The sequence below is a fragment of the Pantoea sp. SO10 genome (genome assembly GCF_005281435.1).
In the GTDB taxonomy this organism is placed as follows: Bacteria; Pseudomonadota; Gammaproteobacteria; order Enterobacterales; family Enterobacteriaceae; genus Pantoea; species Pantoea leporis.
This window is the reverse complement of the sequence record NZ_CP040095.1, coordinates 114509-229851: the sequence shown is the minus strand read 5'-3', so window position 1 is coordinate 229851 and position 115343 is coordinate 114509. Positions and strand designations below refer to the sequence as shown.

93 protein-coding genes, 4 tRNA genes and 1 pseudogene (1 of these 98 cut by a window edge) are annotated in these 115343 nt (G+C 56.4%); 24 read left to right on the top strand and 74 right to left on the bottom strand.

What is annotated here, in order from left to right; genetic code table 11:
* The 4 genes in view from hemG to pepQ are tightly spaced (at most 27 nt apart) and all read right to left on the bottom strand, a layout consistent with a single transcriptional unit that may run on beyond the window.
* Window positions 1-415, bottom strand: the 5' portion of a protein-coding gene (gene hemG, locus FCN45_RS01035) for a menaquinone-dependent protoporphyrinogen IX dehydrogenase (protein WP_137384925.1). It extends 122 nt beyond the left edge of the window; 415 of the gene's 537 nt are visible here — the first part of the coding sequence; the start codon lies at window positions 413-415; its stop codon lies beyond the left edge, outside the window.
* 17 nt (window positions 416-432) lie between these two features.
* Entirely contained in the window at window positions 433-1884 is a 1452-nt protein-coding gene (gene trkH, locus FCN45_RS01030) for a Trk system potassium transporter TrkH (RefSeq protein WP_101763723.1), read from the bottom strand.
* A gap of 27 nt (window positions 1885-1911) precedes the next feature.
* Window positions 1912-2529, bottom strand: coding sequence for an IMPACT family protein (locus FCN45_RS01025; protein WP_137384924.1), 618 nt, complete (start codon window positions 2527-2529; stop codon window positions 1912-1914).
* Window positions 2529-3860, bottom strand: a complete 1332-nt coding sequence (gene pepQ, locus FCN45_RS01020; protein ID WP_137384923.1) for a Xaa-Pro dipeptidase — start codon at window positions 3858-3860, stop codon at window positions 2529-2531. The genes FCN45_RS01025 and pepQ overlap by 1 nt, the downstream gene beginning before the upstream one ends.
* Before the next feature lie 186 nt (window positions 3861-4046).
* On the opposite strand from pepQ, the gene fadB reads away from it, so the two are divergent.
* Together fadB and fadA are read left to right on the top strand one after the other, a co-directional pair.
* The gene (gene fadB / locus FCN45_RS01015; RefSeq protein WP_137384922.1) at window positions 4047-6230 is read left to right on the top strand and encodes a fatty acid oxidation complex subunit alpha FadB; all 2184 of its coding nucleotides are present in this window, start codon (window positions 4047-4049) and stop codon (window positions 6228-6230) included.
* A gap of 10 nt (window positions 6231-6240) precedes the next feature.
* A complete protein-coding gene (fadA, locus tag FCN45_RS01010) occupies window positions 6241-7404 on the top strand; it encodes an acetyl-CoA C-acyltransferase FadA (RefSeq protein WP_137386834.1) in 1164 nt (387 codons plus the stop codon).
* A 117-nt stretch (window positions 7405-7521) separates the two neighbouring features.
* On the opposite strand, the gene fre is transcribed toward fadA, so the two are convergent.
* The 3 genes from fre to pepE all read right to left on the bottom strand — a co-directional run bounded on the left by fre (window position 7522) and on the right by pepE (window position 10552).
* The gene (gene fre / locus FCN45_RS01005; protein ID WP_101763727.1) at window positions 7522-8223 is read right to left on the bottom strand and encodes an NAD(P)H-flavin reductase; all 702 of its coding nucleotides are present in this window, start codon (window positions 8221-8223) and stop codon (window positions 7522-7524) included.
* A gap of 39 nt (window positions 8224-8262) precedes the next feature.
* Entirely contained in the window at window positions 8263-9747 is a 1485-nt protein-coding gene (gene ubiD / locus FCN45_RS01000) for a 4-hydroxy-3-polyprenylbenzoate decarboxylase (protein ID WP_101763728.1), read from the bottom strand.
* A gap of 73 nt (window positions 9748-9820) precedes the next feature.
* Window positions 9821-10552: a dipeptidase PepE gene (pepE, locus tag FCN45_RS00995; protein ID WP_137384921.1), complete on the bottom strand. Its 732-nt coding sequence runs from the start codon at window positions 10550-10552 to the stop codon at window positions 9821-9823.
* A gap of 209 nt (window positions 10553-10761) precedes the next feature.
* Here pepE and rfaH point away from each other — a divergent pair, with 209 nt between their 5' ends.
* Window positions 10762-11250, top strand: a complete 489-nt coding sequence (rfaH, locus tag FCN45_RS00990) for a transcription/translation regulatory transformer protein RfaH (protein WP_101763730.1) — start codon at window positions 10762-10764, stop codon at window positions 11248-11250.
* On the opposite strand, the gene tatD is transcribed toward rfaH, so the two are convergent.
* From tatD to udp, 10 genes are all read right to left on the bottom strand, one after another.
* Complete coding sequence (tatD, locus tag FCN45_RS00985) at window positions 11247-12029, bottom strand: 3'-5' ssDNA/RNA exonuclease TatD (protein ID WP_137384920.1); 783 nt, start codon at window positions 12027-12029, stop codon at window positions 11247-11249. The genes rfaH and tatD overlap by 4 nt on opposite strands.
* Window positions 12030-12113: 84 nt before the next feature.
* Window positions 12114-12872, bottom strand: coding sequence for a Sec-independent protein translocase subunit TatC (tatC, locus tag FCN45_RS00980; protein WP_101763732.1), 759 nt, complete (start codon window positions 12870-12872; stop codon window positions 12114-12116).
* Window positions 12873-12874: 2 nt separating this feature from the next.
* Complete coding sequence (gene tatB / locus FCN45_RS00975; RefSeq protein ID WP_101763733.1) at window positions 12875-13402, bottom strand: Sec-independent protein translocase protein TatB; 528 nt, start codon at window positions 13400-13402, stop codon at window positions 12875-12877.
* 2 nt (window positions 13403-13404) lie between these two features.
* On the bottom strand, window positions 13405-13659 hold the full coding sequence (gene tatA / locus FCN45_RS00970) for a Sec-independent protein translocase subunit TatA (RefSeq protein ID WP_008105810.1): 255 nt from the start codon (window positions 13657-13659) through the stop codon (window positions 13405-13407).
* 110 nt (window positions 13660-13769) lie between these two features.
* The gene (gene ubiB / locus FCN45_RS00965; RefSeq protein ID WP_101763734.1) at window positions 13770-15407 is read right to left on the bottom strand and encodes a ubiquinone biosynthesis regulatory protein kinase UbiB; all 1638 of its coding nucleotides are present in this window, start codon (window positions 15405-15407) and stop codon (window positions 13770-13772) included.
* On the bottom strand, window positions 15404-16009 hold the full coding sequence (locus FCN45_RS00960; protein WP_110867936.1) for an SCP2 domain-containing protein: 606 nt from the start codon (window positions 16007-16009) through the stop codon (window positions 15404-15406). The genes ubiB and FCN45_RS00960 overlap by 4 nt, the downstream gene beginning before the upstream one ends.
* A 6-nt stretch (window positions 16010-16015) precedes the next feature.
* Window positions 16016-16774, bottom strand: coding sequence for a bifunctional demethylmenaquinone methyltransferase/2-methoxy-6-polyprenyl-1,4-benzoquinol methylase UbiE (ubiE, locus tag FCN45_RS00955; protein WP_008105805.1), 759 nt, complete (start codon window positions 16772-16774; stop codon window positions 16016-16018).
* 75 nt (window positions 16775-16849) lie between these two features.
* Window positions 16850-18361 (bottom strand): DNA recombination protein RmuC, encoded by a 1512-nt coding sequence (gene rmuC / locus FCN45_RS00950; protein ID WP_101763736.1) that lies wholly within the window; start codon window positions 18359-18361, stop codon window positions 16850-16852.
* A 68-nt stretch (window positions 18362-18429) separates the two neighbouring features.
* On the bottom strand, window positions 18430-19701 hold the full coding sequence (locus FCN45_RS00945; protein ID WP_110867947.1) for a tetratricopeptide repeat protein: 1272 nt from the start codon (window positions 19699-19701) through the stop codon (window positions 18430-18432).
* A gap of 99 nt (window positions 19702-19800) precedes the next feature.
* Complete coding sequence (udp, locus tag FCN45_RS00940; RefSeq protein WP_008105797.1) at window positions 19801-20562, bottom strand: uridine phosphorylase; 762 nt, start codon at window positions 20560-20562, stop codon at window positions 19801-19803.
* Window positions 20563-20863: 301 nt separating this feature from the next.
* Between udp and FCN45_RS00935 the strand changes: the two genes are divergently transcribed.
* On the top strand, window positions 20864-21700 hold the full coding sequence (locus FCN45_RS00935; RefSeq protein WP_137384919.1) for a dienelactone hydrolase family protein: 837 nt from the start codon (window positions 20864-20866) through the stop codon (window positions 21698-21700).
* Window positions 21701-21741: 41 nt separating this feature from the next.
* Here the strand turns inward: FCN45_RS00935 and metE are convergent, their stop codons facing one another.
* Window positions 21742-24012 carry a 5-methyltetrahydropteroyltriglutamate--homocysteine S-methyltransferase gene (metE, locus tag FCN45_RS00930; protein ID WP_137384918.1) on the bottom strand — a complete coding sequence of 757 codons (2271 nt, stop codon included), beginning with the start codon at window positions 24010-24012 and terminating at the stop codon, window positions 21742-21744.
* 135 nt (window positions 24013-24147) lie between these two features.
* Between metE and metR the strand changes: the two genes are divergently transcribed.
* Together metR and FCN45_RS00920 are read left to right on the top strand one after the other, a co-directional pair.
* A complete protein-coding gene (gene metR / locus FCN45_RS00925; protein WP_101763740.1) occupies window positions 24148-25080 on the top strand; it encodes an HTH-type transcriptional regulator MetR in 933 nt (310 codons plus the stop codon).
* A gap of 93 nt (window positions 25081-25173) precedes the next feature.
* The gene (locus tag FCN45_RS00920; protein ID WP_101763741.1) at window positions 25174-25653 is read left to right on the top strand and encodes a DUF1456 family protein; all 480 of its coding nucleotides are present in this window, start codon (window positions 25174-25176) and stop codon (window positions 25651-25653) included.
* Window positions 25654-25786: 133 nt separating this feature from the next.
* Here the strand turns inward: FCN45_RS00920 and FCN45_RS00915 are convergent, their stop codons facing one another.
* The gene (locus FCN45_RS00915; protein ID WP_137384917.1) at window positions 25787-26650 is read right to left on the bottom strand and encodes a carboxylate/amino acid/amine transporter; all 864 of its coding nucleotides are present in this window, start codon (window positions 26648-26650) and stop codon (window positions 25787-25789) included.
* A 336-nt stretch (window positions 26651-26986) separates the two neighbouring features.
* On the opposite strand from FCN45_RS00915, the gene glpT reads away from it, so the two are divergent.
* On the top strand, window positions 26987-28327 hold the full coding sequence (gene glpT / locus FCN45_RS00910; protein WP_110867929.1) for a glycerol-3-phosphate transporter: 1341 nt from the start codon (window positions 26987-26989) through the stop codon (window positions 28325-28327).
* 33 nt (window positions 28328-28360) lie between these two features.
* Here the strand turns inward: glpT and yigL are convergent, their stop codons facing one another.
* Both yigL and pldB read right to left on the bottom strand, forming a co-directional pair.
* Window positions 28361-29161 (bottom strand): sugar/pyridoxal phosphate phosphatase YigL, encoded by an 801-nt coding sequence (gene yigL / locus FCN45_RS00905; RefSeq protein ID WP_101763744.1) that lies wholly within the window; start codon window positions 29159-29161, stop codon window positions 28361-28363.
* Between the two features lie 37 nt (window positions 29162-29198).
* Window positions 29199-30191, bottom strand: coding sequence for a lysophospholipase L2 (pldB, locus tag FCN45_RS00900; protein WP_101763745.1), 993 nt, complete (start codon window positions 30189-30191; stop codon window positions 29199-29201).
* 104 nt (window positions 30192-30295) lie between these two features.
* On the opposite strand from pldB, the gene rhtB reads away from it, so the two are divergent.
* Entirely contained in the window at window positions 30296-30919 is a 624-nt protein-coding gene (rhtB, locus tag FCN45_RS00895; protein ID WP_101763746.1) for a homoserine/homoserine lactone efflux protein, read from the top strand.
* A gap of 137 nt (window positions 30920-31056) precedes the next feature.
* Here the strand turns inward: rhtB and rhtC are convergent, their stop codons facing one another.
* From rhtC to pldA, 3 genes are read right to left on the bottom strand one after another with little or no spacing between them, the layout of a single operon-like run.
* The gene (rhtC, locus tag FCN45_RS00890; protein ID WP_137384916.1) at window positions 31057-31680 is read right to left on the bottom strand and encodes a threonine export protein RhtC; all 624 of its coding nucleotides are present in this window, start codon (window positions 31678-31680) and stop codon (window positions 31057-31059) included.
* 12 nt (window positions 31681-31692) lie between these two features.
* On the bottom strand, window positions 31693-33519 hold the full coding sequence (gene recQ, locus FCN45_RS00885; RefSeq protein WP_101763748.1) for an ATP-dependent DNA helicase RecQ: 1827 nt from the start codon (window positions 33517-33519) through the stop codon (window positions 31693-31695).
* A 23-nt stretch (window positions 33520-33542) separates the two neighbouring features.
* Window positions 33543-34421, bottom strand: a complete 879-nt coding sequence (pldA, locus tag FCN45_RS00880; RefSeq protein WP_008105781.1) for a phospholipase A — start codon at window positions 34419-34421, stop codon at window positions 33543-33545.
* Window positions 34422-34586: 165 nt separating this feature from the next.
* Between pldA and FCN45_RS00875 the strand changes: the two genes are divergently transcribed.
* Window positions 34587-35057, top strand: a complete 471-nt coding sequence (locus FCN45_RS00875; protein WP_137384915.1) for a thioesterase family protein — start codon at window positions 34587-34589, stop codon at window positions 35055-35057.
* Window positions 35058-35079: 22 nt separating this feature from the next.
* Window positions 35080-35979, top strand: a complete 900-nt coding sequence (gene rarD, locus FCN45_RS00870; protein ID WP_110867924.1) for an EamA family transporter RarD — start codon at window positions 35080-35082, stop codon at window positions 35977-35979.
* On the opposite strand, the gene FCN45_RS00865 is transcribed toward rarD, so the two are convergent.
* The 9 genes from FCN45_RS00865 to FCN45_RS00825 all read right to left on the bottom strand — a co-directional run bounded on the left by FCN45_RS00865 (window position 35950) and on the right by FCN45_RS00825 (window position 46761).
* Window positions 35950-37002 carry an AbrB family transcriptional regulator gene (locus tag FCN45_RS00865; protein ID WP_101763752.1) on the bottom strand — a complete coding sequence of 351 codons (1053 nt, stop codon included), beginning with the start codon at window positions 37000-37002 and terminating at the stop codon, window positions 35950-35952. The two genes, rarD and FCN45_RS00865, sit on opposite strands and share 30 nt — an antisense overlap.
* 180 nt (window positions 37003-37182) lie before the next feature.
* Complete coding sequence (corA, locus tag FCN45_RS00860; protein ID WP_008105777.1) at window positions 37183-38136, bottom strand: magnesium/cobalt transporter CorA; 954 nt, start codon at window positions 38134-38136, stop codon at window positions 37183-37185.
* A 310-nt stretch (window positions 38137-38446) separates the two neighbouring features.
* Entirely contained in the window at window positions 38447-40609 is a 2163-nt protein-coding gene (gene uvrD, locus FCN45_RS00855; RefSeq protein WP_101763753.1) for a DNA helicase II, read from the bottom strand.
* 76 nt (window positions 40610-40685) lie between these two features.
* The gene (yigB, locus tag FCN45_RS00850) at window positions 40686-41402 is read right to left on the bottom strand and encodes a 5-amino-6-(5-phospho-D-ribitylamino)uracil phosphatase YigB (RefSeq protein ID WP_137384914.1); all 717 of its coding nucleotides are present in this window, start codon (window positions 41400-41402) and stop codon (window positions 40686-40688) included.
* A complete protein-coding gene (gene xerC / locus FCN45_RS00845; RefSeq protein WP_137384913.1) occupies window positions 41402-42310 on the bottom strand; it encodes a tyrosine recombinase XerC in 909 nt (302 codons plus the stop codon). The genes yigB and xerC overlap by 1 nt, the downstream gene beginning before the upstream one ends.
* A complete protein-coding gene (locus FCN45_RS00840; RefSeq protein ID WP_101763756.1) occupies window positions 42307-43011 on the bottom strand; it encodes a DUF484 domain-containing protein in 705 nt (234 codons plus the stop codon). The genes xerC and FCN45_RS00840 overlap by 4 nt, the downstream gene beginning before the upstream one ends.
* On the bottom strand, window positions 43008-43832 hold the full coding sequence (dapF, locus tag FCN45_RS00835) for a diaminopimelate epimerase (protein WP_137384912.1): 825 nt from the start codon (window positions 43830-43832) through the stop codon (window positions 43008-43010). The genes FCN45_RS00840 and dapF overlap by 4 nt, the downstream gene beginning before the upstream one ends.
* Before the next feature lie 29 nt (window positions 43833-43861).
* Entirely contained in the window at window positions 43862-44065 is a 204-nt protein-coding gene (locus FCN45_RS00830) for a lipoprotein (protein WP_101763757.1), read from the bottom strand.
* A 134-nt stretch (window positions 44066-44199) separates the two neighbouring features.
* A complete protein-coding gene (locus tag FCN45_RS00825; protein WP_101763758.1) occupies window positions 44200-46761 on the bottom strand; it encodes a class I adenylate cyclase in 2562 nt (853 codons plus the stop codon).
* Between the two features lie 316 nt (window positions 46762-47077).
* On the opposite strand from FCN45_RS00825, the gene hemC reads away from it, so the two are divergent.
* From hemC to hemY, 4 genes are read left to right on the top strand one after another with little or no spacing between them, the layout of a single operon-like run.
* Window positions 47078-48019 (top strand): hydroxymethylbilane synthase, encoded by a 942-nt coding sequence (hemC, locus tag FCN45_RS00820; RefSeq protein ID WP_101763931.1) that lies wholly within the window; start codon window positions 47078-47080, stop codon window positions 48017-48019.
* Entirely contained in the window at window positions 48016-48756 is a 741-nt protein-coding gene (gene hemD, locus FCN45_RS00815; RefSeq protein WP_137384911.1) for a uroporphyrinogen-III synthase, read from the top strand. The genes hemC and hemD overlap by 4 nt, the downstream gene beginning before the upstream one ends.
* 23 nt (window positions 48757-48779) lie before the next feature.
* On the top strand, window positions 48780-49910 hold the full coding sequence (gene hemX, locus FCN45_RS00810) for a uroporphyrinogen-III C-methyltransferase (RefSeq protein ID WP_101763760.1): 1131 nt from the start codon (window positions 48780-48782) through the stop codon (window positions 49908-49910).
* A 2-nt stretch (window positions 49911-49912) separates the two neighbouring features.
* On the top strand, window positions 49913-51109 hold the full coding sequence (hemY, locus tag FCN45_RS00805; RefSeq protein WP_137384910.1) for a protoheme IX biogenesis protein HemY: 1197 nt from the start codon (window positions 49913-49915) through the stop codon (window positions 51107-51109).
* 585 nt (window positions 51110-51694) lie between these two features.
* On the opposite strand, the gene FCN45_RS00800 is transcribed toward hemY, so the two are convergent.
* The 18 genes from FCN45_RS00800 to trxA all read right to left on the bottom strand — a co-directional run bounded on the left by FCN45_RS00800 (window position 51695) and on the right by trxA (window position 67287).
* Window positions 51695-51771, bottom strand: a tRNA-Pro gene (locus FCN45_RS00800).
* A 37-nt stretch (window positions 51772-51808) separates the two neighbouring features.
* Window positions 51809-51895, bottom strand: a tRNA-Leu gene (locus tag FCN45_RS00795).
* A gap of 16 nt (window positions 51896-51911) precedes the next feature.
* A tRNA-His gene (locus FCN45_RS00790) sits at window positions 51912-51987 on the bottom strand.
* Between the two features lie 90 nt (window positions 51988-52077).
* A tRNA-Arg gene (locus FCN45_RS00785) sits at window positions 52078-52154 on the bottom strand.
* A gap of 159 nt (window positions 52155-52313) precedes the next feature.
* Window positions 52314-53048 (bottom strand): lipopolysaccharide N-acetylmannosaminouronosyltransferase, encoded by a 735-nt coding sequence (gene wecG / locus FCN45_RS00780; RefSeq protein WP_101763764.1) that lies wholly within the window; start codon window positions 53046-53048, stop codon window positions 52314-52316.
* A 28-nt stretch (window positions 53049-53076) separates the two neighbouring features.
* On the bottom strand, window positions 53077-54420 hold the full coding sequence (gene wzyE / locus FCN45_RS00775) for an ECA oligosaccharide polymerase (RefSeq protein WP_137384909.1): 1344 nt from the start codon (window positions 54418-54420) through the stop codon (window positions 53077-53079).
* Window positions 54417-55487, bottom strand: a complete 1071-nt coding sequence (locus tag FCN45_RS00770; RefSeq protein ID WP_137384908.1) for a TDP-N-acetylfucosamine:lipid II N-acetylfucosaminyltransferase — start codon at window positions 55485-55487, stop codon at window positions 54417-54419. The genes wzyE and FCN45_RS00770 overlap by 4 nt, the downstream gene beginning before the upstream one ends.
* Entirely contained in the window at window positions 55484-56737 is a 1254-nt protein-coding gene (gene wzxE / locus FCN45_RS00765) for a lipid III flippase WzxE (protein ID WP_137384907.1), read from the bottom strand. The genes FCN45_RS00770 and wzxE overlap by 4 nt, the downstream gene beginning before the upstream one ends.
* On the bottom strand, window positions 56737-57867 hold the full coding sequence (gene rffA / locus FCN45_RS00760) for a dTDP-4-amino-4,6-dideoxygalactose transaminase (RefSeq protein ID WP_008105756.1): 1131 nt from the start codon (window positions 57865-57867) through the stop codon (window positions 56737-56739). Before rffA ends, wzxE begins: the two co-directional genes overlap by 1 nt.
* Window positions 57864-58562, bottom strand: a complete 699-nt coding sequence (gene rffC, locus FCN45_RS00755) for a dTDP-4-amino-4,6-dideoxy-D-galactose acyltransferase (RefSeq protein ID WP_137384906.1) — start codon at window positions 58560-58562, stop codon at window positions 57864-57866. Before rffC ends, rffA begins: the two co-directional genes overlap by 4 nt.
* Complete coding sequence (rfbA, locus tag FCN45_RS00750) at window positions 58540-59421, bottom strand: glucose-1-phosphate thymidylyltransferase RfbA (protein ID WP_137384905.1); 882 nt, start codon at window positions 59419-59421, stop codon at window positions 58540-58542. Before rfbA ends, rffC begins: the two co-directional genes overlap by 23 nt.
* Before the next feature lie 22 nt (window positions 59422-59443).
* Complete coding sequence (gene rfbB / locus FCN45_RS00745) at window positions 59444-60520, bottom strand: dTDP-glucose 4,6-dehydratase (RefSeq protein ID WP_137384904.1); 1077 nt, start codon at window positions 60518-60520, stop codon at window positions 59444-59446.
* Window positions 60517-61776 carry a UDP-N-acetyl-D-mannosamine dehydrogenase gene (wecC, locus tag FCN45_RS00740; protein ID WP_137384903.1) on the bottom strand — a complete coding sequence of 420 codons (1260 nt, stop codon included), beginning with the start codon at window positions 61774-61776 and terminating at the stop codon, window positions 60517-60519. Before wecC ends, rfbB begins: the two co-directional genes overlap by 4 nt.
* Window positions 61777-61778: 2 nt before the next feature.
* Window positions 61779-62903: a non-hydrolyzing UDP-N-acetylglucosamine 2-epimerase gene (wecB, locus tag FCN45_RS00735; RefSeq protein ID WP_137384902.1), complete on the bottom strand. Its 1125-nt coding sequence runs from the start codon at window positions 62901-62903 to the stop codon at window positions 61779-61781.
* A gap of 10 nt (window positions 62904-62913) precedes the next feature.
* The gene (wzzE, locus tag FCN45_RS00730) at window positions 62914-63963 is read right to left on the bottom strand and encodes an ECA polysaccharide chain length modulation protein (protein ID WP_137384901.1); all 1050 of its coding nucleotides are present in this window, start codon (window positions 63961-63963) and stop codon (window positions 62914-62916) included.
* A 34-nt stretch (window positions 63964-63997) separates the two neighbouring features.
* A complete protein-coding gene (wecA, locus tag FCN45_RS00725) occupies window positions 63998-65071 on the bottom strand; it encodes a UDP-N-acetylglucosamine--undecaprenyl-phosphate N-acetylglucosaminephosphotransferase (protein ID WP_101763775.1) in 1074 nt (357 codons plus the stop codon).
* Window positions 65072-65349: 278 nt separating this feature from the next.
* Window positions 65350-66609: a transcription termination factor Rho gene (gene rho, locus FCN45_RS00720; protein WP_008105744.1), complete on the bottom strand. Its 1260-nt coding sequence runs from the start codon at window positions 66607-66609 to the stop codon at window positions 65350-65352.
* A gap of 345 nt (window positions 66610-66954) precedes the next feature.
* Window positions 66955-67287 carry a thioredoxin TrxA gene (trxA, locus tag FCN45_RS00715; RefSeq protein WP_008105741.1) on the bottom strand — a complete coding sequence of 111 codons (333 nt, stop codon included), beginning with the start codon at window positions 67285-67287 and terminating at the stop codon, window positions 66955-66957.
* Window positions 67288-67404: 117 nt separating this feature from the next.
* On the opposite strand from trxA, the gene rhlB reads away from it, so the two are divergent.
* Both rhlB and gppA read left to right on the top strand, forming a co-directional pair.
* Window positions 67405-68700 carry an ATP-dependent RNA helicase RhlB gene (gene rhlB, locus FCN45_RS00710; protein ID WP_110867909.1) on the top strand — a complete coding sequence of 432 codons (1296 nt, stop codon included), beginning with the start codon at window positions 67405-67407 and terminating at the stop codon, window positions 68698-68700.
* 7 nt (window positions 68701-68707) lie between these two features.
* The gene (gppA, locus tag FCN45_RS00705; RefSeq protein WP_110867908.1) at window positions 68708-70192 is read left to right on the top strand and encodes a guanosine-5'-triphosphate,3'-diphosphate diphosphatase; all 1485 of its coding nucleotides are present in this window, start codon (window positions 68708-68710) and stop codon (window positions 70190-70192) included.
* Between the two features lie 260 nt (window positions 70193-70452).
* Here the strand turns inward: gppA and rep are convergent, their stop codons facing one another.
* On the bottom strand, window positions 70453-72474 hold the full coding sequence (rep, locus tag FCN45_RS00700) for a DNA helicase Rep (RefSeq protein WP_137384900.1): 2022 nt from the start codon (window positions 72472-72474) through the stop codon (window positions 70453-70455).
* Between the two features lie 72 nt (window positions 72475-72546).
* On the opposite strand from rep, the gene ppiC reads away from it, so the two are divergent.
* A complete protein-coding gene (gene ppiC / locus FCN45_RS00695; protein WP_137384899.1) occupies window positions 72547-72828 on the top strand; it encodes a peptidylprolyl isomerase PpiC in 282 nt (93 codons plus the stop codon).
* Here the strand turns inward: ppiC and FCN45_RS00690 are convergent, their stop codons facing one another.
* Entirely contained in the window at window positions 72829-74889 is a 2061-nt protein-coding gene (locus FCN45_RS00690; protein ID WP_137384898.1) for an AsmA family protein, read from the bottom strand. It abuts the gene before it with no gap.
* Window positions 74890-74950: 61 nt separating this feature from the next.
* On the bottom strand, window positions 74951-75724 hold the full coding sequence (gene pdeH / locus FCN45_RS00685; protein WP_101763780.1) for a cyclic-guanylate-specific phosphodiesterase: 774 nt from the start codon (window positions 75722-75724) through the stop codon (window positions 74951-74953).
* Between the two features lie 282 nt (window positions 75725-76006).
* Between pdeH and FCN45_RS00680 the strand changes: the two genes are divergently transcribed.
* Window positions 76007-76936, top strand: a complete 930-nt coding sequence (locus FCN45_RS00680; protein WP_137384897.1) for a sugar kinase — start codon at window positions 76007-76009, stop codon at window positions 76934-76936.
* 397 nt (window positions 76937-77333) lie between these two features.
* Window positions 77334-78206: an alpha/beta hydrolase gene (locus tag FCN45_RS00675; protein ID WP_137384896.1), complete on the top strand. Its 873-nt coding sequence runs from the start codon at window positions 77334-77336 to the stop codon at window positions 78204-78206.
* 3 nt (window positions 78207-78209) lie between these two features.
* On the opposite strand, the gene FCN45_RS00670 is transcribed toward FCN45_RS00675, so the two are convergent.
* From FCN45_RS00670 to bcsE, 6 genes are all read right to left on the bottom strand, one after another.
* Window positions 78210-79718, bottom strand: coding sequence for a pitrilysin family protein (locus tag FCN45_RS00670; RefSeq protein WP_101763783.1), 1509 nt, complete (start codon window positions 79716-79718; stop codon window positions 78210-78212).
* A 245-nt stretch (window positions 79719-79963) separates the two neighbouring features.
* On the bottom strand, window positions 79964-81244 hold the full coding sequence (locus tag FCN45_RS00660; protein WP_101763784.1) for a dicarboxylate/amino acid:cation symporter: 1281 nt from the start codon (window positions 81242-81244) through the stop codon (window positions 79964-79966).
* A 228-nt stretch (window positions 81245-81472) separates the two neighbouring features.
* Window positions 81473-83485 (bottom strand): biofilm formation regulator HmsP, encoded by a 2013-nt coding sequence (gene hmsP, locus FCN45_RS00655; RefSeq protein WP_206098225.1) that lies wholly within the window; start codon window positions 83483-83485, stop codon window positions 81473-81475.
* A 540-nt stretch (window positions 83486-84025) separates the two neighbouring features.
* On the bottom strand, window positions 84026-85657 hold the full coding sequence (gene bcsG / locus FCN45_RS00650) for a cellulose biosynthesis protein BcsG (protein ID WP_137384895.1): 1632 nt from the start codon (window positions 85655-85657) through the stop codon (window positions 84026-84028).
* Window positions 85650-85838, bottom strand: a complete 189-nt coding sequence (locus FCN45_RS00645; RefSeq protein ID WP_137384894.1) for a cellulose biosynthesis protein BcsF — start codon at window positions 85836-85838, stop codon at window positions 85650-85652. Before FCN45_RS00645 ends, bcsG begins: the two co-directional genes overlap by 8 nt.
* Window positions 85835-87385, bottom strand: a complete 1551-nt coding sequence (gene bcsE, locus FCN45_RS00640) for a cellulose biosynthesis protein BcsE (protein ID WP_137384893.1) — start codon at window positions 87383-87385, stop codon at window positions 85835-85837. The genes FCN45_RS00645 and bcsE overlap by 4 nt, the downstream gene beginning before the upstream one ends.
* 195 nt (window positions 87386-87580) lie before the next feature.
* On the opposite strand from bcsE, the gene bcsR reads away from it, so the two are divergent.
* Genes bcsR through bcsC form a run of 5 tightly spaced genes read left to right on the top strand, consistent with a single transcriptional unit; the run spans window position 87581 to window position 96789 of the window.
* Window positions 87581-87775 carry a cellulose biosynthesis protein BcsR gene (gene bcsR / locus FCN45_RS00635; RefSeq protein WP_101763788.1) on the top strand — a complete coding sequence of 65 codons (195 nt, stop codon included), beginning with the start codon at window positions 87581-87583 and terminating at the stop codon, window positions 87773-87775.
* Window positions 87775-88506 carry a cellulose biosynthesis protein BcsQ gene (gene bcsQ / locus FCN45_RS00630; RefSeq protein ID WP_137384892.1) on the top strand — a complete coding sequence of 244 codons (732 nt, stop codon included), beginning with the start codon at window positions 87775-87777 and terminating at the stop codon, window positions 88504-88506. The genes bcsR and bcsQ (FCN45_RS00630) overlap by 1 nt, the downstream gene beginning before the upstream one ends.
* Complete coding sequence (bcsA, locus tag FCN45_RS00625) at window positions 88503-91106, top strand: UDP-forming cellulose synthase catalytic subunit (RefSeq protein WP_137384891.1); 2604 nt, start codon at window positions 88503-88505, stop codon at window positions 91104-91106. The genes bcsQ (FCN45_RS00630) and bcsA (FCN45_RS00625) overlap by 4 nt, the downstream gene beginning before the upstream one ends.
* A gap of 15 nt (window positions 91107-91121) precedes the next feature.
* On the top strand, window positions 91122-93407 hold the full coding sequence (gene bcsB, locus FCN45_RS00620) for a cellulose biosynthesis cyclic di-GMP-binding regulatory protein BcsB (RefSeq protein WP_137384890.1): 2286 nt from the start codon (window positions 91122-91124) through the stop codon (window positions 93405-93407).
* Window positions 93400-96789: a cellulose synthase complex outer membrane protein BcsC gene (bcsC, locus tag FCN45_RS00615; RefSeq protein WP_137384889.1), complete on the top strand. Its 3390-nt coding sequence runs from the start codon at window positions 93400-93402 to the stop codon at window positions 96787-96789. Before bcsB (FCN45_RS00620) ends, bcsC begins: the two co-directional genes overlap by 8 nt.
* 26 nt (window positions 96790-96815) lie before the next feature.
* Here the strand turns inward: bcsC and FCN45_RS00610 are convergent, their stop codons facing one another.
* From FCN45_RS00610 to dppA, 14 genes and pseudogenes are all read right to left on the bottom strand, one after another.
* Window positions 96816-97118, bottom strand: a complete 303-nt coding sequence (locus tag FCN45_RS00610) for a BrnA antitoxin family protein (RefSeq protein ID WP_137384888.1) — start codon at window positions 97116-97118, stop codon at window positions 96816-96818.
* Window positions 97105-97398 (bottom strand): annotated as a pseudogene (locus FCN45_RS00605) (BrnT family toxin). Before FCN45_RS00605 ends, FCN45_RS00610 begins: the two are co-directional and overlap by 14 nt.
* A gap of 175 nt (window positions 97399-97573) precedes the next feature.
* Window positions 97574-98578, bottom strand: coding sequence for a glycosyl hydrolase family 8 (locus tag FCN45_RS00600; protein WP_101763795.1), 1005 nt, complete (start codon window positions 98576-98578; stop codon window positions 97574-97576).
* Window positions 98579-98587: 9 nt separating this feature from the next.
* On the bottom strand, window positions 98588-99034 hold the full coding sequence (bcsD, locus tag FCN45_RS00595; RefSeq protein ID WP_008104594.1) for a cellulose biosynthesis protein BcsD: 447 nt from the start codon (window positions 99032-99034) through the stop codon (window positions 98588-98590).
* Window positions 99034-102837: a cellulose biosynthesis protein BcsC gene (locus FCN45_RS00590; RefSeq protein ID WP_137384887.1), complete on the bottom strand. Its 3804-nt coding sequence runs from the start codon at window positions 102835-102837 to the stop codon at window positions 99034-99036. Before FCN45_RS00590 ends, bcsD begins: the two co-directional genes overlap by 1 nt.
* A gap of 11 nt (window positions 102838-102848) precedes the next feature.
* Complete coding sequence (gene bcsB / locus FCN45_RS00585) at window positions 102849-105380, bottom strand: cellulose biosynthesis cyclic di-GMP-binding regulatory protein BcsB (RefSeq protein ID WP_137384886.1); 2532 nt, start codon at window positions 105378-105380, stop codon at window positions 102849-102851.
* A complete protein-coding gene (gene bcsA, locus FCN45_RS00580) occupies window positions 105377-107482 on the bottom strand; it encodes a UDP-forming cellulose synthase catalytic subunit (protein WP_101763798.1) in 2106 nt (701 codons plus the stop codon). Before bcsA (FCN45_RS00580) ends, bcsB (FCN45_RS00585) begins: the two co-directional genes overlap by 4 nt.
* A gap of 54 nt (window positions 107483-107536) precedes the next feature.
* Window positions 107537-108337, bottom strand: a complete 801-nt coding sequence (gene bcsQ, locus FCN45_RS00575; RefSeq protein WP_101763799.1) for a cellulose biosynthesis protein BcsQ — start codon at window positions 108335-108337, stop codon at window positions 107537-107539.
* Window positions 108328-108987, bottom strand: coding sequence for a cellulose biosynthesis protein BcsO (gene bcsO, locus FCN45_RS00570; RefSeq protein ID WP_137384885.1), 660 nt, complete (start codon window positions 108985-108987; stop codon window positions 108328-108330). The genes bcsQ (FCN45_RS00575) and bcsO overlap by 10 nt, the downstream gene beginning before the upstream one ends.
* 473 nt (window positions 108988-109460) lie before the next feature.
* On the bottom strand, window positions 109461-110471 hold the full coding sequence (gene dppF / locus FCN45_RS00565) for a dipeptide ABC transporter ATP-binding subunit DppF (protein WP_137384884.1): 1011 nt from the start codon (window positions 110469-110471) through the stop codon (window positions 109461-109463).
* Entirely contained in the window at window positions 110461-111447 is a 987-nt protein-coding gene (dppD, locus tag FCN45_RS00560; protein ID WP_008104610.1) for a dipeptide ABC transporter ATP-binding protein, read from the bottom strand. Before dppD ends, dppF begins: the two co-directional genes overlap by 11 nt.
* 12 nt (window positions 111448-111459) lie before the next feature.
* Entirely contained in the window at window positions 111460-112362 is a 903-nt protein-coding gene (dppC, locus tag FCN45_RS00555) for a dipeptide ABC transporter permease DppC (RefSeq protein WP_110867893.1), read from the bottom strand.
* Between the two features lie 9 nt (window positions 112363-112371).
* Complete coding sequence (gene dppB, locus FCN45_RS00550) at window positions 112372-113391, bottom strand: dipeptide ABC transporter permease DppB (protein WP_110867892.1); 1020 nt, start codon at window positions 113389-113391, stop codon at window positions 112372-112374.
* 198 nt (window positions 113392-113589) lie between these two features.
* Window positions 113590-115200 carry a dipeptide ABC transporter periplasmic-binding protein DppA gene (dppA, locus tag FCN45_RS00545; RefSeq protein ID WP_137384883.1) on the bottom strand — a complete coding sequence of 537 codons (1611 nt, stop codon included), beginning with the start codon at window positions 115198-115200 and terminating at the stop codon, window positions 113590-113592.
* Window positions 115201-115343 lie beyond the last annotated feature (143 nt).

Below are 115343 nucleotides of genomic sequence, written 5' to 3'. Positions count from 1 at the left end.
GAATCATGACGCGATCAAGCCAGCGATAACGCGGATAACGCAACGCCCCAGCGAAAACCGCACAGCAATCGGGTTGCCACGGTGACTGCTCCAGGAACTTGCGCGTATACGCATTGGTCTCTGGCGTACACTTATCTGCTTTACGCGCCGTCAGGTTGACACTAAAGAAGCCGCTCACCCGCTGCTGCAACTGTGCTTTGTGCTGGGTGACAAATTTCAGCAACGCCGGATTGAAATGGCCATAGCGGATCGAAGCACCAATCAGCACGCGATCATACTGCAACCAATCAATCTGCTGCGCCTGCAGTAAATCGATCACGTCACACAGTTGATGCGGCACTAACGTCTGCGCAATGCGCGCGGCAATGTCACGGGTTTGCCCATCGCGGCTGGAATACAGAATCAACGCTTTCATTACTCAATCCTATTTTATTATTCGCGCCAGAAGGTCGGCGTGAACAGCACCAGCAGCGTGAACACTTCAAGGCGTCCAAACAGCATGGTTAAAATCAAAATCCACTTCGCGACATCATTCATTGAAGTGAAGTTGTCTGCTACCACACCCAAACCGGGCCCGAGGTTATTCAGGGTCGCGGCCACGGCAGCAAAAGCCGAGAAGTCATCCACGCCGGTGGCGATGATCGCCAACATGCTGAGCAGGAACACCAGCGCATAAGCTGAGAAGAAACCCCACACCGCTTCGAGGATACGTTCCGGCAGCGCGCGATTACCCAACTTGATGGTGTAAACCGCATTCGGGTGCACCAATCGCTTCAGTTCACGCGAACCCTGTTTGAACAGCAGAAGAATGCGAATCACCTTCAAACCGCCGCCGGTTGAACCCGCCATGCCGCCGATAAAAGCCGAGCACAGTAGCAGCACCGGCAGGAACAGCGGCCAGCGCGCAATGCTGTCGGTGGTAAAACCGGCCGTGGTCGCCATTGATACCACCTGGAAAAACGCCTGATTCAGCGTTTGCCAGCCGCTGGCGTACACATTGTGGAACCACAACACTATGGTACAGATCAGCACTAAGGTCAGTTGTACGCCAATAAACATGCGGAATTCGGGATCGCGCCAGTACACTTTCAGGTTGCGACCACTTAATAAAGAGAAGTGCAGGCCATAGTTACAGCCCGAGATCAGCAGAAATACCGCGACAATGGTGTTGATAGTTGGGCTATTAAAGTAGCCGATGCTGGCATCATGGGTTGAGAACCCGCCAATCGCGATCGTCGAGAAGCTATGGCCGATAGCATCAAACATCGGCATGCCCGCCAGCCACAGCGCCACCGCGCACGCCACGGTGAGCAATACGTAGATCAGCCACAGCGTTTTAGCTGTTTCCGCGATACGCGGGCGCATCTTGTTATCTTTCAACGGTCCCGGCATTTCGGCGCGATAGAGCTGCATGCCACCCACGCCCAGAATGGGCAGAATCGCCACCGCCAGCACAATGATCCCCATCCCGCCGAGCCACTGCAGCATCTGACGATAGAACAAAATCGCTTTAGGCAACGTATCCAGTCCCACCAGCGTGGTGGCGCCGGTGGTAGTGAGGCCAGAGAAGGACTCAAAGAAGGCATCAGTGATTGAGAGATGCGGCTGCTCGGCGAAGATAAACGGCATCGCACCGACGCTGCCCAACACGGTCCAGAACAGCACCACGATAAGGAAGCCTTCGCGCGGCTTGAGTTCGGTTTTCTGCTTGCGGTTTGGCCACCACAGCAGTGAACCGATAACGATCGCCATCATAAAGGTCTGACTGAACGCGCGCCCGGCACCATCACGGTAAATCAAGGCGACGAGGCCCGGTAAAATCATGGTCACCGAGAACAGAATCACCAGCAGGCCCACGATGCGGGTAATGGCGCGAAAATGCATTCAGCCGTTTCCTTTAAACAGAAGCTTTTAGTTTGTCAGCGGGATGAGCGTCAGCGCGCCCCGGCTGTAATCAGAGAGGTTTTGGCGAAAGCCATCAATCTGCGCATGCGGCAACGCTAAACGCAGCGCAATACGATCCTGATAATGGCTCTCTTCTATAATGCCGTCAAAACGTTGCAGCAAGCGTTCGATGTCGCTGAGTTGGGCGTAATCGCACTGCAGAGTAAAAGATTCCATCGGCACTTTACGCTGACGCGCCAGTTGCTTCAGCCCTTGCTGCACGCCGCCGCCATAAGCTTTTACCAGGCCGCCGGTGCCCAGCATGATGCCGCCATAATAACGCACTACCACCGCGGTGATCTCACCGACACCGCTACCCATCAGCTGGGCCAGCATCGGTTTGCCCGCGGTGCCAGAAGGTTCGCCATCATCGGAGAAACCCAGCTGCTGCGAATCATCCGGCGCACCCGCCACCCACGCCCAGCAGTGATGCCGCGCGGTAGGATGTTCCTGCTTCACCTGCTGCACAAACGCGCGCGCTGCTTCCACGCCGGCCGTGTGCGCCAGCAAGGTGATGAAGCGGCTTTTCTTAATGGTTTCCTCGCTGAGACTTACGGCCTGAGCGGGAATGTCGTAAGCATCCATCAGGCAAGGTGCAGGTCGCGCGTCATGTTTTCAATGCGATTAGCGTGAACCACCACGTTATCCTCGATACGAATACCGCCGTAAGGTTTCAGTGCATCAATTGCCGCCCAGTCAAAGTATTGGCTGAACATGCCGCCGCGCAGCTTCGTCAGCAGCGAATCGATAATATAGAAGCCCGGTTCGATAGTCAGCACCATGCCAGGTTCCAGCACGCGCGTACAACGCAAATACGGATATTGCGACGGTGCCGCCAGATGCGTACCGTTGTCATCCTGCATGAAGCCAGCCACATCGTGCACCTGCAGGCCGAGCGGATGTCCAAGGCCGTGCGGCATAAACGGACCGGTTAAATCTTCCGCCACCAGCGTCTCTTCAGTCAGGCCTTTCACCAACTCGAACTTCAGCAGCAGACGCGCAATGCGCTGATGCATCTGCAGATGATAATCGGTATAGCGCACGCCGGCCTTCAAGGTGGCGATCAGCGCCAGCTCTTCCTTGTTCATCGCCGCAACCATGTCGGCATAGCGCGATTTGCTCTGCGCCGCGTAGCTGCGCGTCAGGTCAGCGGCGTAACCGAGGTATTCCGCACCGGCGTCAATCAGGAAGCTGTGGCGTTTGGCCGGCAGCTGATGATCCAGTTTGGTGTAGTGCAGCACCGCGGCATGTTCATTGAGCGCAATGATGTTGCCATAAGGCACATCGGTATCGCGATGGCCGGTTGCGGTCAGATAGGCGATATTGATATCGAACTCGCTCATGCCAGAGAAGAACGCCTCTTTGGCAGCGCGATGGCCCGCCACCGCAAGCTTTTGCGCTTCGCGCATACACGCCAGTTCGTAGTCGGTTTTGATACTGCGATGATAATGCAGGAAATCGATCACGCCTTTCGGGTTCACCTGCTCGCTGTTAATACCGAGCTGGGAAGCGCGTGACGGCACCGGACCGATATAGGCCACGTTCTCGCGCTGTGCTGGCAGCAGCTGCGCGATCTCATCGGCACTCTTCAGGCCAATCACCTCCACGTCGTTAGTCCAGAAGCTGTTAGGCAGCGGCTCAACGTTGTGCCAGTAATCAACCGGCGAATAGAACCACAGCTTGGGTTTATTCACGCCATCAATCCATAACCAGCAGTTTGGCACCTGCGTCACCGGCACCCACGCTTTGAACTGGGGATTCACCTTAAACGGATAGTCGTGATCGTCGAGAAAAACGGTCAACAGCTCGCCGGAATGAATCAGCATGGCATCAAGCTTAAAGCGAGCCAGCACCTGCTGCGCTCGCTGCTGCAGCGTATTGATGTGCGCGTGATACAGGGTTTTCAGTGAATCCATGGACTTGTCTCCGATGTCGCGAAAGTGGCCGCAGTGTAGCACAGCCGTGTTAGCGATGCCGTGCTGCGCACGCTGTGATCGTTGTATCAAATAATCAAACTCTCGTTTGCAAATAATTAACATCACACTCACACTCCAACTCATCTGGTATGACCAGATCAACTTTCGCGGTTTCAGGAGACGGACATGCTCTACCAAGGCGATACCCTTTCAGTTCACTGGCTTGACGACGGCATCGCCGAGCTGGTTTTCGATGCGCCCGGTTCGGTGAACAAACTCGATACCAAAACCGTTGCCTCGTTGGGCGAGGCATTAAGCGTATTGGAACAGCAACCCGCGCTGCGCGGCCTGTTGCTCTCGTCGGCCAAACCGGCATTTATCGTTGGTGCCGACATCACAGAATTCCTGTCGCTGTTTGATGCGCCAGAAGAGAAGCTGAGCCAGTGGCTGGCGTTTGCCAACAGCATCTTCAATCGTTTAGAAGATTTGCCTGTGCCCACCGTGGCCGCCATCGACGGCTATGCGCTGGGCGGCGGCTGTGAATGCATACTGGCGACCGACTTCCGCATTGCCACGCCGACCGCACGCATTGGCCTGCCGGAAACCAAACTGGGCATTATGCCGGGCTTCGGCGGCAGCGTGCGCTTGCCGCGCCTGCTTGGCGCCGATAGCGCGATGGAGATTATCGCCGCCGGTAAAGATGTTGATGGCAGCAGCGCCCTGAAACTCGGTTTGGTGGATGCGGTGGTCAGCAGCGACAAACTACGTGCCGCTGCGCTGACCGTATTGCAGGACGCCATCGTGCAGGGCAACTGGCAGACACGCCGCGCGCCGAAGCTGGCACCGCTGAAACTCAGCCCGATTGAAGCCGCCATGAGCTTCACCATCGCCAAAAGCATGGTGCTGCAAACCGCGGGCAAACACTATCCGGCACCGATCACCGCCATCAAAACCATTGAAGCTGCCGCCAGCCTCGGACGTGATGATGCGCTGAAGCTGGAAACCGCCGCGTTTGTGCCGCTGGCGCAGAGCGATGTGGCACGCGCGCTGGTCGGTATCTTCCTGAACGATCAGTACGTCAAAGGCCTGGCGAAAAAGCACAGCAGTGCAGCCGTTACGCCGCAGCAAGCGGCAGTATTAGGCGCAGGCATTATGGGCGGCGGCATTGCTTATCAATCGGCATGGAAAGGCGTGCCGGTGATGATGAAAGATATCAATCCGCAGGCGTTAACGCTGGGCATGACCGAAGCCAGCAAGCTGCTGAACAAACAGCTGGAGCGCGGCAAAATTGACGGCGCGAAACTGGCGAGCGTACTCACCACCATTCAGCCCACGCTGGATTACGCCGGATTCGAACGCACCGACGTGGTGGTAGAAGCGGTAGTAGAGAATCCGCAGATCAAAGCCAAAGTGCTGGCAGAGACCGAACAGCATCTGCGCGAGGACGCCATTCTCGCCTCCAACACCTCAACCATTCCGATTAGCCAGCTGGCGCAAGCCCTGAAACGTCCGGAAAACTTCTGCGGCATGCACTTCTTCAATCCGGTGCCGCGTATGCCGCTGGTTGAAGTGATTCGCGGTGAGAAAACCTCAGAAGCGACCCTCAGCAAAGTGGTGGCCTGGGCGAGCAAAATGGGCAAGACGCCGATTGTGGTGAATGACTGTCCCGGCTTCTTTGTGAATCGCGTGCTGTTCCCCTACTTCGCCGCCTTCAGCCTGCTGCTGCGCGACGGCGCGGATTTCCGTCAGATCGATAAAGTAATGGAAAAACAGTTCGGCTGGCCGATGGGCCCCGCGTGGCTGCTGGATGTGGTCGGCATTGATACCGCGCATCACGCTCAACAGGTGATGGCGCAAGGTTTCCCGTCTCGCATGCAGAAAGATTATCGCGACGCGATCGACGTGCTGTTTGACGCCAAACGTTACGGCCAGAAAAACGGTCAGGGCTTTTACCGCTGGGAGCAGGATAAAAAAGGGAAAGCGCAGAAGAGAGCCGATGCGGCTGTCGATGCGCTGCTGGAACCGATTTGCCAGCCGAAGCGCGTGTTCAGCGATGACGAGATCGCCAACCGCATGATGCTGCCGATGCTCAACGAAGTGGTGCGCTGCCTCGAAGAGAAGATCATCGCTTCACCGGCCGAAGCTGATATGGCGCTGGTGTACGGTTTAGGCTTCCCGCCGTTCCGTGGCGGCGCGTTCCGCTACATGGATACGCTGGGCAACAGCAACGTGGTCGATCAGGCCAAACGTTATACCGCGCTCGGCCCGCTGTATGCGCTGCCGGAGCTGCTGTTGCAAAAAGCCCATCAGCATCAGAGCTGGTATCCCGCGGTGCAACCGATTGACGAAGCGGCGCTGCAAAGTGCCTGAGGTAATGAAAATGGAAAAAGTGGTGATTGTTGATGCGGTCCGCACACCGATGGGCCGCTCCAAAGGCGGCGCGTTTCGTCAGGTACGGGCGGAAGATCTCTCGGCGCATTTGATGCGCGAGCTGCTGAGCCGCAACCCGGCGGTTGATCCCGCCACGCTGGACGACATTATCTGGGGCTGCGTGCAGCAGACGCTGGAGCAAGGCTTCAACATTGCACGTAACGCCGCGCTGCTGGCGGAGATCCCGCATCGCGTACCTGCCAGCACCGTCAACCGCCTGTGCGGTTCGTCGATGCAGGCGCTGCACGACGCGGCACGCGCGATTATGGTTGGCGATGCGCACAGCTGCCTGATTGGCGGTGTAGAACATATGGGCCACGTGCCGATGAGCCACGGCGTGGATTTCCATCCGGGCCTGGGTCGCACGGTAGCAAAAGCGGCGGGCATGATGGGGTTAACCGCCGAGATGCTGGCGCGCATGCATCACATTACGCGTGAGCAGCAGGATGCTTTTGCGCTGCGTTCGCACCAGCGTGCGTGGGCGGCAACTCAACGTGGCGATTTCAAGCGTGAGATTGTGGCGACCTACGGCCACGACGCCGACGGCGTGTTGAAGCGCTTTGAGAGCGACGAAGTGATCCGCGAAGAGACCAGCCTCGAAGGATTGGCTGCGCTGCGCCCGGCATTCGATCCGGTCAACGGCACCGTGACCGCAGGCAGCTCATCCGCGCTTTCCGACGGCGCAGCCGCGATGTTGATCATGAGTGAAAGCCGCGCACGCGAACTCGGTCTGACAGCGCGCGCGCGCATTCGCAGCATGGCGGTGGTGGGCTGCGATCCGTCGATTATGGGTTACGGTCCGGTTCCCGCCAGCAAGCTGGCGCTCAAGCGCGCCGGTTTGAGCGTGCAGGATATCGACCTGTTCGAGTTCAACGAGGCTTTTGCCGCACAGGCGCTGCCGTGCATCAAAGACATGGGCTTGCTGGAACAGCTGGATGAGAAAGTGAATTTGAATGGCGGCGCGATTGCGCTCGGTCATCCGCTGGGATGTTCCGGCGCGCGTATCAGTACTACGCTGCTGAATCTGATGGAACGTCGCGATGCGCAATTTGGTCTGGCGACCATGTGCATTGGCTTAGGCCAGGGCATCGCCACGGTGTTCGAACGAGTTTAATACGTTAATGTTGCACGTGTTACCGCCCTTTCGGGCGGTTTTTTTACGCAATACATTGCGCCGCGACGAATCCGTGCACATCATCGTAGCGGCGCGATTTATCGCGTTCTGTTGACCTCAAATAAAGGCAAACGCATCGCCAAACATCTGCGCTTCCAGCGCACCGCGCTCGGCGCAGAAACGCTCACGCGCAATCTTCGCCATCTCAAAACGACCGGCAATATAGATATCGTGCTCGCTAAGCGATGCGAAATCCTGCATCACCGCCGTCAGTACCGTGCCGCTGCGTCCGGTCCAGTCATCCGCCGGTTGTTCAACCACCGGGATCACTTTCAGGTTCGGATGCTTCACCGCCAGCGCATTCAGCTCATCCAGATCGTACAGATGCATCAGCTCACGGCCGCCCCAGTAAATCGCAATCTCGCGATCGGGTTGCTGTGCCAGCGCGGTCAGCAGAATAGAACGCGCATAGGAGAAGCCGGTACCGCCCGCGATCAGAATGATCGGACGCTCGCTATCTTCACGCAGCCAGGCATCTCCGTGCGGCATATCAACCGTAATCTGGCGATCGTTCTTGATGCGGTCCATCACCGCCATCGCGTAGAGATTGAGATCCGACGCGCCGATGTGCAGCTCAATGATGTCCTTTTCCATTGGCGTAGAAGCCAGCGAAAACGGGCGCTTATCGCGCTCATCCATCACCACCATCAAATACTGTCCGGCGCGGAAGTTAAAATCCGCCGCCGGAATTAAACGAACGCGGTAAACCGTGTCCGTAATCGCTTCAACCGAAGTTACTTTGCAGCTTAACGTTGTCATGCGTTCCCTTTTTCTTCGGGTCTAATTGGTCTGCCGCCGTTAGCGCTGCGGCGGCTCGGCAAAGATAGCTAACTCATCCCAAATGGCGTCAATGCGCGCGGTCACCGCCGGATCTTTCACAATCGGCGTGCCCCACTCGCGCGTGGTTTCGCCCGGCCACTTATTGGTCGCATCAAGTCCCATCTTCGAGCCTAAGCCGGAAACCGGCGAGGCGAAGTCGAGATAATCGATGGGCGTGTTCTCAACCAGCACCGTATCGCGCGCCGGATCCATGCGTGTGGTAATCGCCCAAATCACATCATTCCAGTCACGCGCGTTGACGTCGTCATCGCACACAATCACAAACTTGGTGTACATGAACTGCCGCAGGAACGACCACACGCCGAACATCACGCGCTTGGCGTGACCCGCGTACTGTTTCTTGATCGTCACTACCGCGAGGCGATATGAGCAGCCTTCCGGCGGCAGATAGAAATCAACGATCTCCGGGAACTGCTTGATCAGAATCGGCACCAGCACTTCATTGAGCGCCACGCCCAACACCGCCGGTTCATCCGGTGGACGTCCGGTGTAGGTTGAATGATAAATCGGGTTGCGACGTTGCGTTACGTGCGTCACGGTAAACACCGGGAAGCTATCTACTTCATTGTAGTAGCCTGTGTGGTCGCCGTACGGACCTTCCGGCGCGACATCGCCCGGCTCGATATAACCTTCCAGCACGATTTCCGCGCTGGCCGGCACTTCGAGTTCGTTCGAAACGCACTTCACCACTTCGGTTTTGTTACCGCGCAGCAAACCGGCAAAGGCGTATTCGGAGAGTGTATCCGGCACCGGCGTTACCGCGCCGAGAATGGTGGCAGGATCGGCGCCCAGCGCCACCGACACCGGGAAACGTTCGCCCGGATGCGCTTTACACCACTCCTGGAAATCCAGCGCGCCGCCGCGATGCGACAGCCAGCGCATAATCACGCGGTTCTTGCCGATCACCTGCTGACGATAGATACCCAGATTTTGTCGCTCTTTATGCGGGCCGCGCGTGACGGTTAATCCCCACGTAATCAGCGGCGCAGCATCGCCCGGCCAGCATTTCATCACCGGAATGCGCGACAGATCGACGTCATCGCCGCTGAAAATCTCTTCCTGGCACGGCGCATTGCGCAGACGCTTGGTTGGCATGTTCAGCACTTGCTTGAACTGCGGCATCTTATCAAACAGATCGCGGAAGCCTTTTGGCGGCTCCGGCTCTTTCAGGAACGCCAGCAGCTTGCCTACTTCACGCAGCGCACTGACCTCTTCCTGGCCCATGCCCATCGCCACGCGTTTGGGTGTGCCAAACAGATTACACAGCACCGGCATGTCGTACCCTTTCGGGTTTTCGAACAGCAGCGCCGGGCCGCCGGCGCGCAGCGTGCGGTCGGCAATTTCCGTCATCTCTAACTCAGGATCGATCTCCTGAGTGATGCGCTTTAACTCGCCACGCTGTTCCAGCAATGCGAGGAAGTCTCGTAAATCCTGATATTTCATGCGGCTTTAGCTTTCCGGCCAGAGTGAAACGCCATTATAGAGGCGTTTTACGCTGACATGTTGAGGTTTTGCGTCAGGCAGGCTGACAGGAAAACGGCACCAGCGACTGAATCGCCAATACATCGTGATAAGCAGTAATCGGCTCGCCGTGACGGAACACTTTGAAGTCTTCACCGCGTGCGCTGTAGTAACGCAGGCGATTTTCGCTCACGTGCAGGAAGCTGGCTTCACGCAGCGCAATCACCGATTCATGCGGATTCACGGCACAGAACTCGGCCAGTCGTTCATCACGCGTTTCGCCCATATGGCCGCTGACGTGCGCATCAAGATAATGCGGATTGATCTGCACCGGGAACAAACCCAGCGCGGGCAACACTACGCTGCTGCGCACCGGCATATCATTGGTGGTGCGAATGGAAGGCGTTGCCACATTGCAACCGGCGCTCCAGCCGACGTACGGCACATCACGCTCGCGCACCGCGCGTTGGATAGCGACGATCAAGCCGTGCTCGTGCAGCATTTGATTGAGGAACCAGGTATTTCCGCCGCTCACCAGAATCAGCTCAGCTTGTTCAATCGCCGCAACGGGCGATGCAAACTCGTGCACGGTGCGCACGTCAATGCCTAACGACGCGGATAAGTCCTGCGCGCGCTGCGCGTGATCGCCACGAATAATCGCGTACGGTACCAGCACCGCCGAAGTGATGCCGCGCTGGGCGATCATCGCATGCAGCTGCGGGTGGGCGTAACTTAACAGCGGCGCATCGTCAGCCACTTTACCGTTACTCAACAGGAACAGTTCCATCAGCCACTCCTTTTCAATCGAAAGATGGGGAGGGAGTCTGATACAGATGGTCGCCGGCCGTCAATTTTCTTGCAAGAAAGCGTAAATAAGCCGCATCAATCGGATAAATCGTAGTGAAATTGTTTTCAGCGCCCGGTTTCCACCCGCCGATGCGCTATAACTCTGACAACTGATTTGATATTCTTAGCGTCCATTATTTGGGAGCGGTTATGGAATCCTGGTACTTACTCTATTGCAAACGTGGACAACTGTTGCGCGCGAAAGAGCATCTTGAGCGGCAAGAGGTGAATTGCCTCAGCCCGATGATCGCTCTGGAGAAGATTGTGCGCGGTAAACGCACCACCGTGAGTGAGCCGCTGTTTCCCAACTATCTGTTTATCGAATTCGATCCCGAAGCGATTCACACCACCACCATCAGCAGCACGCGCGGCGTCAGCCACTTCGTGCGCTTTGGCACCATGCCGGCCACCGTATCAAATGATGTGATCGAAGCGCTGCAAACCGACGTGCCGCAGATCGTGCTTGATGCGGAAACCCCGCAAAGCGGTGATGAAGTGATCATCACCGATGGCACGTTCGAAGGATTGCGCGCCATTTTTGCCGAGCCGGATGGTGAAACGCGCTCCGTTTTGCTGCTCAACATGCTGAACAAACAGGTGATGCGCAGCGTGGATAACAAACAGTTCCGTAAACTCTAAGCGAGTTTAAACAGCTGACGCGCGTTGAGATTAACCTGCGCGCCCAGCGCTTCCGCCTCCTCGCCACGCCAGTTCGCCACCTGCTGCACAATATGCGGCAGGAAGCATGGCTCATTGCGGCGCGAAGTGGGACGCGGATGCATGTCGCGCGGCAGTAAATACGGTGCGTCGGTTTCCAGTAACAGGCGCTCAGCCGGAATCAGCGGCAGCAATTCACGCAGTTCCATACCGCGACGCTCGTCGCATACCCAACCGGTAATGCCCACCGACAATCCCAGCGCCAGACACGCTTGCAGCTCGTCACGCGTACCAGTAAAGCAGTGCACGACTGCACCAACCAGCTTCGGTAGCCACGGCTCAAGTACTGCAACAAAACGATCGTGCGCTTCACGGCAATGCAAAAACACCGGCAGCTGCAGCTCAGCGGCCAACGCCAGCTGCGCATCGAAAGCGTATTCCTGCTGATCGTGGGCCGAAAGATTGCGATTGAAATCCAGCCCACATTCGCCAATCGCGACCACCTGCTCACTTTCCGCCAGGCGACGCAAGGTATTCGCGGTTTCCGCCGACCATTCACTGGCATGGTGCGGATGGACGCCGGCGGTTGACCAGCAATAGCCCGCGTGCAATGCCGCCAGCTGCCGCGCCTGCTGGCTCTCCAGCGCGTTGGTTCCGGTAATTAACAGGCCGGTGACGCCTGCTTCGCGCGCACGTTTTACCACCTGCTCGCGATCTTTTGCGAATTGCGTGCTGGTCAGGTTTACACCGATATCAAACATGTCTTCTCCCCAATAAAAAACCGCCCAACGGGGCGGTTTAGATTCATCTTCCCGCGCGCTGCGGGATGCCCTGCATTAAGGACATCAGGATTCGGTGTTGTGTTCCTCATCCGAAGACTGACGTCCTTTACCCACATAGTAGCGGGAGAAGAATACGCCGACTTCAAACAGGCAGTACATCGGAATAGCGAGCAAAGTTTGCGAGAAAACATCCGGCGGTGTGAGCAACATCCCAACCACGAACGCGCCAACCAACATATAAGGACGTTTCTTTTTCAGATCTTCTGGTGAAGTTATGCCGGTCCAGCACAGCAGCACAATCGCAATCGGCACCTCAAACGCCACACCGAAGGCCATGAAAATCGTCATGACGAAGTCGAGGTAGTTGGTGATATCCGTCGCGATGGTCACGCCTTGCGGCGCGGTTTTGGCGAAGAAGCCAAACGCCAGCGGGAACACGATGAAGTAAGCAAACGCCACGCCGACGTAAAACAGCAGCGTACTGGAGAACAGCAGCGGCATCACCAGTTTGCGTTCGTGGCGATAGAGCGCGGGCGCCACAAACGCCCACACCTGATACAAAATCACCGGCACGGCCAGAAACACCGAAACGATGATGGTCAGCTTGATCGGCGTGAAGAATGGCGATGCGACGTCGGTAGCGATCATGCTCGCCCCGGCTGGCATCTGGCTGATCAGCGGCGACGCGACCAGATGGTAGATATCATTCGCGAAATAGACCAGACACAAAAAGATGACTAAAACAGCGATGATGCAATTCAACAAACGCTTGCGCAGCTCAATCAAATGGCTAATGAGCGGTTGGGTATCTTCAACGGCCATGTTTATCGTTCATCTTTTACGAGAGAAGTCTTCGCGGTGCTTTCAGGAGCACTGGCGACGGGAGGGGTTTCTGCGGCAGAGATTTCGTCAGTAGGCTGCGGAGTCTGTGCAGGCGCACTGGTTTGATGTTCTGCTGCTGCGGGCGTGACCGCAGGTGAAGTCACGGGCTGCACGGCGGCTGGCGGAGTCTGATGAATAGTGTTGGCTTCATCTTCCTCTTTTTCGAGATCGATACTCTGCTGCACCGAACGCTTCATGGAGTCGGCGGTTTTACGCAGTTCTTCCATCGACTCTTTCAGCTCGGGTGACAACGTGCCACGGCCCGCTTCTTCCACCTTTTTCAGGCTGTCCTGCAATTCCTGCAGTTTCAACTCTTGCGCCAGTTCGTTTTGTACATTCGCGGCCAGCGAGCGAATGGCTCTGATCCAGCCGACGACGGTTTTCACCGCAACCGGTAACCGCTGCGGGCCAAGCACAATCAGCCCGATCACGAACACTAATACCAGTTCACTAAAACCAATGTCGAACACAGTTATACCTGCTTGTCGTTCCGGGCGTCGTCTTTAGTCGCCGTGGTTTGCTGTTTGTCTGCCAGAGTTTTGGCGTTAAAGTCAGCATCCTGCTCTTTCGGTTGATCCTTTTTATCGTCTTCATCGCCCATAGCTTTTTTGAAGCCACGAATGGAAGATCCTAAATCCGAACCCAGGTTGCGAAGCTTGTTGGTACCGAACAGAAGAACAACAATGACGGCAATGATTAACAATTGCCAAATACTGATACCGCCCATGAGATATGCCTCTGATATTCTGTGAAAAACTGTTGACTGTAACGCACAGAAAGCCCGTATGATTTCGGGCTTTAGCTTGCGACATTACGCGATTTGCACCAGGCAGACAATCAGTTTGTCTTGCGCCAGCCAATAAGCCAGGTGACGATGCCAGCGGCCATTAATAGCGCCGGGAAGAAATCCCAATCCGGTCGACTTAACAGCACGGCGGTGCCACTTAATAACAGTGTAGCGCCTACACCAAACAGATAGCGCGCCTGATGATTGCGTGTTCGCTGTACGTTTAAATCGGTGACGAGTTTATCGACGCTGTGCTTCAATAATTTGTGCTGGCGCATGCTGTCGTAAAATAGCTCCGGCAACTCTGGCAGTTTTTCCGCCCAGTATGGCGCTTTCTCTTTCACCGCCCGCAAAATCGCCGGGATACCAATTTGATCTTTGATCCAATCTTCGAGGAACGGCTTAGCCGTTTTCCACAGGTCAAGCTGCGGATAGAGCTGGCGGCCAATCCCTTCAATATACAGCAGCGTCTTCTGCAACAGCACCAGCTGCGGCTGCACTTCCATATTAAAGCGACGCGCGGTGTTGAACAGGTTCAGCAGCACGTGGCCAAACGAAATCTCTGCCAGCGGCTTTTCGAAAATCGGCTCACACACGGTACGAATGGCAAACTCAAAGTCTTCGACGTTGGTATCGGCCGGTACCCAGCCAGAATCCACATGCAGCTCGGCCACTTTGCGGTAATCGCGGTTAAAGAAGGCGATGAAGTTCTCGGCCAGATAGCGCTTATCTTCTTTGTTCAGCGAACCGACAATACCGCAGTCGATGCCGATGTATTGCGGATCTTCCGGGTGATCGTAGCTGACGAAGATATTGCCGGGATGCATATCGGCATGGAAGAAGCTGTCGCGGAATACCTGGGTGAAGAACACTTGCACACCGCGCTCGGCCAGCAGTTTCATGTTAACGCCGTGCTGCTCCAGCGTGGCGATATCTGAAATCGGAATGCCGTAAATGCGCTCCATCACCATCATCGATTCGCTGCAATAATCAGAGAACACTTCCGGCACATACAGCATGCGGCTTTGGTCAAAATTACGACGCAGCTGGATGGCGTTCGCCGCTTCACGCAGCAGATTCAGCTCATCAATTAAGGTCTTTTCGTAATCGCGCACCACTTCCACCGGACGCAGACGACGACCATCCGGCAACAAACGCGGCACCCACCGCGCCAGACGGTAAATCAGTCGCATATCGGCTCTGATCACCGGCAGGATGTCGGGACGAATCACTTTGATCACCACCGCGCGGCCATTGGATTTCAGCGTCGCGGTATGCACCTGCGCGATAGAAGCCGAGGCCAGCGGTTTGATATCGAAGTCTTCAAACCAGGTTTCCACCGGGCCGCCAATCGACTTTTCAATCTGCTGCTTGGCTTTCACGCCATCAAATGGCGCAACTCGGTCCTGCAGCACCGCCAGTTCATCGGCAATCGCCGGTGGGAACAGATCGCGACGCGTCGAGAGCATTTGACCGAATTTGATCCACACCGGCCCCAACTGCTCCATCGCTAAACGGATGCGCACGCCGGCGGAAGCGTCTTTATGTTGGTTAGGGATCCAGAAGATGCAACGCCGCCACAAGCGTAAAAGCAGCGTGAAGCGCATGCGGGGAATCAGTTCATCAAGGCCGTAAGTCAGAAAGATCTTGATGATGAAGTATAAGCGCCGAATTTCTCCCAGCGTCATTTCGCCTCCAGCTGTGCCAAACGCGTTTCAAACGCATTGAGCGAACGTTCTATCGCTTCCACTTCCTCGCAAAACCATGCCAGTTCCAGTGCGCCCGGCGCAACGCGCCACTCTTCCGTCAGCACCTGACCAAGATAATCCTGGCGGCGGATGAACTGCTGCTGCACGAACTTCAGCGCCTGCTGTGCGGCCTGGCTTACGCCTTGCGCAGCGATATCGCCAATCCACGGTGCAAGATATTCCGCCGGATCCAGCTCGGCGAGATCCATCAGTGCGGAGAATTGCTGTACCACCTGCAAGTCGCCGTCCACCTCCAGTTCACCGCTACGAATCAGGCTGGTGAGCTGCTGGCGATCGCGCAGTTTCGGCAAAGTACTGACACGCAAACTCACCGTGCAGTCGCTGTTGTCTTGCCAATCACTCAGCACATCGAGTTGCGATTCGCTAAATACCAGCACCAAAGGAAAATCGAGCTCTTGCAGACGCAGCATCAATACCTTGCCAGCCAAACGCTGGCGTGCGGCTTTCAGGCTGCGATCGCGATAGAGAACACGGTTCAGGGCGGTCTCAAGACCGCCGGTGATGAGAGGAGTTAAAGTCATGATGGATTAGAATTTAAATCCGCGATGCAGCGCGACAATACCGCCAGTCATGTTGAAGTAGGTGGTATTTTCAAAGCCCGCATCGTTCATCATCGCTTTCAGGGTTTCCTGATCGGGATGCATACGAATCGACTCCGCCAGATAGCGATAGCTTTCAGCGTCTTGCGCCACCAGCTGACCAATACGCGGCAGAATGTGGAATGAATAGGTATCGTAAGCTTTGCTGAGCGGCTCCAGCAACGGCTTCGAGAACTCCAGCACCAGCAGACGTCCGCCTGGCTTCAGCACGCGAAACATCGATGCCAGCGCTTTCTCTTTTTCGGTCACATTACGCAAGCCGAACGAGATGGTGATGCAATCGAAGTAGTTATCCGGGAATGGCAGCGCTTCGGCATTCGCCTGCACATAGCTGACATTGCCCGACACGCCGAGATTGCGCAGCTTTTCGCGGCCCATCTTCAGCATCGAACTATTGATGTCTGCCAGCACAACCTGGCCGGTTTCGCCCACCAGACGTGAGAATTTTGCCGTGAGATCGCCGGTACCACCCGCCAGATCCAACACGCGCTGACCGCGGCGCACGCCGCTGCTGTCAATGGTAAAACGCTTCCAGACACGATGGATGCCAAACGACATCAAATCGTTCATCAGGTCATATTTTGCCGCGACGGAGTGAAACACGTCCGCAACTTTATCGGCCTTTTCGCTTTTCGCGACGGTCTGGAAGCCAAAATGGGTAGTTTCCTGCTGTGATTCATCTGCCATCGGTTTTACCTGTTCCACAAACAATTCTTGCCGAAGTGTATCAGAGTCGCGCTACACGAGCACGCGACCACCGTGCTATTCGTTGATGCGGCGCAGCGAGTCTGTTGTTGGTTCTGCAACGTTTTCATCCTCGGTGCGATCGTCTGCCCAATCTTCATCCGCTTCTTCCGGCTGCGCTTGTTCAACCAGTTGCGGATTAATCGGACGTTTGATCTCCACGCCAAGCGAACGGAACGCTTCACTTTGTGCGATCAGATTGCCGCGCCCTTCAGACAGCTTTTTCATCGCCTGATGATAGCTTTGCTGCGCTTTGTCGAGATTGTGCCCGATGCCACTCATGTCATCGACAAACAGCCGCATTTTGTCGTACAGCCGCGTTGCCCGGTCGGCGATGCGCTGTGCGTTGCGGCTTTGATGCTCATAACGCCAGAGGTTATTAATAGTACGTAGCGCCACCAGCAACGTGGTCGGGCTGACCAGCATGATGTTCTGCTGTAACGCTTCGCTGATCAGCTCGGGCTGACGATCAATCGCCAGCAGAAACGCCGGTTCCACCGGGATAAACATCAATACATAATCCAGAGAGCGTAAACCGGGCAATTGTTGGTAATCTTTACGGCTCAGCAGGCGAATGTGTCCGCGCATGGCGCTAATGTGTTCCTGAATCGCCTGCTCACGCGTGGCTTCATCGTCGGCATTGAAGTAGCGCTCGTAGGCAACCAGCGTCATTTTGGCGTCAATCACCACATCTTTACCCTGCGGCAAACGCACGATCACATCCGGTTGCATCCTGCCCTGCTGTTCCAGCTGCACGCTAACCTGCGTTTGGTATTCGTAGCCTTCACGCAGGCCAGACGCTTCCAGCACGCGGGCCAATACCACTTCGCCCCAGTTTCCCTGAATTTTATTGTCGCCTTTTAGCGCTTTAGTAAGATTGACCGCTTCCTGCGCCATCTGTGCGTTGAGTTGCTGTAGCTGGCGAATTTCGTGGGTCAGCGTGTGACGTTCACGCGCTTCCAGGCCAAAGCTGTCGGTGACCTGACGGCGGAAACCGTCCAGCTGTTCGCGCAGCGGACCAATCAGACTATTCAGACTTTGACGGTTTTGTTCATCGACGCGCCGCCCGCTGTTTTCGAAGATGCGATTGGCGAGATTTTCAAACTGCGCGCTGAGGCGCTGTTCGCTGTTGGTCAGTAGTCGCTGCTTCTCTTCTGCACCGTAGCGCGTCTCTTCAAGACGAATGGTCACTTCGCGCAGTTCGGCTTCCTGCGCGCTGTTCACTTCAAGCTGATTTCGCAGTTCACGGCTGAGTTGTTCACTTTCGCCGCGCCAGTAATCAAGCTGCTGCAAACGTTCCTGCGCACCGCTCAGTGCACCGTGTAGCTGGCGCATCTCCTGTTCGCGTTGTTGGATTTGCTGCTGTAACTGTTCGAGCTGCTGCTGCTGACGCTGCTGCGCCTCTTCCAGAAGGCGACGCTCGGTGGTGAAGCTGGCGTGCTGATGGCCGGCGCGCAGTTGAGCAATGATCCAGCCAATGCCCAAACCGGCCAGCGCCAGCGCGCCGCTAATGATAAGTTGCTGATCCATAATCCCCCCGCGGATCGACTTGCTGAGGGAAAAGGTAGAGCTCTACTGTATGAATGTCCAGAAGAATGTTAAAGGGCTTTCACGGTGAGATCGCCGGCTTTCCATGCATCAATCAGGAAGAAGGGCATCGGCAACACCCATTCGGTTTCCCCCTGAATTTTGGCCGGATAGGTCCAGCTTTTCCCGTCGTAAGTGATCTCAACCTGCTGCCAGCCGTTCTCAGCGTTTTCGACCTGGCCCGCCATGCTGGCAAAACCGGCGTTACTACCGACGTGGAAGCTGTCGGTTTGCCAGCGAATCGGCTGATGCGCCGGCCACGGTTGTGCATGATGGAAGCGGAAAATATCGTCATGATTCAAGATGCTCTCACGTACCGTCGGCCACAGCGCTACTTTGAGGAAGTACTGATCGGTAAAGCGTTCGCTGCCTTCATATTGCGCAATAAAGTCACGCATCTGCTGCTCAACGTTATGGAACACGCCGTGGCAGCCGCCCCACATGCCCGCCAGCAGCAGCTCGGTATGCGAGAAGTAATCGCGCATATGATGGAACCAGTAAGGCGAAGTCAGCCAGGCTTCTACCGCCACGACTTCGCGCTCGGAGAGCAACGAATCCGCATCACGCACGATGTAGCGTTTGACGCTGGTATCGTCCATCACCAGAAAACGCCACAGCGTTGGGAAGATAGTTTTCTCATGCGACATATCCACCAGTTGGGTGTTTGGCTGCGTCAGGCGCTGCCAGACGTGCTGCGGCACGCTGTCGTCGAGATAAATGCGGCAGATCCAGTCGGGATAAAGCTCGCGCGCCACTTCGATGTTTTTAATCAAGGTTTCGCAGTAGCGTGGCTGACTGCCATACAGGCTAAAGGAGATGATATTTTCTGCCGGATTACTGCGGTTGATCGGCGGTGGTGTCTCAGAAGGGAAGGCGACTTTCGCCCCTTTACTGAAAGTCACATCAGATTTTTGCAGCGATTCGAGGCCGTAACGTGCCGCTTCATCTTCTTTATTCAACCAGCCGCACACTTCGGTTAATCCATCCAGCCAGGTTTCCGATGCCTGTGCACGCTGCGCGGCCGGAGCCTGGTAAATCTTCTGGTAAATTTTATAAGATTTTTTGTATTCGCCAACGCGCATCAGGGTGAGCGCGTAGTCGCTGAGCACCTGCATATGATGGGGCAAGACGCGCAGCACTTCTTCACAGCATTGACGCGCAAGAGGATAATTATTCGCCGCCATCGCCTGGCGAAATCTCGCTGCTGCACCTTCAACGCGTGATTGTGCAGTAGCGGGATTATTCATGAAATTGGGACGTGAGACAGAAACCATTTTGCGCATAAGAAATTTCTCAGTAGCTGCTGAAATTGCGCGCATTCTAATCAGGAAGTTGCGGGATTCCTTATAAGCCTGGTCTCGAATTCATCCCTGACTGGCGCACTAAATTAAGCGACGCGCGGCTTCAACCACAATTTTCACCGCATCACTTTCGGTCTGCTTCATGGTCGCGGCATCCGGGATCTCTTTTTGCGTACGGTTAACGATGACGCCAGCCACCATGCCGGCACGCAGTCCCTGACTGGCGCACATGGTTAACAGTGTAGCGGATTCCATCTCATAGTTGAGGACGCCCATTTGCTGCCACTCTTCCATTGAGCCCTGGAAGCGATTCACCACGCGACCGGAGAAAGTGTCGTAGCGTTCCTGGCCTGGATAGAAGGTGTCAGATGAGGCGGTAATACCAATGTGGGTTTTCGCGCCGCACGCTTCTGCCGCTGCCACCAGCGCGGTGGTGCAGGTGAAATCAGCCACGGCCGGGAACTCCATCGGCGCAAAGTGCAGGCTGGCACCGTCGAGGCGTACCGAAGCGGTAGTGACCAGCACATCGCCCACATTAATATGCGGCTGAATAGCGCCAGTGGTGCCAACCCGCAGGAAGGTGCGCACACCCAGTTGCGCCAGCTCTTCAACCGCAATTGACGTTGAAGGTCCGCCGATACCGGTGGAGCACACCACAACCGGTTTGCCATCCACTTCAGCCAGATAGGTAGTGAATTCACGGTGTGAAGCCAGATGCTGTGGATTGTCCATCAACGCGGCGATTTTCTTTACGCGCTCAGGATCGCCAGGCACGATGGCCAACGTGGCTCCTTTCAAATCAGCTTTAGTAATGCCAAGGTGGAAAACGTCAGACTGGGCCATAACAGACTCCTGATAATTGGGGATGAGCGCGCCACTCTACGTGAGCAGGCGGCATAAATATGTGACTCAATTCACCATCGATAATGAAACTTACATTATCAGAAAAACATTATGTGACATAAATCACACATTAACGTTGTGCAATTCTGAATTGCTACAAGCGGTGCTGTGTAAGTGTTGGTGGCAATGTTAATAGAGAAGCAGCACACGTGAAAAAATCCCTCTGTACCCTACGACAGCCTTGCTTCACTTCGCCAGGCTATAGTTACGTGATTGCGCATTTGCTAGCACGGAGAGAACAATGAAAACCGAAGACAATATGGCACAAAAAACGGCACCCGGCGGCTTTGCACCGGCCGTTCAGCCCACCGCAAGCAGCACCATTATTACCGGCAGCGACGCGATTCATGCTGGCGAGACCTCAGTTGCGAGCCAGGGCGAAAACCTGCCTGCCTATTACGCCCGACCAAAAGAGTATCAAGGCACCTTGCCGGTTGTGTTGGTGGTGCAGGAGATTTTCGGCGTGCACGAGCATATCCGCGATGTCTGCCGCCGTCTGGCGCTGGAAGGTTATCTGGCCATCGCTCCGGAACTCTATTTCCGCGAGGGCGATCCCAACGATTACCACGACATTCCCACGCTGTTTAAAGAGCTGGTGAGTAAAGTTCCGGATTCGCAAGTGTTGTCCGATCTCGATCATGTGGCCAACTGGGCCACGCGCCACGATGGTGATATCCGTCGCCTGGCGATTACCGGTTTCTGCTGGGGCGGACGTATTAGCTGGCTGTTTGCCGCGCACAATCCGCAGGTGCGTGCAGCGGTGGCGTGGTATGGACGCTTAGACGGTGAGAAGACGCTGAAGCAGCAGAAGCATCCGATCGATATCGCGGTGGATCTCAACGCACCGGTGCTGGGCCTTTACGGTGGTCAGGATGAGAGCATCCCGCTGGAGAGCATTGATAAGATGCGTCAGGCGCTGCATGCCGCCAATGCCAAGGCGGAAATCGTGGTGTATCCGGATGCAGGACATGCTTTCAATGCGGATTATCGTGCCAGTTATCACGCCGATTCCGCCAAAGATGGCTGGCAACGCATGCTGGCATGGTTCGCGCAGTATGGCGTGGCGCCAAACGCGTAATAATAAGGGGCGCATTTGCGCCCCAATCTCATTTACAGCGACTAAGCCGTTTCACCCCGCAGGTTTTGCGCCGCTTTTACCATGTTCGCCAGCGCCTGACGGGTTTCCGCCCAGCCACGCGTTTTTAGGCCACAATCCGGGTTAACCCACAGACGCTCTGCCGGGATGCTATGCGCCGCTTTACGCAGCAACTCTTCCATCCACTCCACGCTCGGCACGTTTGGTGAGTGAATGTCATACACGCCCGGACCGATTTCGTTGGGATAGTCGAACTCCTTAAAGGTATCCAGCAGATCCATATCGGAACGTGAGGTTTCGATGGTGATAACGTCCGCATCCAGCGCGGCAATCGAGTCCATGATGTCATTGAACTCGCAGTAACACATGTGGGTATGGATCTGGGTTTCATTCCGCGCCACGGCGGCATTGAGACGGAACGCATCCACCGCCCAGGTCAGGTACGCCGCCCAATCGGACTGATGCAGCGGCAGGCCTTCGCGCAGTGCCGGTTCATCAATCTGAATAATGCCAATACCGGCTTTTTCCAGATCTTCCACTTCGTCACGCAGCGCCAGCGCAATCTGTTTGGCGATGGTTTCCCGGCTTACATCTTCTCGCGGGAACGACCAGCAGAGAATCGTCACAGGACCAGTCAGCATGCCTTTCACCGGTTTGTCGGTCAGCGACTGCGCGTACTTTGCCCACTCAACGGTGATGGCTTGCGGACGGCTTACGTCGCCGATGATGATCGGTGGTTTAACGCAGCGTGAGCCGTAGCTCTGTACCCAGCCGTTTTGGGTGAATACGAAGCCGTCGAGGTTTTCGCCGAAGTATTCCACCATGTCGTTACGTTCTGCTTCGCCATGCACCAGCACGTCGAGGCCCAAACGTTCCTGCTCCACAATCGCCTGTTTGATGTGTTCGGCGATGCCAGTGCGATAGTTTCCACCATCAATGTTGCCTTTTTTAAAGTCGAGGCGCAGGCCGCGAATTTCGGTGGTTTGCGGGAATGAACCTATGGTGGTGGTCGGCCACGCTGGCAGGTTAAAGCGGTGACGCTGCGCTTTGGCACGCTCGGTATAGCTGCTGGCACGTTCAACGTCTTTGGCCTGAATTTTCGCCAGACGCTCGCCGACTGCGGCATTGTGAACGCGCGTGGAGTTGGCACGCGCACGAATCGGTGCGCTCCACTCAACCAGCGAAGCGGCATCGTTGTTGTTCAGCGCATGACTCAGCAGTGCAAGCTCAGTGCACTTCTGCAGAGCAAAGGCGAACCAGCTTTTCACTTCCTCATCGAGGCGCGTTTCCACGCTGAGGTCGATTGGGCTGTGCAGCAGTGAGCAGGATGATCCAATCCACAATTGTTGACGCTGCCCCACTAGCGGCTGCAGGCGCGTAAACCAGCTGCTGAGATCGGCACGCCAGACGTTACGGCCATTGATTACGCCGACGGAGAGCAGCCAATCCGCGGGAATCTGCTGGTTCACCTGTTGGATGTCGTCTTTGCCGTGGACCAGGTCAACATGCAGACCTTGCACCGGCAGCGCTTTGATCACGTCGAGATTCTGACCGATGCTGTCGAAATAGGTGGTGAGCAGCAATTTGCTTTCGCCCTGCAGCGCGTCGTAAGCCGGTTTGAAGGCATCGCGCCACGCTTGCGGCAGTTCCAGCGCCAGTGCTGGCTCATCGATTTGTACCCATTCGATGCCGCGTTTTTTCAGTTCAGCCAGCACCTGTTGGTAAACCGGCAGAATGTCTTCAAGCAGTGACAGGCGGTCGAACGACGTACCTTTCACTTTACCCAGCCACAAATAGGTAACCGGACCCAGCAGCACCGGTTTAATCTTGTGCCCGAGCGCCAGCGCTTCATCAACCTCATCCAGCAACTGAGTCCAGGTCAGTTTGAACTGCTGCCCTTGAGTGAATTCTGGCACCATGTAGTGATAATTGGTGTTGAACCATTTGGTCATTTCCGCCGCTGCCGCCGGTTCACCGCTTGGTGCGCGGCCACGGCCAAGGCGGAACAGCGTGTCGAGATCGACCGAGCCATCCTGATTTTGGTGACGAGCTGGCACGTTACCCAACAGCAGGCTGGTGGTGAGCACGTGATCGTACCAGGCGAAATCGCCGACTGGCAGCAGATCCACGCCCGCCTCTTTCTGCTGTTGCCAGTGACGGGCGCGCAGTTCGCGCCCCACCGCCAGTAGCTCTTCCTGTGAGCTTTTACCTGCCCAATAGCTTTCCTGTGCTTTTTTCAATTCACGACGCAATCCAACGCGAGGGAAACCGAGAGTGTGGTTCAGAATGGTCATTTTCTGTTCTCCAGATATTCTTAACTGAATAGGGGGCAGAGATGTTTAGCCGTCCAGATGTTTACACCGCCATAATCTGCGGGTACTGTATGTTCCTCAAGCGCAATTTGTTCAATCTCGATGTGAAGGATTCTCATGATCGAACTCAAACACCTGCGGACGCTGCAGGCGTTACGGAACACCGGCTCGTTAGCTGCCGCCGCCTCCCAGCTTCATCAGACGCAATCGGCGTTATCCCACCAGTTCAGCGATCTGGAGCAGCGGCTGGGTTTTCGCCTGTTTGTGCGTAAAAGCCAGCCGCTGCGTTTTACCCCGCAGGGAGAGATTTTGCTGCAGTTGGCTGAGCAGGTTTTACCACAGATTCAGCAGGCTTTGCAGGCGTGTCATGAGCCGCATCAGGCCACGTTGCGTATCGCCATTGAGTGTCACAGCTGTATTCAGTGGCTGACGCCCGCGCTAAATAATTTCCGTCAGAGCTGGCCGCAGGTGGTGATGGATTTCAAATCCGGCGTGACCTTTGATCCGCAACCCGCGTTGCAACAGGGCGAGCTGGATGTGGTGTTGACCTCCGATATTTTGCCGCGCAGTGGATTGTTTTATTCACCGATGTTCGATTTTGAAGTGCGTTTGGTGATGGCACCGGATCATCCTTTGGCGCAGCTTGAGCACATTGCCCCGGAAGATATGGCCGATGAAGTGCTGATGATTTATCCGGTGCAGCGTCAGCGTTTGGATGTGTGGCGCCATTTCCTGCAGCCTGCGGGCGTCAGTCCAGCCTTGAAGAGCGTCGATAACACACTGCTGCTGATTCAGATGGTGTCGGCGCGTATGGGCATCGCCGCGCTGCCACATTGGGTCGTAGAGAATTTTGAGCAGCAGGGTTTGGTGGTGACCAAGACCTTAGGCGATGGTTTGTGGAGCCGCTTGTATGCCGCCGTACGCGAAGGCGAGCAGCGTCAGCCGGTAATGGAAGCCTTTGTGCGGTTTGCCCGTCAGCACGCCTGTGAACATCTGCCCTTCGTGCGCGATGCCGCGCGTCCCGGCTCACTGCAAATCACCTCATCCTGATGTTGTTGGGCGGCGAAGGTCGCCCGCGCTGTTATCCCTGCCCCGCCTGCTCTATAATGCGCCGCCTCAACCCGCGACCAAGAGAGTTTCACCATGATGAGTAACGATGTTCTGCGCAGCGTGCGCTATATGCTGGATTTGAGCGATAGCAAAGTGGTGGAGATTTTTGCCCTGGCAGGAAGTGAAGTGCCGCTGGAAGACGTGCAGGCGTGGATGAAGAAAGATGACGATGCCGCGTTTCGCAAGCTGCCAGATGTATTGATGGGCTACTTCCTTAACGGTCTGATTTTTTACCGTCGCGGTAAGAGTGAAGATGCGCCCGCGCCTTCGATTGAGCGCCGCATGAATAACAACATTTTCATGAAGAAATTGCGTATCGCCTTTGAGCTGAAGACCACCGATATTCCGGATGTGCTGCTGAAAGCGAACTTTAAGATTTCACAGGCTGAGGTTGGCGCGATTTTCCGCAACCCGGATCATAAGAATTTCCGCGAATGCGGTGACCAGATTCTGCGTAATTTCCTGAAAGGGTTGACGATGATTCATCGTCCGGGGCCGGCTAAGAAGGGTTAATCGCTTCTTTGTTCGAGCCGGGTCAGGGATAGCGCGGCAGATCGCAAAGGGAAACCACTTCCTTGTGGATCAGCCTCGCCATCCATGGCTCGGATGCTTTGCTCCACTGCCGCGCTATCCCTTCCCTTTTAGCCTATGCGTTGCTTTTCTTACCTAATACCCAGCGTTTGTGCACATAAAGGGATGCGAAAATCACGGCGGCACCGGCGAGAAAACTTGGCCAATGCGGTTTCTCTTGCCAGATCGCCAGATTCACCAGCAAGCCCGCTGGCACATGCATGTTGTTCATAATGCCTAGCGTGCCAGCATCCACCTGCGTAGCGCCGTAGTTCCACATGAAATAGCCCAAACCTGAAGCCGCCACGCCCAGCCACACCAGAATGCCCCACTGCAGCGACGTGGTCGGCAGTTTGTTCGGATTGCCCCACAAGCTCCAGGCGATCACCGCGATCATCACCGCGCCCAGATAGAACCACGAAAATGCGGTGTGCTGCGGCATCGGGCGAGTTTCCTGCAGGCGTTTGTAGCCCACCATGCCGATGGCGAAGCAGATGTTTGCCGCCTGTACCAGCAGCAAGCCAAACCAGAAATGGTCGCTGACTTTGTCGTAACGAATAATCGCCGCACCGATTACCGCCAGTAGCGCGCTGAAGGCATAGCCGATACGCAGCGGACGTCGGCTGAGCAAATCGTAGATCAGCGTGACATACAGCGGCGTCATCACGGTGAACAGCAGGAACTCGGTCACGCTGAGATACAGATAAGCCTCAAAGCTTAATAAATACATGATGCCAAGCTGCAGCATGCCCACCAGCATATACAGCAGGATGGTGGAAGCACGGTAACCGCGCCAGCGCAGGAACGGCAGGAAAACGATGGCGGCGAGCGCCAGACGCATCAAAACTGAGAACCAGGAATCCACCTGACCTGCGAGGTATTCCCCGATCAAACTGAAGGAAAAGGCCCACAGAATGGTGGTAACGATCAGTAACAGCACGGTAACGATCTCAAAATGAACAGTGGCGCTAGTGTAAACAAACTATCGAAATCGGGGTGAACTATCTGGTTTACAAGTGGATAAAATAACGACGAATAATTTTCATTTCTCATATTAACGTCCGGGTAAAAATGCGCGAAATACAACATTTCCTGGTTTTTTTCGCTCTCAATTGTCATAAAACTGTAACATATGTGTCACATGTCACAGTAACTGCGCGTGACCATCACTATCCTTTGCGCGAAATGGAAACTTCGCTTTGCCATTTTTACTGCCTGTTTTTGCCCCAACCTGCTGGGAACTCATAACTATATCGCGCCCTGGAGGGCCACACTCATGTTGAGTATTTTCAAACCTGCACCGCATCGCCCACAAGTGGCCGATGATCGTGTTGATCCGCTTTATCGTCGTCTGCGCTGGCAGATTTTCCTGGGAATATTTTTTGGCTATGCCGCCTACTATTTGGTGCGTAAAAACTTTGCGCTGGCAATGCCTTATCTGGTGGAACAAGGCTTCTCGCGCGGCGATCTCGGCTTTGCGCTATCGGGCATTTCCATCGCTTACGGCTTCTCGAAATTCATTATGGGCTCGGTCTCAGACCGCTCGAATCCGCGCGTGTTTTTGCCCGCCGGATTAATCCTTGCCGCAGCGGTGATGCTGGTGATGGGGTTCGTGCCGTGGGCCACCTCCAGCATCATGGTGATGTTTGTGCTGCTGTTCCTGTGCGGCTGGTTCCAGGGCATGGGCTGGCCGCCGTGCGGGCGCACCATGGTGCACTGGTGGTCGCAGAAAGAGCGCGGCGGAATTGTGTCGGTATGGAACTGCGCGCATAACGTCGGCGGCGGTATTCCTCCGCTGCTGTTCCTGCTCGGCATGGCGTGGTTTAACGACTGGAAAGCCGCGCTGTATATGCCGGCGTTTGGCGCCATCCTCATCGCGATTATCGCCTTCGCCTTGATGCGTGACACACCACAATCTTGCGGTTTACCGCCGATTGAAGCGTGGAAAAATGATTATCCGCCGGATTACAACGAGGATCACGAGCAGGAGCTGACGGCGAAGCAGATTTTCATGCAGTACATTCTGCCCAACAAGCTACTGTGGTACATCGCACTGGCGAACGTGTTTGTGTACCTGCTACGTTACGGCATTCTCGACTGGTCGCCGACCTACCTGAAAGAGGTGAAGCACTTCACGCTGGATAAATCCTCGTGGGCCTACTTCTTTTACGAATATGCCGGTATTCCCGGCACGCTGTTGTGCGGCTGGATGTCGGACAAAGTGTTCCGCGGCAACCGTGGCGCAACCGGCGTGTTCTTTATGACACTGGTGACCATCGCCACCGTGGTGTACTGGCTGAATCCTCCAGGCAATCCAGGCATCGACATGCTGTGCATGATTGTGATCGGCTTCCTGATTTACGGTCCTGTGATGCTGATTGGCTTGCACGCGCTGGAACTGGCACCGAAAAAAGCGGCCGGAACGGCAGCGGGCTTTACCGGGCTGTTTGGCTATCTCGGCGGATCGGTTGCGGCGAGTGCGATTGTCGGTTACACCGTGGATTATTTCGGCTGGGACGGCGGATTCATTGTGATGATTGGCGGATCGGTGCTAGCAGTGATTCTGCTGCTGCTCACCATGGTCAGTGAGCACAAGCACAAGAAACAGCTGGCATAACGAAAAAGGGCCGGTGATGACCGGCCCTTTTTTCTAGGCGAGGAACAGTTTACGCAGCGTGTGCGGCACGGCGTCATCCGCGTTGCTGCCAATCACTTCCAGCGTCGGCAAGGTATCTTTCAAACGCTGCTGCGCATTGCGCATGATGCAGCCTTTACCCGACATGCTGAGCATCTCCACATCATTCATGCCGTCGCCAAAGGCGATGCACGCTTTCAGCGAGTGGCCGAGCTGTTTCGCTACCGCTTCCAGCGCGTGACCTTTGGAAACGCCGCCCGCCATCACTTCCAGACACGTTGGCAGCGAGAAGCTGACATTCACGCGATCGCCCCAGCGCGCTTCAATCGCCTGCTCCATGGGAATTAAACGCTCCGGATCTTCGCAGGTGAAGAACACTTTGCTGATGCCATCAGTCGGCAGCATGCCCGGCTGGTAAACCTGATAGTTAAACACCGATTCACGGAAATAGTCCTGCTCATCCGGACGATGACGGCTCATGAACCACTCATCGTCGCGATAGACGTGCGTCAGGATATGCTCGTCATGATATTGCAGGCCATAGAGATCACTGGCGATGTCGGCGTCAAGATTGTGGCTGAACACCAGTTCACCTGCGGCATTGTGCACGCGTGCGCCATTAGACGTGATCATGTAAGCCGGAATGCCGAGCTTATCGCGCATCTGTCCGACGTCGATATAGTGACGGCCGGTGGCAAAGACAAAGTGGATATCACGCGCCACCAGTTCCTGCAGCGTGGTGCGCGCGAACGGCGTCAGGCGATGGTCCGGAGAGAGCAGCGTGCCATCCAGGTCGGATGCGACGATGTGATACATGTAAACCTCGGGTGTTGATATCGGAAAGTAAAATTGATTAAGCGTGGCGTTCAAAGAAATCGACCACCGCGTTTAGCGCTTCGGCACGCATCGCGTCTGTTTCAAACAAGATCTCATGACGCGCTCCTTTGATCACATACGGCGCGTTGCCCGCGCAGGGATGTCCTGCTGCGGCCATCGCCGTACAAAATAGATTTTGTGAGCGGTTATCCACCACATCATCTTCACTGGCCTGCAGCAGCAAGGTCGGCGTGGTGATGTTCGCTACCTGATTGAAGATGTCCCGCCCGGCCTGCACGCCTTCGCGCACCCAGTGATAAGTGGGGCCACCGACGCGAATTGCCGGATCGTCGGCGTAAAAACGCAGGTTACGGCGATAGCGTTCGCGGCTATGCGTCAGGCGGTTGATGCCAAACGGATTGGCGCGCCAGCGCCCGGTGCCCAGCGCGTAACCTTCACGCAGCGCCGGCAGTTTCTCGGTCCAGTCCAGAATACGGTGCGCCATCCAGTCGGGCAGCGGCAGCACAATGCCAAACATCGGCGCGGAGAATACCGCAGCATGAAACGCCTGCGGCTGACGCGCCAGAAACAGCGCTAAAATCGCGCCGCCCATCGAGTGGGCCAGCACGTAGCGCTGCTGATAATGTGGACTCACGATCTCTTTCAGATACAGCGTTTCCAGATCGTCAACGTAGTCACCAAATTCCACTACATGGCCGCGATGCGAATCTTCCAGCAGACGCTCGGAACGTCCCTGACCGCGATGGTCGAGAATCACCACATCGTAGCCGCACATGAACAGGTCGTAAGCCAGTTCGGGATACTTGATGTAGCTTTCAATGCGGCCAGGCACGACCAGAATGACACGGCGATGTTGCGGTGAGGTGAAACGGACGTAGCGAATCTTCAGGTTGCCGACGCCGGTAAATTCACACTCTTCACGGCGACGCCAGAAGTCGAGCAGCGGACCGGTGGCAAAGGCCGAAAAGCCTCGCTCACGTCCGAGCCAACTCTGTTTATGCTGCTGCATCCGTCCCCCTGAAAAAAACGTGATTTGCGCGCCTGTGCTGCGTAGCGTGCGGCGATTTTCTGTCGTATTGTGTCACACTTCGCTAACTTCAGGGAATGTCACACATGACCATTGAATGGTGGTTAACCTATCTGCTGACCACAACCATCCTTAGCCTTTCACCTGGTTCCGGCGCGATCAACACCATGAGCACCGGCATCAGTCACGGCTATCGCGGCGCAGCGGCATCGATAACCGGCTTACAGCTGGGTCTGGCCATTCATATTGTGCTGGTCGGCGCCGGTTTAGGTGCGCTGTTTTCCCAATCGATTCTGGCGTTTGAAGTCCTGAAGTGGGCCGGCGCAGCCTATCTGGTATGGCTGGGCATTCAGCAGTGGCGCTCCGCGGGTGGCATCGACCTCGACGCCGTTGCCAAAGCGATGCCGCGTCGCCGCCTGTTTAAGCGTGCCGTGTTGGTGAACCTCACCAACCCGAAAAGCATCGTGTTTCTCGCTGCGCTGTTCCCGCAGTTTATTCAGCCGCACCAGCCGCAGCTCATGCAATATCTGGTGCTGGGCGTGACCACCATTGTGGTCGATATCATCGTAATGATTGGTTACGCCACGCTGGCAACGCGTATCGCCGGCTGGATTAAAGGACCGAAGCAGATGAAGCTGCTGAACCGCACCTTTGGTGGATTGTTTATGGCAGTAGGCGCGCTGCTAGCCAGCGCACGCAGAATGGCGTAAAAGAAAATCGCACCCACTTCAAAGCCGTCGGTGGCGCAGCCAGTTCGGTGCCGGCCAGCGCGCAGCCCCCGGAGCGTACACGTCGTACGTGAGGAGGGCGAGCACTGCCCGGTACCGAAATGGCAAGTAAACCAGGCTTAACGTGAAATGATGAGGTGAATGCCAAAACCGGCGAATAACACGCCCGCCATACCATCCACCCACTTCGCCATTCGCTGATACTTATCACGCATCCACGGCATAGCGAAAATCGCCGCCACCAGCGTAAACCACGCGAACGTCTCTCCGATAATCAGCAGGAACAACCCCCAGCGCTCCATCGCGCCAACGTCGTTACCAACAAACAATGAGAATACGCTACCGAAGTAGATGATCGCTTTTGGGTTCGACAGGTTAGTCAGGAAACCTTTCAGGAAGCTCATGCCCTTTTTTGGCAGCTCAACCACCGGCGCTTGCGATTGTGGCTGCTTGTGACGCTGACGCGCTGAGCGCATCAGCTGCCAGCCCATCCACAGCAGATACAATCCGCCGCCGACCATAATGATTTCATGCAGCCAGGCCATTTTTTCCAGGATCAGATGCAGGCCCATCAGCGCCACTCCGGCCCAGATCACAATACCCAGCGTAATGCCCAGAACGCCCATCATCGCCTCTTTGCGTGAGCGGCTCGCCGCCGTTTGCGACACAAAGAAGAAGTCCGGGCCGGGACTCATCAGCGCAACCAGATGCACCAGCGCGACGGTGGCGAATAACATCAGCATGAATTTTTTCCTTTAACCTTCATCAACATGTTCTTTGATCATCACCAGGAACGGCTTACCAAAACGCTCCAGTTTGCGATGACCGACGCCGTTCACGCTGAGCATTTCTGACGCGCTAATCGGCATTTGTTCTGCCATTTCAATCAGCGTGGCATCGTTAAACACCACGTACGGCGGAATATTCTCTTCATCAGCAATTGCTTTGCGCAGCTTACGCAGCTTGGCAAACAGCTGGCGATCATAATTGCCGCTGTGCACTTTCGGCGAACTGCTGCCGCGCGTTTTCACCGTCACGATACGCGGCACCGCCAGCATCAGCGGCACTTCCGCACGTAATACCGGACGCGCCGCTTCGGTGAGTTGCAGCGCCGAATGCATGGCGATGTTTTGCGTTACCATCCCGAGGTGAATCAGCTGACGCAGCACGCTGATCCAGTGTTCGTGGCTGTGCTCGCGGCCCAGGCCGTACACCGGCAGTTTGTCGTGGCCGTTGTCGCGAATGCGCTGATTACTGGCGCCGCGCAAAACTTCAACAATATAGCCCATTCCAAAGCGTTGGCCGGTACGATAGATGCTCGACAGCGCCTTTTGCGCCTCCAGCAAACCGTCGTAGCGACGCGGCGGATCGAGGCAGATATCGCAGTTATCGCACTGCTGCTGGCGACCTTCGCCGAAATAGTTCAGCAACACCAGACGACGACAGGTTTGCGCTTCAGCAAACGCGCCCATCGCATTGAGTTTGTGGCGTTCTATATCCTGCAACGGGCCGGGCACTTTCTCTTCCAGACATTTACGCAGCCACGCCATGTCGGCCGGATCGTAAAGCATCATCGCTTCGGCAGGCAGGCCATCGCGCCCGGCGCGGCCGGTTTCCTGATAATAGGATTCGATGTTGCGCGGAATATCGAAGTGCACCACAAAGCGCACGTTGGGTTTGTTAATGCCCATCCCGAACGCCACGGTGGCGACCACGATTTGCAGATCGTCACGCTGAAAAGCTTCCTGCACGCTGGCACGCTGCGCGCTATCAATGCCGGCGTGATACGCGCCAACGCTCAAACCACGGCTCTGCAGGCGCGCGGCGGTGTCTTCCACTTTGGCGCGGCTGTTACAGTAAATGATGCCGCTTTTGCCGCGCTGATCCTGCACATAACGCAGAAGTTGCTCAGTGGGTTTGAATTTCTCCACCAGCGTGTAGCGAATATTGGGGCGGTCAAAGCTACTGATTTGAATCAGCGGATCGTCCATCTGCAACAGATGGACGATATCGTTACGCGTGGTTTCATCGGCGGTGGCGGTCAATGCCATGACCGGCAAATCAGGGAAGTGCTGACGCAGCTGGCCGATCGAGCCATATTCTGGACGGAAATCGTGGCCCCACTGCGAAATACAGTGCGCTTCATCCACCGCCAGCATCACCGGATTCCACTGGTGCAGGCTGTCGAGGAAATTGTCCATCATCAGACGTTCAGGCGCGATATACAGCAGCTTGAGCTTGCCAGTACGACAATCCGCAAACACCTGCTGCTGCTGCTCACGCGTCTGCGTCGAGTTGAGGCACGCTGCAGCCACGCCGTTGGCCAGCAGCTGATCGACCTGATCTTTCATCAGTGAAATCAGCGGTGAAACCACCAGCGTCAGCCCTTCGCGCACCAGCGCCGGGATTTGATAGCACAGCGATTTGCCGCCGCCAGTCGGCATCACCACCAGACAATCGCGTCCTGACAGGGCGGTTTCGATGATGTTTTGCTGACCTGGGCGGAACTGCTGATAGCCGAAGGTATCTTGTAATACCTGCTGCGCCAGCATTTCCTGATTAAGCACTGCCGATGTTGCCACGGTAATCCTGTCTTTGTTGCGGGTTAGAACAGATCGTTGAGCGTCACGCCCACGCCAAAGCGCGTCTGGCGATGGTTATAGTCGATCAATGATTCACCATAACCGCTGAAGACCTGCGTGTAAAAGCGCACGTGTTCAGAGATCGGGTAGCTCCAGGCGAAGGTTGCACCGCCAAAGCCGCTGTTCCAGTTGTAGTTACCTTCCACGCTGAAAATGTTCTCGCCCATCATGTAGCCGAGCTTAGCGCGGTAGTAACCCATGTATTTGGTGATGTCCGGGTTATCGTCATTGCTTTCACTTTCAGGCAGACGATACCAGGGTTTGATCTCTGCGAGCAGATTGCCGTTCTGCGCCATGAAGCGCGCGTAAACGCGGTTCCAGCTGCGTGAGGTCGGCTCGCTGCGGCCGTTCGACTGATGCACTAAGCCGGTTTCCACATCGCGTAAGGTCCAGCCTGCGAAGGTGTAATCGGTGGCCCAGCCGAGGAAAATTTGTGGCTCATAATCGGTTTCACGGAACGGTGATGACGCCCCACGGTTCGAGAGCTGCCACCACGAGCGCTGAGTATAGGACGCCGCCAGCACCGAGTTATCGCCTAAAATGCCGCGCCACAGCGGAAACGCCAGGCTGAGCTGGAATTTTACTTCATCATTTTTAGCTTTGTCTGCCCAGTTGTACGAAGAGATCGCCTCTTTGTTCATGTCGGTGGTGTAGGTGTAGAGCAGATAGTTGTTTTCGTAAGGATAAAGCACGAACGGGTTATCGTGTTTCTCCAGCAGGTTAGCGATAATGCTGCCCTTCACTGCCGGTGCATCATGAACCTCTTTTATCGTGGCTTCTTCAGCCTGCGCCAGGCCAGGAAGGATCAGCGCCGCGGCCAGCAAGGCGTAATGCTTACGCATAGAATTCTCCAGAGAACTGCGTGTCGTAATCGTCAAGTGACGGTTCAAAAAGCAGGCCATTCTACACGCAAAACCTGCGGTTGATCAGCGCCGATTTCCGAAACTGGAAAGCGGCTCGAACGCGGCATAATATACACAACTCGTTAACATTTTAAGGCAGGCATTATGTCATCCCCGTTGCTGACACAGCAGGAAGCGCGTCGTCTGATTGGCGAAATCTTTGTTTATCACATGCCCTTCAATCAGGCGCTCGGATTAGAGCTGGATCGACTGGAAGCGGATTACGCCGGACTCGGCTTCGCCAATAAAACCATGCTGGTCGGCAACGCAGCGCAGCAGATTCTGCACGGCGGCGTGATCGCTTCAGTGCTCGATGTCGCGGCCGGGCTGGTGTGTGTCAGCTATGCGCTGACGCGTCAGGAGAGCATTACGGAGGAAGAGCTGCGTCAGCGCCTGTCGCGCATGGGCACCATCGATATGCGCGTGGATTATCTGCGCCCTGGCCGTGGCGAGCGCTTTGTCGCCACCAGCAGCCTGCTGCGCGGCGGCAACAAAGTCGCTGTGGCGCGCGTGGAGTTACATAACCAGCAAGGCGATTACATCGCCACCGCTACCGCCACCTACATGATTGGCTAATCAGTATTTTTGGAATGACATGATGGATTCGCAACAAACTCGCCAGGGTATTGGCTATGCGCTCGGCGCTTACTTCATTTGGGGCATCGCCCCCGCCTACTTCAAACTGGTCAAAGAGGTGCCCGCTACCGAGATCATGACGCATCGCGTGATTTGGTCCGCACTGTTTATGCTGTTGTTGATCACATTGACGCGCAGCTGGGCGCAGGTACGTAGCGTACTGGCTCAGCCGAAAAAGGTGCTGCTGCTGGCGCTGACCGCCATCACCATTGGCGCCAACTGGCTGCTGTTTATCTGGGCAGTGAACAATCAGCACATGCTGGAAGCCAGCCTCGGCTACTTTATCAACCCGCTGATTAATGTGGTGTTTGGCATGCTGTTCCTGCGCGAACGCTTCCGCCGCTTGCAGTGGCTGGCGGTACTGCTGGCGACCACCGGCGTGCTGGTGCAGCTGTGGCAGTTTGGATCGCTGCCGATTATCGGCCTTGGCCTGGCGTTGAGTTTTGCTTTGTACGGTTTGGTGCGCAAAAAAATTCAGGTCGATGCGCAAAGTGGCATGTTGATCGAAACGCTATGGCTATTCCCGCTGGCGGCGATTTACCTGTTTGGTTTTGCCGACAGCGCCACCAGCCATCTCAGCGCCAACGCCATGAGCCTCAATCTCAAGCTGGTCGCGGCGGGCATTATCACCACCATTCCGCTGATGTTTTTTGCAGCCGCCTGCGCGCGTCTGCGCTTATCGACCGTCGGTTTCTTCCAGTATCTGGGTCCGACGCTGATGTTCCTGCTGGCGGTGCTGTTCTACGGCGAGCGCCTGACGCCGGATAAAATGGTGACCTTCGGCTTTATCTGGCTGGCGCTCGCCGTGTTCATTATTGATGCGGTTGCGTTCTCAGCTCGGGCGCGCATGCGCGTAGCGTGAAATAAAACGCGCCAGCGCCGGACCGGTAAGCAGAATGGTGAACAGACGCAGCGTCTGCAGCGCCATGACAAAAGCCATATCGACGCGCGTGCCGGCCGCAATAATCGCCACGGTATCCAGCCCACCCGGGCTGGTTGCCAGATAGGCGGTCATCAGATCGACGTGTAGCACGCGCGTTAGCATCCAGGCTAATCCGCCGCACAACAGCATCAAACCAAAAATCGACAGCAACATTTGCGGCAGCGTTCGCAGCGCAAGTTTGAAAATCGGTCGGGTGAAACGCAATCCCACGCTCCAGCCAATCAGTGCATAGGCCAGCGCCAGCAGCCATTCCGGAACCTGCAAAGTCGCCACATCAGTGCCGTGCAATACCGCACCGATCAGCGCGGGTAGCAGCAAGGCACCAGAAGGAATTCGCAGCCTCTGGCCGAGCCACGCACCGGCAACCATCACCAGCAGCGTTAGCAGAAAGCTGCTGTGCAGCGCGGGAAACCATACCAGATCAGCTGCACCGCCGTGGGTGCCGAGGCCAATGCGCGCCACCACCGCCGCAGCGGTGGCGACAAACAGCACGCGCAGATATTGCATAAACGCCACCAGCCGCACATCCGCCCCGAAATCACCGGCCATCGCCACCATCGCCGAAGCGCCGCCGGGCGACGATCCCCATGCGCCGGTTGGGCCGGGCAAACTACTGAAACGTACCAGAAGAAAACCGGACAGGCCGCTGGCCGCCAACGTCAGCACCAGCACCGCCAACACCACCGGCCAATCCTGGATCAGCGGTGTGAGAATGCCCGGCGATAAGCTCTGGCCAATCATGCAGCCGAGCACCGCTTGTGCCAGCACGAAGAAACGTTTATCGATGCGAACAGTCGCGCCGGACAAGCCCATAAAAGTGCCGACGATCATCGGGCCAAGCAGCAAGGCCGCAGGAAGATGGAACAGCTGGAGGATAATCCCCAGCACTAACGAAGCAATCAGCAGCAGTGTCCACTGAAGTCGCAATGAGAAGCGCGCCATAGGGTGGAAATCATTGATTTAAGAAGAGAGCCAACAGATTACGCTCCCCTCGTCATAATTCAAGTCGCAGCTACGTTGGCTGCCTTTATTCACCCCAGTCACTTACTTTAGTAAGCTCCTGGGATTCACAAACTTGCCGCCTTGCTGCAACTCGAATTGTTTAGAGGGGAGTAAGAAGGGTTAAAGCCAGTTCTTGCGTTTGAAATAGAGGTACGGCGCCAGGCCAGCGAGAATCATCAGGCTAATCGCGCCCGGATAACCAAAGCTCCATTTCAGCTCCGGCATAAACTCGAAGTTCATGCCGTAGCTGGATGCCACCAGCGTGGGCGGCAGGAATACCACCGAAACCACCGAGAAGATCTTGATGATGCGGTTCTGCTCAATATTGATGAAGCCCATTGCCGCCTGCATCAGGAAGTTGACCTTCTGGAACAGCGATTCGTTATGCGGCAATAGCGATTCGATATCGCGCAGGATTTCACGCGCCTGCTCCAGCTGGTTGCCCGGCAGACGCGCTTTACGCACCAGGAAGTTGAGGGCACGCTGGGTATCCATCAGACATAACCGCACTTTCCAGCCGATATCTTCCAGCTCCGCCAGACGTGACAGCGCCTGATCGTACTCTTCGCCCTGCTGGCCTTCCATGATCACGCGGCTGAGTTTCTCGAGCGCGCTATAGATGTTCTCGATCTCATCCGCCAGCTGTTCGATTTTGGTCTCAAACAGATCCAGCAGCAGCTCATAGGCGTTGCCATCGGTCAGCATCTGATTGCGCGCACGCATGCGATAGAGACGGAAAGCAGGCAGTTCGCGTTCGCGCAGCGTATACAGGCGATCTTCGCGGATGGTGAATGCCACGGTGGAGTTGCCAGCGTGGTCTTCGGCATCTTCAAAGAAGAAGAAGGAGTGAATGTGCAGGCCGTCTTCGTCTTCGAAGAAACGCGCCGAGGCTTCGATGTCTTCCAGTTCCGGACGCGTCGCCAGGCTCTGGCCGAGCTCGCATTGCACGCGATCGCGTTCGCTGTCGTCAGGTTCGATCAGATCGACCCAAACAGACGTGTTGAGTTTGTCGTTATCTTCTTCCAGCTCGATGCGCGTCAGGCGATTACGATCGAGTTTAAATGCGCTCAGCATAGCAATAACTCCCCATTTTTTCGGAATGGGACAAGGCGGTGACCACTTTAAATTACGGGCACGGCGAAGCCTGAACACGGAAACTTTCGCTTCAAGGGTAAATCAGTGCTAACTCACGCGACGAGAGTAAAAAAGGGAGGTCGCTGTTAACCGCTAAGGCTACCAGCTAAAAGAGGTAACCTTAGGAGTTCCTGTTAAACAGGTGATTGAGCCAGCATCGACTGGGCGCGTCCAAGGCATTGTCCTCTCATGATAATAGTGCGCGCATGTTACGCTGAGACGAAAAAGTCGTCAAGGTAGCGCAACCGCGCTACACCGTTTCCAGACGGGCGTAAGCCGCCACCAGCCACTTGATGCCCTGGCCCTGAAACGCCACTTGCAAACGGCTGTGTTCACCGCTGCCTTCGAGGTTGATGATGGTGCCTTCACCGAACTTGGCGTGACGCACGCGCTGGCCGAGCGTGAAGCCGCTGTCATTTTGCGCGATGGGCGTGCCCATGCGCTGATGGCTCACCGGACGGCTGACGCTGGCGCGCAAACGCACCTCTTCCACGCACTCTTCCGGCAGCTCGCCGATGAAGCGTGATGGACGGTGATACACTTCCTTACCATAAAGACGACGGCTTTCAGCATAGGTAAGCGTCAGCTTAACCATGGCACGCGTCACGCCAACGTAAGCCAGACGGCGCTCCTCTTCCAGACGACCGCCTTCATCCAGCGACATCTGGCTCGGGAACATGCCCTCTTCCATGCCGACGATAAATACCTGGCTGAACTCCAGCCCTTTCGCCGAGTGCATGGTCATCAGCTGCACCGCGTCCTGCCATTTGTCGGCCTGACCTTCACCCGCTTCCAGCGCCGCATGTGATAAGAACGCCTGCAGCGGCATCAGATCTTCGTCTTCGTCCTGATAGCTGAACTGGCGCGTTGCCGTGACCAGTTCCTCAAGGTTTTCAATACGCGCCTGGCCTTTCTCGCCCTTCTCCTGCTCGTACATCACCCATAAACCGGAGTCTTTAATCACGCGATCGGTTTGCACATGCAGCGGCATCTCGGCGGTTTCGCTGGCCAGTGAATCGACCAACTCGCAGAAGCGTTGTAGCGCCGAGGCGGCGCGTCCGGCTAAGGCTTTGTTCTGCAACAGCTCGCGCGTAGCCTGCCACAAGGTGAGTTGCTGATCGCGCGCGGTCTGGCGCACCACATCGAGGGTACGATCGCCGACGCCGCGCACCGGCGTGTTCACCACACGCTCAAAGGCTGCATCGTCATTGCGATTGGCCATTAAACGCAGATAGGCCAGCGCATCTTTAATCTCCTGACGCTCGAAGAAGCGCATGCCGCCATAAATGCGATACGGCATGCTGCCTTGCAGCAGCGCCTCTTCCAGCACGCGCGATTGGGCGTTGCTGCGGTAGAGAATGGCGCAATCCTGCAGCGCATTGCCGTTCTCGTGCCAGCTTTTGATGCGATTGACCACAAAGCGCGCTTCATCCAGCTCGTTGAATGCGCAGTAGAGTGAGATCTTTTCACCATCGCTGCCGTCGGTCCACAGCTCTTTACCGAGGCGGCCATTGTTGTTGGCGATCAGCGTGTTCGCCGCTTTCAGAATGTTGTTGGTCGAGCGATAGTTCTGCTCCAGGCGAATGGTTTCCGCGCCGGGAAAATCCTGCAGGAAGCGCTGGATGTTCTCCACCTGCGCACCGCGCCAGCCGTAAATCGACTGATCGTCATCGCCGACGATAATCACGCGGCCGCTATCACCCGCCAGCATGCGAATCCACGCGTACTGAATGTTGTTGGTATCCTGGAACTCATCCACCAGCACGTTGCTGAAACGCTCACGGTAATGGTTCAGGATATGCGGCTTGTTCAGCCAGAGTTCGTGGGCGCGCAGCAGCAGCTCGGCGAAATCCACTAAACCGGCGCGATCGCAGGCTTCCTGATACGCCTGATAGATGCGCAGCCAGGTTTGTTCAACCGGATTGCCGTAGCTTTCGATGTGTTTTGGCCGCAGGCCTTCATCTTTTTTGCCGTTGATGTACCACATGCCCTGACGCGCAGGCCACTGTTTCTCATCAAGGTTCATCGCTTTGATCAGGCGCTTCAGCAGACGCAGCTGATCGTCGCTGTCGAGGATCTGGAAATCCTGGGGCAAGCCGGCATCAAGGTGATGCGCGCGCAGTAAACGGTGCGCCAGGCCGTGGAAAGTGCCAATCCACATGCCGCCCTGGCTGGTGCCGATCAGCTGATCGATACGATGGCGCATTTCCGCCGCCGCTTTGTTGGTGAAGGTAACCGCCATAATCGAATACGGCGAGCAGTTCTCTACCGACAGCAGCCAGGCGATGCGATGCACCAGCACACGGGTTTTGCCACTGCCTGCTCCGGCCAGCACCAGCAGGTTGCTGCGCGGTGCGGCGACCGCCTCGCGCTGTTTGTCATTCAAGCCGTCAAGCAGATCAGAAACGTCCATAAGCACCGTTCGCGAAAGAAAATGAACTCAAATCCACACTGCTGCGGATAGAGCTGTATATATTTACATGTGTGGATTATAGCAGCGAGGTCAGAGATGCCAACCGATCAATTTCAACGTGCGGCAGCAAACGCGCATCGTCGATCTTCATCAGATTGCCTTCACGCAAATTGATCCAGCAGGCTTGCATACCGGCACGCAGCGAACCGGCAACATCGGTGGTGAGATCGTCGCCGACGTGCAGAATGTGCTGCGGTGCGATGTTCAAACGCTCAGCGGCCAGATGATACATATCCTGCCACGGCTTGGCGCGACCGTGCGGACCGGCACGCAGCGCGAACTGGAAGTGGTGATGGATGCCGAGCTTTTCCGGGCAGGCATTGCCGTTGGTGATTGCCACCAGCGGCACACGCTCGCCCAGCCATGTCAGCGTTTGATGCGTCTCTTCAGGCATATCAACTTCACTACGCCACTGATGGAAGACGCTCATCACGTCGCTGGCACCGGCGGTGGCTTCCGCTTTGGATAAGCCGACATTGAGCAGCGCCAGCTCCACCGAGCGACGACGCCATTCAGACACGTCGTGATAAATTTCCGGCTCGCGCGCCAGCAACTCATTGCGCAGCGCCTGATAATCCGCCGGGATGAATTCTCGCAGAGCTGGATGATACGCCTGCAGCGCAGCGTGCGATTCGGCAGTGGTTTTGCGAATGACGGGATGGTTGTCATACAGCGTGTCGTCGAGATCAAAGGTGATTGCTTTGATCGGGCCGAGCGGACGATAAAACTTCATTAAGACTTTCCTCGTTTGGCACGCGGATGGGCCGCATCGTAAACCGTCGCCAGATGCTGGAAATCCAGATGGGTGTAGATTTGCGTGGTCGCCAGATTGGCGTGACCGAGCAGTTCCTGTACCGCGCGCAGATCGCCGCTCGATTCCAGCAAATGCGTGGCAAAAGAGTGGCGCAGTTTATGCGGATGAATATGGCTGGCAACGCCTTGCTTGATGCCCCATTCGGCAAAACGCTTCTGCACGTTGCGCGTCGAAATCCGGCTGCCGCGGCTGGAGACAAACACCGCATCATCCTGCGGCGCAAAGCTAGCACGCAGCGGTAACCAGTGCTGAATCCAGGTGACCGCCGTGCCGCCAATCGGTACGCGGCGCTCTTTGCTGCCTTTACCCAGCACCCGCACTTCACCGGCCTCCAAATCCATGTGGCGACAATCCATATTCACCAGCTCAGACAGACGCAAACCGCCGCCGTACATGGTTTCCAGCATCGCGCGGTCGCGTACCGCCAGCGGATCATTGAGATCGATCTCCAGCAGTTGGTTAACTTCGTCGACATCCATGTTTTTCGGCAGATGGCGCGCATTACGCGGCGTGGAGATGCCTTTAGCGGGATTGGCGCTCAGCATGCCCTGATGCACTTGCCAGTCGAGAAAACTGCGCAGCGCCGACATGCGCAGCGCCAGACTGCTGGCGCCTAAACCGCCCCGCCGGCTGCGTGCCGCCAGGCTACGCACCTGCGCCGGTTCCAGCTGCGACCAGCTCGTCAGCTTCATCTCATCGGCCATTGCTATAATCGCCTGCAATTGCCGTCGGTAATTCTTTTGCGTCAGCGGACTCAGCTGGCGTTCGACCTTGAGATAACGCAGAAAGTCATCCACGGCCGGCAGCAGCGGACTGACGTAACTCATGCGCGTTCAATCCAGCGTGACAGCAGATCCGGCAACATTTGCGCCAGATGCTGCAGCAGCAGCGTACCCATGCCCGCCTGATAATGCTGATTATCGCGGCTGGTGAACATTAATATGCCCAGCTCGCCGCGTTCGCCCATTAGCGACATCGCTACCGAGCCAATCGCTTTGGCCTGCGGCAACAGCAGTAGCAATTCCGGACCGTTCAGGCTGCCGAGATAGTGATGTTCATTGCCGAAGCGCTGAATGCGCAGCGGTTCGAATGCCTGACGTGACAAGCCGAGCTGGGTGAAATCAGAGGGTGCGCCGATGTGCCACTTGTCATTGAACACGCGTACGTGTGCGCCGGCCAGACCCAGTTCGCGCGCCCAGCGGTGCAGACGCGTTAGCATCTCTTGCAAGCTGTCGGCGGCGGCGAGATGACCTTGTAGCGCCAGCAGGCGATCAAACAGCTGATGGTTGGCGGTAGCCTGCTCCATCAGCAGCGTGATCTCCTCTTCTAACTGCTGGATGTGGTTGCGCTGCCGCGCCATATGCCACTCCACCAGCGAAACGCTGCCGCGTACCGGATGCGGCACCATCATCTGTTCAACCTGGCGCGCATTGCGAATAAAAAAATCGGGGTTTTGACGCAGAAATGCGCTTACCGATTGATCGTCCAGCAAAACCTCGCTTTCGGTTTGCTCTTCGACATTTTTCATAGATGAATAAACCCATCGTAGACGTGTGTGGCTGGACCGGTCATAAACAGCGGTTGCCCTTCCCCTTTCCAGGCAATGTGCAGCGTGCCGCCCGGCAAATCGACGCGGACATTTTCCGCCAGAATGCCCTGCTGAACACCGCAGGCGACCGCCGCGCAGGCGCCGCTGCCGCATGCCTGGGTTTCGCCTGCGCCACGTTCATACACGCGCAGACGGATGTGTTCACGATTGACCACTTCCATAAAGCCGACATTGGCGCGCTCCGGGAATCGCTCGTGGCTTTCCAGCTCTGGGCCCAGCGTTTCCACCGGCGCGGTTTTCACGCTTTCTACCTGAATCACGCAGTGCGGATTGCCCATCGATACCGCACCAAACATCACGGTTTGCTCGGCCACCCGCTGCAAATAAAGGTTCTCTGCTTTATTCGCGCGGAGCGGCACGCTTTGCGGTTCGAAGTTGGGTTGACCCATATTGACGCGCACCAGCTCATCATTGGTGACGCTGAGCACCATGCGGCCGGTTTGCGTGCTGACACGAATGTCGCTTTTATTGGTCAAACCTTTCAGACGCACAAAGCGGGCAAAGCAGCGTGCGCCGTTGCCGCACTGCGCGACTTCGCTGCCATCGGCGTTGAAAATGCGGTAATGGAAATCGAGATCCGGATCGTAAGGCGGTTCAACGATCAGTAGCTGATCAAAACCGATCCCCAGATTTCTGTCCGCCAGGCGGCGAATCAGTTCCGGCGAAAAAAAGACGTTTTGCGTCACAGCATCCACAACCATAAAGTCGTTGCCGAGACCGTGCATTTTTGAGAACTGCATTTTCTGCTCCGCCGGATTACTCATAGAGTTTAGTTGGCCTGCGAACCAGGCTTGCTGGTGACCAAACCACCGACATCAGCATCCTGAGCCGCTTTTTGCTGCTGCGCGGTGACCTGCTGTTTCGGCTTGTTTGGCTGATCTTTCGGCGGGAAATATAGCGGTCCTTTTAGGCCACAGCCTACCAGGCTGACCAGTGCCAGCGCCATACCCAGCTGACTCATCACTCGTATCATTCTGTCTGCTCTTCTGTCCTAAAGCCATGGTTGCTTATCATCGCAGTTGACGTTGTAAAAGCAACAGGAAATAGCCGCATTTCCTGCGGCAGGTCAGAGTAACAGCGCATCCCGCCGCGCGAACGCGGGCGGGATCAATGCATTTGGTAGCGCGGCTGGAAGTCGCCGTTGTCGTTGTCAGGCTGGGTGGCGCAGAGCTGCGTCAGCGTTTGGCTGCGGAAAGGAATCACCTGGAAACGTTCGCCAGTGTTCACAATCTGGTAGAACTGCGGCAGGTTAAAGTTGATAAAGCTGGAGCCGTAAGTAAAACGGTCATGCGACGAGGAATAGAATCGACTCACGTCGCGCACCAGCTCCTCTTTACTGCCTTCGCAATGGTGATAAACCTCAACGCGATTGGTTTCGTCGAGGATATAGATGTTGAAACCGCGATCGTCATTAGTATCTTCAAAGAAGAACTGAATGATGCCTTCGCTGGCGTAGCCGTTCACCACCGGCGGCAACGGCGTCTGGTTCGATTCCACTTTAATCGACAAACCATGCAGCTTGTTGTTAGAAATCGCGCCATAAAATTCGACGGCGTTTTCCAGCTTCTGCACCGACACGCTCATGCGTTCGAAGAATAAGCCCCAGGTTTGGCCCGCCATGCGTAACGCTTTAAAGCGGCCCGGTTCCTGACGCGTGCTCGACAGACGCAGCTCAATGCATTCCGAAACCAGCTGCTGCACGCGAGTACGAATTAAACCGCGCAGATGCTGGCTGTAGCAGAATACTTCCACCGTATCCGGCGGCGCTGCATCCTGATGCATTTTGCCGAGAATGGTTTTCAGCGCCTCAATCATCGCCTGCTCGCCATTGAAGTGCAGCGTACGCACTTCATTCCACGAGTTGCGATAGAGCAGATCGATGCTGCCAATCAAACATTGCTGCTGCTGACCGAAGCTGAACACATCCAGCTTACGGAAATCGAAATGCACCACCTGATTGCGGAATGCGGAGGTAGGATCGTGTTCCAGGTTAACGATAATCGCTAAGTGACGAATTTCGCACGGGCTGTAGAGCGCTTTGGGCGTCGGTGCTGGCACGCGCAGCGGGAAGTGGCTCGACACATCGTTAACCAGTTCCTGCAGACGCGGTAGATCGCACAGATCGTTGCCCTTCATATGCAGACGCGTTTTACTGGTCAGCAAACCGTTAAACCACGCCCACGCCACCAGCTTGTTCAGATAGCGATTATATTCCAGCGGCTGATGGCTGATGATAGAACTCATGTCTGGCGATTGGTTATACAGATACCAACCGGCGCGATTAGCGCGGCCCGCCGGGACATGAATAAAGGTAAGATTCTCTTCCGAGAGATCGGGCGAAATCTGCGGGTTCACTAAAGTGACTTTACCCGGCAGCGCCTCGAACGCGGCATACAGTTTACGCGTCAGCACGCCGATATCCTGCGGGCTGGCGCTGACACTTAAATTGTTGCGACGCGCAAAGCGAATCAGGTTGCGATAGCTCTGCATCATCGCATCCAGCAGTTCGTTGTGCGCTTCGCGTACCCGTTCGATTTTCCACTGCGCGCGGTTATCCAGTACCGCTAACTTCTCTTCATCCCAGCCCCACTCTTTAACCAGCTGCGATAAGATCTCGCGCCGCCAGCCGGTGCGCTGATGATGGTGATCTTCGCTCGAGAGCTTTTCACACACTTTTAAATAGAAACATCGACGCACTAAATCGAGGCGCGCCATGTCATCAACGCTGGTGAGATAGCGCGTCACGCGCTCCAGCATCATGCAGTAAGGATCGAGACCAAAGGAGACAATTTCGCCGTCGTGCAGGCGCTGCTTGATGTCCATCGACAAGAGCTGCGTGTCGGGATATTCCCAGCTGTAGGCTTCCAGCAGCAGGGTTTTCAGCACCGCTTTATACGGCGAGTCGATACTTTTATACAGCTGCCACAAGCTGGCACCGAAGTACTCCTCCGCCGACAGCGTGCCAAGGCCGCCGAGATCCAGCCACTCATTCGGCGTCAGTACGCCTTGTGAATAGAGCGACATGACGTAATCGTCGTAATGGTGCTCCTCTTCGCCAGGCACCATATTCCACAGGATGCGTTTACCCGCCATACGCACGGCGGTACGGTAGAACTCATCCAGCAGCAAAATATGTTGGGTAGAACCGCAGTCTTCACCGCCGAGGCTACCGCTTTCGTTATGGCGGAAACGGTTCTCGTCAATCAGGAAGAAGCTGACTTCCACACCCATCGACACACACCATTTCTGCAACAGCGTACACTTACGCTGCAGATTGAGGCGCTCTTCATTATCCAGCCACGATTGGTGGCATACCCAGATGTCGAGGTCGGAAATGCTGTTTTGCCCAACCGACGAGGTGCTGCCCATTGAGTAAATGCCGGTAATTGGACGTTCGCCCGCGACGGCGGCGGTGAGATCGAGCGGTTGTCCGCCCGCTAAGTTCTGCAGCAGCTGGAATTGATTTTCATCGGGCGTGTAAAGGCAGACGCCATGCGGAACGCTACCTTCGAGGTAGCCCGGCATCAGCGGATGATGGTAATGCAATAATGTTGGCAGCAGACTGTAGACTTGCTGGAAAGCAGGCCCCATGGCAGCCAGTGCGCGATCTACACGCAGCTGGTTAATCGCATCCAGTCTCTGTTTCAGTGTCTCAATGTAGAGGTACAAGACGTTTCGCCTGATTGTCCCAGTGTTAAGCACCCTGTTTCCGCATTCTGCCGCTTAATAATAAAGATATCGGGCAAATAATTGCTGGAAACGTGATCAATCTAACACCCGGAGGATTGACCGTAAAGAAAGTTGCGCTACTTAACAGTTTAGCATGTTCCGACCGTAGCCCTGCTTTTTTCAGACTTCGACATAAAACTGCGACCCGCAAGATCCAGGCGCAGTCTGACATCGCGGCCTTTTCAATCCGTTGAAACTGACAGCATTCCCCTATCAATGATAGGATATTCGATGAACGATCAAAATGGTTAACAGCATGTTAAACAAAATTTTCAGAATTGCTACCAGACAAAGTCCCCTTGCTTTGTGGCAGGCACAATATGTCCAACAGCGTCTGATGGCGGCTCATCCGGGTCTGCAAGTTGAGTTGCTGCCGATGGTCACCAAAGGTGATGTCATCCTTGATACGCCATTGGCAAAGGTTGGCGGCAAAGGGCTGTTCGTTAAAGAGCTTGAGCTGGCAATGCTGGAAGGCCGCGCCGATCTCGCCGTGCACTCAATGAAAGATGTGCCGATCGATTTTCCACAAGGCCTCGGTCTGGTGACCATTTGCGAGCGTGAAGATCCGCGCGATGCTTTCGTCTCCAATCGTTACAACAGTGTTGATGAGCTGCCACAAGGCGCGGTTGTCGGGACGTCCAGCCTGCGTCGCCAGTGCCAGCTGAGCGCCCGTCGTCCGGATTTAGTGATTCGCTCACTGCGCGGCAACGTCGGCACGCGTCTTGGCAAACTTGATGCCGGTGAATATGACGCCATCATTCTGGCGGCGGCCGGTTTGAAGCGTTTAGGTCTGGAAGATCGCATCCGTCAGGCAATGCCTGCCGAGATCTCCCTGCCCGCCGTGGGTCAGGGCGCCGTCGGCATTGAATGCCGCGCAGATGATGAGCAATTGATTACGCTGCTACAGGCGTTGAATCACGACGATACCGCCGTGTGCGTCCGCGCCGAACGCGCAATGAACACGCGGCTGGAAGGCGGTTGTCAGGTGCCTATCGGCAGCTTCGCGGTGCTGGAAGACGATCAGCTGTGGCTGCGCGGATTAGTTGGCTCACCGGACGGCAGTCAAATGGTGGTCGGCGAGCGTCGCGGTCCACGCGATCACGCCGAAAGAATGGGGGTTTCGCTGGCCGAAGAGCTGTTGGATGGCGGCGCGCGCGACATTCTGCGTGAAGTGTATCAAGGTCAACCGCCAGTATGACCATCCTCGTGACCCGCCCGGAACCGGCCGCCACTGAACTGGTCTCGCGTTTGCGCAGCCTGGGCAAGCTGGCATGGGGCTTCCCGCTGATTGAATTTACGCCGGGTCGCGATCTTATCCATTTGCCAATCCAACTTGCGGCGTTACAGCCAGGCGATCTGGTGTTTTTACTGTCGCAGCAGGTCGTTACTTTCGCCGAGCCCGCTTTACAGCAAAGCGCGACAACCTGGCCTGAAGCCCTCAACTACTATGCTATTGGTCGCAGCACCGCTTTAGCCCTGCATACCGTCAGTAATCTCAAAGTAGACTATCCTCATGCGCGGGAGACCAGCGAAGAGCTGGTGCGCCTGAACCGTCTGCAGCAGGTTAGTGGCAAACGCGCGCTGATTCTGCGCGGCAGTCCGGGCCGCGAGTTGCTGGCAGAAACGCTGATTGAACGCGGCGTTGAGGTGCAATACTGCGAGTGCTATCAGCGCTGTGAAAAGCACTACAACGGCGCGACTGAAGGCCGACGCTGGCGCGATCGCGGCATTACAACGCTGGTGGTAACCAGCGGCGAAATGTTACAACAACTCTTTTCTCTGTTTCCGCCAATTGATCGTCGGGAATGGTTACTGCACTGTCGGCTTGTGGTCGTCAGTGAACGTTTGGCTACGCAAGCCGCTGAATTAGGCTGGCAGGACATTGATGTAGCCGATGGTGCCGATAACGATGCGCTGCTGCGCGCGTTACGCTGAACTTAACAATGGGATGAGCCATAATGACGGAACAAAAAGCCTCCTCCGCCATGGTTGAAGAAACCACCCCAGCGGACAATTCTCCCTCGCCAGCAACCAAACCACCTCGCGATAAAAAAGGCGATGGCAAGGTGCTGAGTGCCGTGGCGATTGTGATTGCGCTGGCGATTGGGGCGGGACTTTACCTTAATGGGAAACACCAGGCCGATTTACAGGCTCAAACTAACCAGAATCTCAGTGAGCAGCTGAGCGCCTTGCAGCAGCAACTAGGCAGCGACAAACAGCAGCTGACGCAACAGCTGGATAGCGCCAACAGCGCCTTGCAGCAGGCGCGCACGCAGCAGGATAACAGCGCAAAAGAGCTGGAAACCCTGCGTGATAAAGTCGCTACCATCTCTGGAAACGACACGCGTACCTGGCTACTGGCGCAAGCGGACTACCTCGTCAAACTGGCGGGCCGCAAACTGTGGAGCGATCAGGATGTCACTACCGCGGCAGCGTTACTGAAAAGTGCTGATTCCAGCCTGGCCGACATGAACGATCCGAGTGTGATGAACGTGCGTCGTGCGCTAACGCAGGACATCAGCTCACTCTCCGCCGTCAGCCAGGTTGATTATGACGGCACCATCCTCAAGCTTAATCAGCTGTCGAACGGCGTCGATAATCTACGCCTGGCCGACAACGACAGCGATGATTCGCCTATGGACGCTGATGGCGGTGAACTCTCAAGTTCGCTACACGAGTGGCGTCAAAATCTGGTGAAAAGCTGGCATAACTTTATGGATGATTTCATCACCATCCGCCGCCGCGACAACACCGCACAGCCGCTGCTGGCACCGAATCAGGACGTTTACCTGCGCGAAAACATTCGTTCGCGCCTGCTGATTGCGGCTCAGGCCGTACCGCGTCATCAGGATGAGATCTACAAACAGTCTATCGATGCGGTATCAACCTGGGTTCGCGCCTGGTATGACACCAACGATGCCGCCACCAAAGCCTTCCTTGCACAGCTGGATGAATTGAGCCAGCAAAGCATTTCAATGGATGTGCCGGATACGCTGGAAAGCCAGCCGCTGCTGGAAAAACTGATGCAAACCCGCGTACGTAATTTGCTGGCTCAGCCATCGGTTGCTGCTGATCAACAAGGAGGCTAACCATGCTGAAAGTATTGGTGCTTTTCCTGCTGCTGATTGCGGGCATTGTGGTTGGACCGATGGTAGCCGGCCATCAGGGCTACGTGCTGATCCAAACCGACAACTGGAACATTGAAACCAGCGTAACCGGCCTGGCGATCATCTTGATCCTCAGCCTGCTGGTGATTTTGTTGGTGGAATGGATTCTGCGTCGCCTATTCCGTACCGGCGCACGCACACGCGGCTGGTTCACCGGCCGCAAGCGCCGTAGCGCGCAGCGTCACACGCAAAGCGCGCTGATGAAACTGGCGGAAGGTGACTTTAAACAGGCCGAAAAACTGCTGTCGAAAAATGCCGACCACGCCGATCAGCCAGTGGCAAACTACTTGCTGGCTGCCGAAGCGGCACAGCAACGCGGTGACGAAATCCGTGCTAATCAGCATCTGGAGCGCGCTTCTGAGCTGTCGGTGAATGACACGATTCCGGTTGAAATCACACGCGTACGTCTGCAACTGGCGCGCAACGAAGATCATGCGGCACGCCATGGCGTTGATCGCCTGCTGGAAGTCGCGCCGCGCCATCCGGAAGTGTTGCGTCTGGCAGAACAAGCCTATATTCGTACCGGCGCATGGGGCGCATTGCTCGACATTCTGCCTGCGATGCAGAAAGTGCAGATCAATGATGAAGCACAGCGCGATGCCTTGCAGCAGCAAGCCTGGCTGGGCCTGATGAACCAGGCGATGGCCGATCAAGGCAGCGACGGTTTGAAGAAATGGTGGCAAAACCAGAGCCGCAAAACGCGTCAGGAAACCGCCTTGCAGGTGGCTATGGCAGAACATTTGATTGAGTGTGACGACCCGGATACCGCACAGAGCATCGTGCTGGAAGGTCTGAAACGCCAATATGACGATCGTCTGGTATTGCTGATGCCGCGTATTAAAAGTGGCGATCCGCAATCTCTGGAAAAAGCGCTGCGTCAGCAGATTAAACAGCATGGCGCCACGCCGCTGCTGCACAGCACGCTGGGGCAGCTGCTGATGCGTCATGGGGAATGGCAGCAGGCAGCAGAAGCGTTCCAGCAAGCGCTGGCGCAGCGTACGGATGCGTTTGATTATGCCTGGCTGGCCGATGTTTACGACCGCCTGCATCGCCCGGAAGACGCTGCCAAAATGCGTCGTGAAGGCCTGCTACTGACGCTGAAGACCAATCCCAGCGTCTGATTTACGATTGTTACTTTTGTGCACGCCGGGCTTGTCCCGGCTTTTTTTTGCCTGTCATATACTGCAGACAAAAAAACACCTGCCATAAGCAGGTGTAAGATCAGGTCGTTAAGACAACTGATGGCATCCGACTCAACGTAATGTCCTTCTCACTGCAGTAAAGCGTGCGCAAATACTGCCAGGCTGGACAACGGATGCCGTAAGGGGCTCTGCATCATTCCCAGGTTTATGTAGCATCAGCAAACATAAGAGGTGGAATGAGCATCTACAGGTAGATTATTGCACAAGACGTGCCAAAATTGCAGTACGCGCAATAAGTTAACTAATATCAAGAGGATATAGTTACTGCCACAATCCCGGTGTTAGCCACTGTCGGTAAAACGCGACGATCACTCAATAAGCTGTCTCCGCAGAACGACAAGCTATGCAAGGAATTGTCATGCCCATATAAATCAATGATTTATATGTATCTAAATAGCGACAATGTGCGGAATTACGCTCAAAGGAAATGATGGGAAGAGTTGAGAATATGAATGGCGGATACAAACGAAAAAAGCCTGCTTTTTCAAGCAGGCTTTTCGAATATGGTCGGCGAGAGAGGATTCGAACCTCCGACCCACTGGTCCCAAACCAGTTGCGCTACCAAGCTGCGCTACTCGCCGATTTTTTACTTCTTTAACGCTACAGCGTAATTTTGCCTGGTGCGAAGGGAGGGACTTGAACCCTCACGTCCGTAAGAACACTAACACCTGAAGCTAGCGCGTCTACCAATTCCGCCACCATCGCGTGACCGAGCAAAATCTGGGGTGGCTAATGGGACTCGAACCCACGACAACTGGAATCACAATCCAGGGCTCTACCAACTGAGCTATAGCCACCATAATTCTGGTGCGTAAGCGTGTTTCGCTTACTAATTCACTGCATAACGCGGTCTAACCAACCACCGAAGCTCTTGCGCACAAACTAAATGGCGCGCCCGACAGGATTCGAACCTGAGACCTCTGCCTCCGGAGGGCAGCGCTCTATCCAGCTGAGCTACGGGCGCGTAGCGCCGTTGCGGATGGGCATACTACGGGCTTGACCTCATACTGTCCAGCCCTTTTTTAGAAAAAAAACGCGTTTGATTACGCTTTGTGCATTCCATCGATAATTACAGCAGTTTGAGGCGCTTACCCTCTCATTTTCGCTGGAAAAACCAGCAATTTCAGAGGTCGCCCCGCCAGTGGTAGCGTAAGTATTTCAGCAGCTTTAATTGGCGACGCAGACGCGAAGGCTGACGAATAAGGCGATAAAGCCATTCCAGTCCGGACTTTTGCCACCAAACGGGCGCGCGCTTAACGTGCCCAGTAAACACATCGTAAGTGCCACCAACGCCCATATAGAGCGCATGCGGCCAATGGGCGCGGCAATCACGCATCAACAGCTCCTGGCGCGGCGAACCTTGCGCCACCGTGACAATCTGCGCACCACTCGCGGCGATGCGGGCAAACAGCGCGTCGCGCGCTTCAGGCGCAAAGTAACCATCCTGACTGCCAACGATATTCACATTCCACTGTCGGCGCAGCTTGTCGCAGGTTTCCTGCAGCACCGCCTGACGTCCACCAATCAGAAACACCGGAATGCCGCTACGCCCTGCACTCTCCATCAACGCTTCCCATAAATCCGCGCCTGCAATGCGGTTCACCTGCAGCTGAGGATACTTCTTACGTAGCGAACGGACGATGCTGATGCCATCCGGATATTTGAACTCAGCCTCAGCGATCAGTGCGCGTAGCTGCGCATCTTCTTCCAGCGTGAGCATTTTCTCGGCATTCATCGCCACCAGCGTGCCGCAACGCGGTTTACCCTCGGGCAGCAGAAAGCGCAGAAAGCTCGCCATATCGTTGAAGGCGTGAAGATCGACTCCGCGCAGGCTATAGCGCGGCTTATCGGTTTCCATGGTATGAATTTCCCGTTGTGCCCAAAGGTTAAGAAGGGCTGTGTAAAACCGGCTCGCTGCGCGGACGAATCAACCCCGCGCGCGCCAACAGCCAGTAAAGCAATTTAGCCGCCCATATACAGGCCGCAAAAATCAGACAAAAGAACACCACGCGCGAGCCGAAAGCATCCAGCCCTTCACGCGCCAGCACGATCATATTAAACACCGCGCCGAAGCAGAAACTCTGCAAAATCGCCCCGCTGTAACGGTTGCTGGTATCGCGGCCATACAGATAAAGGTTATCGAAGCCTTTAATCAGCAGGCCGACAGCCACCGCACCGATTGGGATAAACCACACGCCGCCCATCACCACCAGCGAACCCAATAGCGTGGGCGAGATCGCCAAGCCGGAATGGTTGTTCAGCACTTCCCAGGTAAAGTAGTTAGCGCTGTTAAGAATGGCTGTTGGACGTCCCGGCCACATCCAGCTGGGAATGAACACGTAGAAATCGCGCCAAATCGGTGCCAGCCCCTGAAAATCGATCTTGTCGTAGTTTTGCAGTAACAGCGCCAGATTTTCCCACGGCGAGAAGGTGTCGCGCGTCAGATAAAGGAAGGTATAAAACGCTTCATCGCCCACTACGTCGAGGTTATAGCGACGCAACGCCAGCCAGAACATACCGTCAATCGCCATCACACCGGCGCCAACCAGCATCCACAGCGTGATCCAGCCGCGCGTAATGCCAATAAACAAGAACAGCGCGAACGCGATAATGATATTGGCGCGCGTGCCGCCCACCAGCGCGTAGGTCAGCAAGCCAAATGCCACCGACACCAGCAAAAACCACAGCCACTGACGCTGGGTTGGCTTGAGGAAGTAGCGAATCAGCATCGCCGGAATAAAGAAGTAGAAGAAGCGTTTAAGCGCCACGCCGGACACTTCGCTGGAGAAGATCTGGTTGTAAGCCGAAAGCCGGAACAGCAGCAGGCCGTTGTGCATAAAGAACACCGTCACGGTGCCAATTGCCACCAGCGCCAGCAGCAGACAGGTCAGATGGGTTTCAACCCGGTTCATCTGCAGCCAAGGTTTGCGCGCAGGCGCATTGGCCGGCCGCAGCCGCACCTTGTAGCTAACGTAATAGATGGCATAAAAGCTGGTAGCGGCCAGCAGCGCCTGCAGCAGATATTCCGGCGGCACCACCGCCACGTTAAAGCGGAATACCAGCACGCTGGTCAGCGGGAAGCCGAAATAGAAGGTCAACAAAAACAGAATGGTGAAGAACAGGTGGAAGTTGAAGCGCACCCGTTTAAATTCCCGCCAGGTTAGGGTCAGAATGAAACCCAGCGAACACAGATAAACCACCAGCAGACCACTAAACTGCATCAGGCTCATGTTCTCTCCCTTTCACTCAGGGTTAGCGCGTCGCGCCAGCCTGCCACATAGCCGGGGGCAAAAAAGGCAATCGAAGAGTGATCGCATTGCGCTAATTGCCGTTGCGCTTCGGCCACGCTGGCGCTATCCAGCGCATCTTCGCTAAACAGCACCGGCAAACCTTGCTCGCTAAGATCGCGCCAGAACGGATTTTTGCGGTTCAGCACAAACGGAATATTGGCCTGAATCAGCAAGCAAAGCGTACCAATGCCTTGCTGGCGCTCGAACATAAAATAGCCGAGCTGGCAGCGGCTAAGCAATGTCAGATAGGCATCAAAGTCGATCTTGTCGCGCAGCAGCGTCACTTGCCCCGCCGGGAACAGGCGCTGTGCGGCGGCGGCAATCTCATCGATATAAGCGTGATTATTCTGCGGATAACCGAGCGGCACGACGATTTTCACCTGTTCACCAAACTGGGCTCGAATCGCCTTTAAACCGGCAATGTGACGATTACTGCGATCGCCGGAGTTACCGAGCAGAATAGTGAAATCGGGGCTTTCCACTGGCGCAGGCAGCGCCACGTCCGGCATGCGCGTCGGGAAATAGAGCCGCGAGGCGGGAACGCGCGGATGACGCTGCTGGAAATGGTGCAAATCACCGCGCGTCGCAAACACGCGCGCCACGCGCCCTTGCGCCATTCTGCGCAGCAGATAAAACAGCTGATACTTAAGGCCGCGCCCTTCTTCGTAGAGATCTGCGCCCCATACATGCCAGAACGCCTGCTGACGACGCAGTTTGCCGCTCAGCAAGGCCAACCAAATACTGGGATTAAACTGGCCGTGAAAGAAGAAGCGCTGCGAGCGATCGGCAGCACGCGTCACCACCGCTTGCGCCAGCGCACGCTTGCTGGCAAAGGTTTCAATCTGCAATGAAGCATACGCTTGCAGCGTTTCGGGCGCGCTGGATACCACCATAAACTGACGCGGCGCAGCGCCAGGCAGCTCGGCGCTCATCACGTCATTAAAGAAGCGCAGCACCGTATGATTGTGATGCGGGATATCCGATCCCAATACGTGAAAAGTCGTCATTTTTTCCGGCAATAAATCATGAAGGCGCCACAACACAGGGCGAAATAGAGAACGTAGGTTGCCATGTAAGCCTGCGCGGCTCCAGCGGTACCGTGCAGCGGAATCAGCCAATGGGAAAAACCGGTCAGCAGTGCAAACTGGCTGATTTCCGTCAGAATATAGAAGCGCAGTGACGCTTTGGCGATCACCAGATATCCGAAAACATAGGCGCCGACTTTAAACACATCACCACACAACTGCCAGATGAAAAGGTCACGCATCGCGCTGAACTGCGGCGAAAACAGCAGCCAGATAGCGACATCGCGCAGCAGCCATACGCAGAAACTGGCCGCTGCGACGGCAGGTAACACAAAGCGCAGCGCACGCCCAATCTCACGGGCGACTTGCGGTTTCTGCTCCAGCCGCGCCAGCGTGGGCAGCAGCCAGACGCTAAAGGTGGCGGTGATAAATTGCAGGTAGGCATCGGAAATACTGGTCACGCCCTGCCATAAACCGACCTGCGCCCAACCTTGCTGCTCGGCCAGCAGATTTCGCATCATCACCCACGCCACCGGCAAGGTGAATGAGGTGATCAGCGCCATCAGCGTAAACTTCGCCAGATTGCGCGCCAGGTCAGGATGCCAGCCTGGCATCAGCCAGCTCAGCGGCAGCCGATCGCGATGGCGACGCAGCATCAGCAACGCCGGAAACACCAGCAGCGCCGGCACCAGCGCCAATCCCACTAACGCACCAGCATAGCCGCCCAGCCACCAGCACAGCACATAACCCAGCACGCCAATGATACTTCCTGCAATCAGCGCCAGTGCATTGCCGCGCGCATCGCGGAAGCCTTTTAGCAACGCCAGCGTCAGGTTGGCCCAGGCAATGCCGAGTTGCAGAAAGGCAACAATGCGCACCACGTTGGCATATTCTGCATGACCAAACAGCGCCGTGCTGATCGGCGATGCCGCCAGCAAAAACACCAGCGCCAGCAGCGTTGAAAAGCCGAGCACAATCGCCGAAGCCGTGCCGGTCACCGCGCGCAGTTGTTGTGGCTGTTGCTGATGTTGCGCGACTAACGTAGTGACGCCGTTAAAGATGCCCGCGCCCGCCAATACGCCGAGTACAGTAATCAACTGGCGGAAGTTACCGGCTTGCCCGATCCCTTCGGGTCCGAAGCTTACCGCTAACAGTTTCACCACCAGCAGGCCAGCAACGATTTTTACCAGCGTGGAAGACGCGGTCCAGACTGACGCTTTTGCTAATGACATCAGGCAAAGAAACTCAGCAGCGAACTGATCACCGTACGCTGGTTGTTATCCGATAAGTTGTAGAACAGCGGCAAGCGCAGCAGGCGCTCGCTTTCACGCGTGGTAAAGGCATCATCACCGTGGAAGCGGCCAAAACGTTCACCCGCTGGCGACGAGTGCAGCGGGATGTAATGGAACACCGTGAGGATTTCCGCCTCTTTCATCCAGTTGATCAGCGCCTGACGATCGTCGCTGTCGCGCAGCTTGATGTAGAACATATGTGCATTGTGGCGGCAATTTTTTGGCACCACCGGCAGCTCAATACGGCCGGCAGCAGCCAGCGGCTGCAGCGCATCGTAGTAGCGTTGCCACAAACGCAAACGCTGCTGATTAATTTGCTCCGCCGCTTCCAGCTGCGCCCACAAATAGGCCGCCTGCAAATCCGCCATCAAATAGCTGGAGCCAATATCGCGCCAGGTATATTTATCTACCTGACCACGGAAAAACTGGCTGCGGTTGGTGCCTTTTTCACGAATGATCTCGGCACGATCCACCAGCTTCGCGTCATTGATCAGCGTTGCGCCGCCTTCACCGCCGGCGGTGTAATTTTTAGTTTCGTGAAAGCTAAAGCAGCCAATGTGACCAATGGTGCCGAGCGCGCGTCCTTTGTACTGCGACATCACGCCTTGCGCGGCATCCTCGATAACATAGAGTTTATGCTTCGCCGCCAGCGCCATGATGCTGTCCATCTCGCAGGCCACGCCCGCGTAATGCACTGGCACGATGGCGCGGGTTTTCGGCGTGATCGCCGCTTCAATCAGCGTTTCATCGATATTTAGCGTATCGGGGCGCACATCGACAAACACAATGGTCGCGCCGCGCAGCACAAAGGCGTTGGCGGTGGAGACGAAGGTGTAACTCGGCATGATCACTTCATCGCCAGGCTGCAGGTCAATCAGCAGCGCCGCCATCTCCAGCGACGCGGTGCAGGATGGCGTCAGCAGCACTTTTTTGCTGCCGAAATGCTGTTCCATCCACTGCTGGCAGCGGCGAGTAAAGCCGCCATCGCCGCACAGCTTGCCGCTGGCCATCGCCGACTGCATATATTCAACTTCGCTGCCGACAATCGGCGGCGCATTAAATGGGATCATGAGACTTTCCTGTAGAACCAGTAAGCGGTGCTTTCCAGCCGCGCACCGCTGCGTAAATAGAGGCGCATCGCCGTGAGATTACTGAGCTGGGTCGCCACGCGCAGATGCGTTAGCTGACGCACGCGGCCCCAGTCGGCGGCAGCAAGCAGTAAGCGCTGGCCGACGCCGCAACCTTGTGCGGCGGGCAATACCGCCAGCAGACCGATGCGCATGTCGCCGTCCACTTCGCGCATCGAGACGAAACCTTGCAGCGCGCCCTGCTCATCGCAGGCCACCAGACATTGATTATCAAAGGTGCCGCGCACCGCATTTTCAATCCACTGCGCGTAGAAACGTCCGCTGTCCGCCGCAGCAAACCACGGCGCGCGGAAGCGACTTTGGCTAAACGCCTGCGCAGCCGCTTCACGCAGTGCCGGGATTTGTGCTTCCCGCGCAATGCGCACGCCAACTTGCCGCTCGGTATGTTTGATGCTGAGGGAAAGGTCAGCTTCGCCTTCCACTAACTGAAAACCATGCTGGCTCAGCGCATCGATGGCATCAACGCGTTCAGCGGGCACCTTCACTTGCCACAGCGCATACGGCTGCTGAAGGGCCTCGGCCAGCACCAAATCGCCATCCAGCGATAAGCGCGCGCTGTTCTGACCGAAGAACTCATTTTCCCACGTAAGGGAATCAATATTGACGCGGACGGGCATTGTGAACATCCAGCAGATACTGGCCGTAGCCGGTTTTGGTTAGCGCCTGAGCCGCGGCTAAAAGCTGGGCATCGCTCAGCCAGCCGTTACGCCATGCAATCTCTTCCAGGCAGGCAATTTTAAAGCCCTGCCGTTTTTCCACCGTCTGCACAAACATACTCGCCTCAATCAGGCTGTCGTGCGTGCCGGTATCCAGCCAGGCAAATCCGCGCCCCAGCAACTCCACCGCCAGCTCGCCCTGATCGAGATACATTTGGTTGATGGCGGTGATTTCCAGCTCACCGCGCTCGGAAGGTTTCACCTGTTTGGCAAACTCCACCACGCGGTTGTCGTAAAAATAGAGTCCGGTGACCGCCCAGCGCGATTTTGGCTGCTGCGGTTTTTCCTCAATGGAGAGCGCGTTAAAGTCGTCATCAAACTCCACCACGCCAAAACGCTCCGGATCCATCACCTGATAAGCAAAGACGGTCGCGCCGCTGCTGCGCGCGGCCACTTTCTTCAGCTTGGGGCTGAAACCCTGGCCGAAATAGAGATTGTCGCCCAGCACCAGACAACAGTGATCGTCACCAATAAAACTTTCGCCAATGATAAATGCCTGCGCCAGCCCATCAGGACTGGGTTGTTCTGCATAGGTTAGCTGAATCCCAAATTCACTGCCGTCGCCCAGTAAGCGTTCAAAATGGGCGCGATCTTCTGGCGTGGTGATGATCAAAATTTCGCGAATCCCTGCCAGCATCAGTACCGACAGCGGATAGTAAATCATGGGTTTGTCATATACCGGCAACAGCTGTTTCGAGATGGCGCGGGTAATCGGATGCAAACGCGTGCCCGAACCTCCGGCTAAAATAATGCCTTTCATCGCTGCTCCTTCTGAAGTGCGTTTAACGCGGCGTGGCTAATCCCAGACGCTCACCGCGATAGCTGCCGTTAAGTATTGCCTGCCACCATTGCGGGTTTGCCAGATACCATTGCACGGTTTTACGAATGCCGCTCTCAAAGGTTTCCTGCGGCGTCCAACCCAGCTCACGCTCAATTTTACTGGCGTCGATGGCGTAGCGCTGGTCGTGGCCGGGACGATCACTAACAAAGGTAATCAGGTCACGGTAGCGGCTCAGGTGCGGTGCACGCTGCTGCGGCGCCAACTCATCCAGCAGATCGCACAGCGTTTCCACCACTTCAAGGTTACGTCGCTCGTTATGACCACCAATATTGTAGGTTTCCCCTACTTTGCCGCTGCTCACCACGCTATACAGCGCCCGCGCGTGATCCTCTACATATAGCCAGTCGCGTATTTGGCTGCCGTTGCCATACACTGGCAGCGGTTTGCCCGCCAGCGCATTAATGATGGTGAGTGGGATCAGCTTCTCCGGGAAATGATACGGTCCGTAATTGTTGGAGCAGTTAGTGATGATGACCGGCAAACCGTAGGTGCGCAGCCAGGCGCGCACCAGATGATCGCTGCTGGCTTTGGTCGCCGAATAGGGGCTGCTCGGCGCATACGGCGTGGTTTCGGTAAAGAAATCGTCGCTACCGTGCAGGTCACCAAACACTTCATCAGTGGAGATATGATGCAGAATGAAGCCTTTTTTGCGTTCATCTGCCATGCCATTCCAGTAATGACGCGCCGCTTCCAGCAGCTGATAGGTGCCGACAATATTGGTTTCGATGAAGGCGATAGGTCCATCGATCGAGCGGTCAACATGACTTTCTGCCGCCAGATGCATAATGCAATCCGGTTGATAGTGTGCCATGACGCGATCCAGCTCAGCGCGATGGCAAATATCCACCTGTTCGAAGGCGAAACGTGCATTCTGTTGCACCGGCGCCAGCGACGCCAGATTGCCGGCATAGCTCAGCTTATCGACCACCACCACGCGGTGTTCAGTGTTTTCAAGCAGAAAACGTACCAGCGCAGAACCGATAAATCCTGCCCCGCCGGTCACCAGAAACTGTTTCATCGCCAAACGCCTTTGGTATCAACAATCCACGGCTGGGCAATCTGGGCCGCATCAATCGCGCGGAACTGTGCGTGATCAACCAACATCACCAGAATATCCGCCTGCTGCAGCGCAACTTCCGTGGCAACCAGCGTGGCTTCGTGCGCCAGACGTTGCGGAATGTCTTCCACATGCGGTTCAACCACCCAGGTTGCGCCGCTGTGCCACTCGGCAATCCGATGGGCGACGCTCATCGCCGGACTTTCGCGCAGATCGTCAATATTCGGTTTGAAGGCCAGACCAAAGCAGGCAATGGTGACATCGCTGGCGCGTTTGCCGCTGGCGGTGAGGCACTCTGCTACCGCCTGCTTTACCTGATCCAGCACCCAGCCCGGTTTGGCATCATTCACTTCACGTGCGGTGCGAATCAGTCGCGCCTGTTCTGGATTCTGCGCCACGATAAACCACGGATCGACGGCGATACAGTGCCCGCCGACGCCCGGTCCGGGTTGCAGGATGTTGACGCGCGGATGGCGATTCGCCAGCGCAATCAGCTCCCACACGTTGATGCCCTGCTCGGCGCAAATCAGCGACAGCTCATTGGCAAAGGCGATATTCACATCGCGGAAGCTGTTTTCTGTCAATTTGCACATCTCGGCGGTACGCGCATTGGTTTCCACACACGCGCCGCGCAGGAAAATGCGGTACAGCTCGCTGGCGCGTGCGGAACAGGCTGGCGTCATGCCACCAATGACGCGATCGTTTTCCAGCAGTTCAACCATCACTTTGCCGGGCAACACGCGCTCCGGGCAGTAAGCGATAAACACATCGCACGCATCACCGTGCTGCGGGAAACGCAAATCGGGACGCGCCGCCGCCAGCCATTCCGCCATTTGCTCGGTGGCGCCCACCGGCGACGTCGATTCGAGGATCACCAGATCGCCCGCTTTTAACACGGGTGCAATCGACAGCGCCGCGGCCTGCACATAGCTGAGATCCGGCTGATGGTCGCCGATAAACGGCGTGGGCACGGCGATCAGGAATGCATCGGCGGCTTCGGCCTGTGTAGTCGCACGTAGATGACCGGCACGCACGGCTTCGCGCACCACATCACCCAACTCGGGTTCCACGATATGGATATCGCCACGATTGATGGTTTCAACGGCGCGGACATTAATATCCACCCCAACGACTTTCTTTCCCTTTGAGGCAAAAACGGCTGCCGTTGGCAGCCCAATGTAGCCCAGTCCGATAACGGAAATGGTTTCAAAACGCATGGTTACACTCTGTGTTGTTTTAGGGCCTGCAAGATGCGCGCGCAGGCATGGCCATCGCCATACGGATTGTGCGCGCGACTCATTGCCTGCCAGGCTTCATCGTCCTGCAACAGCACGCTGACTTCAGCAACAATTTTACTGATATCGGTGCCGACCAGTTTCACCGTGCCTGCGTCCACCGCTTCCGGACGCTCGGTGGTATCGCGCATCACCAGCACCGGTTTGCCTAATGACGGCGCTTCTTCCTGAATGCCACCGGAGTCGGTGAGAATCAGCCATGAGCGATTCATCAGCCAGACAAACGGCAGATACTCTTGCGGCTCAATCAGGATGATATTCTCGATGCCGCTGAGAATACGGTTAACCGGCTCGCTGACGTTGGGATTGAGGTGCACGGGATAGACAATTTGCACCTGCGGATGCTGGCGCGCGATTTGCGCCAGCGCACTGCAAATGCGTTCAAAGCCGTCGCCAAAACTTTCGCGGCGATGCCCCGTGACCAGAATGAGTTTTTTGTCAGCGTCGAGGAACGGATAGCGCGCGGCGAGGCGGGCATTGAGATCGGCATCGTCCAGCACGCGATCACGCACCCACAGCAGCGCATCAATCACCGTGTTGCCCGTCACGAAAATGCGCGCATCCGGCAGATTCTCGCGCAGCAGATTTTGTCGCGAATTTTGCGTGGGCGTGAAGTGATAACTGGCGAGATGGCCGGTGAGCGTGCGATTGGCCTCTTCCGGCCACGGCGACATCAGGTTGCCGGTACGCAATCCCGCTTCTACGTGACCCACCGGAATCTGGTGATAAAACGCCGCCAGGCTGGCCGCAAACGTGGTGGTGGTATCGCCGTGCACTAACACCACATCCGGCTGGAAATCAGCGAGTACGGTTTTCATGCCCTGCAGTATGCGGCTGGTGATCTCCGTCAGCCCTTGCTCCGGGCGCATGATATTCAGATCATAATCAGGCTGCAGCTGGAACAAACGCAGCACCTGGTCGAGCATTTCACGATGTTGTGCGGTGACGCATAGGCGTGACTCGAACGCAGCATCCTGCGCCAGCGCCTGCACCAGCGGAGCCATTTTGATCGCTTCAGGACGCGTGCCAAATACCGTCAGAACTTTCACGTGGCTTCTCTTAATGGCTCGTTGCTAACGTTGAACGCGGACGACGCACCAGCGCCACTCCCGCACCGACCAGCGCGCCAATCACGCCCCACATGATCATCATAAACAGGCGGCGCGGACTATCGCGCGACACCGGCTCTTCCGGGGTGCGCAAATAGCGGTAAGTCTGAAATTGTTTATCCAGACGCGGACCGGCCTGCAGCGTACTCAGCATCGCTTTATTTTGATCATAGCTTAAATCGTAAGCAGGCCCGCTGGCTTGCAAGGTGTCGAGTTGCGCCTGCAGCATTTGCTGACCCAGCAGGAAACGATCGCTGTCTGGCAGCGCTTCGCCGGTTGCCGGCGCGCGGTTCTCTTTAATCCCCTGCTCGCTCGCCACTTTCAGCGCCTGCTCGATGCGCTGACGTTGACGTTCAAATACCGCCTGCGCCACTTCCTGCTGGCGGTTAACCTGCGACGCCAGCTGCACGCTGCGCGCCTGCCAGGCGCCTTTCAGCTCCGCATTAAGATGACGCGCCGCACGCTCGCTGGCGTAGGCAATATATTGACGCAGCAGATTGTTAGCATCGCTGGCGGTTTCGGCGACCAGCTTAATGTTATCTAAGATATTGCGCGCCGGGTCGGCAGCGGTGAACTGAATGTTGGTGATCAGGTCGTCGAGCAGCGCCGCATCGTTGTGCGCGTTACCGCTTTTGCGGCTTTTGAAGTATTCGGTCTGCTGCCAGAAATCACGGCGCGTATCCCATGATGCCAGCTGCATGGTGAACTCCTGATAAACCTCATCCATCACGGTCGGCGCTGGCGAACTGAGATTGAGCGTATTGGTGCGCACATCCAGATTATTGAGGAATTGCTGCTGTACGAAGAAATCACCCAGCATATTGACCGTTGGACGATCGGTCACCGCCGTGGTGCTCCACGCCTGCTTCATTAACATCGATGCTAACCAGGCAACCAGCGCAAACAGCAGCGCCAGACCGATAATCCAGCGTTTACCACGCCAGAGTGTGCAGCCAAGGCCACGTATATCCAGTTCGTTCTCCACAACGACAGAGGTCATAACAAAATCCTTATCAGGGTACTTTCTGGGTAATTTATTTTTTATCTTCGCTGCTTTGCCAGCGACGTTTTATGCGACGGATTTTGCGCGCCACGCGCCATGCGTGTTTCAGGCAATAGCCATAAAGGAGGAATGCCATCATGAACAGCACCAGCATCACCCATTCCGGGATGAAAGCCAGATACTCGCCGAGCACACCAATACCCGCCAGAAGCGCGGCGGCGACGGTAATCAGCAGGAACGCCTGACGTGACGTGAATCCGGCGCGCATAATTAAATGGTGGATGTGCTGGCGGTCAGCGGAAAACGGGCTCATGCCTTTGCGCAAACGGCGATACATAATCGCCACCATATCCATCAGCGGAATCGCGATCAGCCACAGCGCGGTGACGGGCGTGATCGGATGGCTCAGGCCTTGGGTGGTTTCCAGCAGAATCCAGATGATGGTGAAACCGATCATGGTGCTACCGGCATCGCCCATAAACACTTTGTAGCGACGGCCAATCAAGCCGAGATTAAGCAGGATATAAGGAATGGTGGCGGCGATCATCGCGAAGCACCACATGGCGAGGCTGGTCTGGCCGTCGAAATAGAGAATGATGCCGATGGCGGCGAAAGTGACGCTGGAGAGGCCGCCAAGCAGGCCATCAATCCCATCCACCATATTGAACGCGTTGATGGCGGCCCATACGGCGAATAGCGTCAATACGTAGCCAAAGGGACCGACAATTAACTCAACCGGCCCGATAATAAAGCCCAGACTGAGCAAATAGAGTTTGGCGCCGACCATCATCACGATGGCAACCGCCGCCTGCACCAGCGCGCGAATTTTTACGCTGATATCGAAGCGATCGTCCAGTGCGCCAACCAGCACCAATACGCCCGCGCAACTCAGATACAGCATCGCGTGCGGCAGATAATAATTTGAAATGGCAAAAGCGAAGCAGATTCCCGCGTACACGGAAATGCCGCCAACTAACGGAATGGCGCCATGGTGCCTTTTTCTGGAGTTTGGTGTGTCCACAAGCCCAATTTTTTTAGCTGCTTTGCGAGCAAAAAACAGGAACACTAAAGTAAAAAGAAAAACTAAACCAAGCTCAGTACTCATAGTGAGTAAATTCACGTTAATGCTCTCAGCTAAAATCGTGGACAACAATATGCAAAACACCCGCCATTGCCGTATATCCCTATTCCGAATTCTGCTACAGAAAAGTCTGATTGCTGAAAAAACAAACGAATCTCTGTCACAGTCAATATAAAAGCTTCCTGACTGCGCTAATCCTAATGCCCATAAATAAAAAACGCCACGTTAAGACGTGGCGTTAGCAATATTTCCTGGCAAATTGTGCGAATCACCGCTTGGCTTAGCGACTCGCCATTCGCAACTTAGGAACGCTTCATCATATCGAAGAATTCGTCGTTGGTTTTCGTCATGGCCAGTTTGTTGATGAGGAACTCCATCGCGTCGATTTCACCCATTGGATGGATGATTTTGCGCAGAATCCACATCTTCTGCAGCTCTTCCTGCGTAGTGAGCAGCTCTTCTTTACGGGTACCGGAACGATTGTAGTCAATCGCTGGAAATACACGCTTCTCGGCGATTTTGCGCGAGAGGTGCAATTCCATGTTACCTGTACCTTTAAACTCTTCGTAAATCACTTCGTCCATCTTCGAACCGGTATCAACCAGCGCGGTCGCGATGATGGTCAGGCTGCCGCCCTCTTCCACGTTACGTGCCGCACCGAAGAAACGCTTCGGACGATGCAGGGCGTTAGCATCCACACCACCGGTCAGCACTTTACCTGATGCTGGAACCACGGTGTTGTAGGCACGCGCCAGACGCGTGATGGAGTCAAGCAGGATGATCACATCTTTCTTGTGCTCAACCAGGCGCTTGGCCTTCTCGATCACCATCTCAGCAACCTGCACGTGACGTGACGCTGGCTCATCAAAGGTCGAAGCGATCACTTCACCTTTAACCAGACGCTGCATCTCGGTCACTTCTTCCGGACGTTCGTCAATCAGCAGCACCATCAGCAGGCAATCTGGATAGTTGTAGGCGATGCTCTGCGCGATGTTCTGCAGCAGCATGGTTTTACCCGCTTTCGGCGGCGCCACAATCAGACCACGCTGACCACGACCAATCGGAGAAGCCAGATCCAGCACGCGTGCGGTCAGATCTTCAGTCGAGCCATTACCGCGTTCCATACGCATACGCTTGCTGGCGTGCAGCGGCGTAAGGTTTTCGAACAGAATCTTGTTACGCGCGTTTTCCGGCTTGTCATAGTTAACTTCATTAACTTTCAACAGCGCAAAGTAGCGTTCACCCTCTTTTGGCGGGCGAATCTTGCCAGAAATGGTGTCACCAGTGCGGAGGTTGAAGCGGCGGATTTGGCTGGGAGAGACGTAGATATCATCGGGACCGGCGAGGTAGGAGCTATCTCCAGAACGGAGGAAACCAAATCCGTCCTGCAATATCTCCAGCACACCATCACCAAAGATGTCTTCGCCGCTTTTTGCGTGCTGTTTCAGGATAGAGAAAATAATATCCTGCTTGCGCATACGCGCCTGGTTTTCCAGCCCCATATTTTCGCCGAGGGTAATCAGCTCAGAAACCGGCGTATTCTTTAATTCGGTAAGATTCATAGTGATGGGTTCTTAAACTCGGGGTAATTCTCGAAATGATTGTCGTGAGTGGTATGGCAAAAATTCCATGCCTGTTAATGGCTCTTTTTCAACTCAGCTCGACGATTATCGTCAGATGTGGCGATAGGAAACGAGGAGACAGTCGAAAGATGATGCCGAATGTGCTAGTCATCAGATTGCCAAACCACGATAACGTTCATTGCGAGTAGGGTCTGACAAGGGAAAACTTAGATGCAAACTACAAGGTAAGAGCGTAATGCAGTGAAATTAACTTAACACGCTTAAAGTGAGACGTCCAGCAGTGGCGAAAAAATTCACCACTGCCGAACAAACACCGCGCCGGGCTTAGGCCAGGTTGGCGTTCAGGAACTCTTTCAACTGTCCTTTAGACAGTGCGCCAACCTTGGTTGCCGCCACTTCGCCGTTCTTGAACAGCAGCAGAGTTGGGATACCGCGGATGCCATATTTTGGCGCTGTACCCGGGTTGTCATCAATGTTCAACTTAGCGATGGTAAGTTTACCTTCGTACTCTTCTGCGACTTCGTCGAGAATTGGGGCGATCATTTTGCAAGGACCACACCATTCAGCCCAGAAATCTACCAGAGTGACACCGTCTGCTTTCAGTACGTCTGTGTCGAAACTGTCATCGGTCAAGTGAACGATCTTATCGCTGCTCATGTTTAACTCCAAAAGATTGCGCCTGGCGAATTGGCGGAAATGATACCAACGTAGGTTGACTTTATTTCATCGGATACGCTTTCGTAAAGCGCTAGTAAGCTGATATTCTACCACACTATGAGCAAAACACACTTAACTGAACAGAAGTTTTCCGACTTCGCCCTGCACCCTCAGGTGGTAGAAGCCCTTGATACCAAAGGCTTTTCTAACTGCACGCCTATCCAGGCGCTCGCATTGCCTTTTACGCTTTCAGGGCGTGATGTTGCGGGTCAGGCGCAAACCGGTACCGGCAAAACGATGGCGTTCCTGACGTCAACGTTTCATTATCTTCTTTCTCATCCTGCCGCAGAAGGTCGCCAGATCAATCAGCCACGTGCGCTGATCATGGCCCCGACGCGTGAGCTCGCCGTACAAATTCATGCCGATGCAGAACCGTTAGCGAAAGTCACTGGCTTAAAGCTGGGCCTGGCTTATGGTGGCGACGGCTACGATAAACAGCTGAAAGTGCTGGCTGATGGTGTCGATATTCTGGTGGGCACCACCGGACGTCTGATCGACTACGCCAAGCAGAACCATGTTAACCTGGGCGCGATTCAGGTTGTTGTGCTGGATGAAGCCGATCGCATGTTCGATCTCGGCTTTATTAAAGACATTCGTTGGCTGTTCCGCCGCATGCCGCCGGCCACCCAACGCCTGAGTATGCTGTTCTCTGCAACCTTGTCTTACCGCGTGCGTGAACTGGCGTTTGAGCACATGAACAACGCCGAATACGTGGAAGTTGAACCCGAGCAGAAAACCGGCCACCGCATTAAAGAAGAGCTTTTTTACCCTTCAAACGAAGAGAAAATGCGCTTGCTGCAGACGCTGGTAGAAGAAGAGTGGCCAGATCGCGCCATCATCTTCGCCAACACCAAGCACCGCTGTGAAGACATTTGGGGCCATCTGGCTGCCGATGGTCATCGTGTGGGTCTGCTGACCGGCGATGTAGCACAGAAAAAACGTCTGCGTATCCTCGATGACTTCACCAAAGGCGATGTGGATATCCTGGTTGCCACCGACGTCGCGGCACGGGGTTTACACATTCCTGCCGTCACGCATGTGTTCAACTACGATCTGCCTGACGATCGCGAAGACTACGTTCACCGTATTGGTCGTACTGGCCGCGCGGGTGCCAGCGGTCACTCCATCAGCCTGGCGTGCGAAGAGTACGCGCTGAACCTGCCGGCAATCGAAGAGTATATTGGTCACGGTATTCCGGTCAGCAAGTACAACAGCGATGCGCTGATGAGCGAACTGCCACCGCCGAAACGTCTGCAACGCAGCCGCTCGGGTAACGGCCCACGCCGTGGCGGGAACAACAGTAACCGTCGGAGCGGCGCGCCGCGCAATAGCAACCGTAAACGTTCGGGTTAAGCACACCATGCTAAGCGCATCGTCACTTTATGCAGCGATTGATTTAGGTTCTAACAGCTTTCATATGTTGGTGGTGCGCGAGGTGTCTGGCAGCATTCAGACCGTCGCGCGGATAAAGCGCAAAGTGCGTCTGGCGGCTGGCCTCGACAAAGCGAATCACCTCTCCGCTGAGGCGATGCAACGCGGCTGGCAGTGCCTGAGGTTGTTCTCCGAACAGCTGCAGGATATTCCTCCGGAACAAATCCGCGTGGTGGCAACCGCCACGCTGCGCCTTGCCGAAAATGCGCAGGATTTCCTCACAACGGCTGAACACATTCTTGGCTGCGCGGTGAATGTCATCAGCGGCGAAGAGGAAGCACGCCTGATTTATCAGGGCGTAGCGCATACCACCGGCGGTTCCGATCAGCGTTTAGTGGTCGATATCGGCGGTGGCAGCACCGAACTGGTGACTGGCGAAGGTTCACATGCCACCACGCTGTTCAGCTTGTCGATGGGTTGCGTAACCTGGCTTGAACGCTACTTCAGCGACCGTCATCTGGCCAAAGAGAATTTCGAGCAGGCCGAACTGGCCGCGCGCGAGATGATCCGTCCGGTGGCCGCTGCGCTGCGCGAAAAAGGCTGGCAAATCTGCGTCGGAGCGTCGGGCACCGTACAAGCGTTGCAGGAAATTATGATGGCGCAGGGCATGGATGAGCGCATCACCCTTAGCAAACTGCAACAGCTGAAACAGCGCGCGATTCAGTGCGGCAAGTTGGAAGAGCTGGAAATTGAAGGATTGACGCTGGAGCGCGCCTTAGTGTTCCCGAGCGGTTTATCGATTCTCATCGCTATCTTCCAGGAACTCAGCATTGAAGGTATGACGCTGGCCGGCGGCGCACTGCGCGAAGGTTTAGTGTATGGCATGCTGCATCTGCCGGTGGATCGTGATATCCGCAGCCGCACATTGCAGAACGTGCAGCGTCGTTTTGCCATTGATATTGACCAGGCCGGTCGCGTACGTCAGTTGGCGGAGAGTTTCTTCCGTCAGGTGAGCAGCAGTTGGAAGCTGGATAACCGATGTCGCGATCTACTCCTTAGCGCCTGTTCTATCCACGAAATTGGCCTGAGCGTCGATTTCCGCCAGGCACCGCAACACGCCGCTTACCTGATTCGTCATCTCGATCTTCCTGGCTTCACTCCCGCGCAGAAAAAAATGCTGGCTTGCCTGCTGCAGAACCAAAGCGGCAGCATCGATTTAGCCTTGCTGACCCAGCAAAACGCCGTACCGCCGCGCATGGCGGAGCGTTTAAGTCGTTTGCTACGCTTAGCGATTATCTTCTCAAGTCGTCGTCGCGATGACACTTTGCCTGCCGTGCGTTTACAGGCGGATGATGATGCACTGCATTTGACGCTGCCGGCCGGTTGGCGCGAAGCGCATCCGCTGCGTTCTGAGCTGTTAGAGCAGGAGAGTCATTATCAGTCCTACGTGCACTGGTTACTGACGATTTCCTGATTGGGATTGCGCTGGCTGTCCCCCATCCCGACCTTCCCCCGCAAGCGTGGGAAGGAGATGCTGCCACATGCAGCCCCATCACTAACATGTGGCAGCATCTTCCTCCCCCATTCATGGGGAGGACCGAGGAGGGGGACTACGGGCACGGACCGAGGAGGGGACTGCGAGCACGGACCGAGGAGGGGGACTGCGAGCACGGACCGAGGAGGGGGACTGCAAGCACGGACCGAGGAGGGGAACTACGACCACTAACCGGGAACTCAACCCTTCTTCGCATTCTCCAGCATCGCTCTCAATCCAGCGACGCGCGTCTGCCCGGTCTTCACGCGCTCTTCGGCGCTCACCACTTTTTTCTCGCGCTCCCACACCACATCGTCCTGCGGCAACTCCAGCAGGAAGCGACTCGGTTCCGGGCGCATCAGCTCGCCATACTGGCGGCGTTCCCGGCACAGCGTAAAGGTCAGCTCTTTCTGCGCTCGCGTAATCCCCACGTAAGCCAGACGCCGCTCTTCCTCGATGTTGTTCTCATCGATGCTGCTCTGGTGCGGCAATAACCCCTCTTCCATGCCAACCAGATAGACATACGGGAACTCCAGCCCTTTTGAGGCGTGCAACGTCATCAGCTGCACCTGATCGAGCTCTTCGTCGCTCTCACCGCGCTCCATCATGTCGCGCAGCGTAAAGCGCGTCACCACCTGCGCCAGCGTCATCGGCTCGTTCAGCTCATCGCCTTCCAGCATCTCGGTCATCCACTGGAACAGCAGGTTAACGTTCTTCATGCGCATCTCAGCGGCTTTCGGGCTGGGCGAGGTTTCAAACAGCCAGCTTTCGTAGTCGATGCCGCGAATCAGATCACGCACCGCATTCACCGGCTCGCGTTCGGTCAGCTGGACGATTTCACTCAGCCAGTGCGTAAAGCGCTGCAGATGCTCCAGTCCGCGCCCGCTCAGCGTTTGCTCCAGCCCCATATCGAAGCTGGCGTTATACAGGCTTTTATTGCGCAGGTTGGCCCATTCGCCCAGCTTCTGCAGCGTTGCCGGACCAATCTCACGGCGCGGCGTATTCACGATACGCAGAAACGCGCTGTCATCTTCCTGATTGGTCAGCACGCGCAGATAAGCCAGCAAATCTTTGATTTCCGGACGAGAAAAGAACGACGTGCCGCCCGAGATACGATACGGAATACGGTTCTGCATCAGCTGCTTCTCGAACACGCGTGACTGATGATTGCCGCGATAAAGAATGGCGTAATCTTTATAGGCGGTTTTGTTGATGAAGTGATGCGCGATCAATTCGCCCGCCACGCGTTCCGCTTCGTGGTCTTCGTTATTCGCGCTCAGCACCTTCAGCTCGCTGCCCTGCCCCAACTCTGAGAACAGGCGCTTCTCAAATACGTGCGGATTGTTGGCGATAAGGATGTTGGCCGATTTCAGGATGCGCTGCGTCGAGCGATAATTTTGCTCCAGCTTCACCACTTCCAGCGCCGGGAAATCCTGCTGCAGCAGCACCAGGTTTTGCGGACGCGCGCCACGCCATGAGTAAATCGACTGATCGTCATCGCCCACTACGGTAAAGCGCGCGCGCGCACCCACCAGCAGCTTCACCAGCTCATATTGGCTGGTATTAGTGTCCTGATACTCATCCACCAGCAGATAGCGGATGCGCTGCTGCCAGCGTTCGCGCACTTCCTGATTGCGCTGCAGCAGCAGCGTGGGCAGCGCGATTAAGTCGTCGAAATCCAGCACGTTGCAGGACTTCAGATGTTGGTCGTACAGCTGATAACAGTGAGCAAAAATCTGATCACGCTGCGATTGCGCCAAACCCGCTGCGCCCTGCGGATCGACCAGATCGTTCTTCCAGTTGGAGATGGTGGAAATCAGCTGCTGTAACAGCGTCTTGTCCTCTTCCAGCCACTGTTTGGTCAGGTCTTTAAGCAAGGCCAGCTGATCCTGATCGTCGAACAGCGAGAAGCTGGCTTTCATTCCCAGCGCCTTGTATTCGCGTTTAATGATCTCCAGTCCCAGCGTATGAAAGGTGGAAATCATCAGGCCGCGTGCCTCTTTACGCCCCAATGTCTGCGCCACGCGCTCTTTCATCTCGCGCGAGGCTTTATTGGTAAAGGTTACGGCGGCGATATGGCGCGCCTGATAGCCACATTCGCGGATCAGGTGGGCGATTTTGTTGGTGATCACGCGGGTTTTACCCGAGCCAGCACCGGCCAGCACCAGACAAGGACCGGTGACAAATTCGACAGCTCGTTGTTGGCCGGGGTTTAAACGCATAACGGAATTCGCTCAGTTGAATCAAAAGAAAGGAGGTTATAATGGCCGGATTATACACATTAGGACTTCATCATGGCGAAAACCGCGGCGGCTTTACATATCCTCGTGAAAGAGGAAGCGCAGGCCAAATCCCTGCTGGCGCAACTTGCGAAAGGGGCGAACTTCCAGCAGCTGGCAAAGAAACACTCTACCTGCCCATCCGGACGCAACGGCGGTGATTTGGGTGAGTTCCGTAAAGGACAAATGGTACCGGCATTTGATAAGGCGGTCTTCTCCTGTCCGCTGCTACAGCCTTACGGACCGGTGAAAACCGCCTTTGGTTACCACATCATCAAAGTGCTGTGGCGTAACTGATCACTTCTGATTCTTCATCTGCTGCAGCACATTACTGCACTGATTGTCGTCAGTATCGCTAGGCGAAATCAGTGCGATCAACGCAGCGGCGGGAGCAACCACCGCACCGAGCGCCACCGCTGCGGCACCGCGTGCAATCAGCGGTCCGGCTTTCACTCCGGCATCCGGATTTTTAAAGGTGCCGCGCACATACAGCGGCGAACGCAGCGTGATGATGCGAATCCCTTTACTCTCCGGATTGATCGACAAGTCCATGCGTTCATTCGCGAAATTAACGTTGCCGGTCACGTTGATCACCGCGTTCTCGGTATCCAGCAGGAACAGTTTCGGCGTCGCTAAGCCCTGACGAATATTCATATCGGTCGCCGCGCAGTTGATCTTCACTTCATCATCGCCGAACAGCTTACCCACCACATAGTTACCGACGTTCAGTCCGGCAATCTCCATCAGGCTGCGGCTGATCAGGCCATCATTCATCAATAGCTTCAGTTCGCCATTGCTGGTGCCGAGCAGATCCGCCACCGAATTGCCGGTGCCGCTCAGCGAGGCATCGCCGTTGAGCTGGCCCAAACTGTTCTGCATCGCCGTAACATCCGGGAACAGCTGACGCAGACGCAGCTTACGCGCGTGCAAATCGGCACGTCCGCGCATCGGGCTGCGGTCGCCCTCCAGATGAATGGTGGAGTTGATGCTGCCGCCGGCCATACCGAAGCGCAGCGGATCAAGCAGCAGGTCGCCGTTTTTCAGCTGCAGATGCGTATAGAGATCGCTGAGCGGCAGCTTGCTGCTGTGTTCGATGCGTTTGCCGCTGAACTTCACATCCGCATCCATCACGTCCCAGCTCTTGGTATCAAACTTGTCGTGTGGCAACACGCGATCGGCAGGCTGCGATGAGGCTTCGCCGCGCTGCGCTTTGGCCTGCTGCGTTTTCTCGCTGCCTTTGCCGGAGTTGACGCCAATCAGCGGCCCCAAATCTTCCATCCGCAGCTGGTTCGAGGTCAATTCACCGGTCAGCGTTGGACGCGGTTTGCCCTGACGATAGGTGAGCGAGCCGTGAATATCGCTGTCGCCGATGTGGCCGTTAAACTTCTCGTAGCGGAATAGCGGCCCTTTCGCCTCATTGAAACGCGCAATCAAATGGCCGTCGGTTTCATAGGGCGGCGTATCGGGCAGCAGCACGCCGGTCAGGCCATACAGATTGGCCAGCGTATCGCCCGCGAAGCGCAGACGCACATCAAGTCCGCCAAGATTGAGCGGATCCTGCAAGGTACCGTCAATACGTACGCGCGTGGTGCCATTACGCACATCCACCTGCAGGGGGAACGGCGTGGTTTTACTGCGCAGCGATAGCATGCCGCCAATTTTGCCGTCGCCATCCAGCTTCTGATTGTTGTAGGTGCCGTTCGCCTGCCAGCCAAAGACAAAATCACCCGCGCCTTTCTGCTGATCGTCACCGCCCGCCACCTGGGCGTAGGGCACCGGTTTGCCCAGCGGATTGATGGTCACTGTGACATCGGCTTTATTGACGGCGTCGCGATAGCGCACTTGTCCCTGATCGAACAGGATGTTGTCGAGGCGGAAGGACCAGGCAGAAGGCGCGGCGTTAGCATCGCTGTTCTGGCTGCTGGCGAGATCAAAGGTCCAGTTATTCTTCTTATCTGCGGTTTGCACCAGCCGCGCATCCGGCTTTTGCATCTTGATCCACGGCAGGTAGATCTGCTGATGCAGCAGCGCCAGCGGTGCAATGGTGGCTTCAACCCGCTGCAGATGCACCATGGTGACATCAGGAATAGAGGGCGGATTGCCGAGCATCACATCATCGGCATGCACCTGCGGCCACGGCACCCAACTTCGCCAGCCAGGTTCCTCACGGTTGCGAACCCAGGCCACGCCGAGATCGCCGCGAATCGCGAAAGGTCGGTTCAGTTCGGCTGAAACTTTTTGATTAATCGTTGGTTTCAAGCGGTTCCAGTCAAAGGTGGCGATGAGCACCACAATCACTACAACCAATAACAAAAAAATCCCGAACACCCAGCTCAGGATCTTTCGAGTACGTGACATATTGCTTCCTCCTTGCCCTTCCACGTCTGACTAAGGATAGTCGAGACGCCGCGGAACGGGATCAGGGAAGCTCAAGTGCCATACGTTCCAGCTCGCTGAATGGCACCGGACGCGAGAAGAAGTAGCCCTGCGCCGCCATCGCTGGCGAGCTACGCACCTGTTGCCACTCCTCTTCGGTTTCCACGCCTTCAACGATGACGCCGTTGCAGTAACGGTTAATCAACGCCAGCAGCATCGAGAACATCGAGCGGCCTTCATCGCTGGCGCGCAGCAGCATAAACAGCTCGCGCGAGAGTTTGATGTAGTCGTAACGCAGTTCGGTCAGCGCGGAGAAGTTCGCCATGCCAGAGCCAAAATCATCCAGCCACAGCGGCCCGAGTTCCGGCATCTTCGCCACCATCTCTTCCTGCGGCAGCGCATGATGCTCCGTTAGCTCGAAGCGCACCCACGGCAGTTGCGCAATCAGCGTGCGAATCGACTCATGCTTCTCAATCTCCATCAGCGTTGGACCGTCGATATTAACCGACGCCACCAGCTGACGCTGATTGAAAAACGCTGACCATGTGATCAGCAGCTCGAGTTGTTCTTGGACGACACCGAGGCGCTGCGCGATAGTCAGTGCTTCAAAATAGTCTTCGGGCGACAGCCTTTTTTCTGGCGCGGAGGGATGGGTAACCGCCGTCAGTAATTCAATAGCCAGCATGCGGCCTGAGACCTGATAAATCGGCTGGAAAGTATAGAATCGTTGGCACTGTTGCCAGAAGAGACGCGTTTCCTGTTGTTGCTCCAATTCATTTGAAACAGGCAGCCGATGACTCAAATTCTTCATCACCATGGTTTTTTCCTGGTTGGTGTTGAGTGCCTGCAAATAGCATCTCAGCGGCAAGTATCGGCGATCGCCGGGATAACTTTATCAATCTCGTTAGTCCCATGAAGAGTTGAGTGTAACAGCGTGCTTCGCACTTAATCGGCAAAACAAAACGCGCTTTGGCCGCTAAATCACCGTGGCGCAGGCGGTTTGCTGCCTTAAGTTAAATCAAAACATCGTTTTAAAAACCATTGACGACTGCCATACCAGACGCGAGACTAAGGCAGAATTCACTACAGGCTGAAGACCATGACGCAGAAGAAAATCGCCATTATTGGCGAATGCATGATTGAGCTGTCCGAGAAAGGTGAGAACATCAAACGCGGTTTTGGCGGCGATACGCTGAACACGGCGGTGTATCTGGCGCGTCAGTCAGATAAACAGCTGCGTGTCGATTATGTCACCGCACTCGGCACCGACAGTTTCAGTGACCAGATGATCGCCGCCTGGCAGCAGGAAAATGTCGAAACCGCGCTGGTTCAGCGCCTCGACAATAAAATGCCGGGTTTGTACTTCATCGAAACCGACGACCACGGCGAGCGGACCTTCTGGTACTGGCGCAACGACGCCGCCGCCCGTTTCTGGCTGGACAGCGCGCAAGCGGACGCGATTTGCCAGCAGCTGGCGCACTATGATTATCTCTATTTGAGCGGCATCAGCCTGGCGATTCTGCCTGCGGCCAGTCGCGAAAAACTGATGACGTTGCTCAGCGCCTGTCGTCAGAACGGTGGCAAGGTGATTTTCGATAACAACTACCGTCCGCGTCTTTGGGCCGACAAAGCCAGCGCTCAGCAGGCGTATGCCGAGATGCTGCGCCATACCGACATGGCATTCCTGACGCTCGACGACGAAGATTTGCTGTGGGGCGAGCAGCCGCTGGATGCGGTGATTGCCCGCACACGCGCTGCGGGCGTGCAGGAGATTGCCATCAAACGCGGTGCGGACTCCTGTCTGGTGGCGGTTGGCGATGAGCCGCTGCGCGAGGTCGCCGCCATCAAGCTGGCGAAAGAGAAAGTGATCGATACCACCGCGGCTGGCGACTCCTTCAGCGCTGGTTATCTGGCGGTGCGTTTAGCCGGAGGAAGCGCCGAAGATGCCGCCGCACGCGGTCATCTCACCGCCAGCACGGTGATCCAGTATCGCGGGGCGATTATCCCGCTCAGCGCGATGCCGAAATGACATAACCACCTGCACCAACCGTAGCGGCGCAATTGATTGCGCGATGAATCGCGCCGCTACAACTCTCCTCGCTATTCATTACCTGTGCTAACCAACCCGCCCGTGCAGTTTGCCTTAACGCAGCATTTTTCCCTGCCAATTTCCGCTAACGACCTGACTCATCCACTTCTGTAACAAAAACGGTATTACTTCTTCACTCGCGCTAATCAGATCGATTTAAATTCAATGTGTTATGGCAGGAAATCTGGCCGCCAGGCATAGTCCGAAACTGGCGCAATCGGCGGTTTTCGGCTGGACGCCAGCAGCAAAAAAGACCATGTTTTAATCAACAACAGCAGGACGCTGTTACTCCGGCCGCGAAAAAATAACGACAACATGACTCGCTCAGGACTGACTTATGCACACAGAAATCATCAATATCTGGCCACACGGTGATGCGCCAGGCGCGAGCGATTCGCGCGCTCAGCCGCAGATCGTCGATCTCGCCAAAGAGTACGAACCTTATGACCGCGCCGCCACCGGCGTGCGCTGCCCGGAAATTGCCATCTGGCATCCGGAAACCTCGAACGGCATCACGCTGCTGGTCGCGCCGGGCGGCGGTTATCAGCGGGTGTTGATCGACCGCGAAGGCAGCGCGCTCGCCACCTTCTTCACGTCAATGGGTTACACGCTGGCGGTGATGACCTATCGCCTGCCGTATGACGGTCACCACGAAGGTCCAGACGCGCCGCTGGCCGATGCGCAGCGTGCGGTGCGCGTGCTACGTGAACGTGCGCAGCGCGGGCTGAACGGCAAATATATCGTGATGATGGGCTTCTCGGCAGGCGGACACGTTGCCGCCAGCCTCGGCACCCGCTTTGGCGAGAAACTCTATCCGGTGCAGGATCAAGCCGACAGCTTCACACCGCGCCCGGATGCGATGGTGCTGCTCTATCCGGTGATCAGCATGCGTGAAGGTCTGGCGCATGAAGGTGCACGCACCCGCTTGCTTGGCGCATGGCCGGATCAGAAGATGGTTGATGCTTATTCGCTGGAGACGCGCGTGCACGCACAAACGCCACCGACGCTGCTGATTCACGCATCCGATGATGAATCGGTTTCGGTGAACAACAGCATGGTGTTCTTCAGCGCGCTGCGTGAGCATAAAGTGCCGGTGGAGATTCACTTCTACCAGAAAGGCGGCCACGGATTTGGTATCCGTGGCGTGGCAGATTTACCGCTCGCCAGTTGGCCGATGCTGGTAACCGAATGGCTACGTGCTAAGACCTAATGTTTAGGATGATGGCGCGGTCTGATCCGCCGCGCCTGCGCTGTTATCCGGTTTCACTTCTTCCGGACTCGCGGGTACCGCTGGCGGTTCGGGTAGCTTCATCACTTTATCCCAGCTTTCCTGCAGCATCTTCACGTTGGTCTCGGCTTCACCCTGCGGCTGAATCAGCACCATGGTCAGCTCCTGCGACAGTTGCTGGCGCAGTTCCTGATTTAGCTGATCGCGCGTCATCTCGCTGAGGAAGGTTTGACGCAGCTTCTGATACTGCTCAGGCGCAATGTCCACCACCGCGTTTTGCTGCGAGCGCAGACGCTGGCCCATCAGAATATCGGTGTCGGTGCGGGCGTATGTGGCAAACAACTTGTTGAGCTCCAGCAGCTTCTGCGCCATCAGCGCATCAAACTCCTCCTGCGGTAACCCTTTGTCGCGCACCGCCGCCAGCTCTTTCGCCACCTGATTCATATTCTGCGGCAAAGAGGCATTCGGGCTGTCCATGTTGATCGAGCACTGCGCACGTTGATAGAGCACGCGGCAATCGAAGCCAACCTGCACGCTTTGCGCTTTGCTGTCAGCCAGCGCGCGCTGCACATGCCAGAACAGCGCTTCACGCGCTAAATCGCTCTGCCAGTAGCGCTGCAAGTTCTGCGAATCACGAATCGGCTGCCATGCGGTGTCCCACACCAGCGACAGGCGATCCTGATTCATGCCGCCATTCACCAGATTCACCGGCTGATGCGGCAGCGGTGACAGCGTCGGTAGCGCGGCAGGTGCAACACGCTTACCTTTCAGCGGCGCAAAAGCTTTGTTGATCTGCTCCGCCATGCTGCGGCTATCGACGTTACCTACTACGTACAGCGTCATGCCGTCGGGCGTGTACCACTGCTGATAGAAGCTGTTGAGCTGTGCGATATCCACCGGCGCGCGCGGTTGCTCGCCGGGATCGTGCGCCAGCATCGCCGAGCCTTTCAGGCGATAGCGCCACCACACATCCTGCGTATTGGCAGGCCAGGTGGCAATCGGATCGGTCGCCATTAATGCGGTAGAAACCACCTGCTCATTAATCGTCATTTTCCCGGCGGTCGCCGCCAGCCAGCTGAGCGCTTCTTTCAGCAGATCAGGGCGGTTGTTCGGCAAGCTCAGGTTGTATTGGGTGTAATCGTACGACGAAATAGCGGGTGGCAGCGGACGTTGCGGATCCATGGCTTGCTGCCACAGCGCACGTTGCTGATTGGTGTCCAGCGTGGCGTTGTGCACCATCGCTAAACGCGGTAAAAGATGGCTATAGCCGGTTTGTTGCGCACTCTCCACCAGCGAACCGGTGTTAACAATCAGGCGCAGCTCAATACGATCGCTTGGACGTTGTGGTGTGGTTAGCAGCTGCCAGCTAAAACCATTGTCCAGTTTGCCTTCCTGCCAGGCGGGATCGGGTTGGAGCGTCTCGGCGTGCACGCCAAAACCGGACGCTGCCAGTAGCAATCCGCCAACCAAAAGCCGAATTCTGGTGCCCTGCATGTGAACCCCTACTCAAACAGATCAACGCTCGTTAGCGCGGCATGTTCGGTCACATCTGGGGTGACCGGCGCGGCATTGTGCCGCCACGTTTATTTAATAACAGACTCTTTGACCACGAGAAGGTCAGGATGTCGCGCAACGAGGCAAAAAATCGGGAAAAAAATCAATGGGGTTTATTATGCAAATGCCCGCTGTCAGGGCAAGCGACAGCGGGCATTTCTCGGCAAATTAACGCAAATAGCAGGTTATGCGGCGGTTTCTGGTGCGTTATTCACCTTTTTCCCGGCAGAAAGCGTCGCATTCAGTTGTTTCTCATCCAGCTGGCCGACCCACTTCGCCACCACGATGGTCGCCACGCCGTTGCCCACCAGATTGGTCAGCGCACGCGCTTCGGACATAAAGCGGTCGATACCGAGAATCAGCGCCAGGCCAGCAACCGGTAAATGTCCCACCGCTGACAAGGTCGCCGCCAGCACGATAAAGCCACTGCCGGTTACACCCGCTGCGCCTTTTGAGGAGAGCAGCAGCACCACTAACAGCGTGATTTGGTGGAACACATCCATATGCGCGTTGGTCGCCTGAGCAATAAACACCGCCGCCATGGTGAGGTAAATCGAGGTGCCATCCAGGTTGAAGGAGTAGCCGGTTGGAATCACCAGCCCCACCACCGATTTCTTACAGCCCAGCTTCTCCATCTTATCCAGCATGCGCGGCAGCGCAGACTCGGAAGATGACGTGCCCAGCACAATCAGCAGCTCTTCTTTGATGTAGGCGACAAATTTAAAGATGTTGAAGCCAGCGAAGCGTGCAATCAGCCCCAACACCACCACCACGAACAGCACGCAGGTGATATAGAAGCAGATGATCAGCTGCCCCAACTGCACCAGCGAGCCGACGCCATATTTACCGATGGTGAAGGCCATCGCCCCGAAGGCACCGATTGGCGCGAGACGCATAATCATGTTGATCACGCCGAAGATCACTTTCGAGAAGCTCTCAATGACGTTGAACATCACGGTGCCGGCGCTGCCCAGGCGATGCAGAGCGAAGCCGAACAGGATAGCGAACAGCAGCACTTGCAGAATGTTGCCGCTGGCAAAGGCACCAATGACGCTATTCGGGATCACATCCAGCAGGAAGGCGACCACACCTTGCTGCTCCGCCTGCTGCGCGTATACCGCGACTGCTTTAGCATCCAGCGTGGCTGGATCAACGTTCATGCCCACGCCAGGCTGCACCACGTTAACCACCACCAAACCGATGATCAGCGCGATGGTACTGACCACTTCAAAGTACAGCAGCGCCACTGCGCCCGTACGTCCAACGGCTTTCATGCTCTCCATGCCGGCAATACCGGTCACCACCGTACAGAAAATCACGGGGGCGATGATCATCTTGATCAACTTAACGAAACCATCGCCAAGCGGCTTCATTTGCGCGCCTAACTCAGGATAGAAGTGGCCCAACAGGACGCCGATGCCGATGGCAACCAGTACCTGAAAATAGAGGCTTTTTAAGATTTTCATAACAGGTGTCCAGTAAGACGGTTCGCACCGCCATTGTTGTGGAGAACGCATGCGGCAAGCCGCCAGAAGCGTAAAACCTTACCGATGGCGAGGAAAATAACACCCTGTTAACAAGATTAATATCCCCTACTATTCCTTACAAAAGTTACAAAACTCTAACTATGAACTGAAACGCTTCAGCACAGCGCTTCGCTACAATTTTGTAAGGAAAATCAATAACCAAGGTGATTATTCAGGGAGTTGCGAGCTATTGAGCCAGCGTTGATTAAAGACGTGGAGCGGCAGCGCTTCAGCGTATAAGTAGCCTTGCCCTATAGTAATTCCGCGCGCCAGCAGCCAGTCGCGCTGCTCGGCGGTTTCCACACCTTCGGCGATGACGTCGAGGTGAATGATGTCGGCAATCGCCGCCACGATGCGCACCATGGTGTCGTCATCCGGCAGCGCGGCGACGAAGCTGCGATCCATTTTCAGCTTATTTACCGGCAGCGCTTTGAACTGATGCAGATAGTTGAGGTTGGAGTAGCCCATTCCGAAATCATCGAGCGCTACCGCCACGCCGGTTTGCTGCAGCAAGCGCAGTAGCGCAATCGCCTGTTCGGCATCGCCAATCTGCGCGGTTTCGGTGATTTCCAATACGAAGTTGCCCGGCGCGATGCGATGGCGCTCCAGCAAGCCCTGCAAATGGCTGACCATGCTGGCATCACGCAGCTGCACCGCCGAGATATTGACGCTGAGCGGGATGTTAATGCCCTGCTTCTGCCAGCCGGCCAGAATGCGGCAGGCTTCTTCAAACACCCAGCGGCCAATAGCCGAGATCACGCCAATCTCTTCGGCGCTGGCAATAAACTCTTCCGATAATCCATAGCTGCCATCCGGCATGCGCATGCGCAGCAGCGCTTCGGCACCGGCCAGCTCGCCGGTTTCCATATTGATTTGTGGCTGCAGATAGAGGGCAAACTGCTCGTCCTGCAGACCTTGCAAGATGTCGTGTTCCTGCGTTAAACGCTTTTGCGCCCGCTCGGTGAGCGCCGGATCGAAGAACAGAATCTGGTTTTTGCCCTGATGCCGCGCCGACATCATCGCCGAGGTGGCGCGATCGAGCTGTTCGCTGGCCGAGATGCTGCTCTCTTCGTGCAGCGCCAGGCCAATGCTGGCGTTCGGACGCAGCTGCAGCTGTTGCAGGTTCACCGGCTGATTAATGCGAATCATCAGGTTGCGCGCCAGACGCATGGCGCGGAACGGATTGTGCGCGCGTTTCATCAGCAAGGCGAAGTCGCTGGGCCCGGTTTGCGCCAGCAGTGAGTGATCGTCAACGGTACTGCGAATCTTCTCCACCAGCGTCAGCATCAGCGTATCGCGCTGCTCATCGCTCAGCACGCCGTTGGCTTCCTGCAACGTTTCAATGCGAATCACCATCAAGCCCCACGCCTGACGATTGTGGCGATGGCTGATGTGCTGTTCGAGCAGCGCAAGGAACAGCGCGCGATTGGGCAGATCCGTAACGGCAAAATGCGTGGTCATGCGGCTCATTTCGTCGTGAATCGACTCCAGCACCTGCTGATTGCGGTTGTAGCTGCGGATCAACATGCCGATTTCATCATCGCGATGATTATTCGGCAGCTTCATTTTGTGGGTCAGAATCGCCTGCGGCGGCAGCTCCTGTAAATCACGCGAAAGATCGCGCAGCGGATGCACAATCAAGCGGTTGATACACCAGCTAATGGCGATCGAGAGAATCAGCGCCAGCAGCAGGTAGGTGGTGATCATGGTGGATAACGTGCTGAGCAGGAACTGATAGACGCGGGAGGAATCAGCCTGTAGCACCAGATAGGCAATCGGCTTCGGCAAACCGGAACGCTCCACGGAATAGAGCGGCAGCGTGATTTGTACCGGCAGCTCAAACAGGCGTGCGACCCAGCGCGGCACCGGTTTTTCCGGCGCAAAATCGGCGTGCAGCGCCTGGAAGGCATTTGGCAACACCACATCGGCGCGCGATAAAATACCGGCCGGTTTCAGGGTATTAAGGATGCGTTCGGCTTGCGGAATATCGGCTTTGAGCACCGCTTCGGAGAGTGGCTGACGCACGGTGTGCGCCACATTTTCCATTTGCTGGGCGTAGTCAATCCTGCGCTGCTGCACAAAGTGAAAGAGCTGGATGACAATAAAGATGCAGATGGTCACCATCGCCACGGCGGAAACCGTCGCCATCTGCTTTATCGTTAGAGAACGACTGACGCGCAACAAAACTTCTCCAGGCCACCAAAGGCGTGTAATGAGATGAAATTCGCAGCGAGTATATCCCAGGTCACGCGTTTTTTTCGCCGGGATAAAGGCGAAAAATAAGCAAGTTTGGTTATTTATGAAGTGATTCGGAATTATGCAGGTTTTGACGCGCATTCAAGCGCGCCTGGCCGTCATGGATGACAACCCCATGAGATTTGTAGCGATTGCGAGTGAAAAATACGCGTTAATGCTGCAGCGCGGGTGTTGAGGCGACATCCCGAGCCGCTGAGCGAATGAGGGATTCCAGGGCGAGCCGCATGGATGCGGCGAGAGGTGGCGCTGAGCAGGAGCGAATCGCCACCGGTCCGTCAGGAATCGTGAATGAGTGAAGGCACCGCGAAGCGGCGGGTTGGGCTGGCGCAAGGCCCGGGAGTGCAGAGGGCGCGGCCAGGCGTCCTCTGCTCGGTCGCCGCACGTAGGTGCTGCAACTGCCTCAGCACATGGCGAACGAAAGTCGCTCCGCGCTTAACTGAGCGGCATCACACCATTAATGGCGCCCTACTGCGGATACGGCACCCAATCTCCGCCGTTCAGGCGAATCCACGGTTTACCCTGATACATCATCACCACCGCGTTATCGTTCTCAGACACCACCGGCGTCTGCGGCAAATTATCGGTCAGCACCGACATATTAACGTTCGGCGCGTTAAATACCTGGCCATCCACCACGCGCGACACGATTTCCGAGATCGCCATCAGGCTGGTAGGCGTCTCCACGCTAAGCGGCTGGCCCTGATGCGGTGCTTTCATGCCAACAAACTTAATGCCGACCGGCACATGGGTGATATCCGGACTGGGGATATCACGCAATCCTGACATCTGCATCTTGTCGCCCTGCAGCGCCGCGCCGTGTTCCGGCACCACCAGCACCATCACGCGACGGCCCGACTTCTCCAGATTGGTCAGGAAGGCATCGAGCTGATCAAACAGCACTTTGGCGCGCGGCTGCCAGTCTGCGCTGCGCGTACTGCCCAACTCGCGCGTACCGTCATGCAGCGGAATCAGGTTATAGAAGGTCGCGGAGCGCGCATCGCTGCTCTTGGTGCGATCGTCGAGCCAGCGCTGCATCAGCTGCGCATCATTAAATACCGGCGAGCCATCAAATGACGTCACCTCCGGCGAGATGCCCGCCTGCGACATCAGCGGCGCCTGCAGATTGCCCTCTTCGCGTAGCTCTTTGAGATAGTTACCAAACACGCCGGTGTGATCCATCATCAATTGCTGCTTAAAGCCCAGCTTCGCCAGATTATCAAACAGATAGCAACGCTGATCGGTGGCTTTGTACAGATCGCTGTGCGAGCTCTGGCCGCAGCTGGCGCGCAGCAGACGAATCCCCGCCGGGCCGCTGTAACCGGTAGCAGAGTTGTAGTTGTTAAGCAGAATATCGAAGTGCTGCCACAGCGGATGATTACGCAGCTGCGCGACGTTCAAATCCGACCACGACAGCGAACAGATGTTGATCACCAGAATATCGAACGGCTGCGAATCAGCTGGCAAGGCGTCCGGGAAATGGGTCGCACGCTGGCGCTCGGCATCGTAAAAACGGTTGAGCCACGCGGTGAGGTTGGCGCTGGTTGGCGGCGCGGATTGATCGAGGCCATCTGGCGCTTTCGCCGCTGGCGTATCGTTGAGCTTCACCGTCGGCGTGGCGGCACTGTTCGGCAGTAAATTCATTGCCGGTCCGGCGATCGTCAGCACGTTGAGCCAGATCAGCATCAGCGACACCAGCACGGTGACGCGAATCCACTGCGCGATAAACAGATACAGCACCAGCAGTACAAAGCCCGCGCCAATCATCTCCCAGTTGATAAAGCGATTAGCAAGATCGAGCAGATAGCTGGGCGAGAAGCCTGCCAGCTGGCTGCCCTGGCTCATAATCGAATGGAGTCCCGGCAGCCAGGTATCGTGCCAGAACAGCGCCACGCCAATCGGCAGCGAAATCCACTGACGCAGGCGATGCAGCCGCACGCCCGGCAGCGGGAACAGCAGCCACGCCAGAAACACCAGGTTACTTAGCGCGTGAAAATTAAGGTAGCCGTACCACAGCAGCGCAAATTTGATCAGGAAGTAAAAGTTCCAGCCGCCGAGGCCGCGCCACCACGAACCGTGCATTGTGAATCTGTTATTCATGTTTATCCGTTTTATGGGTTTTGCGTTGCCACTGTCCTTCTGATTTCAATGCGCGCGTCGGCAGCAAACGCAGCAGCGGATTAGAGCCGCTACGCGCTCGTCCGTGCCCAAACAGTGATGTCAGGAACAGCAAAATCAATAACAGCAGGATCGCCACCTGCACCCAATCCATCAGCGTCATTGGTGGCTTACTCCGTCGAGGTTAAGGGTAATCGGCTGCGGCGTTTGTGCCCCGCGCTCAGGCGCGGCGGTTTGCGTGCTGACTGGCGCAGCGGCCAGCGGCGTGGCCTGCCGGTCGCGCTGTGCCACCGGCGTCAGCTGACGTATTTTGTCCGCCTCCGACACGATCTGATTGTCTTCAAACCAGACGATGCGATTGCTAAACAGCTCGTCGTGCGGCAGCGAGAAGATCGACTTCAGCGCGATATCCAAATCATTGAATCGGCATGAAGAGAGGAACAGATAGATGCGGTCGTTCACCAGCGTCACCAAATCGCCGAAGCGGCGCGGTTTACACAGCGTCAGAATCTGTTCGGGTTTCAGCTGCGGCACCGCGCGCAGCGCCACCATCAAGCCTTTGTCATTTTCCGGCAGCAGCGTGTTGGTCATCAGCTGCTGCACCGCCGCGCAAAATGCGTCCAGCGGTAGATAACCTTTCTGCTGCAGCGGCTGCAGCGCCTGCATCAGGGCATGGAGATTGGCAGGCACATGGCGCGAGAACTGCTGCCCCTGAATCCCTTCCAGCGTGGTAAGAAAGCGCGACAGGCTGGCCGCGGTCGGCACAATGGCATTCACGCCGCAGGCCAGCAGCAAACGCTCATCACTGTAGCGCAGCGTGGTACTGATTTCGCGCACCACAATCTTAAGCGCACTACCGCGTGAACGACGCAAACTATGGACCATCGTTGCTAAAGAATTAATGTCTTGATTATGAACCAGACTAAAGATGACCGTGGCGGCGTTCGCCTGCTGCGCACGCGAGAACACGCTTTCGTTATCGCTAAACAATTGCCACTGCGCTGAAAGCGGCGGCGCGCCTTCCAGCACACCTTCCTGCGCAAGGAATTGGTTTTCATCATTGCGGCTTAAGGGAATATTTTGTTCCGCTTGATTAACGGCAATAAATTGATTATCGACATAACTCAAACGGATAGCGCGGTCGGCCAGTAATTTATCTGCCGCATACCACCAGTTAATTCGATAATGCCAACTGTCCTGCTGAAACTCCAAATGTGCGAGACCATCAAGCTGGCGAAAATAACCTTGCAGATGATTACGCAGGTGAATTATTGACGTACCGGAGGTGATCATTAACAACGTAATTTGTTTTTTAGATAACAAACGGCGCATGCGCTTAAGCCAGAAGGTTAACTCATCGGGCGATAATTTTCCCCACAGCGCGGCATTACTATAAAAAATCACCAGGCCACTGCGACTATTAAGCACACGGGAAAAATCACTTTCAAGCTGCTTTAGGCTGCGTTTATTAGCCGGCAGTGAAAATAACGGCATACGCGCCGGACCGCCGATGGGATCGGGCGTCAAAAGCGCCTGCGGTTTCTCATCCGCACTGATGAGCGTAGCCGCCTTTTGTTGGCTAACCACCTGACGCAGCAGCGTTCGCGCATCTTCCTGACGCTGGCTGGTAATCCAGTAAAACCCCGGATTCTGCAGAGTATTTAATTCCTGCTGAATCTGCTGCAGGCCAAGCGCATAATGTTTTTTCATATTTGATTCGCGATCGATACAATCCAGGCTAGTTTAATCGAGACAGCCGCAATTGGAACGGGTGAAATAAAAAATAGCGTATTAGCGCAAATCATATTGATCTGTGGATAGCATTTGTCTTTACTTCAGGTTTAAACTTTACAAAAAATAAAACCACAATTCATCCGTTGTCGATTTTTCGGTGGCAAAAAAATAATGAAAACAGAGAATGCATTTTCGCTGAATGCGACTAGCAGCGAAGAGCACGATGACATTACAGCCTTAAGTGATGCCTTTTCCCTTAAGGCATTTCGCTACATTGATATTGCCCGCGAAGCGCGACTGAATACCATTATGACGCGCTGGCCATTGCTGCGTGAAATAAGCGCCGCACAGGAGTCAGAACGTTAATGCCTGTTATTGCATTACAAGGATTGCGTGGCGGTTGTGGCGCCACTTCGCTGAGCGCCGCACTCGGCTGGGCGTTTAACGCGCTGCAGCAATCGGTGCTGGTTATCGATTTTTCCCGGGTAAATCAGCTAGCTGCCCATTTTAATATACCGCTCGACCGCGCTCAGGGCTGGGCGCCCGCGCTGCTCGAACAGCAAGCGTGGCAGCAGTGCGCGCAGCGCTATCAGGCAGGGCTGGATTTTCTGCCGTTTGGCGCACTCACGTCGCAACAGTACGCCAGCATCAGCGCTATCAACGCAGAATTTGCCGCACCGCTGCTACACGCGCTGCCGGTCCTGAAATCGCACTACGACTGGATTATTTTCGACATGCCAGCGGATCTGTTGCCGTGGCAGCGATCCCTGGTTACCGCCGCCGATCGTCTGCTGCAGGTGCTAACGCTGGATGCCAACTGTCAGTTGCGTCTGCATCACGCGCGTTTTCCTGCGCACACGCTGTTTCTGATCAACCAGTTCAACGCCAACAGCCAGCTACAGCAGGATCTGCATCAGCTGTGGATCAGCTCACTGAAAAACCTGATTCCCCAGGTGATCCACCGCGATGAAGCGCTGGCGGAAGCGCTGATGATGAAACAGCCGGTGGGCGAATATCGGCCGCATGCGCTGGCCAGCGAAGAGATCAACACCCTGGCTAACTGGCTGCTGCTGCATGTGCCGGGAGGCGCGGCGTGAATCCATTACGCTGGCTGCTGATGCCGCAAGCGTGGCAGGCGCTGCAACGCCGCGCTCAGCTGGCGCACCAGCACGGCGCGGGCCGTTTCACCATCGCGCTGCATTTAATGTGGTGCGTACTCGCGTGGTCGCTGTTGCGGCTGGAAACACCGGGATGGCAGCGCATCCTGCAACATCGTCAACGTTACTACCCGCAAATTTCGCCGCTGCGCCCACGTCCGCTTGACCCGCTGCGCTATGCACTGCAAAGCCTGTGGCTGATGCTGGTATTGCCGCTGGATAAGCGCGCGCGTAAAAGTTTCAGCGTCAAACCGCTGTTCCGCTGGCGCGAGCCGCTCTATCAGTGGCTCGGTGCGCTGCCGGCACGGCTGGAACAAAACCGGTTCGCCCAGCGCAGCGAACAACGTATTCAGGCGCTGCCCGTGTGGTTGCGGCAGCTGCTGTTTATCGTGGCAGCGATTATCGCCAGCCTGCTGGCGCTGCTGTGCATCTCGCAGCCCTTCGGCATCACCACGCAGTTTGTCTTCGTGCTGCTGTTATGGGGATTGGCGATGCTGGTGCGTCGCGTGCCGGGCCGCTTGTCCACCATCATGCTGATCGTGTTATCGCTGACGATTTCCTGTCGTTATCTGTGGTGGCGCTACACCGAAACTCTCAACTGGGATGACCCGATCAGCCTGACGTTTGGTCTGCTGCTGATAGGTGCGGAAACCTATGCGTGGGCGGTATTAGTGCTGGGCTATTTCCAGACGCTGTGGCCGCTCAATCGTCAGCCGGTCTCGATGCCGCCGGAAATCACCTCGTGGCCGAGCGTCGATATTCTGGTACCGACCTACAATGAACCGCTGAGCGTGGTAAAACCGACCCTCTACGCGGCGATGGGCATCGACTGGCCGCAGGACAAGCTCAATATCTACCTGCTGGACGACGGCACGCGTGAAGAGTTCCGCGAGTTTGCCGCCAGCGTCGGCGTCAATTACGTGGTGCGTCAAACCCATGAACATGCTAAAGCGGGTAACATCAACCATGCTTTGAAAGCCGTGTGCCGCAGCGAATATGTTGCCATTTTTGACTGCGACCATGTGCCGACGCGCTCGTTCCTGCAGCTGACGATGGGCTGGTTCCTGAAAGATCATCGGCTGGCGATGCTGCAAACGCCGCACCACTTCTTCTCACCCGATCCGTTTGAACGTAACCTCGGTCGCTTCCGCCAGACGCCTAACGAAGGCTCGCTGTTTTACGGTTTGGTGCAGGATGGCAACGATACCTGGGACGCAGCGTTCTTCTGCGGCTCTTGCGCCATATTGCGCCGAACTGCGCTGGATCAGATCGGCGGCATTGCGGTAGAAACCGTCACCGAAGATGCGCACACCTCGCTGCGTCTGCATCGCCAGGGTTACACCTCGGCATATATCCGTATTCCGCAGGCTGCGGGTCTGGCCACCGAGAGTTTGTCCGCGCATATCGGTCAGCGTATCCGCTGGGCACGCGGTATGGTGCAGATTTTCCGCCTCGATAACCCGCTGTTCGGCAAAGGGTTAAAGCTGGTGCAGCGCCTGTGTTACGCCAACGCCATGCTGCACTTTCTCGCCGGGATTCCGCGTCTGATCTTCCTGCTGGCACCGCTGGCGTTTCTGCTGTTCCACGCCTACATCATCTACGCGCCCGCGCTGGCGATCGCCATCTACGTGTTGCCGCACATGCTGCACACCAGTTTGACCAACTCGCGCATTCAGGGCCGCTGGCGACATTCGTTCTGGAGCGAAGTGTATGAAACTGTGCTGGCATGGTACATCGCGCGGCCAACCACGGTGGCGCTGTTTAATCCGCACAAAGGCAAGTTCAACGTTACCGCCAAAGGTGGTTTGGTGGCCGAACGTCATCTCGATTGGGTGATTACCAAGCCGTACATGATGCTGGTGCTGCTGAATATCGCCGGTATCGGCATGGCCTTCTGGCGCATGGCGTACGGTCCGGCCAACGAAATGCTCACCATTTGGGTCAGTTTGGTGTGGGTGATTTACAACATGATTATCCTCGGCGGCGCGGTGGCGGTATCGGTTGAAGCGCGCCAAATCCGCGAAGCGCATCGTGTGGAAATCGCCATGCCTGCCGCCATCGCACGTGAAGATGGACACATGGTGCCGTGCACGCTGCGTGACTATTCCGACGGCGGCGTGGGGGTTGAGCTGCGCGAAGCCGATGCGCTGAAAGAGGACGAAACCGTGTCGCTGCTGCTGCGCCGTGGTCAGCAAGAGTTCAGCTTCCCGTGTCAGGTGCAGCGCGTGTTTGGCCGTCGCGCCGGAATTCGCCTGCATCAACTCACGACGCGCCAACACATTGAATTTATTCAGTGCACCTTCGCTCGCGCCGATACCTGGGCGCTGTGGCAGGACGGCTTCCCGGAAGATAAACCGGTGCAAAGTCTGGCCGACATTATGGTGCTGGGTTTTAAAGGCTATCTGCGTCTGGCCGAGTATGGACCTGCGCCGCTGCGCCGCTTATTCCGTGGCCTCACCGCGCTGGTGAGTTGGCTGGCGACACTGCTACCGCAGCGTATTGACCGCCAGCCTGCGACGATCAAAACCGATTTTACTTAAGTTGATGATATGACCATGACGAAAAAACTGAGTTGGTTCACCGCCCTGCTGCTGGGCTGCGTCTCTGTGGTGCAGGCCGCGCCGCTGACTTCTGGCGCCATGACTGCGCCGCAGCCGTTACCAGAGGTGAACGCGCGGGTCGACGCCAACGCGCCGCTGCGTGACAGCCAGCTGGTGTTTAATCAGGTCGCTCCGCCGCCCGGTAGCATGACCCTGCGCGGTACCGAACCGAGCAGCCAGATTGAGTTCGGCGTGCGCAGCGATGAAGTGGTGACGCGCGCGCTGCTGAATCTGAGCTATCGTCCCTCGCCGGCGCTGATTCCGACGCTGTCGCAGCTCAAAGTCTATCTCAACGATGAACTGGTGGGATTGGTGACGGTCACCGCCGAGCAGCTCGGCAAAGAGAACCAAACGCAAATCCCTATCGATCCGCGCTTTATCAGCGACTTCAACCGCGTGCGGCTTGAGCTGGTAGGTCACTATGCCAACGTATGTGAAAACCCGGCCAACAGCACCATCTGGCTGGATATCGGCAAAGCCAGCAAACTCGATTTGACGCTGCAGAAGCTGCCGCTGAAGAACGATCTGTCGCATTTCCCGGAGCCGTTCTTAGATACGCGCGACAGCCGTCCGCTGCAGCTGCCGATGGTCTTCAACGCCCAGCCGAATCTGCTGCAACAGCGTGCGGCCGGGATTCTGGCTTCCTGGTTTGGCAGCAAAGCGCAGTGGCGCGGACAATCTTTCCCGGTGCTGTATAACCAGCTGCCCAAAGAGCAGCATGCGGTGGTGTTTGCCACCAACGATCATCGTCCAGACTTCCTGAAAGATCTGCCGCCAGTGGAGAAACCGACGGTGGAGATGGTGAATCAGCCGGACAATCCTTACGAGAAGATGCTGCTGATCCTTGGCCGTGACGATAATGACCTGCTGACCGCCGTCGAAGGCATTGCGCAAGGCGAGCTGCTGCTGCGCGGCGACAGCTCAACCATCGACAGCGTAAAACTGCTTGCTGCACGCCAGCCGTACGACGCGCCGAACTGGGTGCGCACCGATCGCCGCACCACCTTTGCCGAGCTGACGCAGTATCAAAACCAGCTACAGGGCAACGGTTTGCAGCCGAATCCGATCAGCCTGACGCTGAATCTGCCGCCGGATCTGTTCCTGGTGCGCGCGCGCGGCATCGATATGGATCTGCGCTACCGCTACACCTCGCCGATTCAGCAGGATGGTTCGCGCCTCGCGGTGCATCTCAACAATCAGTTCATGCAGGATTATCCGCTGACGCAGAAAGATACCGCCGGTCAGCAGCTGATGCGCATCCCGCTGATGCAAGGTTTGCAGGACAGCAATCGCCAGCTGACCATTCCGGCGCTGCGCCTCGGCGTGGTGAATCAGCTGCGTTTTAACTTTGATTACGCCAACACCTTTATTGGCGGTACCGCCGATGGCCGCTGCGAAACCGTCACCGCCGTCGGACATCACGTGGTGATTGACGATACCTCGAGCATCGATTTCTCCGGCTATCGTCACTACATCGAAATGCCGTCGCTGGGCGCCTTCGCCAACGCCGGTTTCCCGTACAGCCGCTACGCCGATCTGGCGCAAACGCTGGTGCTGGTGCCATCAAGGCCGAGCAATGACGAAGTCAGCACGCTGCTGAATACGCTCGGCAGCATCGGCGCACAAACCGGTTATCCGGCGCTGCGCGTGCAGATGAGCGATGACTGGAGCAAAGCGAAATCGGCGGATGCGGATATGTTGATGATCGGCGGCATTCCACAGGATCTGCAGGACGACACGAAGATCCCGCTGCTGGCCGATGCCGCCCGCAGCTGGATCAGCATGCCTGCACGCAGCAACGCAGCAGCCAACGTACCGATTTCTGACAGTGAACGCGCGGTGGAAAGCCAAACTACCATTAGCTCACGCGGGCCGATGGGCGCAATTGTCGGGTTCCAGTCACCGTTTAACGATCAACGCAGCGTCGTGGCATTGCTGGCCGACAGCCCACGCGGCTGGGAATTGCTGAATAACGCGCTGCTCGACAGCGGCAAACGCGCGGCAGTGTTCGGTACCGCCACGGTGATCCGTGAATCGGGGGTTAACAGCATCCGCGTCGGCGATACCTATTACGTCGGTCACCTGCCGTGGTGGGAACGCCTGTGGAATCTGCTGGCCACCCATCCGGTGTGGCTGGCGATTTGCGCGGTGGTGGTCGTGGTTCTGTTTGCGCTGATGGCGTGGCGTTTAATGCGCATGGTCAGCCGTCGCCGTCTGGCCGAGCTGGATGACGATGAATAAGCTGCAGCTTGGATTACTGATCAGTAGCACGCTCGGGGTGTTGGCAGGCGCGACTGCCGCCCCGATCGGTCCCCAGGTTTCGCCGGTTGAGTGGCTGCTGATGCAGATTCGTACCGGCGAATCGACCAACAAAATCGATCTGGTACAGCAATCGCTCTATCGGCTGGAAAAAATCGATCCTGATAATCCGCAGGTGCTGGCGGCGCAAATCCGCATGGCACTGCGCCAGGGCGACCAGGCCAAAGCGCAAAAACTGCTGGATGAACTGAAGCGCGTGGCACCGAATGCCGCCGCCACGCGTGAATCAGCAGCCGGCTTGCGTCTGGTGACTGCGGAAGGGCGTCAGCAGCTGCAGCAGGCGCGACTGCTGGCCACTGCCGGGCATGTCGTCGAAGCCAAAGCCGCGTGGGACGCGCTGTTCCACAGCGTGTTCCCTGATGTGAATACCGAGCTGGAGTATTGGCGGCTGGTGGCACGTTTACCCGGCCAGCAGCCACAAGCGTATCAACAGTTGCAGGCGCTGGAGCAGCGCTACCCCGGCAACATCGGCGTAGAACTGCAGCTGGCGCGCATGGCGTTTGATAACAATCAGCCGGGCGAAGCCTTTACCCAGCTGCGTCGTCTCGCCAACCGCAACGGCGGGCGCGATGCCGCTTCCGAGCTGTGGCTACAGCAGATCCAGAATCAGCCGGTGAGCGAAAGCAGCGTCGCCAGCCTGCAGCAATATCTGCAAACCTTTACCGAAGGCGATGCCCAGCAGCGCGGTCAGCAAGAGCTGGCGCGTCAGCAAAAACTGCTCGCCGATCCGGCGTATCGCCAGCGCATGCGTGGCTTAGCGCTGGTGGATGCCGGTGGCGGCGCCAATGCGATTGCCGCGCTCAATGCCGCGCTAACCGCCAATCCCAACGATGCTGAATTGATGGGCGCGATGGGCCAGGCGCAGGCGCGAGCCAACAATCGCGCCGCCGCCATTCGCTGGCTGGAGAAAGCGATACAGGCCGGTCAGGCCAGCACGCAGATCGGCAAATGGCAGTCGCTGCTGCAAACCAACCGTTACTGGCTGGCGATTAACAACGGCGATGCGGCGCTGAAAAAAGGCGATATCGCCGCGGCGGAAGGCTATTACCGCAGCGCGCAAGGGTTGGATAATCGCGATAGCTGGGCGCTGATTGGCTTGGGTGATGCCGCGCTGGCGCGTAAAAATTCTGCGCAGGCAGAGCGTTATTGGCAGCAGGCGCTGCGCTTAGATCGCAGCAATAGCACGGCGAAACGTCGTCTGCTACAGCTGCGCACCGATGCGCTAATGGCCGAAGCCGATGCGCTGGCGCAGCAAGGCCAATGGCATCAGGCGGCGGAGAAGTATCGCCAGCTGGCGCAGGCGAATCCCGATGATATCTGGCTGGTTTATCGACTGGCTGGCGCGCTGCGCAACGGCGGCGAAGAAACTCAGGGCGCGCAGGTGATGGACGCGATGGTGCGCCAGCATCCACAGGAACCCACAGCGCTGTATGCATCGGCGCTGTGGCTGGCTTCTGGCGACAGCGATGACGCGGCGCTGGCCACCTTGCATCGCCTGCCCGCTGCGCGCTGGGACAGCAACATGCATGAGCTGGCCGATCGTCTCGAGCAGGACAAGGTGTTTACCCGCGCCAGTGATTTACGCACGCGCGGCGATGAAACGGCGGCAATTGCGCTACTGCAACAGCAACCCGCGTCCATCCGCCGCGATATCACGCTGGCCGATTGGGCGCTGGAGCGCGGCGACGCCCGCCGCGCGCTGGCGAACTATCAAAAAGTGCTGCAGCAAGACCGTAAAAACGGCGATGCGGCGCTGGGTCGTATCGAAGCCTTGATCGCCTTAAAACGCCCTGCAGAAGCGCAACGCGCGTTACAAGCCTTGCCGCCAGGCATGGCGCAGCAAAGTGTGAACAGCGGTCGCCGCGTGGCGCTCGCCTGGCAAAACAGTGGCGATGCGGTGCGTGCTCAACAGATTTTTGCTGAGCTGAAAACTCGTGCGGCGCAACAGGTAGCGTCGCAGGAAAAAGCGCTGGTGTTTCGCGATGCGGCGCGGCTGGAAACGCAGCTGCAACAGCCCGCACAAGCGCAGCAGGATTATCAACGGGCGATGGCCGCGAGCGGCATCAGCCCGGATGTGCCACAGGATAACGATCGTTATACGCAATTAACCCGCAACCAGGCGCAGGATGACTGGCTGAAACGCAGCATCCGCAGCGACGCCGCCGATCTTTATCGTCAGCAGGACACCACGTTCACGCTGGAGCAGGATTACTCGCGCAACAAAGGCAACGGCGGCACTTCCGATTTCACCGCCCATACCACCATGATGCAGGCGGAAACACCGCTGGCCGATGGCCGCAGCTTTGTGCGTGTCGATCATGTGCGGGTTTCAGCCGGCACTTTCTCCACCAGCAACGGCAGCCACAGCGAGCAGTTCGGCAGCTGTAACGATGACAATTCCGGCGGATGCAGCCGCGACTTTACTCAGCGCGATGAAGGCACCGCGCTGGGCGTGGGCTGGCATAACGATCGCTGGTCGGCTGATTTCGGCACCACGCCGCTCGGCTTCGAGACCCGCAACTGGGTCGGCGGCGTCAGCTGGAAAACCGACGTCAAAGACATTGGCCTGACGTTCACCGCATCACGCCGACCGATCTCCAGCTCGCTGCTGGCGTACGCAGGCGCGCGCGATCCCGCGGCAAACGGCGGCAAAACCTGGGGCGGCGTGGTGGCAACCGGCGGCTCGCTCGGACTGAGTTACGATCAGGGCGGCGCGCATGGCGTGTGGGGCGATATCAGTGCACATCAACTCAGCGGTGATAACGTGGCGGATAACAGCCGCGAACGCCTGATGGCGGGCTATTACTACAAGCTGATTAATGACGATAATCGCCGCGCCACCGTGGGCCTGAACAGCATGCTGTGGCATTACCAGAAGGATCTCAGCGACTACACCTTCGGTCAGGGCGGCTATTACAGCCCGCAGCAATATTTCTCGCTGTCGCTGCCGGTGACCTATCGCCAGCGCACAGAGAACTGGTCGTTTGATCTCGGCGGCTCGGTTTCCTGGTCGCAATCGCATACCGACGGGCAGCAGCGCTATCCGGTCAATCCAGGCTTTACGCTGGCGTCGAATCCCACTTCAGACAGCAGTTCGGGTAGAGGTTTTGGCTACACGCTGCAGGCGCTGGTGGAGCGACGCATTACGCCGCATTGGTCGGTGGGCCTGGCAATGGATATACAGCAAGCGAAAGATTACACCCCAAGCCACGGTTTGATTTTCATGCGCTACTCAATGTCCGGCTGGAATGGCGATATGGATATGCCGCCACAACCGCTGACGCCGTATGCGGATTTTAAATAGCGGCGGCTTGTTAAGCCGCCCGGGCACTATTTGCTTTCTAATTCGCGCAGCATCGCCGCGCGCAAAATGGCGTTCAAACGCGTCTGGTACCCTTTACCCGGCGCTTTCAACCACTCAAGCACATCCGCGTCAATTCTGACTGAAGCCTGTGTTTTAATCGGACGATAAAATCGCCCGCTGGAAGCACTGTTCCAGAAACGTTCATTTAACGGGGCGATTTCACCGCAATCAATCTCGCTATCCGGCTTTTGACTCAGCGCGTTCAGTTCAGATTGCAGGCTATCCGAAAGCGGCGGTAATTCGCTGCGTTTAAACCTAACCTTGCTCATAGCGTCTCCTCTCATTGCGCGTGGCAGGACGTGCACTAATGATGCGAATAATCTCAGTGCCCTGCTCGAAACGTACCGTGTGGGCCACCAAAATAATAATATGGCCCATAACATTACCTATTGATTGTCAGCGATATTCGCCATTCTCACAACGATCCTGGCTAGACAGATGAAAAGGATCATCAAACACGCGCACGGCAATTTCGAAGCGGATGCCATGCTTGCGGTGATTAGACTCTGCTTTGCTAAGGTCCCACTCAAATTCCAGTTCCGTTTGCATTTTACCATACACTTTTGTCTATACATTTTAGCATGACAAATTTGCATGTGTGTCAGTGCTGCCATTTTGATCGCGTTCAAGAAATCAAAGATAAGCAGCACAATGAAATGAGATTCAGACAAGGCTGGAAAATATGGCCTGGCCGCCATTTATGTCGACCAGGCCAAAATGAGATTTAGCGCTTTTCCTGATATGCCAGCCAGGTCAGCAGCTGCAGGCTGGCGGAAAAGTAGTTTTGATCCGCTGCCAGCGTGTCATTGAGATACTGGGTTTGGCCCAGGGTTAAATCGCGCACCGCAATCAATCCCCCCTCCATGTTGTACGGCGCTGGCGTGTTGCCCAACACATCATACCAGGCGGGCGTGGTCATGCGCGCCGAACCTTGCCAGACACGCTGGAACGGCACCAGACGCAGGCTTTGCGGGTCGTACCACCAGATATTGAGCGGAATACGGATCGCGTCATAGCTGAAGCGATTGGAATAGCCGACCGCCGGTGCCACAGAACCATCAGCATTCAGCGCCACCCAATCGAGCGGCAGGCCGGTTTTGCCGAAGTGCATCTCACCCAGCAAATCCATGCCGTCATCAATCAGCTCATTCCAGATACGCAGATGGCTGTGTTCCGCAAATTCGCGCCAGGCCTCAAACAGGAAATAGGAGGGATTAAGCACCACGTAGCTGGTTTTGTTGAAGCCCTGCGCGCCCGGCAGCATCACTTTATGTCCGCCGTAGCTGATCACATTCAGCTTCACGATCGCACGCTGAATGCGGTCGGAGGCCTGCTGATAATCGCCGCCCCACTTCTGTGCCGCACGTTGCAGCGCCCAGGCAATCAGGACATCACCATCGGAAGCGTTATTTTTGTCGGCAATCGGATCGGCGGCGCCTGGCGTGTAGCGCCAGTAGAACAGATCGTTTTGCGGATTACGCAGATGGCTGCGCGTCCACTGCCACAGCAGATCGAAAGTGGCGCGATCGTCATGCGCCACTGCCAGCAACATGCCGTAGCCTTGCCCTTCGGTATGGCTAACGTTGTTGTTGGCCGTATCGCTAATTCGGCCATCGCTGCCCATAAAACGGCTTTTATAGGTACTCCAGCCATCTGCGGCCGCCTGAGCGCTAAAAAACATCACCATGAAACACAGCATCCATTGACGCCAGAACCGCATCACTCTCATTACAGCATCCTATTGATATCGATAGTGCAGCGTGCCGCCGTCGTTGTTCTCCAGCGTCACCGGCACCGCCGCGCTGCCGCCTTGTGCCTGCAGCCACTGCGCATACACGCCCGCCAGCACCGCGCTCAACGCCAGCTGCCAACGTTCAACACCGACGTTGCTGTCGCCCTGCGGCAGCGCGTGGTGCTGAATCAGAATGGCATTCTCCTGCGGCTGTAACTGCACAAAGCCCCAGTTAAATCGCGCCAGCTGCAAATTCATTTCACGCTCCAGATCCTGCACGGTGCGCGCGTCGGGTAAAGGATAGCGTGTTGCCAGCGATACGCCGACGCCGTTGAGAAAGCCTTCCGCTTCCTCGCCCGCGTTGTCCAGCATGCTCTCAATCATCGCGCTCACCAAATCAAACCAGCCCGGCTGATGCGGATGGCTGACGCGTGCGGTTACTTGCTCACTCATTAGTAATCTCCGAACATGTAACGGAAGTACAGATTGGCGGTGCTCTCGTTGTAATCGCCAAAGGTGTCGTAGCCAAGTTGACCGCCCACGGTGACATCTTTGTTGATCTTATAATCCGCACCGGCATGCAGGTTGTAGCCAATGCCGTTTTTGCTGTCGCCGCTGTAGAACGCATCCTTCACGTAGCCTTGATCGGCCAGACTTTGCAGCTGCGCCTGCAACGACGGATTATTCGGGAAGTAGGCGCTCTTATCCTGACTGTAGGATTGATAACCCACCGAACCGCCGACGTTCACTTTCAGATCGTCAAACTTGCGGCTGAATTCGATAGGGAACGACACCGACGCATAGTTCTGCGGGCTGAAGTAACCGCCCTGACCGTAGCTGAAGTAGCTGAGGTTTTTCGAGTAATCCATCCACGACAAGCTCATGCCGACTTTCAGCTCGCGATCGTCGAGGTGATACGGACGCACATACGCGCCTGCGGTCGCCTGCACGCTGTTGTTGCTCGCCACGTTTTCGCCGATGTAGCTGTACGCGCCGCCGCCGACATAAAAACCGGCATCGCCGTTGTCGTAACTCAGCAAGGCGTTACCGCCGTTTTTAGTCACGCGGCCCCAGCGTTTACCGCTGGTTTTGTCTTCGACGCCGACATACGACAGCAAACTGTCGGTCATCGCGCGGCGTTCACCGGTAAGGATCAGCGTCAGGAAGTCGGTCAGCTTCGGCGACCACTGCACGCCGCCCACCAGCGTACTCAAGTCCTGACCCAGCGGCGTGCTGCCGAGGTCAATCTTGTAGCTGTCGCCCTTCAGCGCCATGTTTAGCTCCACGCCGGTCGCGGATTGCGAATCGGTGGTGGAGTTGGGCGTATCATCAATTTTCGCCGCACCGGAGGCAACCACGTTGCCCTGCACCAGCGCGTTGGTGCCGAATCGACGCCATGCGTCGCCGCCGGCGCTGCCGGCGGTGAGGGAAACCGGCGTCATGGTGAAGTCGAAGCGCGACTCGCCAAACGGCACGGTGGAGAAGGTGAGCGGCGCTTTGGCTTCGGTGAGTTTGCTCAAGCCTGATTCGCCATCACGACCGCGTACCTGCATTTCACCCTGCACCCAGGTGCCGGTTTTCTCTTGCAGGTCATCCATCATGTTGTCGATTTGGCGCAGCGTCTGGCTCTGCTGAACCGCCGGTGTGTTGCTCGCCAGCGTCACGCCTTCGGCGCTGCTGGTGGCCGCCGGTGCCGACTGCCACGGCATCACCGCGCCATAGCTGGAAGGCGTACGCCCCACCGGCGAGGTGCCGCGATTGATAAACGGATTGTCAGCCAGCGCCAGACCACCTACGCTTGGCACGCTGCCGGTTTCTGCGCCCTGCAGACCAATCAGCTGACCGCGCGCGGTGCGCAGGTAGCTCATCGCCTGGCTGTGTTCGCCGTTGGCTTCGGCCACGCGGGCTAACAGCAGCAAGCGATCCGGCGACTGCTCGTTGCGCAGGCCGCGCGCTAAGGTATTGGCTTTGTTGACGTCATTTTGTGCCAGCGCCACGTTGATGGCGCCGGTACGCGCGTCTTGCGTTGGCGTATCTTGGGTCATCAGGTAGTCGTATACCACGCCCGCTTCTTTGTTCATCTTGCCGGACTGGTAGAGTCGCGCCATGGCGAACATCAGATCGCGGTTCTGCGGATCGTGCTGCAGCGCGCCCACCAGCTTGTCGTAAGCGGCGGCGTACTGTTTCTGCTCGCGCAGACGATCCACTTCGTTGATCACGTAGCCGTTGCGGATGCCCGCCAGCTGGGTTGGCGTGCTGCGTGCCTGCAGTTCCGGGCTGCTGAGGAAGCTCTGCGCTTCGGTATTCAGCCCGGCCTGATTCAGCACCGCCACCTGCGCGGCGTAATCACCGGCGTTGCCCTGAATGCCGCGCTGCATATTGCTGCGCACCACCGACACCGCGCTGGTGAGATCGCCGGCTTTCGCCAGCTTCTGCGCCAGGTTACCGGCATCCACCGGATTGGCGGGCGGCGTAGAGGCCAGCGCACGCAGGGTGTTGGCCGCTGCCGCGTTCGAGCCCTGCGCCAGATACTGATCGGCGGTAGCCATCTGCAGGTTGAAGTTGACGCGCTGCGCCAGCTCGCGCATATCGCTGTTTTTGCTGCTGTTGGGAATGCGAGACAGCAACTGACTCGCCTGCTGCCACGCGCTGCTTTCGCTGGCGTTTAACGCACCTGCATAGAGTTCGGTGGTGCTGGCGCCGCTGCGCATAGTGGGCTGCATGATATTGGCCGCCATCATGTTATTGCCCTGCGCGCGGTAGAGACGTGCCAGATCGAGACGCAGCCAGCCATCGTTGGGATAGCGCTGAATACCCGAGGTCAAGGTGGCGATGGCGGCGCTGTTATTGCCCGCCGCCACTTCACGTTTGGCCTGGGCACGAATCGGATCGGTGCTGCTGCCGCGCGGTGCCACGCTTTGACGCACGCTGTCGGGCAGTGATGCCAGCAGCGTATTGGCTTCTGCGCCCCGGTTCTGCTGACGCAGCACGTAGAACAAGCCTTCTTTGGCGTTGCGGTTATTGGCATCGCTTTGCAGGATGGCGCGATAGGTTTGCTCCGCCTGATCGAGCTGATTGCTGCGACGCTGCACATCGGCGCGGAACAGTTTGGCGGAAACGCCTTTCTCACCGTCGGCCTGCGCCAGCGGTTCGCTCAGCGCCAACGCCTGCGCGCTGTCGCCATTTTTCAGCGCCTGCTGCGCGGAGGCCAGCTGCGTATAAAAGCGTGCATCGGCGGCCTGCTTCTGGCGCGTGTCGCTCTGATCGCCACCCATCTGCGCCGCGCGCGTCAGGTAATCCGCCGCTTCGGCATAACGCCCGGCGCGCTGGGCCACATAGCCCATACCGGCCAGCGCATCCGCATCTTGCGGGTTAGCTTGCAGTACTTTCTCAAAGTTGTTCTGCGCGTTGCTGACGTCGCCGCTGTTCAGCGCGGTAAAGCCCGCGCCCTTCTCCGCACCGCCAACGTTTTTACGGTAGTAATCCAGCACCGCGTTGTCTTGCGGATGGCGCTGCTGCCAGGTTTGATACAGCGACGCATCGGACGCCTGCGGACCCAGCCACAACAGCGCCTGACGCAGCGAACGGTCCGCTTCTTTGTTGCCGTCTGCCAGGCTGCCGAGCACATCGATACCCTGACGACGCGTTGCTTCCTGATAAGTCAGTGCTTTACCCAGCGCCAGTTTGGCACCGGTATCCTGCGGATGATCGGCGGAGAACTGACGCAGCGCTTCAACCGCCTGCGGCAGCAGCGAACGATCGCCCGCCATGGTTAGATAATATTCGGCTGCCACGCTCGGCGGCGGCTCGTTGCCACTGAAGGTGTTACGCCAGGTTTGCAGCGACGCCGCGATGTTGCCGCTGCGTGCCTGCTGGCGCGCTAACTGCAGCTGCGCCTGCGGAATGGTTTGCAGCTGGCGGGCGTTATCCAGCTCGGTGAGATGCGGATCGTTTGGCGAGGCCGCGCTCAGGCGCGCACGCCACTGCGCTGCTTCCGCTGTGCCGCCGCTCTGCTGTGAATAGAGCGCCAGCAGATAGAGCGCCTGCGTGTTGTTGGGCTCAACCATCAGCACTTTCTGCAGCGAGGCTTTGGCCAAATCGTCATGCGCTTTCTGGTGCCAGTAAGCCGCCTGATCGAACAGCGCCTGTAACGCAGGATTACTGCTCTCCGCCGCCAGCAGCGGCTGCGAGAGCGTCAGCGCCCCACCCAGAACCAGGGCATGGCGAATACCGGCACTTAACATATGTTTTTTCATTGTTTTTATCCTTACTTCTTGCCGGACTTGCTATCAACTTTTGGGTTGAGACGACGCCACGCATGACGTTTCAGCATCACCCATGCACCGCCGCCGACCAACGCTGAAAGCAGCAGCGCCGCCAGCGCCATCAGCACCGAGTGCTGGTTGGCATACCACACCACCATCATGTACCACGGCATTTCGCCGCTCGGGAATTGCGGGCCAACGCGGAAACTGCGAATGCCGTTCTCATCGGTGATGATGGCGGTATCGCCGCGAATCCCGGCGTTGATGCGTGCAGAATTCAGGTCTTCATGCAGGCGCAGCAGTTGCTGATCGCTGGTCGCCACCGTCATCACCACTAAGCGATCCGGGTTCCACGGCGAGCGATAGCTGACAAAGCCGCGCCACGCTTCGTTGGAGGAGAAGTAACGATCGGCATCCAGCGGCTGGCGATACCAGTCGCCGGTCAGCCAGCCACGCAGTTTGTCCCAGGTGGTGGGCTCTTTCACGCCCAGCGTGTTGCCGCTGGTATCGAACGGCGTGTTCGCCAGCATGGCCTGGTTGAACTCGTTGTTCTGCGTGGTGCTGACCGCCAGCAGATCGCTCTGCTGCAGGCGCGTCATGTTGGTGCCGCCGTTTGGCAGGCCAAACAGCACCTGATTTTGCAGCAGCGGCACGCCGGTAGCGTTACCGGCGCGTGAGGCCATATCAAGCAGCGTGGCGATCTCCGCATCGCTTGGTTGTTCCGGCAACAGCAGCGTGGTCTGCGAGAAGTCCGCCAGACGCGAGAACGGGAACGAAGCGCCAACAAAGTAAGAGAGATTTGGCAGCATGGTGAAGTGGCGCGTGTGGCTCAGATCGATCCACGAATCCTCTTCGATGCGGCTCTTAATGTTGTTGTTCAGCAGCACGCCACACGGCGCATCCGCTTTCGGCTTGATGTTGAAGTAGAGCGCCAACTGGTTGTCACCGTAAATCAGGTACGGTTCGAGCTTCAGGGTGTAATGCTCCTGACGCGCGTCGCCGCCCAGCCGATGCCAGGCGCTCTCCAGCAAACCGACTTTATTCACAGTAAGATTGCGCAGGAATGTGCCGTTAATCATGACGTTGAGGAACGAGTTGTCCTCATCAATCCAGCTTTCGGATGGGAAGCGATAGTGCAGCTCCACCGGAATGGTGTCGCCATCCCACAGGAACAGGTCCGGCGCCGCGCGGAAGTTGACGCTCAGCGCATCGTGCCAGATGCCGGTGGTGGTCAGGCTCTGATCTTTGCGCAGCAGTTCGCTCAAACGCACCGGGCGCATGGTGTTGATCCAGCGCGGCGCATCGTACGGCTTACGTTCACCTATCGGCTGCGGCTGCACGTTAAGGCTGCTGGCATCGGTCGCCAGCGGCTGAGTGGTTAAACGGTTAGCGGCCTGACGTAGCTGATCGTCATTTGCGCCCACCACCAGCAGCAGTTTGTAGACCGGATTGTTCGGGTTATCGATCACCTGCAGCAGCGGACCACTGGTGGCTGGCAAGGTTACGGTGCCAATTTTGTCGCCCGGATGGCCGACCAGAATGCCGTTGTGTTCAGGCAGATCGCCGCGCACCACCGGGAAACGGATGCCACGATAATCCGACTGAATGCCCATCCACGATGCCACCAGCGCAGCGGCGCTGATGCTGTCCGGCGCGACATTGGCGGCAAACCCAAAGGTGACGCTGGCTGGCGTCATGCGCTGCGCATCAATAAACGGACGCGGGAAGTTACGCAGGCTGGTGCCGATGTTCAGCTGCTGGCCTTCGAGGCTCAGCGTGGTTTTCGGCAAAATCGACACCTGATACTGCTGCGCGCTCTCTTTTTCGCACAACAGCTTGTCGGCATCGTTAATCTTGAAGCTGAGGTTATTGCTGGAGACCACCATCGCCGCCGGAATATCCAGCTGGTAATCGCTGACATCGCTGTCGCTGGAGCCCAGCGGCAAAGTGCCAAGCGGTTGACCGTTCAGCATCAGCTGCAGCGAGGTGTTACGCGCGGCCAGCGCCGCCGAGACGCGCAGCGACAGATTAAGACGCGCGTTGGTGATCACTTCATCGCTGGGCAGCGTGAACATGATGCCGGATTGCAGCTGGCCGCCGGTCAACGTAATGCCGCGCGGCTGGCCCATTTGCGCCACCGAAACGGTGCTGCTGATTGGCTGGTTAAGCGTCACGGAAGACGTTTCTGGCATCATCGCCGGTGCGGTTGGCGCTACCGTTGGCAGCACCATTTCTGGTGCGGCAGCAGGTTCGCTGGGCGCAGGTTCAGCAGGCGCGTTGTTTTCCGTTGTCGATGCGGCTTCCGGTGCGGTTTGGGGAGCGGTTTGCGGTGCGGTTTCCGCTGGCGCATAAGGTGCAGCGCCCGCTGCCTGTTGCAGCTGCGGATCGGCAGCGCTTTCGATGCCTTGCGGCGGCGGCACGTCTGAAAGTGCAGCGCTATCCTGAGTGACTGGCGGGGTTTCGGCCCACGCTGGCGCGAGCAGCAGCGCCGTTGCCAGCGAGCTTGCCAGCAACCTTTGCGTCAAATTCTTCATGCAGCGCTGTCCTCTTTTACTGCGGGCTGGTTGTCACGCTTACGCTTCTCACGGCGATCTTTCCAGGTCAGCCAGAACAGCTCAAAGACGGTACGAATAATGGTGCCAAGCGAAACCAGTGGATTGTCTTGCTTATACTCTGGCTGAATCCACGCATCGGCACGCGCCAGTACCACGCGCACCAGCTCACGGCGGCGCGACAGCGGCATATCGCCAAAGCGCAGACGGATGCTCTCCTCATCGCCGGAGATTTTGTTCACCGGAATGGTGATGGTGCCCGACTTCAGCAGCAGATCGATCTCTTCAATTTCATCGTGCTCATGACGATTGTCCGGCGCATCCAGCTGCGCGCCGCCCATCGACAGATCGCTGGTTTTCGTGCGTGACGAGATGCCGCTAGCGTAGTGAATCACCGCCGGGATCTGCACCTCAATACGAATGGTTTTACGCACCTGCTTGGTTTCGCGCGCCACGGCAATCGCCGCCATCAGGATAACCAGGCTGAATACCGCCCAGCCGACGTTGAGCGCAATAACGTAAGGATCAACGCCAAAGTAGTCATGCGCGGTGGCGCGCACCACGCCCGCGATGATGCCGATCGACAGCAGCACCGCGACAATCACATGTGGACGCACGATGTGGAAGTCGAAGAAGCCCTGATCGAGCAGGCCGCCTTTATCCGTTACGTTAAACTTACCGCGCTTCGGCGCCAGCATGGTGAGCAGCGTTGGGATGACGAGGTGGAAGCACATCACGGTTTCGTAGATTTCGCCCCAGAAGGTGTAACGGAACTTGCCGTTCATTCGCGAGTTGACGTAGAGCGACATCACCAGATGCGGCAGGACGTAGGCGAAAATCAGCGAGGCTGACGAATGAATGATATTCAGGTTAAACAGCAGGTAGGCCAGCGGTGCCGTCAGGAACGCCACGCGCGGCAAGCCAAACTGGAAGTGCAGCATGGCGTTGAGGTAGCACAGACGCTGCTGCCACTTCAATCCACGGCCAAACAGCGGATTATCAACGCGGAAGATCTGCGTCATGCCGCGCGCCCAGCGGTTACGCTGCACGACGTGCAGGCCAAGACGCTCGGTCGCCAGACCGGCCGCCAGCGGAATCGCCAAAAAGGCCGATCCCCAACCGCGACGCTGCATTTTCAGCGCGGTATGCGCATCTTCGGTCACGGTTTCCACCGCAAAACCACCGATCTCTTCCAGCGCGCTACGGCGAATCACCGCACAAGAACCGCAGAAGAAGGTGGCGTTCCAGTTATCGTTGCCCTGCTGCACCGGGCCGTAGAACAGTGAACCTTCGTTCGGGATGCTGCGCGCCGCGCGCAGGTTGCGCTCGAACGGATCCGGCGAATAGAAGTAGTGCGGGGTTTGCAGCAGCGCCAGCTTTGGGTCTTTCAGGAACGGACCGACCGTCGCCTGCAGGAAGGTGCGCGTGGCCACGTGATCGCAGTCGAAGATGCAAATCAGCTCACCTTTGGTGATCTTCATCGCGTGGTTGAGGTTACCGGCTTTAGCGTGATTATTGTCGTCACGGGTGATGTAACCCACGCCTACATCGGCGGCAAATACCGCAAACTCACTGCGCTTACCGTCATCCAGCAAATAGACCTTCAGCTTGTCGCGCGGGTAATCAATACACTGCGCCGCCAGCACGGTATCACGCACCACATCGAGGCTTTCGTTGTAGGTCGGAACATAGACATCCACCGTCGGCCACAGGCTGGTATCATCCGGCAAAGGTTCGATGGTGCGTTTTAATGGCCAGGTGGTTTGCAGGAAGCCGAGAATTAAGATCAGCCAGACATACAGTTCGGCCAGATATAAGCCGATACCGAGAATCGCTTCAATCTCAGAATTAAATTGCAGCGTCTCCGTAGTACGCCACCAGATATATCGGGTCGACATCAGCGCGGATAAGATAACCATAACGATGGTTATTTTGCGGCTTTTGCTGAAGCCCAGTAAAAACATCATCCCGATGCTGATTAAGCCAAATATATATTGCTTCTGGCTGTCCATAGGCGTGATGACGATTACCGCCGCCACCGGTGCAAGCACCAGCAGCAGCAGGTAAAACCCGAGTTTACTCATGATTCACCCTGAAGAAGCTGTGTTGTTATTATGTGGCCGGAGTCGGCCTCATTATTAATAGTGGCTGCGAAAAGGTGCCTGAACTTCGCCGTTACCCACGGTGATATCCAGTATATTGGCTACGCGTTTTGCCACTAATTCGATATCAAACGCAGCTGCAGACGCTGGGCTGAAATCATAAACCGATTGTTGCGAGGCATTGGCTTCCGCGACGCTTTCATCACGATGTACCACGCCTAATAAGTTCTCACCCAGGCGCTGCTGCATAAAAGCGGTGACTTCACGGCTAATATTGCGGCGGTTATCGCTCTGGTTAAGGACAAAATAGTGACCACGTTTATTATTCAGCGGTCGACCAATCATGCGGTCATTTTCTATTTGCGGCAGCAAAGAGACCGATGCGGTATCCGCTAACATCACCACTAAATGCATATCGGCAAGTGCCTGCATTGCTTTAAGCGCCGGACCCGGACCGGGAGGAAAATCGGCGATAATCACCAGTCCCGGATAATTCAGCACCGTATCCAGCCCGCGCTTCAGGAAATGGGGATCTTTTACCAGGTTTTCTTCAAAGCGTTCACGCTGCTCTTCGCTCACCTCGCCATACGGCATGACGAAAATATTGCCGCCGGTGGTCAGAATCGATTGGCTCCAGTCAGCCTGATCTTCAGAGCGTGCCACAAAGCCACGACCATCATTCAGCGGTACACCGAAATGCAGGCGCAAGGCGTTCTGAACATCGAAATCGATTGCCAATACCTTGCTGCCAGCGCGAGCCAGACTCCACGCAAGGTTGGCCGCCATGGTGGTTTTCCCTACTCCCCCTTTTGGCGAGCACACACAAACTAACGGCATAGCGCAATCTTCTCCAGTAGCGGTTTTAACGGTGTTTCTTTTGACAGGTTAGCCGGCTCGGCTGGACGCGAGCGGAACAGCGCACCAAAGCGAGACGGGGCCGGCGCAGCCGGACGTGCCGATTCAACCGCAGCGGCCAGGGTTGGCGCAGGCACTGGCGCGATTGGCGCGGGAGCTGCCGGTGCGGCAACAGCAGCAGGCTGAGCGACTGGCGCGACGGCAGGTTTTGCTGGTGGAAACAGTGAGGTTGTCGCCTGGCGCTCGACCAGCGTGGCTTTCGGCGCTAATGGCGTCGCAGAGGAGAGCGGCTTAACCGACGGCGCGGGCGGAAACAGCGATGAGCCGCTCTCCGGTTGCTCGGTGGCAGGTGCGTTCAGGCTATCGAGAATCGATGCGCGCGTCGGGCTGGCGGGTGCAGCCTGAGCCGGTTCCGGCGGTGCGCTGAATTCATCCCCGCGAATCGGCTGTGGTTGCGGCATATCGATGCGCTGACCGCTGCCTAATTCAGGCTCTTGTTCGGTGGTCAATTGACGCAGTAACGCCCACTGACTTTGATCGGCTTCCTGCGATTGACCGGACATATCCTTAAAAGCGATGTCAAGCGTCTGCGTTTTCTCTTTAAAACGCTGCAGATCGTCGTAATTCTTCATGATCAGAGCCTGTAAAAGCGGGAGGGAATTTTCCGCGAATATATCACACACATTAAAAGACGGTGAGACAAATCTGATTACTAAAACAGCGCATTCAATAAAATAATTCTATCTTTAAGATTGAAAAAGCGGGAATGCAAAAAGCATGCAGTTATTTATGGACGGAGATTAATTAGTATCAATTAACAGAAATAATCACGCAGGGGATTTTAACCTAAGCTACTGAAAAACCTGTACTGCGCTGCAAGTTATGGATTTTATTCTGCAGTGACATTGCTCACACAATGATGATGAAAATAGGAATTTGCCTTTACGCTACATATCTTAATCAGGACCAATTGTTCACAGATGCAGTGGCGTAATGCTTTTGTCAGGGCTTTAGCAGTAACCCTTTTTGTCGTTAATTTATCTCATGTATTAATCAGCAAAAAGAAAGGCTCCCGCAGGAGCCTTGATTCATTTATGGCAGTAATTTATGACACGCCTACCGGCTGATTTTCATCCTGATCAACCGCGAAGCAGGCGATTTGCTGATCGCCATATTGCTTCAGTTTTGGCTGCAGCTGAACGCAGGTGCCAAAACGACGACGGCAGCGCGCGTTAAACGCACAGCCCGGCGGCGGATTGAGCGGGCTTGGCAACTCGCCCGTCAGTTTGATGCGCTCGCGGCGATCGTCCGGGTTGAGGCGTGGTGTCGCCGACAGCAGTGCTTGCGTGTAAGGATGACGCGGATTGCTGAAGATCGCCTCTTTGCTGCCCTTCTCAACACAGCGGCCGAGATACATCACCATCACCTCATCGGCGATGTGTTCCACCACGGAGAGATCGTGCGAGATGAAGACGTAGGACAAGCCTAAATCCTGCTGCAAATCCATCATCAGATTCAGCACCTGCGCACGCACCGACACGTCGAGCGCGGAGACCGGCTCATCGGCGATCAGCACATCAGGATCGAGCATCAAACCACGCGCAATCGCGATACGCTGACGCTGGCCGCCCGAGAACATGTGCGGATAGCGATCGTAATGCTCGGTTTTCAGGCCAACCTTCGCCATCATCTCCAGCGTTTTTTCCTTGCGTTCCGCTTTGGTCAGCGAGGTGTTGATCACCAGCGGCTCTTCCAGAATCTGGCTGATTTTCTTACGCGGATTGAGCGAGCCATACGGGTTCTGGAACACGATCTGAATTTTCTGGCGACGCAGTTTCTGCGCCTGCGGATCGTGTTTCAACAGATCCTGACCGTGCCAGAACAGCTGGCCTTCGGTCGGGGTTTCAATCATCGTCAGCAAGCGGCCCAGCGTGGATTTACCACAGCCGGATTCACCCACCACCGCCAGCGTTTTGCCGCGTTCGAGGTTGAACGAGACGCCATCCAGCGCTTTGACCAGACGTTCCTGGCCAAACAGACCTTTCTTCACCGGGTAGTGTTTTTTCAGGTCAATCGCCTGCAGCAGGTAATCCTGCTTATCGTTATCAAGACTCATAAGTCGGTCTCCCGGCATCATCCAGTGGGAAGTGACATTTGGCCTGGCGGCCAGGAATGTCGCGCAGCTCCGGTTCTTCGCGGCGGCAGCGATCGGTCACATACGGGCAGCGCGGATTTAACAGGCAGCCGGTTGGGCGGTCGTATTTACCCGGCACCACGCCAGGCAGCGAGGCCAGACGCGCTTTGTCCGCAGCAAACTCCGGCAGCGCGCGCAGTAAGGCTTGTGTGTAGGGATGACGCGGCGCTTTGAAGATATCCACCGCTTTACCGCTCTCCACCACTTGTCCGGCATACATCACGATGATGTGCTGAGCCGCTTCGGCCACCAGCGCCAGATCGTGGGTAATCAGGATCAGCGCCATGTTCTCCTGCTTCTGCAACTCCAGCAGCAGTTCGATGATTTGCGCCTGAATGGTCACGTCGAGCGCGGTGGTCGGCTCATCGGCGATCAGCAGCTTCGGTTTGCAGGCAATCGCCATCGCGATCATCACGCGCTGGCTCATCCCGCCCGACAGTTGATGCGGATAGACATCCAGGCGCGATGCCGGGTCGGGAATGCCCACCTGATCGAGCAGATCAATCGCACGCTGACGACGGGTACGTTTGCTGCCGCCCTGATGCACTTTCAGCGCTTCCATGATCTGGAAACCCACGGTGTAGCAAGGGTTGAGGCTGGTCATCGGGTCCTGGAAGATCATCGCTACTTCGGCGCCCACCAACTGGCGGCGCTCTTTTTCGGAGATTTTCTGCAGGTCGCGCTGATTGAATTCCAGTTTCTCGGCCATCACGCGGCCGGGATAATCGATCAGGCCCATGATCGCCAGCGAGCTGACCGATTTACCGGAACCGGATTCCCCGACGATGCCGACTACCTGGCCTTGCTCGACCTGATAGCTGATGCGGTCAACCGCACGGAACGGTGTTTTTTCGTCGCCGAAATGCACCGATAATTTGTCTACATTTAATAACGCCATCTCGGTGCCTCTTTACTGCTTGAGTTTCGGGTCGAGTGCATCACGCAAACCATCGCCCATGAGGTTGAATGCCAGAACCGTTAGCAGAATGGTCACTCCAGGGAATGTCACCACCCACCAGGCACTTTGCGCATACTGCAACACGTCGGAGAGCATGGTGCCCCACTCCGGCGTTGGCGGCTGCGCCCCCATACCGAGAAAGCCCAACGCCGCCATATCGAGGATGGCGTTGGAGAAACCTAATGATGCCTGCACGATCAGCGGTGCCAGGCAGTTAGGCAGAATATTGATGAACATCTGGCGCAGGGTACCGGCACCCGCCACGCTCGAGGCGGTGACGTAGTCGCGGTTAACTTCAACCAGCACCGCAGCACGCGTCAGACGGATATAGTGCGGCAAGGCGACGAAGGTAATCGCCAGCGAGGCATTGACGATCGACGGACCGAAGATCGCCACCAGCACCAATGCCAGCAGCAGGCTTGGCAGCGCCAGCATGATATCGACCACACGCATAATGATGGCGTCAACCACGCCGCCGAGGTAGCCGGCCATCAGGCCAAATATCACGCCGAGAATCAGCGACAGCACGACGACCATGCAGCCAACCAGCAGCGACAGACGCGCGCCGTACATCAGGCGCGACAGCACATCGCGGCCCACGTCATCGGTACCGAGGATGTAGCTCCAGCTGCCGCCTTCCTGCCAAACTGGCGGATGCAGCAAGGCATCACGGAATTGCTCAGCCGGTGCGTGCGGTGCCAGCACATCAGCAAAGATAGCGATTAACAGCATCAGAACGATGTAAACCAGGCCGATAACCGCGCCTTTGTTACGCCTGAAGTAGTGCCAGAATTCCTGCAACGGGGTCATCGGCTTGGGTGCAGCAGTTACGCTTGCGGGATCAACAGCAGACATGATTCCCCCTTATTTCTTATGACGGATACGTGGATTGACCACGCCGTACAACAGATCAACCAGCAGGTTGACCACGATGATCAGAATCGCCACCAGCAACACGCCACCCTGCACCACCGGATAGTCACGGCGTTGCAGCGCTTCGATCAGCCAGCGACCGAGTCCCGGCCACGAGAAGATGGTTTCGGTCAGAATCGCACCGGCCAGCAGCGTACCAACCTGCAAACCAATCACGGTGACGACCGGCAGCATGGCGTTACGCAGCGCATGCACCACTATCACACGCATACGCGTCAGCCCTTTGGCGCGCGCGGTACGGATGTAATCTTCACCCAGCACTTCCAGCATCGAGGAGCGCGTCATACGCACGATCACCGCCAGCGGAATGGTGCCGAGCACGATGGCCGGCAGAATCATGTGCATCACCGCATCTTTAAAATCGCCCTCTTCGCCCCAGAACAGCGTATCGATCAGCATAAAGCCGGTGAGCGGATGACTGTCGTCGAGGAAGATGGTGTCGCTGACGCGCCCGGAGACCGGCGTGAGGTTCCACTGCACCGAGACCAGCATGATCAGCATGATGCCCCACCAGAAAATCGGCATCGAGTAACCGGTGAGGGAGATGCCCACGGCGGTGTGATCGAAGATCGAGCCGCGTTTCACCGCGGCCAGCACGCCAACAGGAATGCCGACAGCGACCGCGAACAACATGGCGCAGATGCCCAGTTCCAGCGTAGCTTTGAAGCGTGGTACGAATTCGTCCCAAACCGGGATACGGCTTTTCAGCGAGATGCCGAGGTCACCGTGTAAGACGCCGTTGATGTAGGTGATGTATTGCTTCCACATCGGCTGATCGAGGCCAAACTGCGCCATCAATTGCGCGTGACGTTCAGGAGAGATACCGCGTTCGCCAGCCATGATCAGTACCGGATCGCCGGGGATCAAATGGACAAACGCGAAGGTCAATAACGTGATACCGATGAACGTTGGGATGACAAGGCCCAAACGTCGGAGTATGAATTGCAGCATAAGCCTGGTTCTCTGACATTTCCCACAGCGTTACCGCCGGGGACAACATTGCTCAACACTCGCAGTCAGCCGAAGGCGGACGCGACGCAAGAAGCGCTTCATTAGTAGAATTTGCCGGAAAAAAAGAGCGGAGTACGGGCGGCGAAGGTGCCGCCCGAGGGCCAGCAATGCTGGCCCTGACCGCGATAATCCGAAAGGTTATTCCTGGATATCGACGTTTTCGAAGTGATGTTTACCTAATGGATCAACCACATAACCAGAGACTTTCTTACTCACTGGCTCGTAGACGGTTGAGTGAGCGATGATCAGCGCTGGAGCCTGGTCATGCATCACTACCTGAGCCTGTTTGTACAGTTCAATACGTTTGTTGTGATCGGCTTCAGCACGGGCTGGCTGAATCAGATCTTCAAACGGCTTGTAGCACCAACGTGAGTAGTTAGAACCGTCTTTCGCCGCTGCACAACTGAACAGCGTGGCGAAGAAGTTATCCGGATCCCCATTATCACCGGTCCAGCCCATCATCACGGTCTGGTGTTCACCGGCTTTCGCGCGCTTCAGGTACTCGCCCCATTCGAAGGTGACGATTTTGGCTTTCACGCCAATTTTCGCCCAGTCAGCCTGAACCATTTCCGCCATGCGACGTGCGTTCGGGTTGTATGGACGCTGAACCGGCATTGCCCACAGGTCGATGGAGAAACCATCCGCCATGCCTGCTTCTTTCAGCAGCGCTTTGGCTTTCTCAGGATCGTAAGCGTAATCTTTGATGTCGTCGTTGTAGCCCCACATGGTGGGTGGGATCAGGTTTTTCGCGGCCTGGCCAGCGCCCTGATAAACGGCATCAATGATGGCTTGTTTGTTCACCGCCATGGTCAGTGCCTGACGCACCTTCACGTTATCCAGCGGCTTTTTCTCGGTGTTGAACGACAGGTAACCGACGTTCAAACCAGGCTGCTCCATCAGGTTAATTTTGTCGTCTTTCTTCATGCTGGCGATGTCGGCCGGGTTCGGGTATGGCATGACCTGGCACTCGCCTTTCTGCAGTTTCGCATAACGCACAGAGGCATCTGGCGTGATGGAGAACACTAAGCGATCAATCTTCGGCTTAGTGCCCCAGAAGTCTGGGTTAGCTTTATACAGAATGCGCGAGTCTTTCTGATACTGCTGCAGTACAAACGGACCGGTGCCCACTGGATTGAGGTCCAGCTTCTCAGGCGTGCCCGCTTTCAGCATATTGTCGGCGTACTCTTTTGACAGAATTGAGGCGAAGTCCATGCCGAGGTCAGCAATGAACGGCGCTTCTGGACGCGTCAGCGTGAAGCGTACGGTGTAATCGTCAACTTTTTCGATTTTGGCGATCAGCTTAGGCATGTCCATGCCTTCGAAGTATTCGTAGCTGCCGCCAGAAACACCGTGATATTTGTTGTTTTTGTCGAGCTGACGCTCGAAGGAGAACACGACGTCATCGGCATTGAAGGTGCGGGTTGGCTTGAAGTCTTTGGTGGTTTGCCACTTCACGCCCTGACGCAGGTGGAAGGTATAAGTTTTACCGTCCGCGCTGACATCCCATTTTTCTGCCAGACCTGGCTGCAGCTCGGTGGTACCGGTTTTGAACTCAACCAGACGGTTGTAGATCGGTACCGAGCTTGCGTCGTAGGTGGTGCCCGATGTGAAGAGCTGCGGGTTGAAGCCTTCCGGCGAACCTTCTGAACAATAAACGAGGGTTTTCGCCTGGACACCAGCGGCAACGGTCATAGCAATCAGGCTGAGACCGACCTTCAGCATCCTGGATTTAGCCAGGGAGTTGATCATGTTTTGCTCCATTGTGATGTGATGTTGTGTGCGTCGCCCGACCTCTGATTTTTTTATGCGGTTCGGGCAGGTCAATTAAGAGTAAGCAAAATGTGAGCGGTTATTTTTTTGTGCTGGCACCGTGGAATCTGTCAGACACGTCC

Coding starts and splice junctions, on each gene's coding strand:
- dppD (WP_008104610.1), bottom strand. CDS start 111,447: ATGGCGTTATTAAATGTAGACAAATTATCGGTGCATTTCGGCGACGAA.
- rffA (WP_008105756.1), bottom strand. CDS start 57,867: ATGATCCCATTTAATGCGCCGCCGATTGTCGGCAGCGAAGTTGAATAT.
- glpT (WP_110867929.1), top strand. CDS start 26,987: ATGTTGAGTATTTTCAAACCTGCACCGCATCGCCCACAAGTGGCCGAT.
- bcsR (WP_101763788.1), top strand. CDS start 87,581: ATGAAAACAGAGAATGCATTTTCGCTGAATGCGACTAGCAGCGAAGAG.
- FCN45_RS00675 (WP_137384896.1), top strand. CDS start 77,334: ATGCACACAGAAATCATCAATATCTGGCCACACGGTGATGCGCCAGGC.
- metE (WP_137384918.1), bottom strand. CDS start 24,012: ATGACCATTCTGAACCACACTCTCGGTTTCCCTCGCGTTGGATTGCGT.
- bcsA (WP_101763798.1), bottom strand. CDS start 107,482: ATGAGTAAACTCGGGTTTTACCTGCTGCTGCTGGTGCTTGCACCGGTG.
- bcsB (WP_137384890.1), top strand. CDS start 91,122: ATGACGAAAAAACTGAGTTGGTTCACCGCCCTGCTGCTGGGCTGCGTC.
- yigL (WP_101763744.1), bottom strand. CDS start 29,161: ATGTATCACATCGTCGCATCCGACCTGGATGGCACGCTGCTCTCTCCG.
- rarD (WP_110867924.1), top strand. CDS start 35,080: ATGGATTCGCAACAAACTCGCCAGGGTATTGGCTATGCGCTCGGCGCT.
- pdeH (WP_101763780.1), bottom strand. CDS start 75,724: ATGGTGATGAAGAATTTGAGTCATCGGCTGCCTGTTTCAAATGAATTG.
- wecC (WP_137384903.1), bottom strand. CDS start 61,776: ATGCGTTTTGAAACCATTTCCGTTATCGGACTGGGCTACATTGGGCTG.
- FCN45_RS00600 (WP_101763795.1), bottom strand. CDS start 98,578: ATGAGAGTGATGCGGTTCTGGCGTCAATGGATGCTGTGTTTCATGGTG.
- tatC (WP_101763732.1), bottom strand. CDS start 12,872: ATGGCCGTTGAAGATACCCAACCGCTCATTAGCCATTTGATTGAGCTG.
- udp (WP_008105797.1), bottom strand. CDS start 20,562: ATGGCCCAGTCTGACGTTTTCCACCTTGGCATTACTAAAGCTGATTTG.
- tatD (WP_137384920.1), bottom strand. CDS start 12,029: ATGTTTGATATCGGTGTAAACCTGACCAGCACGCAATTCGCAAAAGAT.
- ppiC (WP_137384899.1), top strand. CDS start 72,547: ATGGCGAAAACCGCGGCGGCTTTACATATCCTCGTGAAAGAGGAAGCG.
- FCN45_RS00935 (WP_137384919.1), top strand. CDS start 20,864: ATGAAAACCGAAGACAATATGGCACAAAAAACGGCACCCGGCGGCTTT.
- wzzE (WP_137384901.1), bottom strand. CDS start 63,963: ATGACCTCTGTCGTTGTGGAGAACGAACTGGATATACGTGGCCTTGGC.
- pldB (WP_101763745.1), bottom strand. CDS start 30,191: ATGCAGCAGCATAAACAGAGTTGGCTCGGACGTGAGCGAGGCTTTTCG.
- bcsC (WP_137384889.1), top strand. CDS start 93,400: ATGAATAAGCTGCAGCTTGGATTACTGATCAGTAGCACGCTCGGGGTG.
- FCN45_RS01025 (WP_137384924.1), bottom strand. CDS start 2,529: ATGGATGCTTACGACATTCCCGCTCAGGCCGTAAGTCTCAGCGAGGAA.
- FCN45_RS00840 (WP_101763756.1), bottom strand. CDS start 43,011: ATGAAAAATGTCGAAGAGCAAACCGAAAGCGAGGTTTTGCTGGACGAT.
- dapF (WP_137384912.1), bottom strand. CDS start 43,832: ATGCAGTTCTCAAAAATGCACGGTCTCGGCAACGACTTTATGGTTGTG.
- fadA (WP_137386834.1), top strand. CDS start 6,241: ATGGAAAAAGTGGTGATTGTTGATGCGGTCCGCACACCGATGGGCCGC.
- wzxE (WP_137384907.1), bottom strand. CDS start 56,737: ATGTCATTAGCAAAAGCGTCAGTCTGGACCGCGTCTTCCACGCTGGTA.
- hemD (WP_137384911.1), top strand. CDS start 48,016: ATGACCATCCTCGTGACCCGCCCGGAACCGGCCGCCACTGAACTGGTC.
- rep (WP_137384900.1), bottom strand. CDS start 72,474: ATGCGTTTAAACCCCGGCCAACAACGAGCTGTCGAATTTGTCACCGGT.
- rfbA (WP_137384905.1), bottom strand. CDS start 59,421: ATGAAAGGCATTATTTTAGCCGGAGGTTCGGGCACGCGTTTGCATCCG.
- bcsQ (WP_101763799.1), bottom strand. CDS start 108,337: ATGCCGTTAGTTTGTGTGTGCTCGCCAAAAGGGGGAGTAGGGAAAACC.
- FCN45_RS00670 (WP_101763783.1), bottom strand. CDS start 79,718: ATGCAGGGCACCAGAATTCGGCTTTTGGTTGGCGGATTGCTACTGGCA.
- rfaH (WP_101763730.1), top strand. CDS start 10,762: ATGGAATCCTGGTACTTACTCTATTGCAAACGTGGACAACTGTTGCGC.
- FCN45_RS00590 (WP_137384887.1), bottom strand. CDS start 102,837: ATGAAAAAACATATGTTAAGTGCCGGTATTCGCCATGCCCTGGTTCTG.
- fadB (WP_137384922.1), top strand. CDS start 4,047: ATGCTCTACCAAGGCGATACCCTTTCAGTTCACTGGCTTGACGACGGC.
- bcsE (WP_137384893.1), bottom strand. CDS start 87,385: ATGAAAAAACATTATGCGCTTGGCCTGCAGCAGATTCAGCAGGAATTA.
- tatA (WP_008105810.1), bottom strand. CDS start 13,659: ATGGGCGGTATCAGTATTTGGCAATTGTTAATCATTGCCGTCATTGTT.
- trxA (WP_008105741.1), bottom strand. CDS start 67,287: ATGAGCAGCGATAAGATCGTTCACTTGACCGATGACAGTTTCGACACA.
- hemC (WP_101763931.1), top strand. CDS start 47,078: ATGTTAAACAAAATTTTCAGAATTGCTACCAGACAAAGTCCCCTTGCT.
- pepE (WP_137384921.1), bottom strand. CDS start 10,552: ATGGAACTGTTCCTGTTGAGTAACGGTAAAGTGGCTGACGATGCGCCG.
- dppA (WP_137384883.1), bottom strand. CDS start 115,200: ATGATCAACTCCCTGGCTAAATCCAGGATGCTGAAGGTCGGTCTCAGC.
- bcsB (WP_137384886.1), bottom strand. CDS start 105,380: ATGAAGAATTTGACGCAAAGGTTGCTGGCAAGCTCGCTGGCAACGGCG.
- rhlB (WP_110867909.1), top strand. CDS start 67,405: ATGAGCAAAACACACTTAACTGAACAGAAGTTTTCCGACTTCGCCCTG.
- gppA (WP_110867908.1), top strand. CDS start 68,708: ATGCTAAGCGCATCGTCACTTTATGCAGCGATTGATTTAGGTTCTAAC.
- hemY (WP_137384910.1), top strand. CDS start 49,913: ATGCTGAAAGTATTGGTGCTTTTCCTGCTGCTGATTGCGGGCATTGTG.
- FCN45_RS00830 (WP_101763757.1), bottom strand. CDS start 44,065: ATGATACGAGTGATGAGTCAGCTGGGTATGGCGCTGGCACTGGTCAGC.
- FCN45_RS00645 (WP_137384894.1), bottom strand. CDS start 85,838: ATGACGCTGATGGATTGGGTGCAGGTGGCGATCCTGCTGTTATTGATT.
- yigB (WP_137384914.1), bottom strand. CDS start 41,402: ATGAAGTTTTATCGTCCGCTCGGCCCGATCAAAGCAATCACCTTTGAT.
- FCN45_RS00960 (WP_110867936.1), bottom strand. CDS start 16,009: ATGACTTTAACTCCTCTCATCACCGGCGGTCTTGAGACCGCCCTGAAC.
- FCN45_RS00690 (WP_137384898.1), bottom strand. CDS start 74,889: ATGTCACGTACTCGAAAGATCCTGAGCTGGGTGTTCGGGATTTTTTTG.
- rhtB (WP_101763746.1), top strand. CDS start 30,296: ATGACCATTGAATGGTGGTTAACCTATCTGCTGACCACAACCATCCTT.
- FCN45_RS00610 (WP_137384888.1), bottom strand. CDS start 97,118: ATGAGCAAGGTTAGGTTTAAACGCAGCGAATTACCGCCGCTTTCGGAT.
- dppC (WP_110867893.1), bottom strand. CDS start 112,362: ATGTCTGCTGTTGATCCCGCAAGCGTAACTGCTGCACCCAAGCCGATG.
- pepQ (WP_137384923.1), bottom strand. CDS start 3,860: ATGGATTCACTGAAAACCCTGTATCACGCGCACATCAATACGCTGCAG.
- FCN45_RS00920 (WP_101763741.1), top strand. CDS start 25,174: ATGATGAGTAACGATGTTCTGCGCAGCGTGCGCTATATGCTGGATTTG.
- rffC (WP_137384906.1), bottom strand. CDS start 58,562: ATGCCCGTCCGCGTCAATATTGATTCCCTTACGTGGGAAAATGAGTTC.
- hemX (WP_101763760.1), top strand. CDS start 48,780: ATGACGGAACAAAAAGCCTCCTCCGCCATGGTTGAAGAAACCACCCCA.
- bcsG (WP_137384895.1), bottom strand. CDS start 85,657: ATGAATAACAGATTCACAATGCACGGTTCGTGGTGGCGCGGCCTCGGC.
- ubiB (WP_101763734.1), bottom strand. CDS start 15,407: ATGACGCTGGGAGAAATTCGGCGCTTATACTTCATCATCAAGATCTTT.
- trkH (WP_101763723.1), bottom strand. CDS start 1,884: ATGCATTTTCGCGCCATTACCCGCATCGTGGGCCTGCTGGTGATTCTG.
- corA (WP_008105777.1), bottom strand. CDS start 38,136: ATGCTGAGCGCATTTAAACTCGATCGTAATCGCCTGACGCGCATCGAG.
- rho (WP_008105744.1), bottom strand. CDS start 66,609: ATGAATCTTACCGAATTAAAGAATACGCCGGTTTCTGAGCTGATTACC.
- FCN45_RS00945 (WP_110867947.1), bottom strand. CDS start 19,701: ATGCGCAAAATGGTTTCTGTCTCACGTCCCAATTTCATGAATAATCCC.
- FCN45_RS00865 (WP_101763752.1), bottom strand. CDS start 37,002: ATGGCGCGCTTCTCATTGCGACTTCAGTGGACACTGCTGCTGATTGCT.
- FCN45_RS00770 (WP_137384908.1), bottom strand. CDS start 55,487: ATGACGACTTTTCACGTATTGGGATCGGATATCCCGCATCACAATCAT.
- FCN45_RS00875 (WP_137384915.1), top strand. CDS start 34,587: ATGTCATCCCCGTTGCTGACACAGCAGGAAGCGCGTCGTCTGATTGGC.
- fre (WP_101763727.1), bottom strand. CDS start 8,223: ATGACAACGTTAAGCTGCAAAGTAACTTCGGTTGAAGCGATTACGGAC.
- ubiD (WP_101763728.1), bottom strand. CDS start 9,747: ATGAAATATCAGGATTTACGAGACTTCCTCGCATTGCTGGAACAGCGT.
- ubiE (WP_008105805.1), bottom strand. CDS start 16,774: ATGGCAGATGAATCACAGCAGGAAACTACCCATTTTGGCTTCCAGACC.
- xerC (WP_137384913.1), bottom strand. CDS start 42,310: ATGAGTTACGTCAGTCCGCTGCTGCCGGCCGTGGATGACTTTCTGCGT.
- dppF (WP_137384884.1), bottom strand. CDS start 110,471: ATGAGTCTTGATAACGATAAGCAGGATTACCTGCTGCAGGCGATTGAC.
- rfbB (WP_137384904.1), bottom strand. CDS start 60,520: ATGAAACAGTTTCTGGTGACCGGCGGGGCAGGATTTATCGGTTCTGCG.
- bcsQ (WP_137384892.1), top strand. CDS start 87,775: ATGCCTGTTATTGCATTACAAGGATTGCGTGGCGGTTGTGGCGCCACT.
- wecA (WP_101763775.1), bottom strand. CDS start 65,071: ATGAGTACTGAGCTTGGTTTAGTTTTTCTTTTTACTTTAGTGTTCCTG.
- uvrD (WP_101763753.1), bottom strand. CDS start 40,609: ATGGACGTTTCTGATCTGCTTGACGGCTTGAATGACAAACAGCGCGAG.
- FCN45_RS00660 (WP_101763784.1), bottom strand. CDS start 81,244: ATGAAAATCTTAAAAAGCCTCTATTTTCAGGTACTGGTTGCCATCGGC.
- dppB (WP_110867892.1), bottom strand. CDS start 113,391: ATGCTGCAATTCATACTCCGACGTTTGGGCCTTGTCATCCCAACGTTC.
- rmuC (WP_101763736.1), bottom strand. CDS start 18,361: ATGGATCAGCAACTTATCATTAGCGGCGCGCTGGCGCTGGCCGGTTTG.
- rhtC (WP_137384916.1), bottom strand. CDS start 31,680: ATGCTGATGTTATTCGCCACCGTCGCGCTGGTGCATCTGGTTGCGCTG.
- wecG (WP_101763764.1), bottom strand. CDS start 53,048: ATGGAAACCGATAAGCCGCGCTATAGCCTGCGCGGAGTCGATCTTCAC.
- wzyE (WP_137384909.1), bottom strand. CDS start 54,420: ATGAGCCTGATGCAGTTTAGTGGTCTGCTGGTGGTTTATCTGTGTTCG.
- bcsO (WP_137384885.1), bottom strand. CDS start 108,987: ATGAAGAATTACGACGATCTGCAGCGTTTTAAAGAGAAAACGCAGACG.
- FCN45_RS00680 (WP_137384897.1), top strand. CDS start 76,007: ATGACGCAGAAGAAAATCGCCATTATTGGCGAATGCATGATTGAGCTG.
- metR (WP_101763740.1), top strand. CDS start 24,148: ATGATCGAACTCAAACACCTGCGGACGCTGCAGGCGTTACGGAACACC.
- bcsD (WP_008104594.1), bottom strand. CDS start 99,034: ATGAGTGAGCAAGTAACCGCACGCGTCAGCCATCCGCATCAGCCGGGC.
- pldA (WP_008105781.1), bottom strand. CDS start 34,421: ATGCGTAAGCATTACGCCTTGCTGGCCGCGGCGCTGATCCTTCCTGGC.